This is a genomic window from Prosthecobacter sp. Pr1 (assembly GCF_057652315.1).
Genome location: NZ_JBYFBS010000024.1, coordinates 1 through 87,036, shown reverse-complemented (window position 1 = coordinate 87,036; position 87,036 = coordinate 1). Strand labels below are relative to the sequence as shown.

Annotated in this window: 67 protein-coding genes; 36 read left to right on the top strand and 31 right to left on the bottom strand. The window is 60.5% G+C overall.

Annotated features, from left to right (window positions below):
* Together AC24GY_RS26445 and AC24GY_RS26440 are read left to right on the top strand one after the other, a co-directional pair.
* Positions 1 to 233: hypothetical protein (locus AC24GY_RS26445; RefSeq protein WP_487689169.1), on the top strand; the 233-nt coding region annotated here is incomplete at its 5' end.
* Between the two features lie 126 nt (positions 234 to 359).
* Positions 360 to 701 (top strand): hypothetical protein, encoded by a 342-nt coding sequence (locus tag AC24GY_RS26440; protein WP_487689167.1) that lies wholly within the window; start codon positions 360 to 362, stop codon positions 699 to 701.
* Positions 702 to 1,156: 455 nt separating this feature from the next.
* Here the strand turns inward: AC24GY_RS26440 and proC are convergent, their stop codons facing one another.
* The gene (proC, locus tag AC24GY_RS26435) at positions 1,157 to 1,960 is read right to left on the bottom strand and encodes a pyrroline-5-carboxylate reductase (protein WP_487689165.1); all 804 of its coding nucleotides are present in this window, start codon (positions 1,958 to 1,960) and stop codon (positions 1,157 to 1,159) included.
* 100 nt (positions 1,961 to 2,060) lie between these two features.
* Between proC and AC24GY_RS26430 the strand changes: the two genes are divergently transcribed.
* Positions 2,061 to 3,416, top strand: coding sequence for a serine/threonine protein kinase (locus tag AC24GY_RS26430; RefSeq protein WP_487689163.1), 1,356 nt, complete (start codon positions 2,061 to 2,063; stop codon positions 3,414 to 3,416).
* Positions 3,417 to 3,497: 81 nt separating this feature from the next.
* Positions 3,498 to 6,485 carry a PSD1 and planctomycete cytochrome C domain-containing protein gene (locus tag AC24GY_RS26425; RefSeq protein ID WP_487689161.1) on the top strand — a complete coding sequence of 996 codons (2,988 nt, stop codon included), beginning with the start codon at positions 3,498 to 3,500 and terminating at the stop codon, positions 6,483 to 6,485.
* 4 nt (positions 6,486 to 6,489) lie between these two features.
* Here AC24GY_RS26425 and AC24GY_RS26420 read toward each other — a convergent pair whose 3' ends face one another.
* The 6 genes from AC24GY_RS26420 to AC24GY_RS26395 are packed head-to-tail and all read right to left on the bottom strand — an operon-like array spanning position 6,490 to position 14,868.
* Positions 6,490 to 7,995 (bottom strand): hypothetical protein, encoded by a 1,506-nt coding sequence (locus AC24GY_RS26420; RefSeq protein WP_487689159.1) that lies wholly within the window; start codon positions 7,993 to 7,995, stop codon positions 6,490 to 6,492.
* Positions 7,992 to 9,536, bottom strand: coding sequence for a hypothetical protein (locus AC24GY_RS26415; protein ID WP_487689157.1), 1,545 nt, complete (start codon positions 9,534 to 9,536; stop codon positions 7,992 to 7,994). The genes AC24GY_RS26420 and AC24GY_RS26415 overlap by 4 nt, the downstream gene beginning before the upstream one ends.
* A complete protein-coding gene (locus AC24GY_RS26410; protein ID WP_487689155.1) occupies positions 9,490 to 9,936 on the bottom strand; it encodes a hypothetical protein in 447 nt (148 codons plus the stop codon). Before AC24GY_RS26410 ends, AC24GY_RS26415 begins: the two co-directional genes overlap by 47 nt.
* On the bottom strand, positions 9,933 to 10,436 hold the full coding sequence (locus AC24GY_RS26405) for an RNA polymerase sigma factor (protein WP_487689154.1): 504 nt from the start codon (positions 10,434 to 10,436) through the stop codon (positions 9,933 to 9,935). The genes AC24GY_RS26410 and AC24GY_RS26405 overlap by 4 nt, the downstream gene beginning before the upstream one ends.
* Before the next feature lie 49 nt (positions 10,437 to 10,485).
* Positions 10,486 to 11,805 (bottom strand): DUF1552 domain-containing protein, encoded by a 1,320-nt coding sequence (locus tag AC24GY_RS26400; protein WP_397381053.1) that lies wholly within the window; start codon positions 11,803 to 11,805, stop codon positions 10,486 to 10,488.
* 18 nt (positions 11,806 to 11,823) lie between these two features.
* Complete coding sequence (locus tag AC24GY_RS26395) at positions 11,824 to 14,868, bottom strand: DUF1592 domain-containing protein (RefSeq protein ID WP_487689153.1); 3,045 nt, start codon at positions 14,866 to 14,868, stop codon at positions 11,824 to 11,826.
* Positions 14,869 to 14,994: 126 nt separating this feature from the next.
* Between AC24GY_RS26395 and AC24GY_RS26390 the strand changes: the two genes are divergently transcribed.
* The 4 genes from AC24GY_RS26390 to AC24GY_RS26375 all read left to right on the top strand — a co-directional run bounded on the left by AC24GY_RS26390 (position 14,995) and on the right by AC24GY_RS26375 (position 20,269).
* Positions 14,995 to 16,437 carry a DUF1501 domain-containing protein gene (locus AC24GY_RS26390; protein WP_422319600.1) on the top strand — a complete coding sequence of 481 codons (1,443 nt, stop codon included), beginning with the start codon at positions 14,995 to 14,997 and terminating at the stop codon, positions 16,435 to 16,437.
* A 66-nt stretch (positions 16,438 to 16,503) separates the two neighbouring features.
* Entirely contained in the window at positions 16,504 to 17,319 is an 816-nt protein-coding gene (locus AC24GY_RS26385; protein ID WP_487689152.1) for a MotA/TolQ/ExbB proton channel family protein, read from the top strand.
* 21 nt (positions 17,320 to 17,340) lie between these two features.
* The gene (locus tag AC24GY_RS26380) at positions 17,341 to 17,784 is read left to right on the top strand and encodes an ExbD/TolR family protein (RefSeq protein WP_422319596.1); all 444 of its coding nucleotides are present in this window, start codon (positions 17,341 to 17,343) and stop codon (positions 17,782 to 17,784) included.
* Between the two features lie 88 nt (positions 17,785 to 17,872).
* Positions 17,873 to 20,269: a tetratricopeptide repeat protein gene (locus AC24GY_RS26375; protein ID WP_487689150.1), complete on the top strand. Its 2,397-nt coding sequence runs from the start codon at positions 17,873 to 17,875 to the stop codon at positions 20,267 to 20,269.
* A gap of 37 nt (positions 20,270 to 20,306) precedes the next feature.
* Here the strand turns inward: AC24GY_RS26375 and rbp are convergent, their stop codons facing one another.
* Positions 20,307 to 20,633 (bottom strand): RNA-binding regulator, encoded by a 327-nt coding sequence (gene rbp / locus AC24GY_RS26370; RefSeq protein WP_487689148.1) that lies wholly within the window; start codon positions 20,631 to 20,633, stop codon positions 20,307 to 20,309.
* A 245-nt stretch (positions 20,634 to 20,878) separates the two neighbouring features.
* On the opposite strand from rbp, the gene AC24GY_RS26365 reads away from it, so the two are divergent.
* The 6 genes from AC24GY_RS26365 to AC24GY_RS26340 all read left to right on the top strand — a co-directional run bounded on the left by AC24GY_RS26365 (position 20,879) and on the right by AC24GY_RS26340 (position 29,786).
* Complete coding sequence (locus tag AC24GY_RS26365; RefSeq protein WP_487689146.1) at positions 20,879 to 21,241, top strand: hypothetical protein; 363 nt, start codon at positions 20,879 to 20,881, stop codon at positions 21,239 to 21,241.
* A gap of 113 nt (positions 21,242 to 21,354) precedes the next feature.
* Positions 21,355 to 22,131, top strand: a complete 777-nt coding sequence (locus tag AC24GY_RS26360; protein WP_487689144.1) for a helix-turn-helix domain-containing protein — start codon at positions 21,355 to 21,357, stop codon at positions 22,129 to 22,131.
* A 12-nt stretch (positions 22,132 to 22,143) separates the two neighbouring features.
* Complete coding sequence (locus AC24GY_RS26355) at positions 22,144 to 23,421, top strand: metal-dependent hydrolase family protein (RefSeq protein WP_487689142.1); 1,278 nt, start codon at positions 22,144 to 22,146, stop codon at positions 23,419 to 23,421.
* 22 nt (positions 23,422 to 23,443) lie between these two features.
* Positions 23,444 to 24,412, top strand: a complete 969-nt coding sequence (locus AC24GY_RS26350; protein ID WP_487689140.1) for a DUF6807 domain-containing protein — start codon at positions 23,444 to 23,446, stop codon at positions 24,410 to 24,412.
* An 11-nt stretch (positions 24,413 to 24,423) separates the two neighbouring features.
* On the top strand, positions 24,424 to 28,368 hold the full coding sequence (locus tag AC24GY_RS26345) for a LamG-like jellyroll fold domain-containing protein (protein ID WP_487689138.1): 3,945 nt from the start codon (positions 24,424 to 24,426) through the stop codon (positions 28,366 to 28,368).
* Between the two features lie 152 nt (positions 28,369 to 28,520).
* On the top strand, positions 28,521 to 29,786 hold the full coding sequence (locus AC24GY_RS26340; RefSeq protein WP_487689136.1) for an SGNH/GDSL hydrolase family protein: 1,266 nt from the start codon (positions 28,521 to 28,523) through the stop codon (positions 29,784 to 29,786).
* Between the two features lie 99 nt (positions 29,787 to 29,885).
* Here AC24GY_RS26340 and AC24GY_RS26335 read toward each other — a convergent pair whose 3' ends face one another.
* The 11 genes from AC24GY_RS26335 to AC24GY_RS26285 form a co-directional block, all read right to left on the bottom strand.
* A complete protein-coding gene (locus tag AC24GY_RS26335) occupies positions 29,886 to 30,743 on the bottom strand; it encodes a fumarylacetoacetate hydrolase family protein (protein ID WP_487689134.1) in 858 nt (285 codons plus the stop codon).
* A gap of 6 nt (positions 30,744 to 30,749) precedes the next feature.
* Entirely contained in the window at positions 30,750 to 31,556 is an 807-nt protein-coding gene (locus AC24GY_RS26330; RefSeq protein WP_422319576.1) for an SDR family NAD(P)-dependent oxidoreductase, read from the bottom strand.
* Between the two features lie 123 nt (positions 31,557 to 31,679).
* On the bottom strand, positions 31,680 to 32,450 hold the full coding sequence (locus AC24GY_RS26325; RefSeq protein ID WP_487689132.1) for a ThuA domain-containing protein: 771 nt from the start codon (positions 32,448 to 32,450) through the stop codon (positions 31,680 to 31,682).
* A 16-nt stretch (positions 32,451 to 32,466) separates the two neighbouring features.
* Positions 32,467 to 33,225, bottom strand: a complete 759-nt coding sequence (locus tag AC24GY_RS26320; protein WP_487689130.1) for a LamG domain-containing protein — start codon at positions 33,223 to 33,225, stop codon at positions 32,467 to 32,469.
* A gap of 9 nt (positions 33,226 to 33,234) precedes the next feature.
* Positions 33,235 to 34,725, bottom strand: coding sequence for a hypothetical protein (locus AC24GY_RS26315; protein WP_487689128.1), 1,491 nt, complete (start codon positions 34,723 to 34,725; stop codon positions 33,235 to 33,237).
* A 6-nt stretch (positions 34,726 to 34,731) separates the two neighbouring features.
* Entirely contained in the window at positions 34,732 to 35,487 is a 756-nt protein-coding gene (locus AC24GY_RS26310; RefSeq protein WP_487689126.1) for a ThuA domain-containing protein, read from the bottom strand.
* A gap of 8 nt (positions 35,488 to 35,495) precedes the next feature.
* Positions 35,496 to 36,905, bottom strand: coding sequence for a hypothetical protein (locus AC24GY_RS26305; protein ID WP_487689124.1), 1,410 nt, complete (start codon positions 36,903 to 36,905; stop codon positions 35,496 to 35,498).
* 28 nt (positions 36,906 to 36,933) lie between these two features.
* On the bottom strand, positions 36,934 to 38,166 hold the full coding sequence (locus tag AC24GY_RS26300) for an MFS transporter (RefSeq protein WP_487689122.1): 1,233 nt from the start codon (positions 38,164 to 38,166) through the stop codon (positions 36,934 to 36,936).
* Entirely contained in the window at positions 38,163 to 38,984 is an 822-nt protein-coding gene (locus tag AC24GY_RS26295) for an NAD(P)-dependent oxidoreductase (protein WP_487689120.1), read from the bottom strand. Before AC24GY_RS26295 ends, AC24GY_RS26300 begins: the two co-directional genes overlap by 4 nt.
* On the bottom strand, positions 38,981 to 39,304 hold the full coding sequence (locus AC24GY_RS26290) for a hypothetical protein (RefSeq protein WP_422319560.1): 324 nt from the start codon (positions 39,302 to 39,304) through the stop codon (positions 38,981 to 38,983). Before AC24GY_RS26290 ends, AC24GY_RS26295 begins: the two co-directional genes overlap by 4 nt.
* Positions 39,305 to 39,419: 115 nt before the next feature.
* Complete coding sequence (locus AC24GY_RS26285; RefSeq protein ID WP_487689118.1) at positions 39,420 to 40,763, bottom strand: Gfo/Idh/MocA family protein; 1,344 nt, start codon at positions 40,761 to 40,763, stop codon at positions 39,420 to 39,422.
* A gap of 146 nt (positions 40,764 to 40,909) precedes the next feature.
* Between AC24GY_RS26285 and AC24GY_RS26280 the strand changes: the two genes are divergently transcribed.
* Complete coding sequence (locus AC24GY_RS26280) at positions 40,910 to 41,359, top strand: CBS domain-containing protein (protein ID WP_487689116.1); 450 nt, start codon at positions 40,910 to 40,912, stop codon at positions 41,357 to 41,359.
* A 5-nt stretch (positions 41,360 to 41,364) separates the two neighbouring features.
* On the opposite strand, the gene AC24GY_RS26275 is transcribed toward AC24GY_RS26280, so the two are convergent.
* Both AC24GY_RS26275 and AC24GY_RS26270 read right to left on the bottom strand, forming a co-directional pair.
* Positions 41,365 to 42,579, bottom strand: coding sequence for a sialidase family protein (locus AC24GY_RS26275; protein WP_487689114.1), 1,215 nt, complete (start codon positions 42,577 to 42,579; stop codon positions 41,365 to 41,367).
* A 19-nt stretch (positions 42,580 to 42,598) separates the two neighbouring features.
* Positions 42,599 to 43,522 (bottom strand): ThuA domain-containing protein, encoded by a 924-nt coding sequence (locus AC24GY_RS26270; protein WP_487689112.1) that lies wholly within the window; start codon positions 43,520 to 43,522, stop codon positions 42,599 to 42,601.
* A gap of 131 nt (positions 43,523 to 43,653) precedes the next feature.
* Here AC24GY_RS26270 and AC24GY_RS26265 point away from each other — a divergent pair, with 131 nt between their 5' ends.
* Positions 43,654 to 44,673 carry a potassium channel family protein gene (locus AC24GY_RS26265; RefSeq protein ID WP_422319550.1) on the top strand — a complete coding sequence of 340 codons (1,020 nt, stop codon included), beginning with the start codon at positions 43,654 to 43,656 and terminating at the stop codon, positions 44,671 to 44,673.
* 54 nt (positions 44,674 to 44,727) lie between these two features.
* Positions 44,728 to 46,755: an FAD-dependent oxidoreductase gene (locus AC24GY_RS26260; protein WP_487689109.1), complete on the top strand. Its 2,028-nt coding sequence runs from the start codon at positions 44,728 to 44,730 to the stop codon at positions 46,753 to 46,755.
* Here AC24GY_RS26260 and AC24GY_RS26255 read toward each other — a convergent pair.
* Together AC24GY_RS26255 and AC24GY_RS26250 are read right to left on the bottom strand one after the other, a co-directional pair.
* On the bottom strand, positions 46,733 to 47,698 hold the full coding sequence (locus AC24GY_RS26255) for a YndJ family transporter (RefSeq protein ID WP_487689107.1): 966 nt from the start codon (positions 47,696 to 47,698) through the stop codon (positions 46,733 to 46,735). The genes AC24GY_RS26260 and AC24GY_RS26255 overlap by 23 nt on opposite strands.
* Positions 47,635 to 48,171 (bottom strand): DUF1990 domain-containing protein, encoded by a 537-nt coding sequence (locus tag AC24GY_RS26250; RefSeq protein WP_487689105.1) that lies wholly within the window; start codon positions 48,169 to 48,171, stop codon positions 47,635 to 47,637. Before AC24GY_RS26250 ends, AC24GY_RS26255 begins: the two co-directional genes overlap by 64 nt.
* Positions 48,172 to 48,302: 131 nt before the next feature.
* On the opposite strand from AC24GY_RS26250, the gene AC24GY_RS26245 reads away from it, so the two are divergent.
* The 5 genes from AC24GY_RS26245 to AC24GY_RS26225 are packed head-to-tail and all read left to right on the top strand — an operon-like array spanning position 48,303 to position 52,514.
* On the top strand, positions 48,303 to 48,965 hold the full coding sequence (locus tag AC24GY_RS26245; RefSeq protein ID WP_487689103.1) for an HAD family hydrolase: 663 nt from the start codon (positions 48,303 to 48,305) through the stop codon (positions 48,963 to 48,965).
* Positions 48,962 to 49,201: a hypothetical protein gene (locus AC24GY_RS26240; protein WP_487689101.1), complete on the top strand. Its 240-nt coding sequence runs from the start codon at positions 48,962 to 48,964 to the stop codon at positions 49,199 to 49,201. Before AC24GY_RS26245 ends, AC24GY_RS26240 begins: the two co-directional genes overlap by 4 nt.
* Before the next feature lie 54 nt (positions 49,202 to 49,255).
* Positions 49,256 to 50,656 carry a DUF2851 family protein gene (locus AC24GY_RS26235; RefSeq protein ID WP_487689099.1) on the top strand — a complete coding sequence of 467 codons (1,401 nt, stop codon included), beginning with the start codon at positions 49,256 to 49,258 and terminating at the stop codon, positions 50,654 to 50,656.
* A 23-nt stretch (positions 50,657 to 50,679) separates the two neighbouring features.
* On the top strand, positions 50,680 to 52,101 hold the full coding sequence (locus AC24GY_RS26230; protein WP_487689097.1) for a pectate lyase: 1,422 nt from the start codon (positions 50,680 to 50,682) through the stop codon (positions 52,099 to 52,101).
* A 32-nt stretch (positions 52,102 to 52,133) separates the two neighbouring features.
* Positions 52,134 to 52,514, top strand: coding sequence for a hypothetical protein (locus AC24GY_RS26225; protein WP_487689095.1), 381 nt, complete (start codon positions 52,134 to 52,136; stop codon positions 52,512 to 52,514).
* Between the two features lie 20 nt (positions 52,515 to 52,534).
* Here the strand turns inward: AC24GY_RS26225 and AC24GY_RS26220 are convergent, their stop codons facing one another.
* Positions 52,535 to 53,269 carry a CorA family divalent cation transporter gene (locus AC24GY_RS26220; protein ID WP_487689093.1) on the bottom strand — a complete coding sequence of 245 codons (735 nt, stop codon included), beginning with the start codon at positions 53,267 to 53,269 and terminating at the stop codon, positions 52,535 to 52,537.
* A 157-nt stretch (positions 53,270 to 53,426) separates the two neighbouring features.
* On the opposite strand from AC24GY_RS26220, the gene AC24GY_RS26215 reads away from it, so the two are divergent.
* The 3 genes from AC24GY_RS26215 to murC all read left to right on the top strand — a co-directional run bounded on the left by AC24GY_RS26215 (position 53,427) and on the right by murC (position 56,420).
* Positions 53,427 to 53,696 (top strand): ribbon-helix-helix domain-containing protein, encoded by a 270-nt coding sequence (locus tag AC24GY_RS26215; RefSeq protein ID WP_487689091.1) that lies wholly within the window; start codon positions 53,427 to 53,429, stop codon positions 53,694 to 53,696.
* Positions 53,686 to 54,000, top strand: a complete 315-nt coding sequence (locus AC24GY_RS26210; RefSeq protein WP_487689089.1) for a type II toxin-antitoxin system RelE/ParE family toxin — start codon at positions 53,686 to 53,688, stop codon at positions 53,998 to 54,000. The genes AC24GY_RS26215 and AC24GY_RS26210 overlap by 11 nt, the downstream gene beginning before the upstream one ends.
* 113 nt (positions 54,001 to 54,113) lie before the next feature.
* Positions 54,114 to 56,420, top strand: a complete 2,307-nt coding sequence (murC, locus tag AC24GY_RS26205; RefSeq protein WP_487689087.1) for a UDP-N-acetylmuramate--L-alanine ligase — start codon at positions 54,114 to 54,116, stop codon at positions 56,418 to 56,420.
* Between the two features lie 6 nt (positions 56,421 to 56,426).
* Here the strand turns inward: murC and AC24GY_RS26200 are convergent, their stop codons facing one another.
* Both AC24GY_RS26200 and AC24GY_RS26195 read right to left on the bottom strand, forming a co-directional pair.
* Positions 56,427 to 56,972 carry a hypothetical protein gene (locus AC24GY_RS26200; protein ID WP_487689085.1) on the bottom strand — a complete coding sequence of 182 codons (546 nt, stop codon included), beginning with the start codon at positions 56,970 to 56,972 and terminating at the stop codon, positions 56,427 to 56,429.
* 195 nt (positions 56,973 to 57,167) lie between these two features.
* Entirely contained in the window at positions 57,168 to 63,074 is a 5,907-nt protein-coding gene (locus tag AC24GY_RS26195) for a beta strand repeat-containing protein (RefSeq protein ID WP_487689083.1), read from the bottom strand.
* 300 nt (positions 63,075 to 63,374) lie between these two features.
* Here AC24GY_RS26195 and AC24GY_RS26190 point away from each other — a divergent pair, with 300 nt between their 5' ends.
* From AC24GY_RS26190 to AC24GY_RS26175, 4 genes are all read left to right on the top strand, one after another.
* Positions 63,375 to 65,291, top strand: coding sequence for an O-antigen ligase family protein (locus AC24GY_RS26190; protein ID WP_487689081.1), 1,917 nt, complete (start codon positions 63,375 to 63,377; stop codon positions 65,289 to 65,291).
* A gap of 46 nt (positions 65,292 to 65,337) precedes the next feature.
* Positions 65,338 to 65,934: a 3-isopropylmalate dehydratase small subunit gene (gene leuD, locus AC24GY_RS26185; RefSeq protein WP_422319520.1), complete on the top strand. Its 597-nt coding sequence runs from the start codon at positions 65,338 to 65,340 to the stop codon at positions 65,932 to 65,934.
* A 27-nt stretch (positions 65,935 to 65,961) separates the two neighbouring features.
* Complete coding sequence (locus AC24GY_RS26180) at positions 65,962 to 67,716, top strand: putative manganese-dependent inorganic diphosphatase (RefSeq protein ID WP_487689079.1); 1,755 nt, start codon at positions 65,962 to 65,964, stop codon at positions 67,714 to 67,716.
* A 253-nt stretch (positions 67,717 to 67,969) separates the two neighbouring features.
* A complete protein-coding gene (locus tag AC24GY_RS26175; protein ID WP_487689077.1) occupies positions 67,970 to 68,419 on the top strand; it encodes an endonuclease domain-containing protein in 450 nt (149 codons plus the stop codon).
* On the opposite strand, the gene AC24GY_RS26170 is transcribed toward AC24GY_RS26175, so the two are convergent.
* The 5 genes from AC24GY_RS26170 to AC24GY_RS26150 form a co-directional block, all read right to left on the bottom strand.
* Entirely contained in the window at positions 68,352 to 69,023 is a 672-nt protein-coding gene (locus tag AC24GY_RS26170; RefSeq protein ID WP_487689075.1) for an alpha/beta fold hydrolase, read from the bottom strand. The genes AC24GY_RS26175 and AC24GY_RS26170 overlap by 68 nt on opposite strands.
* Positions 69,024 to 69,155: 132 nt before the next feature.
* Positions 69,156 to 69,332, bottom strand: coding sequence for a type II toxin-antitoxin system RelE/ParE family toxin (locus AC24GY_RS26165; protein WP_487689073.1), 177 nt, complete (start codon positions 69,330 to 69,332; stop codon positions 69,156 to 69,158).
* Positions 69,329 to 69,547 carry an addiction module protein gene (locus tag AC24GY_RS26160; RefSeq protein WP_487689071.1) on the bottom strand — a complete coding sequence of 73 codons (219 nt, stop codon included), beginning with the start codon at positions 69,545 to 69,547 and terminating at the stop codon, positions 69,329 to 69,331. Before AC24GY_RS26160 ends, AC24GY_RS26165 begins: the two co-directional genes overlap by 4 nt.
* A 103-nt stretch (positions 69,548 to 69,650) precedes the next feature.
* On the bottom strand, positions 69,651 to 74,750 hold the full coding sequence (locus AC24GY_RS26155) for a DUF1549 domain-containing protein (RefSeq protein WP_487689069.1): 5,100 nt from the start codon (positions 74,748 to 74,750) through the stop codon (positions 69,651 to 69,653).
* Positions 74,751 to 74,872: 122 nt separating this feature from the next.
* On the bottom strand, positions 74,873 to 78,361 hold the full coding sequence (locus AC24GY_RS26150; protein ID WP_487689067.1) for a beta strand repeat-containing protein: 3,489 nt from the start codon (positions 78,359 to 78,361) through the stop codon (positions 74,873 to 74,875).
* Positions 78,362 to 78,562: 201 nt separating this feature from the next.
* Between AC24GY_RS26150 and AC24GY_RS26145 the strand changes: the two genes are divergently transcribed.
* The 7 genes from AC24GY_RS26145 to AC24GY_RS26115 form a co-directional block, all read left to right on the top strand.
* Entirely contained in the window at positions 78,563 to 80,041 is a 1,479-nt protein-coding gene (locus tag AC24GY_RS26145) for a Wadjet anti-phage system protein JetA family protein (RefSeq protein WP_487689065.1), read from the top strand.
* A 61-nt stretch (positions 80,042 to 80,102) separates the two neighbouring features.
* Entirely contained in the window at positions 80,103 to 80,372 is a 270-nt protein-coding gene (locus tag AC24GY_RS26140) for a hypothetical protein (protein ID WP_422319504.1), read from the top strand.
* On the top strand, positions 80,372 to 80,926 hold the full coding sequence (locus AC24GY_RS26135) for a hypothetical protein (protein WP_422319502.1): 555 nt from the start codon (positions 80,372 to 80,374) through the stop codon (positions 80,924 to 80,926). Before AC24GY_RS26140 ends, AC24GY_RS26135 begins: the two co-directional genes overlap by 1 nt.
* A 34-nt stretch (positions 80,927 to 80,960) precedes the next feature.
* Positions 80,961 to 81,614 (top strand): DUF4194 domain-containing protein, encoded by a 654-nt coding sequence (locus AC24GY_RS26130; RefSeq protein ID WP_487689063.1) that lies wholly within the window; start codon positions 80,961 to 80,963, stop codon positions 81,612 to 81,614.
* Positions 81,611 to 84,949, top strand: coding sequence for an SbcC/MukB-like Walker B domain-containing protein (locus tag AC24GY_RS26125; RefSeq protein WP_487689061.1), 3,339 nt, complete (start codon positions 81,611 to 81,613; stop codon positions 84,947 to 84,949). The genes AC24GY_RS26130 and AC24GY_RS26125 overlap by 4 nt, the downstream gene beginning before the upstream one ends.
* Positions 84,946 to 86,148 carry a Wadjet anti-phage system protein JetD domain-containing protein gene (locus tag AC24GY_RS26120; protein WP_487689059.1) on the top strand — a complete coding sequence of 401 codons (1,203 nt, stop codon included), beginning with the start codon at positions 84,946 to 84,948 and terminating at the stop codon, positions 86,146 to 86,148. The genes AC24GY_RS26125 and AC24GY_RS26120 overlap by 4 nt, the downstream gene beginning before the upstream one ends.
* Before the next feature lie 49 nt (positions 86,149 to 86,197).
* A partial coding sequence (locus AC24GY_RS26115; RefSeq protein ID WP_422319495.1) for an NYN domain-containing protein occupies positions 86,198 to 87,036 on the top strand: 839 nt, incomplete at its 3' end.

The window sequence follows — 87,036 nt, the reverse complement described above, 5'->3', positions numbered from 1 at the left end:
CCTCTGACAAGACCCTCAAACTCTGGGATGCCAGCACCGGCCAAAGTCTCTGGACCGGGCACCATCTTCCCGAGTATCAGTCCGCCGTCATTAGAGGAGACGGCACCCAGATTCTCCATGCCACGCCGGAGGCGTGGCGGTGGCTGGGGTGGGAGGAGAGGGATGCGAAGGGGCGGTTTATTCGGCGGCTGCCGGCGGAGGCGTTTGGGCCGATTCCGGGGATGGAGGATTGAGAGATGGCCTGTGCGTGTGGAACTGGTTTCCGGGCCGTGACCCTTGTTGCGGCGCCACAAGGCAACTTTTATTTCTGACCATTACGGTACTTGTGTGAGGCGTTTCTTTGGGCCACAGACTCGGCTATGTCTCTCCCGTTCTATCATTACCTGCATCTCATCGGCCTGATCCTTGTTTTCATTGGCTTTGGCGGTCTGTTCTCCAGCGAAGGCGCCAAGAAGGCCATGATGTGGCATGGCATCGGTCTGGTCATCAGCATTGTCTCCGGATTCGGCATGCTGGCAAAGCTGGGCATCATGGGCACGATGCCGGTGTGGGCCTGGATCAAGATCGGCCTGTGGCTGGTGCTGGGCTTCCTGCCGGTGCTGGCGAAGCGCCGTGTGATCGCCGCGCCGCTGGTGGTGCTGATCGCTGCTGTTACCGGAGCTGGTCTGGCTTATCTGGGGTATTTCAAGCCGGCGTTTTGATTTTAGCGCAGACGCCTGACTGGCTTGCCTGTTTGACTTCGTAGCTGCCTTGCGGCGGTCTTCGACATGTTACGCTCCGGTTTGACTAGCCTCGGCTCTCCTGTTGATCGGGCTAGGGCTTTGCCAGGACCTTGGGGTAGGGCGGAGGTTTGTGCCACCGCTACGCGGTTCCACGATATTTGGGAAACTTCGTTGATGCGGTTCCGTGGGTTGGCACCCACGGCTACCGTTGTGACAGCCCTACGGGCTTTCGGAGGGGATGATGCCTGCAGCGAAAAGTCTGCCGTCAATGCGTGAGCTTGGGGCCATTCAGCACGGGGGTTCAAACGCCGCCGAGCTTTGGGCTGATGCTTCCTGGCGGTGGATTTGAGGCTGAGCGGGGGCGAGGGAGCTTGCGGGGGCGCTGATCGACAGGCAGGAGTGCCTATCGTACTTCCCGGAGGCCTGATCTACGATCACGCACCCAGTGCTTTGCTTTTTTCGGTGGCGGCGCGGACGGCTTGGATCATGGCGTTGCGGAGACCGTGCTGCTCGAGTTTTTCGAGGCCGGCGATGGTGGTGCCGCCGGGGCTGGTGACTTCATCGCGCAGGGATGCGGGGTGTTTGCCGCTGGTGAGGACCATTTCTGCGGCACCGGCGACGGTTTGTGCCGCGAGACGTACGGCTGCGGCGCGTGGCAGGCCCATGAGCACGCCGCCGTCGGCGAGGGCTTCGATGACGGTGTAAACATAGGCGGGACCGCTGCCGGAGAGGCCGGTGACGGCATCGAGCAGTTTTTCGGCGACTTCATCGGCCGTGCCGACGGCTCCGAGAATCTTCTCCGCGAGGGCGGCGTCTTTGGCGGTGGCCTTGCTGCCGCGTGCGAATGCAGCGGCCCCTTTGCCGACGAGTGCGGGCGTATTGGGCATGCTGCGAATGACGCGCTGCTTGCCACCGAGCCAGGTTTCGAGATTGGCCAGCGAAACGCCGGCGGCGATGCTGAGGTAGAGGCGCGAGCCTTTGACCTGGGAGAGTGCCTCGCACAGGGACTTCATGTCTCCGGGTTTCACGGCGAGGATGATGACGTCTGAGGCTGCCGCAACTTCCGCCGGCGTGCCAGTGATGGTTTTGCAGGCGAGGCATTTGCGCAGGGAGTTCACGGCCTCGGGCATCACATCGCTGAGCGCCACGTTCAGACTGGTTTTGCCAAGCGCCTGCTCCACGCCGCGCAGGAGCGCGCCGCCCATTTTTCCACAGCCAATGAGTCCGAGTTTCATCATGGGGCGACTTTGGGGCAGATGTGGCGTCCTGCAAGTACGCCAATCTTGTCTTGCCTTTGGCCCCGTCTTTTTGACATGCTGGTAGAAATCGTCGCTAAAAATGTATCCCGACCACTTTCAGCCCGAAAAGATCATCGCCGCCGGGCCCTCTGCCAAAGTGTATCGTGGAGTGGAGACGCTGACGGGGCGGAAGGTGCTGATCAAGGTCCTGCTGCAGGACCATGAGACCGTGAATCCACTGGATCGGGAGCGCCTGCAACTGCTGGCTCCTTCGCTGATGCAGATGCGGCATCCGCAGATCGCGGGCCTGATCACGCTGCTGCCCACGGAGGAAGAGTTTGCCCTGGTGTCTGAATTCATGCCGGGGATGAACGGCCGGAACTTTGCCGCTGAGCGCAGGCCCTCGCCTGCGGATCTGCGCGCGCTGGCGGTGCAACTGATGCATGCGCTGCTGGTGGGCGAGCACCTGCGCCAGCCGCATGGCGACCCGAAGCCGAGCAATCTCATCATCGCCGATCATCCCGGTGGCGGCTTGTTTCTGCAGGTGCAGGACTGGGGCCTCACGCTGGCGCGGCAGACGCAACCGCCGGAGACGCTGTGGTTTCGCGCACCGGAGCTGCACGCGGGCGGCACGCCGACGACGCAGAGCGATCTCTTCACAGCGGCGGGAAGTTTGTTCTGCATGGCCACCAACACCGCACCGGCCCAAGGGACGACGGTGGAGGAGATCATGCGGGACTGGCAGGGCTTCAACGCCGGCCATGTGCTGAGCCACCTGCGGCCGGACCTGGACCTGCCACTGCGAGACTGGCTGGCGTGGCTGCTGAATCTGGCGCCGCAGCAGCGCCCGCAGTCGGTGGCTCAAGCGCTGGATGTGCTGATGCTGAGCATGCACACCGGCTTTGCCTATATGCCACAGCAGGCGCCTGTGATGGCACCGGGAGCCCAGACCACGCCGCTTGTGGCGGCCGTTCAACCTGGAATTCCTATGGCTGTTCTTTCTGTGGAGCCTGTGGATGATCAGGTGGTTGAGGCTGTGGCCGTTCATTTGGATGAGCCTGTGGCTGTTGCTTCCGTGGTGTCGACCCCGGCTGGTGCGCCGAAGCCGAGGCCCATCGCGCCCAAGTCCGTGCCCGCTGCGACTGCGGGCCCTGTCGCTGCGAAGTCCACTCCTGCGGCTGAGGCCCCTGCAGCAGCCCCTTTGAAAAAATCCTCCGGCAGTCGTGTCATGATGGCGGTGGTGCTGAACCTGGCGGCTCTCACCGTGATTGGGTTTTTTGTGTGGCCGTTCATCCAGAAATCCATCCCCAGCGGGGAGGTGTCCGCAGCCGTGAGCAGCGAGAAGACGCCCGCCATTGTCACACCTCTGGGCATGGCAGACAGCACGAAGGCCGACGTCACGACTGCCGCCCAAACAACGCCAGTGCCGGTGGTGACCGATGCCAAAGTCCGCTGAGCGGATGCTGAGGCTCCTGCCCGACAGCATTCTCCATGCGGCAGGCGGTGATTTCGCATGCAGGATGTGCGTACTCCTTTCGTGAAAAGCTCCCCTGCCCTTCTCCTGCTGCTCCTCACCGCACCTGCCTCTGCGGCGGTCGATTTCGTTCGGGACATCCAGCCCATCTTCAGCGAGCACTGCTATCAATGCCATGGCGGGCACAAGCAGGAGGCGGCCTTTCGGCTCGACAACAAACCGAGCGCGCTGAAGGGCGGTGATTTTGGCGTGGCCATTGTCCCCGGCAAAGCGGATGACAGCCGCCTGATGCACGCGGTGCTGGGCACGAACCCCAAAATGCGCATGCCGCGCAAGGGGAATCCGCTGAGCGTGGCGGAGATCGGCAAGCTCAAGGAGTGGATCGATGCCGGTGCCGTCTGGCCTGACAGCGCGAGCGTGAGCATCGAGCGGAAAACTGACCACTGGGCCTTCAAGCCGCCCGTGCGACCACCCGTGCCTGCGATGGCGAAGCATCCCATCGATGCCTTTATCCGCGAACGTCTGGCGAAAGAGGGGCTGCAGCCCTCGCCACCCGCAGCTCCTGAAACGCTGCTGCGCCGGATTCACCTGGATCTCACCGGCCTGCCGCCGACGCCGCAGGAAACCGCGGGCTTTGCCATCGCATACAAACAGGATCCCGCAGGAAGCATTCAACGGCTGACCTCCAACCTGCTCGCCAGCCAGCACTTCGGTGAGCGCTGGGCGCGGCACTGGCTGGATGCGGCGCATTACGCGGACAGCAATGGCTATGAAAAGGACCCGATGCGTTTCATCTGGTTTTACCGTGACTGGGTCATCAGCGCCTACAACCGTGACCTGCCGTATGATCAGTTCATCATCCAGCAGCTTGCCGGTGACGAACTGCCCCAGGCCACGCAGGATCAGATCGTGGCCACCGGATTCCTGCGCAACACGATGGTCAATGAGGAGGGTGGCGTGGATCCTGAGCAGTTCCGCATGGAGTCGATGTTTGACCGGATGGACACGATCGGCAAAAGCGTCCTCGGGCTCACCATCGGCTGCACGCAGTGCCACAACCACAAGTACGACCCCATCTCGCAGGAGGAGTATTACCGCATGTTTGCCTACCTCAACAATGACAACGAGCCCTGGCGCGTGGTGTACACCGCCAGTGAGCAAATGCAGCGCGCGCAGGTGCTCACGCGCACGGCGGAGCTGGAAGCCAAGCTGAAGCATGACCACTCTGACTGGCAGCAGCGGATGAAAGAATGGGTGGCTGCTGTAAAAGCCGCGCAGCCGCAATGGCACACGCTGGCTTTTGAGGATGATCCTTCAGGGGGAGAGAAGGCGCTGCGTCAGCCGGATGGGAGCATCCTCGCGCAAGGGTACGCGCCGACGAAGAGTGATGTGAAGTTTGCGGTGAAGGGATTTCATGATGCCAGCACTCCCGCTGCGCCACGAACCATCAGCGCCTTTCGACTGGAATTGATGAATGACCCCAACCTGCCCGCGTATGGCCCGGGTCGCTCGCAAAAGGGCACGGCGGCGCTCACGGAGTTCCAGGCCGAGATGAAGATCGACGGCAAGATGACGAAGCTGAAGTTTGTCAAAGCCACTGCGGACTATGGCGAACCGGAAAACACACCGCTGGCCCCCTTTGCCCGTGATCAGGATGTGAAGAAGGACAAGCGTGTCACGGGCCCCATCGCGTATGCGATTGATGGCAAAGCGGAGACTGCCTGGGGCATCAATGCAGGACCGGGACGACGCAATGTGCCGCGCAATGCGGTCTTCGTTTTGGAGAAGCCCGTGGAACTCAAACCTGACAGCGAACTGAGCGTGACGCTGAGCATGAAGCACGGCGGATGGAACAGCGACGACCTGCAAACGATGAACCTGGGGAGGTATCGCATCAGTGTGACTGATGCGCCGAATGCCGAGGCTGATCCGCTCTATGGAAAGAAGGCCGAGTTCAGCGCCTTCCGCACCATCGTGGCGGAATGGCAGCCGGTGAATGACGAAATTGAATCGCTGTGGAAGCAGCATCCTGAAGGCACCACCACCCTGACGCTGGACCCGCGCGCGGAACCGCGCATGACCTCGGTGCTCAAGCGCGGTGATTTCCTCAAGCCCGACAACCGCGTGACCGCCGGGGTTCCTGCGGTGCTGAATCCGCTGCCGAAGAATGCCGATGGCTCGCGCCTTACCTTTGCCAAATGGCTGGTGGACAAAAAATCGCCCACTGCCGCCCGTGCTTATGTGAATCGCGTGTGGCAGGCCTGCTTTGGCACCGGACTGGTGGAGACTGCCGAGGACTTCGGCACGCAGGGTTCGCCGCCCAGCCATCCCGCGCTGCTCGACTGGCTTGCGGTTGATTTCATGGAGCACGGCTGGAGCACGAAGCATCTGCTGCGCCTCATCACCAGCAGCGAGACTTATCAGCAGTCCAGCAAGGTGACGCCCCAGCTTTTGGAGCGTGACCCCTACAACCGCCTGCTGGCGCGTGGTCCGCGCTTCCGTGTGGAGGGTGAGGTCGTGCGTGACATCCAACTCGCGGCGAGCGGCCTGCTCAATCCTGCCATTGGTGGGCGGCCCGTGATGCCGCCTGCGCCGGCCTATCTGTTTGAAAAACCTGCCAGCTACGCGCCCTTCCCGTGGAAGGTGGATGAGGATGAGAACCAGTTCCGCCGCAGCGTCTATGTCTTCCGCCGCCGCAGCACGCCGTATCCGTTTTTAAGCACCTTTGACGTGCCCAATGGCGAGAGCTCCTGCATCCGCCGCTCCAAGAGCAACACCCCGCTGCAGGCGCTGATGACGCTCAATGAAACCATGAGCATGGCCGCCGCCAAAGCTCTGGGTGAACGCATGTGGCACGAAGGCGGCAGCGATGATGCCTCCCACATTGCCTACGGCTTCCAGCTCTGCACCGGCCGCGAACCGACGGCCAAAGAAACGGCTGTGCTGGTGGACATGCTCAAGCGCCACCAGCCGAAGCCTGGCGAGATCGATTCGCATACATTGATCGCGCGTGTGCTGCTCAATCTTGATGAGACGATCACGAAGGAGTGACGGTTCATAGCTCGCGCTTCATGCGCCACAGCCAGTCTTTGTCTTTGGCTCCGCCGTCGTCCTTCGCATCGGGTCCGGCGGACCAAAGCAGATAGCCGTTTGTTTCGAGGCGGTAGGCGAGCGACTGAGTGGGCCGAGCGGGATCGCTTACGGGGAAGAGTTTGAGGTCGTCTTTCACGGACTCGAGCGAGGGCGGGAAAACGCCGTGCTTCAGGCGATGCTTCTCCAAGGCAGAGGCAAGGATGAGGCAGCGGCGGTGGAAGAGTCTCTCGGCGGCGGCTTGCGTGATATCGCCGATTTGCGGAATGGCAATGGCTCCGAGGATGCGACGCGGATTGGGCCAGGAGTTTTCCGCTTTGCTCCGACGCTGCACGATTTCCGCTCTGGAACCTGACGTGAGCCAGGCTTCGTGGCCGGGTGGTCCAAGCTGATCGAGCATGCAATCGGCATAAAAGGCGACGTTCGCATCATGCCAGCCGATGGGGCCATTCATCATGACATAATAAAAGGCATCCTCTATCATTCGCTCGAAGAATGGCGTCTTTAAGGATCGGTTGGTTATGTCATGCAGCAAGTGGCGGTGCTTTCTCAAATACTCGAGCTGGAAAAACATGCCGAGGATCTCCTGGCCATGAGCGGATTGATACTGCTGCAAATCATCAAACTGGCCCAGTCGCACCTGCAGACGGCCCAGCGACTCTTCCGTCCAGGCGGGATGGTTCAATGCCTCGTGCAAAGCGTCAAACGTGATGCCATGGGCGGCCAGAGGAACGAGGCACCCGATCATACCACCGCGCGCCATTCCTTCGCTGATGCGCAGCATGATCAGCGCCGTGCTCACGGTCTTTGCCGCATCCCCGGCCAACGCCGCGCTACGCAGATGAAGACCAAGCTGGAGTTGGAAGTCGTTCAGTCCGAGGAAGTCGGGAAAGGATGCCTGCCAGGGATTGTCTCCGACGGCCTCCAAGGCTTCCCTCTGGCCCGGTTTGATGACTGAGAAAGGTTTGTTCAGGCCCAAAGCAAGCTTTGGCAGCAGGCCATTGCCATCTCCCAGTTCGCGGGCAAGGACCGTGGCGGGTGACTCAGGAACATTGATACCCCGGTTCTTGATCCAGGTGACCAGATCGAGCCTATCGCCTTCGCCATCCTTGGATTTGGCGATCTCCGGGCGGATGAAGTCCTTCGGCAGCAGTGCGTTTTGGGGAGGAACGTATCGCAGGTTCAGCGTGCCTGGCTTCTTCACACGCAGCCAGCTTTCGAGCACTGGATTGGCGAAGTAGTTCTCCTCGTCGGTCACCTTCGGCGGCATGAGGGCTGTCGGATCGCCCGTGCCCAGCCGCTCCACCATACGGCGATGAACCGCCGCAAGCTCTCGCGCGCTGCGCCAGTTTTCCCACTGCCAGAGAACGGTGATGAGAGAGATGAGGCAAACGAACGTCCAGCCCGTGCGGCGATTCCACACGAGGCGGGCCAGCCAGCGGGCAAAGCGGACAGTATACCAGGAGTTCATTGCTGTTCTGTATTGAGTTTTATCCGCCACAGCATGTCTTTGTCTTTTGCACCGCCGTCATCCTTTGCATCCGGTCCGGCGGACCAGAGCAGGTAGCCACCGGGTTCAAGACGATAGCCGGGCGTCTGTTTGGGTCTTGCAGGATCATTTATGGGGAAGGGTTTCAGGTCATCCAACACTGCATCAAGCGACAGAGGGAACGAGCCATGCTTCATGCGATGCTTTTCCAAGGCGCAGGCGATGATGAGGCAACGGCGGTGGAAGAGCACACGTGCAGCGGCATCAAAAAGATTGCCTATGTTCGGCAGCGTAAGCGCACCGATCTTTCGACGCATGTTCCAGCCGAGGTGGCGATATTCCTCATCGCGCCGTTTTTTGAGAACCTCGCCACGCGCTGTGCCGTCCATCCATGCGGTCTCACCCTTCGGCCCGAGCATGTCGAGATAGGTCTCCGCAAAGAAGGCGATGTTTGCGTCATGCCAGCCGCTGGGTCCGTAACGGTACGCCAGTCGAGTTGCACGAGTAGCCCATGAGTCATCTTCGTTTACAAGAAGGAGCTCTTTGCTGGCAGAGCCACCTTTGCGGCAGCTTTCGCGGATGTGAATGCCCGCGCCAAAGCCAGTGAGGATTTCCATGCTCATGCCGCGCTCCATGACATCAAGGTCGTTGATCTTGCCGAGCTGCAACTGCAGCATTCGCAAGCCTTCCTTGTTCCACGCCGGCTGGCTGAGCGCATCCTGAACCGCCTCAAAGGCGAGTCCGTGTGTGGCAACGCTGACCAGCGAACCGATAAGCCAGTGATGCGAAGTGGCGGCCTCTGGAATCAACCGCAGCAGAATGAGCGCGGTGCTGCGTGTCTTCTCCACATCGCCCGCTGCTGCTGCCACACGCAGGTGAAGCCCGAGATCACGCATCGTGTCATTCACATTGCCCATATTTGGCTGGATCGCTGCATAAGGATTGGCCCCGGCTGTGGCGTATTCTTCGCGTTGAGCTGGTTTCAACGCAGAGAACGGCCTTGAGAGGCCCGCAGCGAGCTGGGGCAGCAGACCATTGCCGTCACCGAGTTCGCGGTTCATGACGATGGCGGGCTTTTCTCCTTTCAAATCTTGGGCAGCGGCCCAAGCGCTGAAGTCGATGCGGGAAGTTTTGTCCGCGTCGTTTTCGATGATTTGCGGCTTCACAAAGCCAGGCGGCAAAAACACGTTTTTTGGAATGATGTAGCGAAGCTGCTTCCCATCCCGATGCAGCCACTGTTCGACGACGGGCAGCGCGAAGAGATTTTGCTCATCCGGCACACCGGGTGTCGCAAAAGCGATCCAGTCATCGGTACCGATGCGCTCAACCATTCGTTGATGGGCGGCCTTCAACTCAAGTGCGCTGCGCCTGTTCTCCCACTGGTAGTAGAGTGTGATCAACGAGATGAGGCATACGAGCGTCCAGCCCGTGCTGCGATTCCACACGAGCCGGGTCAGCCGCCGGGCGACGCGCACACTATAAAGGCGGGATGGGGCCTTGGTGCCGGGGGTGGAGGAGTTCATGGGCGAGCTGTTCGATTTGCTGGCGGTTGGCGAGAAGCTGCGCGGGCGTCATCGGCGGCAGTTTGGCGTAGCTGTTGAGGGTGGATTGCGGAATGGCCTCGGGCGTGGTGATGCGGAAGAAGAAGGCCAGCAGCCAACACGCGGCGAGTGGCAGGCGGAGGGGGCGAGGGATGGAGGAGAGCAGGCGGAGGAAGAACTTCGGCGTGGCAGTGTTTTGGAGTGTGCCGGGCCTTAAGCGTTTTTGAGCATTCTCTGGTTCGCGAAAAGCTCCAGAGGGCTGGAGCACTCCAGGACGCTGTCGCGAGACTTGGAGGGCTTCTTCCAAAACACGCTCAAGGAAGGCGGGCGGAGGATCGCGCCAGCGCTGGGCGCGGAGGGTGGATTCGATGTCTTGGTTCATACCAGGGTGTGTTTTTGGGCGCGCAGTTTTTCGAGGCCGTAGCGGTAGCGGCTGGCGATGGTTTGGGTGGGAAGGCCGAGGAGTTCGCCGATTTCGCGAAACCCCAGGTCCTCCCACACATGCAGGTGGATGACGCTGCGCTGTTCTTCGGGAAGAGCGGCGAGGGCAGCGGTGATTTGAGCGCGTGTTTCCTCCGCCTCGGCATCAGCGGCGGGCAGAAACCAGCCGGGTGATTCGTCTGCGAATCTCTCCAACGCATCTTCACGAGTGGAACGACGACGCAGGGTGTCGAGCGCGAGATTGCGCGTCAGTGTGAAGATGACGGCGCGCTCGGACTGCGCGGTGGTGATCACCGCAACATCCCGGGCGAGCTTGAGAAACAATTCCTGCACCACCTCCTGCGCCAGCGATTCATCCTTCGTCACCGACCAGGCAAACCGATACGCACTGCTGGCGTAGTCGGCATGGAGTCGGGTGAGGGTGGCTTCAGTGGGCGGCATCCGTGGTCAGTTTGGCAAACGACGCACGGATTGGGGGATTTTATTTAACTCAAATCGCCAAAGCGTTCTCTGCATCACCGAAATGGCCGACGTGGAGGCCCATGCGGTCCATGAGGGCGATGTGGAGGCGGCAGAGTTTGCGGTTCGGATCGGCGCTGTGATCGTGGAAGCGACCGCCCTGGATGGTGCCGCCACCGCCGCCGGCGAGGACGACGGGGAGCTGGCGGGAATCGTGGGCATTGCCATCAAAGAGGCTGCTGGTGAGCATGATCATGCTGTTTTCAAGCAGGGTGCGCTCGCCTTCGTTGGTGGCCTGCATTTTGCCGAGGAACTCGCCCCAGAGCTTCACCTGGTGCTGGTTCACGCGCTGGTACATGTCCAGGCGGTGCTCGTCATTGGCGTGATGTGAGAGCTCGTGAATGCCGCCGCTGATGCCTTCCAGGCTGGGGAAGCGCATGTTGGAAAGGTCGTTGTTCATCATGAAGGTGGCCACGCGGGTGCGGTCCATCTGGAAGGCGAGGAGCATGATGTCGAACATGAGGCGCAGATGATCTTCCGCGCTGGTGGGGATGCCGGCGCCGGGGCGCTGCATGGTGGGCACCTTCACGGTGGGCTGCCAGCCAGTGCCTTTGGTTTCGGCCTGGCTGATTTTTTCGGCCAACGCCACGCGCTGCTCGATCTCGCGCACGGAGGTGAGGTATTCGTCGAGCTTCTGCTTGTCGCGCTGGCTGAGCTTGGGCTTCAGCGCACCGGCGTCTTCGAGCACGAGGTCGAGGATGCTCTTGTCACGCTTGCGCTTGCTGCCGTCGTCAAAGAGCTGATCGAAAGCCTGCTGCGGGAAAATTTCCTTCGGCGCGGGTGTCGTGGGTGTGCTCCAGGAGATGTAGGCGGAGTAGATGGAGGTGAAGCCGGAATCCGTGCTGTAGCTGGGGCGCTCGGTGCCGAGCACGACGCTCGGCATGGGCGTGAACTTGCCCGTTTGTGCCGCGACAAGCTGATCCATCGTGGTGCCAACTTCGACGTCGGTGGTGGTCTTCTTTACCTTGAGACCGCAGAGCACGTTCATCTTTGGATAGTGGCCGCCTTCGCCTTCCACGGTGGTCGGATTCCACAGACCTTTGAAGACGCTGATGTGCTTCTTCAGCGGCTCCAGCGGCGAGAGCGACTTCATGAACTCCATGCCAGCAGGGCCCTGGGTGGCGCCCCAGTGGTGCGGATTGACACCGTTGCCGGTGAAGCACACGGCGAGACGGCGTGGTGCGGTGTTGTTTTTGACCGCTTCGGCTCCGAAGGAACTGATCGATTCAAACCACGGCAGCCCAAGGGCGACACCGGTGCCACGGAGAAATTTGCGACGGGAAAGGTTCATAGGGGTAAGGCGGTTTGTTTATTGATTGGCGGCCACGGCGGGTTCGCTGCGGCGGTTGAGGAACTGACGGCTGTTGACGACGTCGAGCACGGCGGCGGAGAACTTGCCGTTGTTCTGCTTGAGTGCGGCCTGCATCTGACGGAGCAGCGCTTTGTCGCTGGGCATCGTCTGACGGCCCAGAGCGTAGCCGAGGAGCTTGCGGCAGAACTGCGCGTTGAAATTGGTTTCGTTCTTTTTGAGGTAGTCACGCAGTCCGGCGAGGCCTTGGAATTTGGTGCCGTCTTTGAGCTCGCCGGTGTCGTCGATCTTGCCGCCGGTTTCATCAGCGACACGGAAGCGGCCGATGGGGTCGAAGCTTTCGAGGGCGAAGCCGAGGGGATCGATGCGCTCATGGCAGACGGCGCAGGCGGCATCGGTGCGATGAATCATGAGGGCTTCGCGCAAGGAGGCGGGCTTCACGGCGCTGTCCGGAAGCTTGGGAACATTCGGCGGTGGCGGTGGTGAACTGAAGCCGAGCACGACCTGATAGAGGTAGTCGCCGCGGACGACGGGGCTGGTGCGATTTGGGCGCGAGGTCTTGGTCAAAATGGCGCCCATGCCAAGCAGGCCGCCGCGATGCTGCTGCCCAACTTTGACTTCGCGGAACTCGCCGCCGATGACGCCGGGAACGCCGTAGAATTTGGCGAGGCGCTCGTTGAGGAAAGAGTAGTCGCCACCGATGATGTCTCCGACGCTGCGGTCATCACGCACCAAGTGAGCGAAGAACTCGATGGTCTCGCGCTGCATGTCGTTGCGGAGTTCGGTGGTGAACTCGGGATACTTTTTCTCATCGACGGTGCTCTTCTCATCGAAGCCGTTGAATTTCAGCCACTGCCCCGCGAATTCCTTGGCGAGGGCGGTCGCTTTCGGATCACGCAGCATTCGCTTTGTCTGTGCGGCGAGGACTTCAGGCTTCAGGAGGCTGGCGTCGTCCGCGGTCTTGCGCAGTTCCCAGTCGGGCTGAGAGGCCCAGAGGAAATAGCTGAGGCGGGAGGCGAGCTCATGGGCGTTCAGCTTCACGTCACCGGGAGCGGCGTTGGCTATGGGCAGCGTCTCGGCCTTGAAGAGGAAATAGGGGGAGACCAGCACGCGCACGACGACCTCGCGGGCTGCCGATTCACGGTCGAGCTCTTTCTTGCGGCCTTCAAAGTAGAGCGCGTCGAGCTTCTGGATTTCTTCGCTGGCAAGCGGACGGCGCCAGGCGCGACCGGCGAACTGGTGCAGATGTCCGAGCATGGCTCCATCATACTCTTTCTGCTGCTGCGGATTGAGATTTGGCTGGGCGGTGTAGCCAAAGTCCTTCTTCATGGCCGCGAGATAGTCGCGGTCCTTGGGGCCGAGAAGCTGCCCGAGCTGATCGTCGCTGAAGTAATAGACGGTGATGCCGGGCTTGCGGCGGTAGAGATTGCTGGCGACTTCTTCCAGACGGCGCTCGAACATGTCCGGGAAGGCTTGCTTCATCACTTGGAAATCACCCATGGTGCGGCGTGCGGCATCGGTCTGCGTTTTCCAGACGGTGAGAATGCCCGGCATGATCTTGGTGACATCCCGCGGCTTGTCCGCTGTGAGCGCCCACTGGATGGTGCCGTCATTAATGTCGGGATTTTCCAGATCCAGCCGGGCCTCGGCGTGGATCCAAGTGACGTTTTCCGGCAGCGGCAGATTGACCACAAGCGGTGCGGCGATGGCGAGAACCCCAGGCTCGATCTTGCGGCCCTGCGGATGTTTGCCGAAGGCGCTCTTCACGCGTTCGAGTTCGGCGATGCGCTGCTTCAGAGCCTCTGCATTGGCAGGAGGGGGAGTCGCGCCGAGGGCTTTGTTGTCTTCACCAAGCTGCTTGTTGAGCCAGTCCATGTAGATCAGGGGGCCCTTGGTGGTTTTCAGATCGAGCTTGGTGATGAGCGCGATGTCACCTTTGTTGCCGTCGCCGTCATCGCCAATGCAGAGGAAGGCCTGCTTTTTGCCTTTCACCTCAATGTTCATCTGGTAGGGACGGATGCCATCGGCGTCCTGCTGCTGGCGCTGCACGCCGCTGCCAGCCTTCTTCGGATTGTTCCAGGAGAGCAGCTGCGCCTGGATGGCCTTGGCACCGTCTGTCACCGCCTGCGGCACCTGGCCGGGCTTTGCGGCATCCGGGCCGGGCAATTCACGCCAGGCAACGCGGGTGAGATCAAGGAAGCGCGACTTCGGCTCGGTGGCGTTCACGAGATTGTTCCAGTTCTGCAGGAAGGGCAGCTTCAAGCCGGTCTCTTTGGCGAGCTGTTCGAGAGGTGTCTGGAAATGCTTGTGCTTCCAGCAGGCGACCATGTAGTCCGCCTCACGCATGTCCTCGCCGTCCTGGGGCAGATGAGGCGCCGACTTCTGCTGGTACCAGACGTATAGAGCCTGCTGCGCCTGGGCTTTGACCTGCTCAGGCCCGCGCAGGCCGATGCGCTGCGGATTGAAAACGATGCCTGTGCCCGGCATGATCGTGGCATGATCAGCCACCTTGCGGGCGGCTCCGAAGTATTTGTCCAGCGCTGCCGGGCTCATGAAGAGCACATCGCCGGTATTGCTGAAACCTTCGCCGCCACCGCCATCGGTTTGGAATTCCTTGGCGAAGCCGTAGTCGTGCCGGGTGAGGTCACGAATGGTGTAGTCGTACTCGGCGTTGGTGAGCCGGCGCATCGTCACAGGACCGGGATCGCCGGACTGCGCGGCGGCGAGGGCGTCGAGTTCGCCATTCACCCAGCCGAGGAGCGCCGTGTGCTCCTGATCGCTCATTTGATGCGCCTTGGGCGGCGGCATGTCGCCGTTCTCGATGGTGTCCTTGACCTTCAGCCACACTTCAAAATGCTTGGTCAGCTGCGGGTCCGCCGCGAACTGCTGCAAATCGACGTCGCCTTTGGTCTTTTTGGGGTTGTGGCACTCGTAGCATTTGGCCTTCAAAACGACCTCCGCGTCCTTCCAAGCGGGAGCAGCGGAAAGTGAGAACGAGCCGACGACAAAGGCGGCCAAAGAAAGATGGCGTGTATTCAGAGACATTGGGGGTACAAAAGATACGAACAAAAGACGGCATTTAATCAGCAGCTTCCGCTCCTTTTTTGCGCTTTCTTGTGCTAGGAATCATGCGAAAGCATCTGCTGGCTGAGACGTATCATTCATATCCCCATGAGTTCCTCCTTTTCACATCATGCCCCGAATCTGGAGCATGCGTTTTTGACGCGCCGCGAACTGCTGCAACGCGTGGGCATGGGCTTTGGCACGATGGCGGCCGGCTCCTTGTTCACTTCGCAGGCTTCCGCAGCCACGATGGACCCGATGGCGGTGAAACGGCCGCACTTTGAGCCGAAGGCCAAACGCGTGGTGCATTTCTTCATGAACGGCGGGCCGTCCCACGTGGACACCTTCGACCCCAAGCCGATGCTGGACAAGTACGATGGCAAGCCGCTGCCGAACGTGCTCAAAACCGAGCGCCCGACCGGGGCGGGTTTCAAATCCCCCTTCAAATTCACCAAACGTGGTGAGTGCGGGCTGGAGGTGAGCGAGGTCTTTGAAAAGACCGGTGCCTTTGCGGATGACATGTGCGTGATCCGCTCGATGCACGCCGACGTGCCGAACCATGAGCCCTCCCTTGGCCTGATGAACAGCGGCGAAGGCCGGCTGAACCGCCCGACGATGGGCTCCTGGGTGACCTACGGTCTGGGCAGTGAAAATCACAACCTGCCCGGCTACATCGCCATGTGCCCCGGCGGCATGCCAACGCGGCGCACGAAGAACTGGCAGTCGGCCTTCCTGCCCAGCGCCTATCAGGGGGCCTACATTAATACGGAGGACACCCGGGTGGAAAAGCTCGTGGAATTCATCAAGAACGGCTCGCTCGATTTGAAGCAACAGCGCCGCCAGCTGGACCTGCTGCAGGAGCTGAACCAGCGCAATCTGGTGCAGCAGGACCGCGACCAGCAGCTGGAAGCCCGGGTGCAGAGCTATGAACTGGCCTACCGCATGCAGATGGAGGCCACGGACGCCTTCGACATCATGAAGGAGCCGGAATCGATGCGGAAAATGTACGGCGACCACGCTTTTGGCCGCCAGTGCCTGATCGCCCGGCGTTTGCTGGAGCGCGGGGTGCGTTTCATCCAGCTCTGGACCGGAGCGGGCCAGCCGTGGGATAATCACGATGAAATCCTTGAGCACCGGAAGCTCGGTCAGCAGACAGACGGGGCGATTGCCGCGTTCATGAGCGATCTGAAGCAGCGCGGACTCTGGGATGACACCCTGATGATGTGGGGCGGCGAATTTGGCCGCACGCCGGCGGTGGAACTGCCGACGCCCGGTGCCAATGCTGGCAAGCAGCACGGCCGTGACCACAACCACTACGGATTCACCATGTGGCTGGCGGGCGGCGGGGTGCGCGGCGGCTACACACATGGCTCCACCGATGAATTTGGCTTCCAAGCGACCGAAAATCCGGTGCATGTGCATGACCTGCACGCCACGATTTTGAACATCCTGGGCTTCGATCACGAAAAGTTCACATACAAGTATGCCGGACTCGATTTCCGCCTCACGGGTGTGAACGAGTGCAAGGTGGTGCGGGAACTGCTGGCCTGACGGGACCGGGAAAGCCAGCCACCGGCCCCTTGCAAGGCTGGCGCACACGTTTACAGTCGCCGCCTCATGCATCGAAAAATCTTCTTCGCCCTGGCTGTGCTGGTGGCACTCGTCTTCACGATGACCCTCAAAGCCCAAGCCCAGCAGCCTGCGCCAGCCGCTGTTCCAGGAGCCGCCGTGGCCACGCATGCTCCCGCCGAAGACAATCCCTATGGGGACGTGCTGACCTTTCAGGGATTCGTCAAGCGCACCGGCGTCATGGCCTACCCGCTGATCATTCTGTCCATGATCGCCTTTTTCATGATCGTGCTGTTCGCCTTCACGGTGCGTCAAGGCACCGTGGTCAGCGATGCGTTTATGAATTCAGCGGACGCCCTGATCCGCAAGCAGGACTACCTGGGGCTGCTGGCGGTCTGCAACCGCCGCAACGAATGCATCGCCCGCATCACCTCAAAAACGCTGGACTTCGCCACGCGCAACCCGACGGCGAGCTTTGAAGAGGTCAAGGAAGTCACCGAGGCCGAGGGCAACCGCCAGTCCAGCCTGCTGCTGGCCCGCATCGCCTATCTGGGGGACGTCGGAGCCATCGCTCCCATGCTTGGTCTGCTCGGCACGACGCTGGGCATGATCACGACTTTCCATGAAATCTCCGGCAAAGGCGTCGGTGGTTCGAACCAGCTTGGCCTTGCCCAAGGGGTGTCCGAAGCGCTGCTCTGCACGGCCTCGGGCCTCGTCATCGGCATTCCATCCCTGATGTTCTACGCCATCTTCCGTGGCAAGGTGAACCGCCTGATCTCCGAAATGGAAGCTGCGACGACCCATCTGATGGCCCTGCTCGCGGTGCAGTACAAGCGTGCCGCACGCGCCGTGGCCGGTCAGTAAACAGGCAGATCACCACCCGCGATGAACTTCCGCAAACAGCATTCCATCGAACCCTCGCCCATGCAGCTCGCGCCGCTGGTGGACGTGCTGTTCCTGCTCGTCATTTTCTTTGCCGTGACCTTCCAGTATGCCAAGGAGGAGCAGGTCATGGACGTCAGCGTGCCTGCCGCCGACGAAGGCAAGGAGAAGGAGTCCCGCAATGTGGGCGAGATCATCATCAACATTAAAAAAGACGGCGAGATCCTCGTCAACGGCCAGAAGTTCAACACCGACGAGTTGCTGGTGAAACTGAAGAACATCGTCGCCCTCTACAAAGACCAGGCGGTGATCCTGCGGGGTGATGAAGGCACCCCCTACCAGAACGTGATCCGAGTGCTGGACACCTGCCAGAAGGCTGGCATCTGGAACATCGCCTTTGCCACGCGCAAACCTGAAGCCGACCAACCTGCTGCCACGCCCAAGTGAGATGACCGCCGCGAAGTTCCCAACCGCCTCGCGCAGTCATGCGCCCCGTTTCATTCCAGCGCTTTTCTGCCTGGTGGCGTTTTCGTCCATGGCCCAGCAGCCCGCCCCGCCGCGTGCCCTGCCGGTGGAAGATGATGTGCCGAAGGCCATTCCTGTGAGCCCGCCGAAGGCACAGCCCGTGCCGGATGCGCCGCCGAGGACCAAGGGGCCTGATGATGACATGTTCGACTTTGCCACGCTGGCCTATGACCGCCAGGAGTGGGGCATGGCCGCGCAGTCGTATGCGAAGTACCTGCAGCAGTACCCCAGCGGCAGGCAGGTGCCGGACGCGCTCTATCGCATTGGTGAGTGCTACATGAAGCAGAACCAGCTCAAGCAGGCCGCGGGCTATTACGAGGAAGTCGTAAACCGCTATCCGGACAGCGAGGGCGCCCCCTCCTGCGCCTATCGCCTCGGCGCGATGATGTTCAACGATTCCAAGTTTGCCGACTCGGCCAAGTTTTTCGGTTTTGCCGAGACCAAAACCAAGAGCGCCGCCGTCCGGCTGGCCGCCGCCTACAACAGAAGCCGCGCCTATGAAATGCTCGGGGACAAGGCCAAGCAGGCCGCCGCCTTGAGCAGTGTGATCGCGGTGAAAACGGAAAATCCTTACCGCGAAACTTCGCTGCTCACGCTCGGCAGCATCTATCTCGGTCAGGACAAAAAGGCCGAGGCACTGCCTATTTTTGACGAACTCGTCAAGACCAGCGCCGACCGTACCATCATCGCCGAGGCCAGCATCCGCGCGGCGGTGCTCTATGCCGAGCTGCAGAAGCCGGAGGAGTCCATCGCGATGTTTGAAAAGGCGCTGCGCATGCCGGAGACGACCGAGCAAAACCGGGCCATCTCCCTCGTGGGCATCATTCAGGCGCTGTTTGCCAAGGGCGATTACGACGGGGTGATCGACTACTACAACAAGAACTCCGAGATCCTGCCGCAGGGAGACTCACGTGCGAAGATGCTGCTGCTCGTCGGCCACGCCTACCGCATGCGGAAGAGCTACGCCCGCGCCGTCGAAGTTTACCTGCTCATCGAGCAGTACCATCCCGACACTGAGGAAGCCTTCAGTGCGGGATACTGGAAGCTGTACTGCTTCTACCTGCTGAATGACAAAGACCTGGGCGAGTTCGCCACCGCCTTCATCACACGTCAGGCACCGAAGCACCCGAATCATGAATACCTTTCGCTGGCACGCCTGATCCGCGCTGATTTTTACTTCAACAAAGGCAACTACCAGCAGGCGGCGCTGAGCTACAACGATGTCAGCATCGACAAACTGCCCGAAAAGCTGCGCCCGGGCACGCTCTTCAACATGGGCTGGGCTCAGGGCGAGGCCGGACGCCATCAGGAAGCCGTGGGCACCTTCACTCGTTTCATCAACGAAAATCCCGGGCACGAATTCCTTCCCAAGGCCTACGCTCGCCGTGGCCTCGCGAACCGTGATGCCCGCGATCTGCCGAAGGCCAAGGCAGACTTTGAATTCGTCACCAAAGAATTTCCCAAATCCGACGCCTGCGAACTTTCCTGGCTGCAGCTCGGCTTCATCGCGATGGAGCAGAAGGATCCGAAGGCCATGATCACCGCCTTTGAAACATTGCTGAAAAAATTCCCCACCACCACCGCCGCCGCACAGGCCTACTATGGCATCGGCCGGGGCAACTTTGACCAGAAGATCTACGACAAGGCCGTCCCTGCCCTGCGCCGCTCCATTGAACTCGACAGCAAGGGCTACCTCGAAAAGTCCAGCCAGCTGATCATCCTCTGCGACTACGCACGCCAGAACGCCGACAATCTGGCCAAGACCATCGACAGCTACCTGCAGTCCAAGCCCGAAGGACAGGTGCCCCCGAACATTTTGAAATGGCTCGGTCTCAAGCTCTACAGCAGCGACGATTTCAAACGCGCCGCCCGCTTCCTCGAACTTGCCGTCACGCCGCAGAACCCGGAAAACACCGAACCCGTCGTGTGGAACTACCTTGGCATGGCGCAGCTGAACAACCAGAAGTACGACGCCAGCATTCAAGCCACGGACAACTTCCTCAAATCCGAACCCGACAGCGCGACGCGCTCACGTGCGCTGCTGACCAAGGGCCGCGCCCAACTGGGCAAGGGCCTCTTTGAGGAAGCGGACAAGGTGGCCCAGGAAGCGCTTCAAGTCGTCAAAGATGGCAGGCTTCAGGCCGAACTCCTCATCCTCGAAGGCGACATCTACGCGGCACAGGGCGACAAGCTCGCTGCTGAAGGCCAGAAGGATGCCGCTGTGGGCAAGTGGAAGGACGGAGCCGCCAAGTATGCCGTCCCCAGCCAGTTTTTTGACGATCCGGATGTCACTCCCAGCGCGCTCTACAAAGCCGCCAAGGTGTTGGAGAAAGCCGGAGATTCGGCCAAAGCCAAGCAGATGCTGCAGCAGCTTCAGCAGCGTTATCCGAAGTATCAGCCGAAGTAAGCAACCGGGGAACTTGTGACGCGAGCGGTCTTGGTGATCACGACCGCTTGTTGCGATCCCAGCTTTCACCCTGACCGCGTTTACCGCCGTCTCCGCCGCCAAAGTTTCGCGGCGGGCGATCCTCCTTCGGCCGCGCCTCGATCACGCGCAGGGGGCGTCCACCGACATCCTTGCCATTCAGCGCATTGATCGCCGTGAGCGCTTCGGTTTCCACCGGCATCTCCACGAATCCAAAACCGCGTGAGCGGCCGGTCTCGCGATCTTTGACGAGACGGGCGCTGGAGACATTGCCGAAGGGGGCAAACTCGCTTTGCAGATCCTCATCCGTCAGGGTGTAGGGAAGATTGCTCACATAGAGGTTCATCGCATCAGGTATCGAAGACGAGCCATGGAGCACGTGTCAGAGAACAGGTCATGGCGTGAACCCGATTTTCCGTGTCTGCGTCCATCGAGGGACGCACACGATTGGGAAGGTACGCGCTGGGCGGAGGGGTGTCAAACCGTCCCTGCGCCGCCAAAACCGCCCCACGGTCCGGTGGGGAAAGTTTCAGTTGCGGAGAATCCATGAATTCGTATCCGAGTTCCACGTCCCATATCAACACGCGCACCATGAAATACATTCTCACCCTCGTCGCCTCTCTCAGCCTGCTGGCTGGCGTTTCCTCTGCCGCCGAACCGCTGAACACCGTTTGCCCCATTTCCGGCAAGCCTGCCAGCCCGGCCATCACCAGCACCTACACGAAGACCGTGGCCGTCTGCTGCAACCGCTGCAAAGCCCAGTTCACCGCTGCTCCCAAGGGCTACCTCAACAACATCCTCGCTGCCACCGCCGGCCAGTGCCCGCTGAGCAAAAAGAAATCCGATCCTTCCATCACCGTGACCTACACACGCCAGGTCGCTTTTGCGGATGCCGCCAGCAAGGCCGCCTTCGACGCAGCGCCTGACAAGCAAATCAAGGAAGTGCGCCAGTAACCGGGAGCTTTCATTTCACCCCACAAGCGGAGCTGCGGCATGCGGCTCCGCTTTTTTCATGCCTGTATGATTCAGCGTGTCTTCGAATGCCGTTCCCCTTAGTCTCCCAATCTGTGAAAGCCAAAGCTGCCGCCACATCTGCCATCGATGCATTACGCGATCTTTTCGACGTGCTGCCGGATGTGCAGGCATGGATCAAGGATGCGAAACGCCGCTATCTCTGGGTGAACCACACCTTCCTGCTGAATTATGGCATGCACCGTCTGGACGAGGTGCTCGGCAAAACGGATGATGATCTCTCTCCTGCGCACCTCGCGGCGCATTTCCGTGCAGGCGATGAAGCGGTGCTGGCCGGGCAGACGGTGCAGGGCCGCCTGGAACTCGTGGGCCGCTTTGATCACACCGCCTCCTGGTGTTTCACCACCAAACGTCCCGTGTGCAATGCGAGGGGCCGCATCGTCGGCACTGCTGGCATCACGCGCGCACTGGATGCCGCGCAGATTGATCAGCGCAGCGACATCCGCCTCGGCATCGTCATTGCGCTGATGACCCGCCGCCTCGGTGAATCTGTGACGAATGCTGACATGGCGCGCGCCGTTGGCATGTCGCCACGCGCCTTCGAGCGCAGCTTTGTGCGCGAGTATGGCCTGCCACCGCAGCAGTATCTGAAGCGCCTGCGCATCCAGACCGCCTGCCGCCTGCTCGTGGATACGCGCGAGTCCATTGCCGCTGTCAGCCTGCGCTGCGGCTTCGCGGATCAAAGCCACCTCACGCGCGAATTTCGCCGTGTCACAGGCCTCACGCCGGGTGCGTATCGCGACAAATACGCTGCCGCGAATATTCCACGCCCTGCCGTTTCTGTTCTATCCCGGCGCCGGACGAAGCGATAGCATCTCCGCACCATGAAGCTCCAACCAGGCACCACCATCGTCAAAAACGGCCAGCTCGTCGATGGCACGGGCAGACCAGCCGTTCCAAATGCCGCTGTCATCATCACTGGTGGAATGATCAGCTACGCGGGTCCTGCTGCGGATGCCCCACCGGCTCCGCCTGAGGCACGCGTCATTGATGCCGGTGGTGGCACGATCATGCCGGGGCTCATTGAGGCGCACATCCATCTGACCTATTTCAATGTGTCTGAGCTGCAGGATCTCGATATCAAGTTCCCTGTGGAATACGTCACGCTGCAGTCCGCCGTGAATGCCAAGACCGCGCTGGAATGCGGCTACACGGCCGCGCGCAGCGGCGGCTGCCTGCACAACATCGACGTATGGATGAACAAGGCCATCGAGGAGGACATGATCCCCGGCCCGCGCCTCAGCACCAGCGGCCGCGAAATCTGCGGGGCGGGCGGCTTGATGGACTGGAATCCTGACTACCGGCGCATCGGCATGGAGGGCATTGTCTTCATCGTGAACGGTCCCGAGCAGGCGCGCACCGCCGTGCGCAAACTCGTCAAAGATGGCATCGAGTGGGTGAAGACCTATCCCACGGGAGATGCAGCCTCTCCTGACATCAATGACCACCACACGCTGTGCATGACCTTTGAGGAAATGCATGCCGTCATGGCCACGGCGCACAACCACGGCCTCAAAGTCACCGGCCACTGCCGTGCCACCGAGGGCATCCGCAATGCGCTCAAGGCTGGATATGATGCCATCGAGCATGGGACCTTCATGGATGACGAATGCCTCGATCTCCTGCTCAAGCGCAACGTGCCGATGTGCCCCGGCCTCGGATTCGAGCTTTTCAGTGTGCAGCGTGGCAAGGAGTTCGGCCTGTCCCAGCGGGTACTCGACGGCCATCAGGAAACTCTCGAAGCCGGCGCTGAAAGCTGCCGCAAAGTACTCAAAGCCGGTGGGATCATGGGCCTCGGCGGCGACTACGGCTTTGCCTGGACGCCGCACGGCACCTACGCCCAGGAGCTGACTTTCTTTGTGAATTACGTCGGCTTCTCCCCGCTCGACACGATCAAGTGCGCTACGCTCGGCGGCGCGAAGATGATGGGGCGCGAGAAGGAGATCGGCACCCTCGAAGCAGGCAAGCTGGGCGATGTCCTCGTGGTGAAAGGCGACGTGCTCAAAGACATCTCCATTCTCGAAAACCGCGACAACCTCCTGGCCGTCATGCAGGGCGGCGTGGTGAAAGCTGGAACACTGGTAGAGCCTGCGAGTTTCTAATGCACCGTTTCGTTCCATCGTCATGAAGCCAACCCTTCTCCTCGCCGCCCTTCTGGCCACCCATTCTTTCTCCGCCGATATCCAGGTGGAAAAGCTCGGCTCCGTCCTGCACTTCAGCAGCGGTGGGAAGACGATCTGTGATTACCAAATGGAAGCAGGCGAGGTGCCTGAAGGCGTGTCTGCTGTTTTCAAACACGGCGCTCATCTTCATCCGGTCCATTCGCCGAGCGGCAAGCTCGTCACGGCCAATCATCCCGAGGATCACCGCTGGCATCGTGGGATCTGGATGGCGTGGACAAAGACGGAGTTCGGCGATTCACATCCCGATTTCTGGAACCAGGGCAAAGGCGACGGCAAAGACAATAGCGGCGACCAGATCCTTGCCGAGGTGCGCTTCGCCAACCTGGACAAGAGCTGGGGCGGGGCTGACGGCGGCGGCTTCATCAGCCAGCATTTGTTTCTAGATCACAGTCACGCGCCCGTTCAAAAGGTGCTCAATGAAACGTGGGAGGTGGCTGTTGCTCAAAAAGAACTCGATGGCACGCCCACCAACATCATTGATCTCACCAGCACGCAGACTTGCGCGGGCAACCAGCCGCTCAAGCTGCCGAAGTATCACTACGGCGGTCTTGGTGTGCGCGGCAACCTCGCCTGGAATCCGGTTGATGCCGTCACGATGCTCACCAGCGAAGGCCATGACCGACTCAAAGGCGACTCCACCAAGGGCAAGTGGGTTCACATTGGCGGGCAGGTCGATGGTGCACCGACTGGCATGGTGATCCTGATTCATCCCTCAAACTTCCGCTTCCCTCAGCCCCTGCGCCTGAATCCCAAAAACCCGCAGCTCTGTATCGCTCCATCGCAAGATGGCGACTGGTCCATCGAGCCCGGCAAACCCTACGTCTCCAAATACCGCATCCTCGTGTTCGACGGCGCTCCTGATGCCAAGTGGATCGAGGCCCAGTGGGCAACCTATTCCAACACCAAGTAACCTTCTCCCCCATGCTTTCCCGCTTACTAGCCTTCGTACTTTTTGCGTCCGCATTCGGTCAATCCCAGGCAGCCGACGGCCTCTTCGACAAATCCAACCTCGCCGCATGGTGCATCGTACCATTTGATGCGGGCAAGCGCGGCCCGGAAGAGCGCGCGGCCATGCTGGAAAAAATGGGCGTGAAGAAATTCGTCTATGACTACCGCAAGGAGCACATCCCGCAGTGGGACGACGAGCTGAACGCGCTCAAGAAACACCACATCGAGCTCATGGGCTGGTGGTTCCCGACCGTCTTCAATGATGAAGCAAAGCAGACGCTCGAACTCTTCAAACGCCATGGCGTGCATCCGCAGCTCTGGGTGAATGGCAACGGCGGCCCCATCCAGGTCAAGGACGAGGCGGATCAGCAGGCCCGTGTGACCAAAGAGGTCGAGCGCCTGCAGCCGATCTGCGAAGCCGCGGCACCGCTGGGCTGCCAAGTCACGCTTTACAACCACGGTGCCTGGTATGGTGAGCCGGAAAACGCTATCGCCATCGTGGAGGCTCTGAAAGCCAAAGGCATTAAGAACGTGGGCATCGTTTACAATCTGCATCATGGCCATGGTCATCTGGACCGCCTCGCCAAAGTGCTGCCACGCATGCTGCCGCATCTGCTGTGCTTCAACCTCAACGGCATGGACATCGATGGCGAAGCCAAGGGCCGCAAGATCCTCCCTCTCGGTGTGGGCACGGAAGATGTGAAGGTGCTGCGCATCGTGCGTGCGAGCGGTTACTCGGGCCCCATCGGCATTCTGAACCACACCAACGAAGACGCTGAAGGCCGCCTGCTCGACAACCTCGACGGCCTTGCCTGGCTCGTGCCTCAGCTCGATGACAACCCTCCCGGACCGAAGCCCATGTACCGCACCTGGAGCGACAAGCCTGCAGCCACCAGCTTCATCACCAAACCCGCCATGACCGGCGAGGGCGTGCCCTCTTTGAACAAGGAATTCGGCGAGGCGCTGAAGGGCAGCTACTTTGAGCAGGACAACGAGCTCTTCCGCGCGCTGCCGCTCACCATCGAGTGCCGCGCCATGCTGACTGGCAAAGATCACTACAACATCCTCATCGCCTCCGACGCCAAATCATCTGCCACGCATTGGGAGCTCTACACGCATGCGAAACGCGGCACGCTCGCGCTCTTCATGCCCGGCCGTGGTGGTGACTTCGACTCGCAGGTGAATGTCTGCGACGGCAAGTGGCATGACATCCTCGCCAGCATCGACGAAAAGAGTGTCGTGCTTTGGATTGATGGCAAACAGGTCTTTGAAAAGCCTGTGCAACCGATCAAGGGCACGCCCAAAGCAGGCGGCATTGCTTTCGGCAGCCTTGTGGATGGCAGCATCGGCTGTGACGGCCTCATTGACGATGTGCGCATCGCACGCGGCGTGATGAAACCGCGCAAGGGCACCGCTCCGCGTCTCCGCATGGACAACACGATCGGCATCTGGGACTTCGATCATCTCGACGCGCTCATGCCGCCCAAGGCTCCGCCACCCGCCGCCTTCAAGCCCGACCTCAAACCGCTGCATCCCGAGGACAACGTCCACTGGCAGGAATTCGTCAATCGCGAGCGTGTCTTCGACTTCTACGGCAAGCAGGCGCTGCAGTTCATGAAGCAGAAACCGCTGCCCGAACTGATCCCGCAGTTCCCCGGTCTCGATGGCGGCCAGCAGGGCCACTGGGGCAATCAGAACGATCAGGTGACCTGGAAGGATGGGCGCTTTGCGAACTCTGACCTCGGCAGCGTCTTTAGCTGTGTTTTCAAAGGCGGGGGGGCCACGATTCCGAAGGGAATTTGTGTAAGGTCAGGAAATAAATCAGCCTGTTTTGATCCTGAGCTTTGCGCTTTTGTCATCGGATGGCAGGATGGCTTCATTCGACTCAACGACAATCGCCACGGTTTTATGGGTGGCGGGCAACTGGTTGGCAAGGTGCTAGGCACCATTACCAAAGGTGATTTTTCTCAACGAGATTATCTTGGCTTTTATCGACATGGGAACGGAGTCCTATTCTCATACTCGCTCAAAGGTCGTCGCTATCTGTCCACGATGGATGCTGAGCATCAGGAACACGAAAAGCTTGCACATCTAACCAAAGGCGGCCCAGCCCAATGGCCGCAGTGGATCGAAACCCAAGGCAAGCTCGGCACCCAGCAGCCCTTCGCCACCGATACCATCGAACTGCCTTTCAAAAATCCCTACGGCACTCTGTTCTTCATCACGGCGCACGATTTCTTCAGCGACGGCAGCGCCGCCATCGCCACGATGACGGGCGAAGTCTGGCTGGTGAAAGGCATTGATGAGAAACTCGATAAGATTCGCTGGAAACGCTTCGCTACCGGGCTGAACCAGCCGCTGGGCATGAAAATTGTGAAGGACAAGCTCTACGTCCTTGGCCGTGATCAGATCACCTGCCTGCATGATCTGAATGGCGATGACGAGGCCGATTTCTACGAGTGCGTGACCAATGCCATGCAGACCTCCCCCGGCGGTCACGACTTCATCGTCGGACTCGAAACGGACAAGGAAGGCCGCTGGTATTTCGCTTCGGGAAATCAAGGTGTCTGCCGTATCACGGGCCGCGACAACCTCGAAGTCCTCGGCACCGGCTTCCGCAATCCGGATGGCCTCGGCATCTCGCCGGATGGCCGGTTCATCACCACCAGCGGGCAGGAGGGCGACTGGACACCCGCTTCATCCATCTTTCAGATTGAGCTGGACCACAATCTCGGTGCCCACTTCGGCGCGGGTGGTCCGAAAAACGGCCAGCCTCCGGAGCCGGTGCTGATGTACATGCCGCGCGGTGAAGACAACAGCGCGAGCAGCCAGGCCTTCATCACGAGCGAGAAATGGGCAGCTCTCAAAGGCGACGGCAATTTCGTCCACCTCTCCTCCGGCGGTGGCAGCGCGTGGCTCGTCATGCGGCAGAACGTCAAAGGCCGCTGGCAGGCCGCCTCCGTGAAGATCAGCGGTAACTTTGACTCCGGCCCGCAGTGCGCGCGCTTCAATCCGAACGACGGCCACCTCTATGTGAACGGCATGCAGGGCTGGGGCAGCTACACGCCCAAGGACGGCTGTTTCCAGCGTGTGCGCTTCACCGGTGGCGAGAAACCGGTGCCCATCGGTTTCGAAGCCCGCGACAATGGTGTGCTGCTCCGCTTCAACCAGCCCGTGAAGGATGCCGATGCCGCCACCTGCTTTGCGCAGTGCTGGAACTACCGCTATGGGCCGCAGTATGGCTCGCCCGAGTATTCTGTGAAGTATGCTGATACACCTGGCCATGATCCGCTGGAAGTGCGTAGCGTGCAGAAGCTGGACGGCGGTAAGACGCTCTTCCTCGAAATCTCGCAGATCGTCACCGCGAGCCAGATTCATCTCCATGTGAGCACTGGTCACGACCTCTTTCTCACCGCGCACGCTTTGGCCGAACCCTTCACCGAGTTCCCCGGCTATGCCAAGATCGCAAAGACCAATCACGCTGCTCAAATCGGCCTTGAAGCACCGAAGCCGGCCAAGGTCAATCCGTGGGCCAAAGGCGAAGGGGGCCGCGAAATCATCATCGAGGCCGCTCTGGGCCTGCAATACGTGCAGAAGCAGCTCACCGCGAAAGCCGGTGAAAAACTCACCATCGTTTTCAAGAACCCCGACGTGGTGCCGCACAACTGGATGCTCGCCAAACCCGGCACGCTGCAAAAGATCGGCAACCTCGCCAACCTCATGATCACCGATCCGCAGGGGCTGGCCAAACACTACGTGCCGGATTCCGACGACGTGCTCGCCTACACGGACATGACGAATCCGCAATCCAGCTTCACCATTCACATCACCGCCCCGAAAGAGAAAGGCGAGTACCCTTACCTCTGCACCTTCCCCGGCCACTGGATGGTGATGAATGGCGTGCTGAAGGTGGAGTGACCCCAGTACAAGCCTCCAGCTTAGCACGGAAGGCATGCATTCCACGTGGCTCACATTGGCATATTTTTTAATGAAGCTAGTTCATTGGACTCAAAGCCGATGAACTTCATTTAACAGTGAACTTTTTTGCCCTTTGCACGTCAGACAAGTAGATGCTGCGTTGTCTGTTCCTCTTCCTCCTCATGGGCCTCACGCTCAGGGCGGAGCAGTGTCTGGTCATCGGCGACAGCCTGACCAAGGAATACGAAGCCGAATTCCCCGCCCTCTTTCCCAACAACCCGGCTTCCTGGCAGGCACGGAACTGGATCGAGATTCTGCATCAGCACCGCACCGATTGGTTCGACACTGGCACTTGGAGCGCCTATTCTGACCCCCGCCTCACCGGTCACCGCTTCAACTGGGCTTTCCCGGGTGCCACAACCACCGACATCCGCGACCAGCTCAGCAGCATTTACAACTTCTGGTGGACGAACACGCTCAAAAGCCAGCTTCGCACCGACGTGCAACGCGTCGTCATCTTCGCCGGCGGCAATGATGCCGACAGCTACTACGCCGATCTCTACAACGGTGCGGTGGACGCCTCGGTCACCAACACCACCCTTGGCAATCTGCAATGGATCATCAACTACGTGCGCACGGTGAATGCCACGGTGCCCATCGTGCTGGTCAGCGTGCCCCATGTGGGCTGCACGCCGAAGATTCAACTGGGCTACCCCACCGATGCAGTGAAGACGGCCCGTGTCACTGCGGCGATGGATGCCTTGAATGCCAGCCTGGCTGCGTTTGCACAGTCGCAGGGCATCGGCTTCGTCCCCGGCGTGTATGACTTCACCAAGGCGCTCATCACCCAGCCCTTCCGCATCAAGGGCATCGAATTCTATCGCATGGCAGACGCTGATGCTCGCACTCGCTACACTTTCTCTGGAGACGGCTTCCACCCCAACACCTGCGCCCACACCAAGATCGCGCAGATGGTCGTCGACGCCTTCAACGCCAAGTATCCGTCCACCGCGATCACGCCGCTGACTGACGACTATATCATCTCCACCGTCCTCGGCCTTGATCCAAACATCCCCCTCACCGAGTGGCTCGCATCGCAAGGACAAAGCGGCAGCTTCACCGACGACTCAAATCACAACGGCATTCCCAACGGACTTGAGTTTGCACTGGAAGGCCTCACCGATGTCTCCAGCTTGCCCAGACCCGTAGTGCAGAATGGCGCGCTGACGATGACTTATCGACCGCGCGCCGTCTTCACGGAGTGGGGGACCATTCAGGCGCAGTCATCGGCCGATTTGCTCAACTGGAACGACATCGGAACGGCACAAACGACGACGAACCCAGACGGCACCATCACCGTCAGCGTGAATACGGTTGGAAAAGGTTTTGTGCGGCTGAAGGTCACGCCTGGAGGATAGGCCTCCGGCCTGTCAGCGGATCGAGGCGTCCCGCCTTCGATCTTCTGACATAGGCTGGAAGCCTCAAACCATCGTCAGGCAGGATGCCTGACCTCCGGCTCATGCAGCCGCGACTGCTGTCTGCCCCTGCACGCCGAGTCCTTCGACTCCGAGTTCGATGACATCGCCGGGCTTCATGAAGAGAGGCTCAGGCTTGAAGCCGAGGCCGACGCCGGGAGGCGTGCCGGTGGTGATGATGTCTCCGGGCAGCAGGCTCATGAACTGGCTGAGGTAGCGCACCAGCGTCTTCACGCCGAAGATCATCTGCGCGGTGCTGCTGTTCTGAATGGTCTTGCCGTTCAGCTTGAGCCAGAGCTTCAAATTCTGCGGGTCTGGAATCTCATCGCTGGTGGCGAGGAAAGGCCCGATAGGCGCGAAGGTGTCGCAGCTCTTGCCTTTGACCCACTGACCACCACGCTCCAGCTGCCATTCGCGCTCGCTGTAATCATTGTGCACGCAGTAGCCGGCCACGTGGCTCATGGCGTTTTCTTCGGAGACGTAGCTGGCCTTTTTGCCGATGACGAAGGCGAGCTCGACCTCCCAGTCAGTCTTCTTCGAATTGCGCGGAATAACCACATGGTCGTTCGGGCCGACAATGGCGCTGGTGGCTTTGAAAAACACGATGGGCTCCGCCGGAATCGGCATGCCGCTTTCCTTGGCGTGGTCGCTGTAGTTCAGACCGATGCAGATGATCTTGCTCGGACGTGCGATGCATGGACCCAGGCGGGTGTCAGCACTCACCGTCGGCGCAGTGGCCGCGTTGGCCTTGGCCCAGGCGGCGAGGCGTTCCAGCCCATCGCCCCCGAAGAATTTTTCATCGTAGTCGCTGCCAAAGGCGCTCGCATCAATGCGGCGGCCGTCTTCGAGTTGAAGGCCGGGTTTTTCTTCTCCTGGGTTGCCGAAGCGGATCAGTTTCATGGTGGTTTAGTTGGTGTGATCTTGTTGTTTGAGGGGGTCGCCTTCGTGATTCGTGTAGCGGCCGATGAGCGGATACTGCTCGAGTTCGGCCACGGTGCCGGTGACGGGGAAGCTTTCGCGACCGACCCAGTAAACGGCCGCCGCAGCGATGTCTTCCGGCATGAGCAGGCGGCCCATCGGCACGGCGTAGGCAGGCAGGCGGTCCGGCCAGCCTTCGCCGAGTCCGTCGCCAAGTTTCACCTGGTATTCGTTTTCCGTCAGCGTCCAGCCCACATTGAGCTGGTTCACGCGCACACGGTCCGTGCCAAGTGCGTCGGCCAGATTGCGCGTCATCGTCATCAGCGCGCCCTTGGACATCGAGTAAGCCAGCAGATTCGCCTGACCGCAGTGTGCGAGCACCGAGCCGATGTTCAGCACGACACCCCGGTTCTTTTTCAATTCAGGCAGCAAGGCACGGATCAGGAGCATCGGCGCACGCGCATTCACGGCTATGATGCGGTCAAACATGGCGGCATCCGTCTCAGCGATGCGTGCGCGATTGGTCAGAGCCGCGTTGTTCACCAGCGCATCCACCTTGCCGAAGGCGGCGATCGCGTCGGCAGCCAGCTTGGCCGGATACGCGGCATCCGCCAGGTCTCCCTGGCAGAAGGCTGCTTTGTCCTTGCCGAGTTCCTGGCACAAGGCCTCGCCACGTGCCGCGTCACGGCCGTGGAGGATGACTTTGGCGCCTTCGGCGACAAAGCGCCGCGCCATGAATTCGCCGATGCCGGTGGTGCTGCCGGTGATGAGGATGACCTGGTCTTGAAGTCGCATATTCGGGGTGGTTTTGGTGAACCGCTTTCTATGGCGAGCCATTGGCGATGCTCAAGGCTGCAACACGGCCAATTTAGGATTTGGCATCGGCCGGATGGAGCGCATGAACTGGAGAAAGATGCCTCACTTCTCCAATGCCCATGCGATGCCGTTGAGCAAAAAGCGCCGGAAGGCGGGCAGCTTGAAGTCATCCCAATGCCCCAGCGAGGTGTAAAAGATGCGGGACTTCTTTTCGCCGTAGGTATGAGTCCATGCGACGGGCTCCGTTGCGGTTCCTGCCAGCGTCCCCATCAAAAGCGACATGGTTCCGGCCTGCAGTGGTGTGTTTTTGTACAGACCGCCGTGTCCGACGAGTTCAGCCACGGTGACGCCACGCAGGATGGGATGCGCCTCCGCACCCGGCACGAGGGTGATGGTGGCGGCGTCTTTGCCATAGTGGCCGGTGTAGTTGCCTCCCAGCACCTGCGGGTCAAAGTCCTGCCAGATCGCCAGTCCCGCTTTGGGCTCGGGTTCCTTGGGACGCAGCGCAAAGCAATGGCTGGCCGTGCGGATTCCGACCAGGGGCTTGCCGGCGGCAAGATGGGCGCGCACGGTATTGATGACCTCCGTCGTCGGCGTGCGGCGCCGCACACTGATGAAGAGAAGATCCGCATCATGCATGGCCTCCACGAATCCCGGGAACTGATTTTTGTCCGTCGCGTCCGCCTGAATGATGGTGATGCGATAAGGCGCGGCCTTCAATTCTTTGGCCGCAAACTCCGGCAAGGTTTCCCAGGTGTGGTACTCATCCTCGCCTATCATGATGACGATGTGAGGTGGCTCCGCCGCTTGCAGCTGCCATGCGAAGACGACTGCAACGAAAAGCACTATGCGAAAAACGAAGGACCGGCTCATAGGATTGGAAGTCTGATCAGGGTTTCGATGCTGCTTGAAGCGTTGCTTTGGTCGCCGCCCAGTCCGCATTTGGCAGAGCTTCCCACACGCGCAGATGACGGAAGCTCGCCTCGGTGCCAGCTCCCAGCATGATGCTGTGCTTGGCCACGCTGATGAGCGTGTTGCTCAGGGTGGTGCTCTTCCCATCGAGTGTGCCCACGACCTCGTCGCCTTTGATCTCCAGCACCACCGTATGCCATTCGTTGAGTTTGACCGGAGTCAGGACGCGGCTCGTCGTCCCCTTCTCCCGCTGCTTGGTGGCGGGGTTGATGCGGTCGGCATCATACGGCGTTAAAAACAGGCCGCCCGGGCCGATGCTGAGCGCGATCACATAATCCTTCACATCCGTCGCCTTCACAAACAATGAGCGATACTTGCGTCCCTCATCAGGCACATCGTTCAGCCGCACTTCGCATTGGATGATGGCGTCGGTGAATTGAAAACCAAACGACGCCGTCGCGGGATGATTGGCGGCGGGACTTTCAATGCCGGTAAAGCAACCTTCGACCAGCTTCCACTGTCCGGACTTGCCACCCGCAGGCCCTGCATTGTAGCGCCAGCCGGCAAACCCGCTGGCAAAACCAATGGGCTTGCCCGTGACCGGCGCGAGCGGCGGCATGAAGTCTTCGCTGACCAGCAGTTTGCCACGCGTGGTCATCAGCGTTTTCGGCAGTTCATCAGCGGCCAGAGCGCCACAGGTCCAGGCGCAAAACAAAAGAGTAAGGGTGGCTTTCATGGGGGATGGTTATCGGCTGAGGTTGGTCAACACCTCCAGCGCCTTGGTCTCGAAGAGCTTCTGCCACTCAGGCGCGACCAATGTATCGCAGTCCTCCTGCGCGTAGCCAGGGTTGAGGCGCTGCTCCACGGTGGGGGTGTACCAGATGTAACCGTTGGTATAGCCGGAGACGTGGGCATTCGCATCCTTTGCGGCTTTCTTGATGTTCAGTCCCACCTGCACCGTGACCTCTCCTGGAAATGTCACCAGTTTGAAATCGCCCACACGCAGGCCGCAGACCTCGGCATCCAGCGTTTTTTCACCGGCCGCCTCGGTTTGTTTCAGATGCATTTTTAGCAGCGCCAGATTTGCATTCAGCCGGGTGAGCCGCTCCATGATTTCGATGTTGGCGAGGTAGTTTTCCACCAGCAGGCGATTGTCCGCATCGAGCTGTGAGATGGCCTTCCGATCAAGCGACTGATCGTGCAGATAACTCTGCGAGTAGTGCGATGGCGTGTCCGGCCAGAGCTTGTGCTGGAGCAGCAGCGGCAGGAAACTTTTGAAGTTGATGTTCGTGGACTTGAGCGTGGCGACGAGTTTCTTCTGCTCCGCCTCGATGTTGCTGATGCGTGCGGTGTAATCCGCCGCGCGTGGTACTGCGATGGTGGCATTGCTCACTTTGAGCACTCCATCGCCTCTCGTTTCGATCTTCCGTGCCGCAGCCAAAACGGTCGCACCAAGCATCGTGCCGAGCGGCTCCGCATCCGGAGTGCGCGTGACTTCTTTGTAGCGCACCGGATTGATGTCGCCACCGCAGCCCTGCACGAAGAAGGCCATCGCACCACCGCCAAGTGCCTCTTCAATGACCTTGGAAGCGAAGCCGGGATAATCGGCTGAGCAGCCCTTGCTCGGCGGATTCATGATGGGATGGCAGGCGAACTGGTAGAGCACGGCCAGGGGTGTGCCATCCATGCGATCCAGGCGCAGCAGGCCGACCTGCGGATCGATAGGGCCCACGCTGGCCACATCTTCATCTCGTGGCATCGAGTAAGCACGGCGCATGTCCACCGTGCTGCCATCCTTCATCTTGAGGCGGCGGTTTTCGCTGATGCGCGTCTCCGAACCCACGCCACTGCCCACCTTTACGGGAACGAGGTTTTGCATGGCCTCCTTCACCGCCTGAATAACGAGCGGCTCCAGATCGCCACGCACGATGCCGTGACAGTGGCTGGCATTGACCACGACATTTGCGGGCGGAATGCCCAGATCTTGCTGCAATCCCTTGCGCACGGTGGTCATGAAACCGTTGCCGACGCGCCCGATGCCGCCCACCGCCACGGCATCCAGCGTGATCACCACCGCGGTGGTGCCACCGCTTTTCAAAACTAGTGCCTTGGCAAAGCAAGGATCATTCACCAGCGGAACGGTGCGGTCGGTGATGTCGACTTTGGCAACACCAGCGAGCATTTCAGCCCGGGCAGCGGCCACGCAGACGAGCAGGAGAAGACAGATGAATTTCATGATTCGTTATTTCTGCAGAGTCCATGCCACGGCATTGAGCAACAGTCGCTGCACATCCGCACTGCGCATGTCTTCGGGCGCTCCGAGACTGGTGTAAAAGATACGGGCCTTGCCAGGTCCATACGTGCGCGTCCACGCGACCGGCTGAGGAGGGGTGGCGGCACCGGCCTGCGCGGTGCCGATGAGAATCGGCGTGGCATCTGCGGCCAGCGGCAGCACTTGGTACAGGGACTGATAACCACGGATATTCGCCACATTCACTCCTTCAAGAAGCGGCGTCTTGACTCCATCCGGCACGCTGACGCTGTAGGGCAGGCCCTTGATTTCATAGCCTGTGTTTTCTCCGCCAAGAACCTCGTGCGTGAACTCCGGCCAAGCAGCCAGACTGGGATCTACGACTTCCTTGGGCTTGGGAAGGAAAGCATGATTCGCCGTGCGAATGCCCAGGAGTGGTTTGCCAGCAGCGAGGTGTGCACGGATGGCGGCCATCTGCTCCTTCGGTGGAAAGCGGCGGCGGGAGAAAAGCACCAGCAGATCCGCGTCCTTCAGTGCTTCGACGAGTCCGGCAAAGTGATGCATCTGCGGCTTGTCACCATCAATGACCGTAGCGTGATGCCCCAGCGGCCGGAGTTCCTTCTCCGCAAACTCACGCATCGTCCTCGGCGCTTCATAGTTGTTGGGATCTTCCACCGTCATGATGACGATGTTCGCGGCAGACGCCGCGCAAGTGAGCAGTGCGAAGCAAAGCAGGATGGATTTCATGACAGGTTTCATTGAAGTGACGAAAACAGCTCTTCAAGCCCGGCGACGATCTTCGTCGAGGCATCGAATTCGAGGCAGGCTGACCTCGCACGCCAGGTTTCATAGCCGCCGAGCTTGTGCTGCTCAGGCGTGGGCAGGTAGCCGTGGTAGGCATTGGCCAGCGACACTGTGAAGGTCTGGGGATGACGCTTTTTCATTCCAAGACCGATCTCCACGAAGACTTCAGCGGGAATGGCCGAGACGCGCAGTTCGCCGATCTTGAGGACTTGCAACGGCGCGGAGACTTCCTTGGGGAAGTCCGCCAGCAGGACGGTTTCACGCGCATACACCTGCTCCATTGTCTCCATGCGCGGGAAGAGCTTCGACTGCTTCGTCAGCGCGCTTGCTTTTTCCACCTCCTCCTTGGTGGGAATGCGCAGGCCCAGAGTGACTTCCTTCTGCGCCACACCCAGCGGCACCCAGTCATGATACTTCAGCGTTTTGCAGGCCCCAGCCACTGCCTGAGCCACATCATTTCCGACGATCCTGATGCGACCATACGGCCCCTCTTTTGCCTGCCCCCCGCGGAAGTCGATGTTGTTGATGTCACCGCTGGCACCGTTCGACATGATGCCCACGAAGGGCGGATCCTGCCGGTCTGCATCAAGGAGCTCACCAACGCGGTTGGCAAACACACCATAGTAGTCAGCCGAGATATGGCCGGGGCCCACGCCGCCCACGTAGTGCAGCGAATAGTTCGCATAGAGTGCGATGGGGTTTCCCTCTGCTGACTGCACGCTGATAAAACACACCTGCGGATCCGTGGGACCTGCGGGTTCAAGCAAGTTGGGATTGTTGACACCGGGGTTCGTCTTCACCTGATCCGTCGTAACCCCGTGCGGCGTGGGGGGAATGCCGCCGGGCTTCATCTTCCAGCGGCGGTTGAACACATGCTGCGGCACATCCACACTGCCCCACGCGATTTTGGCAGGTGCCAGATTGTTCAGCGCACGCTGTACGCCATCGGCGATGCGCCTGGCAAGGAAGCGTTGATACATCGGGCTCGGCTCGCTCTGGCCCACCGCCTGCGCGGTGCCACAGGAGTGCGAGTGCGTGGCGGACATGAGCATGTTCTCCAGCGGCAGGCCTGTGGCCTCATGCACCATCTTCTTCGCTTCATCGAAAATCCCGCGCCCAATCACACAACTGTCCGCCACGACCATCACCAGCTTCGTTTTTCCATCATCCAGCGCGAGGCAGCGCGCGTTCAGTTCATCGTGGATGTACACCGCCTTGCCGTCCTGAAAGCCCCCGTTGATCGAACTGCCGAGCTCCGGCGTGATGTTGCTCGTGGCGGCTCCGGCTTTGAAAACAGGGGCGGGATCAGCCGCATACGCGGTCGAAATGAGAGTGCAGAGGGCGAAGAGAAGCGGTCGCATCCTCTCCATACGGTCGCCAAATGCGGACTCAATCGGCCAACTCTTGCGTCTGCGTATTCGGTGCCCACCAGATGACAAAAATGCCCAGTCCGTAGATCGACGCACAGATGGCGCCGACGCGTGCGTAGTCGCCGCCGAGCGCGGTGAAGAGGTATCCCGCAGCCAGCACCCCGACCGCGGTGCCAAAACGGCCGGAATTGTACGCCAGACCGCTGCCGGTGGCACGGACACGCGTGGGAAACAGCTCCGGCAGATAGAGGGCCAGCCAGCCAAAGAACAAGGTGGCGACAAAACCCTGGGCGCAGACGATCGGATGAAACGAAGCCTGCAGCGGCGCGGTCAGCTGGAACATCGCATAGGTGATGCTCACCGTGGCCAGGCTGATCAGGCAGTAGCTCAGGCGACGGCCGAGCCAGATCGCGCACTGCCCGCCCAACAGGCTGCCAAGCGTGGCCCCCAGCGCCCACCAGCCCTGCGTGGCCGCCTTGTAGTCCCCATGCGCAGCACCGGCGATCTTGTCAGACCATGGAATCATCCACTTGCTGGCGGACCACGCGCCGATCATGGGAATGGAGCTCAATAAAATGCCCACCAGCGTAAAGCGGATCAACGCGGGCTGAAACAATTCACGCAAGGGTGTCACGGGGCTCTTCGCCATGCCACGCGATGCGAGCCATTTGGGCGACTCCGGTAAAGCCACGAGCACAAACAAGCCCAGCAGCGCAGGCAGGCCGGCAAACTGAAACACCCAGCGCCAGGAATCCGGCGTGATGTGCCACTGCCGCGCCACCTGTGAGAGCGCCAGAACGCCGAAGTTCAATCCGGCCATCATCGCGCCAGAAACCAGCGGACGCGAAGCGCTGGACCAGCACTCCGAGACGAGCGCGATGCCATTCGGCCACAAGCCGCCGACTCCCAGCCCCACCAGAAAGCGCAGCACGAGCATCTGCTCCTGTGTCTGCGCATAGGCACCCATCGCGGCAAAGAGGGAATAGAACAGGATGCACACCCCCATGGCCCGTGTGCGCCCCACACGATCGCCAAAGCTTCCCAGCGCGATGCCACCGATGGCTGCGCCGAGCATCAGCGCCGCAGTGAAGCGTGCGAACCATTCGCCCCCGAGCTCCGCCGTAAAACCAGCCCCAAGCAGGCTTTTCGACACCGAGAGCGAGGCCACCGGCATCAGGCCGAGTTCCACTCCGTCAAAGACAAGAGCCAGAAAAACAGTGACGAGCACCAGATAGCGTTGGGCAGTATTCATGGCTTCAGAATGGCCTGTATTACTGCACTGTTGTCCGCCTCGCCATAGCCAAGCGCCTCCGCCTTTTCGAGCAATTGCCGATGCGTCTCGCTCAGCGGCAACGGCAGTTTGCTGGCAGCCAGCATGAGACGCACATCCTTCAGATGCTGCGAGAGTTTGGCCTGCGGCGTGAAATCCTGCGTGACCATCTTCTCTCCCTTCGTGTCCATGATGCGGGAGTAGGCCATGCTCCGGCGCATCACATCGAGCGTTTGAGTGAGGTCGAGATCCAGCTGCTGTGCAAAGGCAATGCCTTCTGCCAGCGCGGCGCGATTGAGGCCCAGCACGAGGTTCGTCACCAGCTTCATTTTGGCTCCGCTGCCACAGGGACCCACATGCACCACCTCGCGGGCAAAGCGATCAAGCCACTCACGACATTGTTCGAAAACAGCCACATCACCCCCGACCATGACCAGCACGTCGCGCTGCAGCAATTGCGTGCTGCTGCCGGAAACTGTCGCATCCAGATAACGCACGCCCTGCGCTTTGAGTTCAGCTCCTAGAGCGGCCATTTCACCCGGATCTCCGGTCGTGGTATCAATGAGTATCTGGCCGGGCTTCAAGGTGGCGGCACGGAGCACATCACGAACGATGTCAGAATTAGGCAGGCAGAGGAAAACAACATCGCAGTGAGCAAACACATCGTTGGCGGTCGGTGCATTGATGCAGCGGGTGACATCCACATCCCAGCCGCAACTGGCCCCGGTCATCTTCATCACAGCACTGCCCATCAGGCCCATGCCGATGATGCCAGGAGTGCTGTCATGCGCTTCGCTCATGAAAGGCCAAAGAGCTGACGTGCATTGCCCGAGAGGGCGCTAAGCATCGTGATCTCGATGCCGCTGGCCTCCATGCTTGCCAGCTTGGCATTCACATCGAGATAATGCGCTGGCACCTTGCGCAGCCAGTCGCCAATTTTGAGAAAGGCCATGCCTTTGTCGTCATACACCAGCGGCTCCACTTTGCGTTTCCGCATCATGTCCACCACCTCGGGAAAGAAGAGGTGGCTCTGGCAGTCGATGATGCCCGCAGGTGGCGCGGCAGCAGCAGCCACGGCGCTGCTCGCCACAGTGGCGGTGAGAAAGTGACGGCGTTTCATGGGGTCATCATTCAGATGGTTGCAGGCATCGTTTCACCAAAATCATCTGCCTCACCAATGTCAGTTCACCGCCCATCAGCTCCAGGCTGATGGGCGTGAACTGATTTATGTGGAACTATCCGTCGATGTTCCAGCCGTCGCGGTACTCCTTCTTCATGAAGGCGTTCGCTTCGGGTGTGTCCGGGCTGGTGCCGGTTTTACCGTCGTACTGGATTTTCTTGCCGGTGCGGTAGGCCACGAGGCCGAGCAGCATCATCTCGATCATGTTGGCGCTGTAGCCAAAGTTGCAGGCGGTGGGCTTGCTCGGATCGCGGCAGGCATCAAACCACTGCTTCTGGAAGTGGCCTAGATCAGGCAGCATGTCCTCCTTCTTGCGTGGCTTGTAGTAGCTCATGTCGGCATCGTTGCCGTAGGGCAGGATGAGACGTGAGTCGAAGTCCGCGATGAGGAAACCCTTCGTGCCTTTGAACATGGCACCATGGCCGATCTGCGTCAGATCGATGTGCTTCTTCGGCGAGCTTGGCATCGCGCCACCCTGATACCAGGCGACCGTGATGGGGCCGCGCCAGTCGTTTGCGGGCAGTTCAAAATGCGATTCACATTTCACCGGCGTCACGTCGGAGTTGTAAGCGTCGCCCTTGGCTTCAGCTGATGTCGGCAGGCCACCGTCCACGGCGTTCCAGAGCAGGTCCATCGTATGGCTGCCCATGTCGCCGATCTGTCCGGCGCCGAAGTCCCAGAACATGTTCCAGGAGAGGCAGTTCGCACCAGCTCCACCGGAGAAGTAGGCCGGATTGTAAGGATGGAACGGCGATGGGCCGAGCCACAGGTCATAGTGAAATCCTTTTGGCGGCTCGCCTTCTTCAGGGAAGTAGCCGGGTTTGGGGATCTGGCGATTGCCCCAGGCGTAAGCGGCTTTCAGTTCACCGATGGCACCGTCACGGATGAGTTCGCGCACGCGGTTGAAATTCGGGTTCGCATGCCGCTGCATGCCCACCTGCGTGGCCAGCTTGTCCTTCTTCGTCTCCCATGTCGCACGCACCGTGCGCGCTTCATTCACCGTGATGGCCAGCGGCTTCTCGCAGTAGCAGTGCAAATTGCGCTTCAATGCCCAGTTGGCGATGAACGCATGCGTGTGGTCCGGCGTGCAGACGACGACGGCATCGAGGCCCTTGTGATCAAGGCATTTGCGCCAGTCGATGTACGTGGTGGCATTGGGAAAACGCTTCAGCGCCTCTGGAAAGCGCGCCTCGTTGATGTCACACAATGCGACGACATTTTCTTCCGCGATGGAGTCGTAATGCGCGAGACCTCGACCCCAGACACCGATGAGGGCGACGTTGAGTTTGTTGCTGGGGGCGTTCTGTCCAAACAGCGGACGGGTGATCATGCTCCCGGCGACAAGACCGGCAGCACCGACAAAGCGGCGACGTGAGAGAGGCGTGGGTTGGGTGCTCATGGCACCGCATGAAACGACACACGGAGTCGTTCTCAAGCACCAAGGTTGGCTGATTCCCGCTTTTCCCCCGGCCAGACAGGGCGGGTAAAACGAAGCTTGCTTAGCAGACGCCCATTTCAGAAAATCAGTTAACAAATTTAAATGCCATGGAAATTCCTACCGCAGCCAAAACCCTGTTGGAGCACAAGGGCCGGGACATCTGGACCATCTCGCCAACGGCCACCGTCTATCAGGCCATTCAGATGATGTCTGAGAAAAACATCGGTGCGCTGCCAGTGGTGGAAGGCACCCGGCTGGTCGGCATCATTTCAGAACGCGACTACATGAGCAAAGTGGCGCTCCACGGCAAATCCTCCAAGGAAACGCCCGTCAGCGAAATCATGACGCGGGAACCGGTGACCGTGGGGCCTGAGCAAACCGTCTCCACCTGCATGGAGATCATCACGGAGCATCGCATCCGCCACCTGCCCGTGCTGGATGGCGAGGAACTGCTCGGCATTGTGTCCATTGGCGATCTGGTGAAGTGGATCATCGCCACCCAGCGCATGACGATCGAACAGCTGAACGCCTACATCTCCGGCGGCTACTCCGCCTGAGAGCATCACACCAGGGTGTTCGGCTGGCTCCAGCGGATCTTGCCCAGCAGCAGATCGCCTTTGAATCCATGCTTTGGCAGCATGCCGCCGTCAGTCACCCACGATTCATTCTGTGAGATGTTGGTGGTCTGGAAATTGCCCATCAGCGGCACTTCATCCGGTGCATTCACGCCATCGCCTTCCAGCGGCAGCACGATGCGCTCTGTGTCGCGGATGAGACGCAGCGTTTTCAGGTCCACCTGCGCCATGAAGAGCGGCGCGCGCCAGCGCATCACCTTCACATTGCTGGCGTCCTTGCGGGTGTAGACCAGATGCAGCGCCTCGCTGTGCGGCAGCCAGTGCTGCTGCGTTGTGCTCATTTCCAGCGGTGTGCCGTCGTCCCAGCACCAGGGCTGTTTTTCTTCGAAGTCGAGCCCGTCATCACTCGCGGCGACATACCCGCGATTGTCCTCCGCCCGCAAAGTCGCATAAAACTTCCCGCGATACCGCACGAGCGATGGCTCCAGCAGCCCGCGACCTGCCGCATGCTTGATCTCGCGGCCCACCTTTTGAATGGCCAGGGTCTCGCCATCAAACGAGCAGCGCACCCCGGCGGCGGAACGGCCGGTCTGCTGCGCGCCAAAAGACATCACGAACGCAATGCTGCCGTCTTCCAGCACCTCACGCTGGCCGCAGTTGTTCGTGAAGATATTGGTGCCGCGTGGATCATCCCAGATCAGCCGCTTGCGCTCCGACCAGCGGTCGTCCTTGTAAACCGCATACACCGGGCAGCGTGCCGGCTGGTTGCGGTCAAACTTCGGACCTTTGTAAAAGACGTTGTGACCGACCGCCAAAACGCTGCAGGTTTTCGCATGATACTGCGGCACCACATCGCACACGCCTTCCTCGCCGCGACCATCCGTCGTCGGCACACGGCCCAGCGGTGGCACCGGCTGCGGTTCCGACCACGTCTGGCCGAGGTCCCGCGATTCCATCCAGTGCACCGGCAGAAAGAAGTCCGAGCCGCGAATCTCCTGCATCGTCATAAACACGACCGGCCCGTCCTTCGACGGCACCAGGCAGGGCCGCGGATGAAACCACGATGGGCCGCTGCCATCGCGGCCACGTTTGAGCGTGATTTTATCCATCGCGGCAATCAGCGGAGGCGCTGACTGCCCGGAGGCCAGATTCACGGCCAGCATGCCCGCCGCGCTCTGTTGCAGGAATCGACGGCGGTTCATGAAAGTCGGAGAGGTGAGGTTACTTCGCCTTCGGCGCTGGCTTTGGCTTCTCGGGCAGGCCCTGACCAGGCTTGAGGTCGAGATTGGCCGTCATGTCCTCTTCCGTCACGGTCGAGGCCACGCCATCCGCAGGGATCTTCGCTTTCGCAGTCCACAGGATCGCGTTCAGCACCAGCTTGCGCTGGTCATTGTTCGCCCAGCCCTTGTGGTAATGACCGCCGGTGAAGCCAAAGCCACGACCACCGTCTGCGCGCTCGCAGGCCCAGGCGACATGCTGCTTGTCCTTGTTCTTCACCGACTCACGCACGGCCGGGTTGCCGCTGTGCGCGCCATCCGGGCGGCTCATCGTCGATTCAGGGGCCACATCGCTCAGGATCGGAGTCACGCCTTGCATGTTTGGGCGGAAGCGCATGAAGAAATACCATTCGTCATTAGTGCCAAAAGGCTTCACGCCGGAGCTGATCGGGTGCGCCGGCAGTTCCTTGAAATTGGCATCCCAGTGGGGGTTCACGCTCCAGTTGATCTCAAAGCAGCCGCCCATCCAGTCGATGAACTCTTTGCCGCCCTTTTCAATCGTCGGCTCCACCGCGTAATGCAGCGTCAGAAAGCCGCAGCCGCGCTTCATTTCTTTGTCGAGCTGGGCCAAATGGTCTCCCTGCAGGGCCGGATGTCCGCCACCGCCGTCCGAGTAAATGACGACCGTGTCCGCGACGGAAAGCTCCTCCTGGGAGGGCCACTCACCATTCAGGTGAAATTTGATGTCCACCTGATCCGCCGCGCCCTGCTCCAGGCACTTTTTCAGCAGCTGGATGCCCGCATTGTGCTCATGCTGCCCCGGACCATGGGAGGGCTTGCCCGCGATCATGACGATGGATTTTTTGTCCGCTGAAAATGCGGAGCCGAGGAGTGAAAAGGCCAGGAGGGCGGTGAGCAGATGCTTCATAGATTGGGGTTGGAACGTGGAATGCAAACGGCCCGAGCGCACGCGGCATTTCAACCGGCAGCGACGAACTTTGACGGCTACCCCGGGGTTCTGGCACGCCTTCCGCTACTCTTTCCCGTCCGCCCAACCGCATGCCCATCGCCAAGAGCCGCCCGCAGACCAATGTTTTCTATGCCTTTGCCTTCGTCGGCGTGGTCATGGCGGTCTTCACCGTGGGCTACCGGGTGGCGGGGTGGTCGTGGAGTGATGCGTTCTATATGGTCGTCATCACCGCCTTCAGCGTCGGCTACGGCGAAGTGGTGCCCATCACCGACCCCTGGCTGCGGGCGTGGACGGTCACCCTGATTCTCTTTGGCTGCACCGGCATCATTTTTGTCACCGGTACCTTGGTGCAGTGGCTGACGGAGGCGCAGATTCAACGAGCTTTGGGAGGCAAACGCATGGAAAATGAAATCGAAAAACTGAGCAACCACGCCATCATCTGTGGCTATGGCCGCATCGGCCGCATGATCGCCTCACAGCTGCAGGCAGGCGGCATACCCTTTGTCATTGTCGATCAGGCAACTGACCGCGTGGCGGAAGTGCGGGATGCGGGCTTCCTCACGCTTCAAGGCGAGGCCACCGACGAAGCCGTCCTAAAACACGCCGGCATCAGCCGTGCCCGCGTGCTGGCCACCGTGCTGCCCAATGACGCCGCGAATGTCTTCATCACCCTCAGCGCGCGCAACATGAACCCCGCGATCCAAATCATCGCGCGCGGCGAAGTCCCCTCCACCGAGCGCAAGCTGCTGCAGGCCGGGGCCAACCGCGTCGTGCTGCCCGCACACATCGGTGCCGACCGCATCGCCCACCTGATCCTGCACCCCAACACGCGCGACCTGATCGGCGGCAAGACAAAGGCCAGCATCGACTTTGACCACCACCTCACGGAACTCGGCCTCGACATGGAGGAGATCGAGATCCGTGCGGACTCGCCATGGGTTCACAAGCGCATCTCGGAAGTCGAAACCGGCACCGCCGGGCGCATGCTCCCGGTGGCGATCCTGCGCAAAGAGGGCGCCACGGATTTGAACCCCAGCCCCTCCGCGATGCTCATGCCCGGAGACGCACTGGTGGTGATGAAACGCGTGCTGCGGCGGTCGATGAGCTAGAAGACTGCATTTTCCAGTCAAGCTGGCTCGCTGCCTGCGTCTGCACTGCGGACCATGCCCAAGCAACCCGACCGCATTTTCAAAGTCGCCATCATCGGCGGAGGGTTTGCAGGAGTGTATTGCGCACGCGAACTGCTGCGGCTCACTGAAGATGTGGCGAACATGACCGTGGGCATCATTGCCAGCGAGAATCACATGGTCTTCCAGCCGATGCTGCCGGAAGTCGCGGGCGGGTCGCTCTCACCTCAGCATGTGGTCAATCCCATCCGCATGATCTGCCGTGGCGCGGAGGTGCTGAAAGGAGAGGTCACGCACATCGATCTGGAAAACCGCATCATCACCCTGAACGGTGGCATGTTTACCCCTCAGGTCACGGTGGGGTTTGAGCACATCATGCTGGCACCCGGCGCCGGAGTGGACCTCAGCCGCATTCCCGGCATGGGCGAGCACGCCTACCTCATGCGTACCGTCGGCGATGCGATGAAGCTGCGCGCCGCCATCATCAGTCGCCTGGAGGAGGCCAATCTCATCACCAACCCCAAGCTGCGCAAAGAACTGCTCTCCTTCGTCATCGTCGGCGGCGGTTACTCCGGGGTGGAAACCGCCGGGCAGATCCAGGATTTGATCCAAGGCGCACGCCGCTTCTACGAAAACATCGAGCCCGATGAACCCAGCGTCACGCTGATCCACAGCGGCGACCGCCTTCTGGGAATGCTGAGCGACAGCCTCGGCACCTACACTGGCAAATGCCTCACGGAGATGGGCGTGAAGATCATCTTCAAAAGCCGCGTGCGTGCAGTCACGGCACGCACCGTGCAGCTTGGCGATGGCGTCTCACTTTCTGCCACGCTCGTGGTCTGCACGGTGGGCAATGCGCCGCATCCACAAATCACGGCCCTCGGTGCCCATGGCGGGCTCCCCGTGGAGCGCGGCAAGGTCGTCGTCGAATCCAGCGGCCAGGTCAAAGGACTCACCAATGTGTGGTCGGCCGGTGATTGCGCCGTGTTCCCCAAAGCCGATGGCGGCAACTGCCCCGAGACCGCGCAGTTTGCCATGCGCCAGGGGGCGCTCGTGGCCAAAAACATCGCCGCCAGTTTAGCAGGGCGTCCCTTGAAACCGTTTCGTTTCACCGGCCTCGGTGAACTCGCCACCATCGGCCATCGCAAGGCGGTGGCGCAGGTCTTTGGCATGCGCTTCTCCGGCATCATCGCCTGGTTCATGTGGCGCAGCATCTACCTCATGAAGCTCCCCGGCTTTGACCGCAAGCTGCGTGTCATGGCGGAGTGGACCTTTGAACTGTTCTTCCCGCGCGACATCAACCTGCTCACTCCCAGTTTCTCCTCACCTCTCGGTGAGATGCACCTCGAACCTGGCGACTCCCTCTTCCATGCCGGCGAGCCTGCCCAGTCCTTGTACGCTGTCAAAAAAGGCAACGTCAACATCACCGATGCCCAGGGCCAGATTGTCAAAGCTGCTGGCCCGGGCGAGCACTTCGGCGAACGCGCTTTGTTGAGTGATGGCATCTGGCGTTTCGATGCCACCGCCACAGAATCCAGTGAACTCGTCGCCATTGATGGGCAGACCTTCAAGACCCTCGCCCAAAGCATCGGCTCACTGGACGCCCTCTTCCGCGGCACCGCACAGCAGTACCATCTGCCGGAGGAAATCCAGAACACGGTGGACATGATTCCCGAAGCCACCCGAAAAGCCTGCGCCGCAGATGTCATGACCCGCAACATCGCCTTCCTCGATGCCAGTGTGACCGTGCAAGATGCCGTGGCGGAGTTTCAAGCCCATCCGCACAGCACCTATCCCGTCACCGCAGACGGCTGTGTGATCGGCCTGCTGCGCCGCTCCGTCGCCTATGAATGGCTCAAGAATCACGGCCTCACCTGCGTGGACAAGCTGCAGGCCCTGCCCCTCACCAAACCCTTCTGCATCACCGCCGACACCCCCGTGCCCGTGCTCGTCGGCACCCTGATGCGCAGCGGCGTCAGCAAGGCCGTCGTCGTCGATGAGCAAAAACACCTCCTCGGGATGATCACGTTGTTTGATCTGCTCAAGGGTGCTCAGAACGTGTGACGACACCCCGCCACGCCAGGATGCCACACAGTCCGAAGCCAAACGCATTCAGCGTTCCGTGGATCATCCACATCTGCGGCATCGTCAGAGCGAAGTTCGGGATCACATAGCGCAGGCCAAATCCGAGAGCCAGAACCATCGCTGCGAACAGCGATGCGCCTGAAATGATAAATCCAAGGCGTGTCAAAATCGAGCGCTGCCGTTCCAGTCCCCGCCACACTTGTGAAACAGCGACACCCAGTGCGCCCAGCACCAAAATCGCCACGCCAAACGGCTCCACAAACTTCAACACGCCAAAATGCGTGCCGGTAATGCCCACGGCCACCAGCGGCACACCGAGCAAAATCGCCACACACGAAAACCGCGTCCAGCAGCTCGGATTCGCCTTGGCATTCAGTCCTGCCATCAGCGGCAGCGTAAATCCCGCGTGGTGGAAATGCGCCGCAGTGAGGAGCACGATCAAGGGATCAAAGCCCCACGGTGCCCAGTTGGCGCGATGAGCAACCAGCCATGCGGCGCCGATGGCAGGAAAGACTGCCGCCGCATGCACGCAAGCCGTGGCAGCCGAAGGCTGCCCCATCCTGCGGCACTCGATCGCCACATCTTTCACTACAAACAACCGTGCCACAAGCCAGGGCAAGGCTAACAGGGCCGCCTCAATGCCGGACACGAGTTGGAATGATCCGGCCATCGCAATTGCCGCCGCATATTCAAGTTTGTGCTGCCAATTCGACAAGCCAAACCACAAGGGCATCAGCATCAGCGGCGAAATGAGCAGCAATGCTTTCACAAAAATAGCATTGTCCAGCGGTAGCAAGCCCACCGCCACGAATAAGACAAGCGGTTTGATCCAAGATTGGAAGGCGTATGCATACCTGTTCATGCTGCCACCGCCTCCTTCATCCTCGCTTGCGAATCCCGCACAAACCGGCACTGCCACCACCGCGCCAGCGGAAAGCCAAGCCACGCCATCCAATGCCGCGGATGCGAAAACGCTCGAATCGCATACCACACGCTGCCATCAGCCCGATGCTCAATGATGAACTGTTCCTCGCCACACTCCGCATGCTCCGGCAGGGTGCCATAGACAAAGCCGTGTGTGTGCTTTGAATCGCAGCGCCGCAAAATCCGGCAGGGGTTCACCCACCACAGGCCGCAGATGCGCGTCACCATCGCCACGATCTGCCCGACCTCCTGGCCTTTGACTTCCAGTCGGCTGACCTCCGCCCACGCTGGAAACATGACCCAAGCATCCAAAGCTTCGCACGCCTTCCGATACACCTCCTCACCACTGCCCAGCCTCACCGCATGCTCGTCGGCGATGAATCCGTCCGCCAGTGGCGGCGTGTAGCTCAGAGGCTCATTCCTCCATGACTCCAGCAGTCCTCGCAATCGTTCGGGGGCGGGTGGTTTCAAGCCGAGCATCGTGGCAACACGCTGCCATGGCCTTGGGATCGAAAGAAACGAAAAAGCATAAAAAGTGGCCCGCCAGTTTTCACAGCTTTCGAATCTTTTGCATCTTTCCCTACTTTCGGCCATCCATCCGCATGCCCCCACCCATTCGCGCCGTGATCTTCGACTTCGACGGCCTCATCGTTGACACTGAAAGCACCGGTTACCACACCTGGAGAGAAATCTTCGACCAGCATGGCCATGAGCTGCCCGTAGAGCGCTATGCGCAGGCCGTCGGCACCGATTTCCTCACCGGCACCTACGATCCCAAGCGTGATCTCGAACAGCTCACCGGCCGAGACTTCGACTGGGCGGCCATTGAAATCGAACGCAAGACGCGCGAGAACGAACTGCGCAAGCATCTGCAACTGCTCCCCGGTGTGGCCGACCGCCTGCAGGAAGCTGCCTCCCTCGACCTGCGCATCGCCATCGCCAGCAGCAGCCCACGGGTATGGATCGATTCCTGGATGGACCAGCTCGGTCTGCACGCTCATTTTCACCACATCTCCACCGTTGATGACACCGGCAAGGTGAAGCCTGACCCGAGCCTCTTCCTGCATGCCGCCGAAAACCTCGGTGTTGCACCCGAGGAAGCCGTCATCTTCGAAGACTCCCTCAACGGCCTCCGCGCCGCGATGGCCGCCGGCATTCGCTGCATCGTGGCGCCCGGTCCCATGACACAGCACCTGGACTTCTCCGGCGCGTGGAAACGCGTCGAGTCCCTCGCCCACGTCTCCCTCAAGGAACTCATGGCATGAAGCTGCACGCTCTGCTCTCCCTGTGTTTCATCAGCACGCTTCACGCGGCTGATCCGGCCTGGTTGAGCACAGGCGAATTCCAGTGGCAGAACTCGTCTCCGCTCATCGGTTCCGAAGAAAACGCTGCCGAGCATCAGCCAGAAAGCCGCCACCAGCAGGCACAGGACCAGCGCCATGGAGGCTTGTTTCAGGAGGCGGTGGCATCACTCTCATCCGGCGAGATCGCGAAACCATAAATCCAGTGGCATTCCGCGCCAGCCCCTCCTTGGTGTCCCGCACGCCCAACCGCCATGACGCCGCTCCCGCTTGCCGACCGCTATGCACGTTTTCGCGACGCCGTCTTCTCCGGCGTAGCCGAGACGTTGCCCGGTTTTGCCGAGCCCATGACGGAGATGGAACTGCAAAGCCTGTGGTTCTCCGGTGCCTTTGGCAGTGAGTTCACCACCACGGATGGCAAGGCGGTGCGCATCGCTGATTTCGGCGTGTGGAATTCCGGGTCCGGGCCGGACTTCAACGGCTGTGCCATTGTGATCGATGGTCAGACCCTGCGCGGTGACATCGAGCTCGATCCCGATGCCCGCGACTGGGAACGGCATACGCATGGTTCCAACGAGAACTTCAACCGCGTCATCCTGCACCTTTTTCTACACGCGCCGGAAGAGCGTTTCTACACTCGCAACAGCGCCCACCACGCTGTGCCACAAGTGCTGCTGCAGGCCGGCATGCTGCCGGAAGGCATCAAGCCCAAGCGCAACCTCGCTCAAGCAAGACTGGGCCGCTGCGCCGTCCCCCTGCGGGGCATGGAGTCCTCACAGGTACAGTCTATCATCGAATCCGCCGCGCAGCACCGCCTTGAGCTCAAATCAAAACGCCTGCACCGCAGCGTGGCCGCTCAAGGGCGCGAGCAGGCGATCTATCAGGCGCTGGCGCAGACGCTGGGCTATCGTAAAAACCAGCAGCCCTTCGCCATCCTCTCCCAGCGGCTGCCGTTGAAGAAAATCACCCAGCTTGATGCCGCCAAGCGCGAGGCATGGCTCTTCGGCGTCTCCGGCTTCCTCGAAAGCGTCCGCAGTGACGACACCGAGCCCGCCACACGCACCTACCTGCGCGAGCTCTGGAGCGAATGGTGGAAGCTGCGCAGCGGTGTGGAGCGCTGGCTGGATGACCGCCAGCTGCTGCGCTGGAAGCTCAATGCCATCCGCCCCGGCAATCATCCGCAGCGCCGTCTCGGCGCGCTCGCCGCGCTGCTGCGTTCCTGGTCCTCCATCGTCACCCCTCTGGCCGATGCCACACGCTGGAGCCAGGCCGCATGGCGCGAGTCCCTGCTCGCTCTCTCCCATGATTTCTGGGCCACTCATTACACACTGCTCTCAGAAACGGCGGAGCGACCCGTCGCATTGATCGGCGAAACGCGCGTGCAAGAGATGTTCGCCAACGTCGCCTACCCGCTGCTCGTTCCAGAGCGCACACGCCTGTGGGCCGAGTATCTCGAACTCCCCGCCCTGCTGGACAATCAGAAGGTGCGCCGCGCCGTGCTGCGGCTGTTTGGTGAGGACCCGCGCAGCCGCGACTTCACCAAAAAGCTGCACCACCATCAAGGCCTGTTGCAGATCTATGAGGACTTCTGCCTTGAAGACGACTCCGCCTGCGCCGACTGCCCCTTTCCGGAAAGATTGAAGGAGTGGAGATGAAGCCGACGTTTTGGCGTCCAACCATGCGCTCGCTTCTCGCTCTCGCCCTTTCATCGTCGTTCGCTCTCGCTGCAGATCTGCCTGATCCCGCCGTCGTCACGGCGGCCATGAAGAAGGCCGTCACTTACGCTCACACGAATCTCGCTCGTGAGGGTGGCTATGCCTCCTCCTACGACAAAGAGGGCAAGATCGGCGAAGTCGAGCACGCCAAATCGCCCACCATCATCTCCATCCAGCCTCCGGGCACGACGACGATGGGCCTGGTGATGCTGCGAGCCTATCAGGCCACTGGCGACGACCTTTTCCTCACCGCGGCCAAAGATGCCGCCAAGGCATTGCTCAAGTGCCAGCTCGCCTCCGGTGGCTGGGACAGCGACTTCGATTTCGATCCTGAGAAGGCCAAAAAATACTACCTGCGCAGCGATCTCGACGCCGGAGACAAGGAGCCCGGCAAACGCCGCAACAGCACCACGCTCGACGACAACAAGACCGAGTCTGCACTGCTTTTCCTCCTCGAAATGGTACACGAGCCCGCCTGCAAAGACGATGCCGAATTGAAGCGCTGCACCAAGTTTGCCTTCGACGCCCTGTTGGCCGCGCAAGCCCCCATCGGTGCCTGGCCCCAGCAGTTCTCCGGCCCGGCGGACCCGACCGCTCCGGTGCTCAAAGCCAGCTACCCCGAGACCTGGAGCCGCACCTTCCCTGCCGTCAAATACACCGGCTTCTACACGCTGAACGACGACAACCTGCAGCAGATCGCCCGGGTGCTGTTCCGTGCCTACGATCTCGAAAAGGACGAGCTCTACCTCACCGCCCTGAAGAAGCTCGGTGAGTTCTTCCTGCTGGCCCAAATGCCCGAGCCGCAGCCCGTCTGGGCTCAGCAGTATGACCGCGACATGCATCCCGTCTGGGCGCGCAAGTTCGAGCCGCCATCCGTCACCGGCAACGAAAGCATCGGTGCCATGGAGGTGCTCCATCAGCTCTGGGTGCTCACGGGGGATGACAAATATCTCAAGCCCATCCAGCCCGCCCTCGCCTGGTTCGAACGCTCCAAGCTGCCTGACGGCACCCACGCCCGCTTCTACGAACTGCAGACCAACAAGCCTCTGTTCTTCGTCAAGGACACTTACGTCCTGACCTATGACGACAGCGACATGCCCACTCATTACTCCTTCAAGGTCAGCCAGCAGAGCAACCTCGACACCTTCAAGAAGCAGCTCGCCAAAGGCCGCGAAGAACTCCAGCAAAATCTCGCCGGCCCACAGACTCCCAAGGAATGGAAGAGCAGGGCCAAGGGGTTGATCGCCAAGGTTCAAAAAGCCGTCACCTCGCTCGACAGCGAAGGCCGTTGGATCAAAGACGACGCCATCGATTGCGCTGAATTCGTCAAACACATGAACGCCATGTCAAATTACGTGGAGGCACGTAAAAAGAGCGGAGAGTAGATCTTCGCCAAACCAGTGCTTATTAGAATTCTATGAAGCATCCTCTCGGATCAACCATGGAGTTCATGCCGGACAAAGAGCTGCGGCTTTTTATTCTCCACCACGTCATCACACCTTTTCTTGAGCAAAAGGAAATGGAAGGCATCCGCCTGTCGGCACGCATTGACTATAAGTCTGAAAACCAGATCCTTCATGGCCCATGCTTTGATCGAAAGGGTAAATCCACCGAGGCTCAGGTGACTGTGGTTTGCAGCCAGAACCCCTCATGGCTCACCCAGCGTTTGTTGTCAGTCCAGATTGTTCCGACAGACGATGAGTGTGCGGACATTGCATCCTATTCCATTCAAGGATTCATACGAAAAGATGATCGTGGCTACTATCTGACTGAGAGCCGGGTTCAAGCTTCAAAATGACAGCCCCCTAAGGCCTTCTTTCATCGCCTGGCCACCACAAACGCGCTCATCACCAGTCCGATGAGCACCCCCGCCGCAGCAATGAGCCAGAAGTTCGCCGGTGTATCGGCCACATCCGCCCGCACATACATGCTGAACAGACCCGTCAGCGCCGTGAGCGGCAGGAACAATGCAGCCATCACATTCAGGCGGTGCGAGGTGTTCGCCATGATCTGTGCGCTCTTCGCCTGCGCCTCGGCTTGCTTCGCCACGGTGAAGTTCAGGCCAAACTGCGCGTCCTGCAGCAGCAGTTCAGCAGTGCGCTCCACATTCGCAGCCTGATCTCGCAGGTTGATCACATCGCGGTCAGCTTTAATGAATTCACGCGCCTGCTGCAACGCACGATGCAAGCCGCGCGAGCTGCGCAGCACCGGGGCGATGGCTTCGAGCACCTTGTGGTACTCGGCAGCCGTTTGAGCCGCGTGCTCCTGCTTGTCCAGTTCATCCAGTCTGGCAGCATACGCCGTCAGGTGGTTTTGCAGCGCGAGACTGCCCCCGCTCTCCGGGCTGGATTTCCAAGCACCGTCCGGCTGCCGCCAAAACAATGCAGGCCTCCGATTTAGCTCATCAGGGCCGGGGATCTGGTGGAGAATAAGCAGCAGGTGCTCCTCCTCATAGATCGCACGCTGTGTCCCTGCTTCCCGGCCCACCCGGTTGCGAATGGCCTCCGGAATGGTGGCCCAAAGTTTCGGAATGATTTGAATGTCTGGTTTCATGATTGGGATTTTTTCAATCCCGCCGCCATGAGAGCAGAACCGCGCGATTCGGGCGATTGGAAAATGCAGGAGGATTTGTCAGTGACCGGGAGGTCTGGTTGGATTCTCTTCCGTCCCACAAATTTGACAATCTTGAGGACATCACGCATTGTTCAGCATGGCAGCAGGCGTCAATGTTCGATTCGCCGGGGAGCTTCAGGGCTTCATCCAGCAGCGTGTTCTCAAGTCAGGCCTCTATAGCTCGACCAGTGAGTACATCCGTGATCTCGTCCGTCGTGACTATGAGCTGGAGGAAAAGCGCAAATGGGCTTGGCTCAGAAATGAATTAAGTGCAGGTGTCGAAGCCGCCGAATCGGAGTTTGTGCCCTTGGACGCAGAAGATTTGATCGCCAAGGCAAAAAAACGCAAAAAGGCCAATGCCCGCTAAAATTTATCCTGCCGCTCAGGAGCGCATTCTGGAGATCTGGGATTACACAGAGCGGAAGTGGAACGAAAAGCAGGCCGATGCCTATGTGCGCGAACTCGTCGCAGAGATCGAGGCTGTCATGGTTCAAAGACACCGCTGGAGACCGGTATTGGATGAGTCCCTGAAAGGCGTTTATTTTTTCCGCCATCGCCATCACTACATTTTCTTCCGCGAACTCACCAAGAAGCGGGTCGGAGTCATCAGTGTGCTGCATGAGAAGATGGATATCCCGGCACGCCTGCGGGAAGATGCAGACCATGGGTGAGCAACTCACCTCATGGCGATCTGAGAGCGCTTTTCCTCAACCACGATGAGCTGGATTAACCACAAATCTTGCCCCCACGCGAATCACGGCCTAGCTTCTGCGCTCATCCCATCATGACCCACGCCGTCCTCAGCCTCCTCAAAGAAAGCCGTCACCCCATGCGCATCGACCTCATCGGGGTCGCAGGCTCAGGCATGAGCGGGCTCGCGCTGCTGCTGCTGGGCCTCGGTCACAAGGTCAGCGGTTCGGACAAGGCGACAACGGTGGAGACGGACCGCCTGCAAAAGCTCGGCCTGCAGTTCTTCCACGGCCACACGGAGAAAGAGGTCGAGGACTGCGACATGGTCATCTATTCCAGCGCCATCAAGCCCGGCAACGTGGCCTATGAGGCAGCCTACAAGCAGGGCATACCGCTCATCCGCCGCGCCGAGGCGCTGGCCGCCGTGATGGCAAACAAGAAAGGCGTCGTTGTCTGCGGCACCCATGGCAAGACCACCACCTCCGCCCTCACCGCCCACGTGCTGCGCCAGGGCGGCCTCAAGCCCAGCCACTACGTCGGCGCTGAGATCCCCATCCTCGGCTCCAACGCGCACTGGGACACCGAAGGCGAGCTCTTTGTGGCCGAAGGGGATGAAAGCGATGGCACGCTGGTGAACTTCCATCCGGAACACGCCATCGTGCTGAACATCGAACCCGAGCATCTCGATTTCTATGACGGCATCGAGGCCATCAAGACCGTGTTCCGCCAGGTCCTCAGCCAGACACGCACGCACTGGGTTTACTGCGCCGAAGATCCCGTGGCCAGCGAAGTCTGTGCCGGGCCCCAAGGCGTGAGCTACGGCTGGAGCCGCTCTCACGATTTCTCGGCCAACATCCTCTCGATGAAGCCGGATCATTCCGAGTTCGAAGTGTACCAAAAAGACCAACTGCTCGGCACGGCCACACTCGGCATTCCCGGCAAGCACAACGTCAGCAACGCGCTCGCGGCCATCGCCCTCGCCACCCGCTGCGGCGTCACGTTTGAGGCCATCCAGCACGCGCTGCGCACCTTCCGCGGCGCCAAGCGCCGCTTCGAAATCCGCCACAGCGGCGAGCGCTTCACCGTCGTGGACGACTACGGCCATCACCCCAGCGAGATCGCCGCCACGCTGGCCACCGCCAAAGGCTTGAATGCCAAGCGGATCGTCTGCTTGTTCCAGCCCCATCGCTACAGCCGTACGCAGCTCTTGAAAAAGGAGTTCGGCGCCAGCTTTGGCGACGTGGACGAGCTGTTCGTCACCGATGTCTATCCCGCCAGCGAAAAGCCCCTCCCCGGCGTCAGCGGTGAGACGATTCTCGAAGAGGTGCGGCTGCAAAACGATCACACCAAGACCGGCAGCACACCCACGATGCCCATCGCACGCGACAAGGTGGGCAACGCCCTGCGCCCCGGCGATCTGCTCATCACCCTGGGTGCTGGCAACGTCCACGAAGTCGGCCGCTGCATCGCACGCGACCTGCCCGTGCTCGAAAAACTCTGTGCCATCCTCGACGCCAACGGCGGCGGCGTGGCACGTCTGTACGAGCCCATGAACCGCCACACCACCTGGCTCATCGGCGGTCCCGCACAGTATTGGATCGAGCCGCGCAATGAGGCCTCCTTCGCCGAAGTCGTGCGCTACCTGCGCTCTGCTTCGATCCCAATCCGTGTGATCGGCCGCGGCTCCAATCTCCTTGTCAAAGACGGCGGCATCCGCGGCGCGGTGATTCACACCAAGGGCGATTTCGAAAACGTGACCGTGAATGGTGACCTGATCACCGCCGGAGCCGGAGCACGGCTCAAGAAAATCGCCAGTGCGGCCCGCAATGCCGGCATCGGCGGCTTTGAATGGATGGAAGGCATCCCCGGCAATCTCGGCGGTGCCATCCGCATGAACGCCGGCGCCATGGGCTCCGAAACCTTCGATCAAATCGTCAGCGTGCGCTTCATCGACACAGACGGCAGCATCAAGGAAAAGCCGCTGGCCGAGATCACGCACCACTACCGCAGCGTGCCGGAGTTTGAGGAGCGCTACGTCGTCTCCGCCGTGTTCAAAGGCACCCCTGCCCCGCAGACCGAGATCGACACCAAGCTCGCCGCCTCCCACCAAAAACGCCGCATCTCCCAGCCCGTCGGTGCCAGCGCTGGCTGCACTTTCAAAAACCCCGAGATCTGCGGTGCAGGCAAACTCATCGACGACCTCGCCCTCAAAGGCCGCAACGTCGGCAAAGCGATCGTCAGCGACGTCCACGCCAACTTCATCGTCAATCAAGGCGGCGCCACCGCCCGCGAAGTCCTCGACCTCGTGGCCCAGATCAAAGACACCGCCATGCACGAGCGCGGCGTGACTCTGGAGATGGAAGTGAAGGTCATCGGCGAAGACCAGCCGCTGCCGCTGTGATCCGGCTTAGCCTAGAATTTGACCGGAAATTTGATCCGTATAGACAAACTCCTGCACCTGCATTGCAGGGTCGCTAGCCACAAAGCATGCCGGGGCCATCATGGTCGAGTTGATGATACGAGACGCCTGAGGATCTGGCACCGGAATCAAAGCACCATGCAGCACACCATAGGTCATCCCATGCATTCCGGGGTCTGCAATGCTGTTGTTGATGAGGACAATGCGGGGGCAGTCCTCATGCCAGTTCGTGGTGTTGGAGACGTAGTCGCGCAGCAGTTCAGCGCCGGCGCTGAACATAGGATTGTGCTGGCTCATAAACTCCGCAGGAGACAGCCCCATGTCACATGCGCAGCGGCTGAAGTCAGCAATTTGAAACTCGCTGCGCACGTTCGTGGGCTCGTAGCCGAGCATGAGAAACGACCGCACTGGAGCACCGTCCAAATGCAGCTTGGTGCTGTTCTGCTGGTCGAAGCGACCCAGTGAAAGATATTCTAGGGCCTCGCCCCATCTCATAGTGTGAAGCTCGGAAAGTCGTTCTTTGAGAACAGTCATGGAATGGCGCAGTTCCTGGGAACTGAGATTCTGAGGCATCACCAAAACAGCAAAGCCGGGCTGATCAAGTCCGCTGCGGAACACGCGTTCAAAGACCGCCTCAGCGATTTGAAGAACGTCAGTGCATTCGATAAGATGATTCAATGCCGGTCCCATGAACGACGAGAGCCCCCTCACAGTCCATTCGCAAGATCTTTAAGCGACACTGACGCTCCGCTTTCTACGCAGTCCCAGCATCACCAACCCGACCATCAACAGAAGCATCCGGCCAGGTTCAGGAGCGATGGCTATGTAACCGGTCTGCCCAAGCTGAGAAGTGTCCCAAGTAAGACCTCCACTAAGGGTGGGCATGACGAAGGTATCAAAGACTACCGTCCGGTCGGAGAGCAGCACGGTGCCCCAGTCGATGAGCTTCCAGCTGTCGCCAACAGCCCAGGTGCTGATGCCAGTGCTTGTGACCTGCAAGGTGCCGCTCAGGGTCACAGCTCCCCCACCCACGATCAGGAGATCGGCATTGGTGCCGGGATTGACTCCGCCCGCGTTGCCCCAGAGATCGAACTGCAAGGTGCCCGCAGAGAAGAGACCGCCGTTCAGGGTCATCGTCTGCCCTGCGCTTCCATTGTAACCCACCGAAAGCGTGCCTCCGAAGTTAATGTTCGTGGCGCCTCCCACCAGACCCGTTCCTGAAAGTGTCGCCCCATTGGCAATGGTGACAGCACCCGTGCCCGTGGCTGAGCCGGAGCTGTTCATGATACGCAGTGTGCCCTGATCCACGATGGTGCCGCCGCTGTAGGTGTTGCTGTTCCCGGAGAGCACCACCGTGCCACTGCTGCCGAGAATCAAGGAGCCTGTTCCCGTCATCGCCTGCGCCAGGGTGGCCTCGCTCGTGCGATTGATGATCAGCGTGCCATTGTTCACCACCTGCCCGCTGCCAACGCCGCCTGTCACCAAAGTGCCTGCATTGATCGTGGTGCCTCCGCTATACGTGTTGTCGCCTGACATGACCTGGACACCCGTGCCGCTTTTCACCAACGCCAGCGAGCCGTCCGTACCGACGCCATCGCCATCACGCACGACACCGGTGAATGTCTGAGTGGTGCTGTTGGCCACGTTCACTGTCAGCGTGGCTGTTCCGGCCACACCAGACTCGTTTTCCACCACCCCGCCGCCCACCAGTGCATTGCTGCTGATTCCTGCCAGGGTTTCGCTGTTGCCAGCCAGCCTCAACACGCCCGCCGTCGCTCCTGTTCCCGCCAGCGTGGCAATCGTAGAGTCGGCAATCTGATTGGCTGCTGCCAGCAGCACCATGGAGGAAGCGGTGCCATCACCAATGCTCAGGCTGCCCGCAATGGCATTGACACCTGCCGTCTTGTTCAGCCTCAGCGTACCGCCCAGCACAGTGGTGACACCGGTGTAGGTGTTGGCCGCAGTGCCCGCCAGCGTCTGCTGTGCTGCCCCCACCTTGGTAAAGACCAGAACCGAAGAAGTGCCCGTTCCATTTTGCATCACTCCAGTGAAGCTTTGGTCCGTCGTGGTGTTCACGATCAGTTTTCCGGTCGTGCTGGCCAGCGCGTTTTCCACCACACCGTTTTGAGTGCCTCCGGCACTGGACAGACCGCCGATCGTTTCGGTGTTGCCATTGAGCCTGAAGGTTCCGGTTCCGGCGACAGTGCTGTTGCCTGTCAAAGTGACCACGGCGGTGTCCTGAATCTGCTCGCTTCCACCGAGCAGCAGGATGTCAGCCGTCGAACCACTCCCATCTCCGACAGTGATATTGCCAACGACAGCAATGGCACCGCCAGTCTTCGCCAGAGACAGAGTGCCAGCACTGATGGTGGTGGTTCCAGTGTAGGTGTTCGAAAGAGAACCGTCGAACGTGAGCACACCCGTTCCCGCCTTGGTGATGCCCAGCGTACCCGTGCTGCCGTCTTGGATCAGGCCACTGAAATTGCTGGTCTCATTGCCATTCCCAGCGGTGAGCACCGCATTGGTGCTGCCTCCATTGCGGAGCGTTCCAAGTCCGGAAAGACCTCCCAGCGTCTCATTGGCGCGTACCTCGAAAGTCCCCGCCACGGCCACATCAGTACTGTCCGCAATGGCCTGCGCCGCATTGGTGCTGTTCACCCGCAGCGTTGCTCCGGCACCCACCGTGATGTTTCCCGCACTGGATGACAGCGTGCCCGTCCCGCTGATTTCCAGCGTGCCGCCATTCACCGTGGTAGCCCCTGTGAAAAGGCTGGCTCCAGTGAGCACCAGCGTGCCATCTCCCGCCTTGGTCAAACTGCCAGCCGTGGCCGTGCTGCTGACCACCGGATTGGCAATGCTCAGCGTCCCCTGGCTGACCTGCACGATGAACTCATTGGCAGTGCCCGCGCCCACGACTCCGCTGCCAGTGATGCTGTAGGTGTCGCTCGATAAGGTGGGCGCATACAGCAGACCGCCGCTTGTGCCGGTGAAGGTGATGGCCCGCGTGTTTCCATCCAGCGTCACTCCCGTGCCAGTGATTTTGAGACTGTTGACGGTGAGCGCACCCGTCAAGGAAGTGCCGGAAGTGAGGAGATAATTGGTCGCCGTATCGCCCCCCGTGGTGGGCAGGGCAGTGTAGTTGGAAAACGCCACCAGATTGCCCGAGACATCACGTGTAGCCCAGTCCGCCCCGTTGAAGACCGCGTAGCATCCCAGGATGCCTGCCGAATTATTGAGTGCATTGGTGGCGGTAAACGAAGCCGTGCCGGAGGCCATCAGATTGAGCGTGCTCCCCGCAGTCCGGCTGATGCTGGCACCATTGAGCGTCACGACCAGACTGGTGGCTCCATTGGGTGGCAGAGAAAGAGTATTGGCTCCGGCCGTCAGCGCCAGGCTTGCCAGCCTCTGGGTGGGCGAACCGCTGCCACCACGGATGCTCAGCGTGCCACCGCCGAGAGAGATGGCGGAGGAACTGCTGAGTATATTGGAAGTCGGCGCGCCCGCCGCGCTAAAGTCCAGCATCAGCGTCCCCGCATTCACCGTCGTGGTACCAGCGTATGTGTTGGCCCCCGTTAGCACCCAGGTGCCTGTCCCTGTTTTAGTCACCGAGGTGAGTCCGCCATTGTCACCTATGACAGCCGCGATGCTGTTTTCCCCCGTGTTGGTGCCCGTCAGTGTCAATGTCCGCGTTCCCGACTGGCTGTTAAATCCCATGCTGCCCGTATTGGTGAATTTCACCGTGCCGCTGCCTGAAGCAGCGATCACGCTGCCCGTGGCTGTGCCCACACTAAAAAGACGATCCGTAGTGGTCGCAGCTCCCGTGTATTGCAGTGTGCCGCCATTGAGCACCAGATTGGCCGCCGCATTGCTGGAACTGCCCAGCGTGCTGGCCGCGCCTCCATTCGTGAGTGTGGCGACTTTCAAAGTGCCGGCGCTGATCACCGTCGCGCCGACATAGCCGTTGCTGCCTTGCAGCTCCAGGATGCCCGTTCCGGTCTTGATCAGTCCTCCCGTAGTTCCATTAATGGAGGCCACGTTTTTGAGAATACCTGACTGGGCAGTAAAGGTGATCGTGTTGGAAAGACTGCCTATCGCATTACCTCCCATGTCCAGCGTGGCACCGTTGAGTGTCACTGTGGCAGTGCTGGTACCCGCGCCCCCCGCACGCGTGATGGCACCATTGAGAGTGATGCTGCCGCCATTTAAGTTGAGAACCGCAGTGGCGGTTCCACCCGCAATGGTGGCAGACGCCATCGAAATGCTGCCGATCGTGGTCGTGTTGTTCCCGCTAAAGGTCAGAATCGCGGAGGCGGTGCCAGTGTTTGTGGTATTGCTGGCCAGATTGACAGTACCCAGAGTAATAGTTCCTCCAGCCAGGGTCATGGTACCAGCGATGGCACCAGAGGCCGTGTTGGCGCTGAGCTTTTGCGCGAGGTTGACCGTGGCGGCCTCCAGCGTGCCAGTGTCGAAGTCAAAAGTGACTGTCGTTATCCCGGTGCCTGCGCTGCGACCGGCAACATTGAGTGTGCTCAGTTTCAGGTCCGCATTGTGGCCGCGTGAGTCAAAGGTTGCCCCGAGCGATCCAGCGGTGGTCGGCACCACAGAGTTCCCCACATTCAATACGGCTGCCCCGACGCCATCCGCCGCACGAATCTTGAGCGTTCCGGAGCTGGTGGCAAAACTGAGCACGCCAATGGCCCGCGCTCCTCCCCCGATCGGACCAAGGTCCAGCGTGTTTGCGTTCAAGACCGTGGCCCCAACCCCGAAGGAGATTGTCTGAGTTCCGCTGCCTGATTCACCGCCGACAGAAATACGGTTCGCGGTGATGGTGCTGTTCACCGCCAGTTTCAGCACCGAGGCGGAAACATTCCCCGTCGTGTTGTTGTCTCCCACTCGAAAAACACCGCTGGCTGTCCCCATGTTTGCTGTGAATGAAGACATGCCGGTGAGATCCAGAATGGCCGTGTTGTAGCTGATGTTGCCCGTGGCCATCCCCAGCTGAAAGGTGCCGCCGGAGTCATTGATGACCAGCGATCCCCCACCGTTCATCGTGGTGTTGGTGACGCTTGCAGCCACGTTGCCGCCGATGCTCACGTCCCCATTGATGGTTAACGTCTCGCCAGCGGTCACGGTGATGGCATTCACAGCGGTGGTGTTTGCCAGCACCTGCAGTCCGCCGATGGCCTGGCTGGTGCCTGTGGTGTCCAGCGCGGCTGCCGTGCCGGAGCTGTCCCCCAAAATTAAGGCCGAGCTGGCGGAAAGACCACCGCTCACGCCCGTGCGCAGGCTGCCTGCATAAATGTAGGTGGCCCCCGTGTAGGTGTTGTCCTCCATGAACGTGAGTCCGCCCGTGCCTGCCTTCGTCACGCTGACCACTCCCGTACCATTGTTGGTGATGCGTGCGCCAAGAGTCAGCATGCCGCTGCTGTTTTGATGAATGATCAGATTCCCCGCCGCATTTGTGCCTTCGCCGGCGCTCAGCGTGCCATGCTGCACCATCGCCGTCTGACTGCCACTGAAGAGGATGCCCCCGCTTTCCACCCGCAGAGTGCGTCCGCCCAGATCCATTGTGAATGCACTCCCCGGGGCGAGGTTCAATGAGTTGATCTGCCGGCTGGCACTCAGCATCGAAGGACTCGCCGTCAGTTTGACATTGGACGTCGCTGTCCAGGTATCCTGGTCCGTTGTGATGTAATCACCTGCCTGCATGGCGCGCACCGAACCCACCGTGGCGTCATATTTCGCAAACTCATTCCCCACCGTGGCATAGCCGCCCATGATGCCATCGTTGTTCAGGGCTGAGGTGAAAACAATACGGTTGCGCGTGTCGTCACCCAGGCCCGTGCCGCTGAAGTTCACCACGCCATTGGTTCGCGACAGACTGCTGAAGGTGATCGCAGAAGTCTGGCCGCTGTCCGCCTGGCTGCTCGTCAGAGTGTTCACTCCTCCGGCAAGCGTCAGCACCCCGACGGTTTCACTGTAATTGGCGGCCCCGCCCGTGTTAAGGAATTGCATGTTGCCACCGTTCAATGAAACAGCCTGCGTGTCTGCGAGTCGGGCAGTGTTGTTGGCAGCAGCGGTGTTGGAGAGGCGGAAGGTCGCCCCATTGGTGACGGTGATGCCGGTGCCCAGCGCCATGCTGCCATTGGCACCACTGATTGTCAGCGTGCCATCCAGCACACTGGTGAGTCCACTGTAGGTGTTTGCTGCGGTGAACGTCAGGGCGCCCCGGCCCACCTTCACCAGATTGGCCGTGCCGGAAAGGTTGGCAATCCCCTGGCTGATTTCCAGCTCCCCCGCCGCGTTCACGATGTTGAAATTGCGGCTGGTCCCGCTGCCCAGCTGCAGCACCAGATTGATGGTCTCCTTGGTGGCCGAGCTGTTGGTGGCGTCGCCTCCCAGCACCACCGCATTGCCACTGACCACAAATGCACCGGCAGTGGAGGAAAAGTTGAAAGTAGCGTAGCTTGTACCCGCCGTAGTGTCGTTAAAAGGGGTCAGCCTTGTCGTGCCCGTGAAGTTGATGCTGGTGGCAGCGGGCGGTGAACCACTGCTCCAATTAGCGGCTGTGCTCCAGTTGTTGTCCGCTCCTCCCCCAGTCCAGTTTTGAGCTCGAACCAGGGAGGGGCATAGCAAGCTGCTAAGAAGCAGGAAAAAAGCACAGGTGCAGGCGTACCTCGCGGAGGCGCTCCGCAGGGCGTTGGGGTACTTTGGGGGCATTTTCGAAACAGGGGTTTGCCCTCAGGTTCCAAGCATAACACCGGCCATAAACAGTACTGAACCCATCAAATGTCCGCTTTGATCATAATAGTATCACAACGCGGCATCCTCTAATAACCGCCTCTCCATGAGCTTGAGTCAGAAAACTTTTCAGTGTCCAACATCGGAGAATCGGTGTTCAGTTTCCGCTTGTTCCGTCTCCGGGCGGCCTTTTGCATGCAGAAACTCGCTCTCATTCTCTTTCTCCTTGGCCTGTTCGTGACCGGATTGCTCGGCACGGAGACGCGTTTGTTGTTCTTCTGGCCCGGGTGTCTGCTGCTGGGTCTCGCGGGTTTGACCGCCGTCCTGCGCTGGAAATTGCGCGTGAGTTTTCAACCCAGTGACTGGTGTTTGCTCACTATGCTCCTGCTGGCAGGCTACGTGGGCTGGCGTGCCTGGGCTTCCCCCGTGGAGATCTATGCACGTGAGGACGCCGCCGTGCTGCTGGCAGGCTTCATTGCCTATTTGTTGACGGTGACCGCTGTCAGCGACTCGAAATGGCGGCTTGGCATCGTCTGTGTGCTGCTGGTGCTGGTGGCAGGGAATCTGACCGCCGGCTGGGTGCATTTCAAAGGCCGCTGGGATTTCCATCTGGTGCCGGGCTTCTCGCGTTCCTTCCAGCCCGGGCGCATCGGCGGCTTTTTCAACAATCCCAATCATCTCGCCGCGTTTCTGTCCTTCACGGCCTTCCTGTCGGCAGGCCTGATGCTGTTTGCGCGCATTCACATTGCCTCGCGGCTGCTGCTGGGTTTTGCCATTTTATCAATGCTCGCAGGAGTGGCCCTGACAGCCAGCCGGGCGGCGATGCTGGGTTTTGCCGTCGGTGGTGTGGTGTTTGTGCTGCTCACGCTGTGGATCGTATGGAGCACCAAGCGGTCGCTCTTCAAATGGCTGATCATCGCCCTGCTGCTGGTGGGGGGAGCCGCAGGCGGCGCGCTCTACAAGGTCAATGAAGAATCCATGCTCAGGCGGCAGCTGACCAGCCCGCTGGGCGAGGACCTGCGCGTGTACATCTGGCGCGCCGCATTGGCGCAGAATGCAGAGTCACCCTGGGTTGGCGTTGGATCACGCATGTTTTACGAAGGCAGCATCACGCATCGGGATCCGGAATCTTCGCCATACATGGGAGATGCCCTCTTCGCTCACAATGAGTACCTGCAGACGCTGGCGGATTACGGCTGGGCCGGGCTGGCGCTGGTGCTGCTGGTGCTGCTGGCACACCTGTTGAACGGCCTTCGCTTCTTGCGCTGGTTCACCTTGGAAAAATTCCCCGCCACCGGCATGCTCAGTAGCAATGCGCTGGCGCTCACGCTCGGCGGCATCGCCGCACTGCTGGCCACGCTGGTGCAGGCGGTGTTTGAATTTCAAGGACATATCCCGATCACCGCCCTGGTCGGCGCCATCCTCCTCGGCCTGCTCGCCAATCCCGGCATCGAGAGCGAAGTGTTTAAATCCCGGCGCATCTGGGGGCTGCGCTTCCTCATGAAAATCGCCATGCTCGCAGCCTCCACCACGCTGCTGGGTGCTGCGGCGATTTTCGGCACGGCGGATGGTTATGCCGCCTATGCCCGGCTCCAAATCAAGGATGGCGAAACAGGCAAAGCTCTGGGTCATTTCGCCCGCGCCACGCTCATGGACCCACGCAACGCCGTGCTGGCTTATCAGCACGGCGTGGCCTTGATGGACTCTATCCATTCCCACATGACCAAGGATGCCTACCTCCGCACCGTGGACGCCTCGCTGAAAGAACTCACCCGTGCGACGACGCTCAATCCCTACAATTACCTCTACCAACTCGCCTTGGCGGATGCCCTGGATGCCGCTGGCAAAAACGACGCCGCTTTTCAGGCCATCCAGCGGGCGCTGATCCTCGCCCCGCTCTACGAGGAGCCCCGCCTGGCCCTGGGCATGCACTATCACCGCATGAAGCACTATCAGGAGGCTGAATTTGCCTACCTCTGGGCCGGAAAAGCGAAGGCCCTGAACCCCGAAGGCACCACCAACTGGCTGGACAGCTACCGCGAACTCCTCCGCCAGACCGCCTTGGAGGCTGATCAGGCACGGACCGCCCTGATCCAGCAGCAAGGACGCTGAGATGTGCATTGCCCTCACGCCGAATTCCGTTACTGTCGCACCCCTCATGGCACTCGCAAAAATCACCCAAGTTACCGGCTGCGGCGTTTACGTTCCTGGCTCGGACATCGACACTGACCGCATCATCCCGGCACGCTTCATGAAATGCGTGACCTTTGACGGACTCGGTGAATTCGCCTTCTACGACGTGCGTTTCGACAAGGACGGCAAGCCCACCGGCCACCCCCTTGACGATCCTCGTTTCAAAGGCGCCAACATCCTGCTCTCCGGCACCAATTTCGGCTGCGGCAGCTCCCGTGAGCACGCCCCTCAGGCCCTCTATCGTTTCGGCATCCGTGCCGTGATTGCCGAGAGCTTCGCGGAAATCTTTTTCGGCAACTGCACCACACTCGGCATCCCCTGCGTGTGCGCGAGCGCTGCAGACATCCGCGTGCTGGCCAACGAGATCGAGCGCAACCCGAAGCTCGAAGTCACCATCGACGTCGCTGCTGGCAAGGTGTTTTTCGAAGACCAGGAATTCGCCATCACCCTGCCAGGGTCCGCGCTCGAAGCACTGACCACCGGCAAGTGGGACCCCATCGCCGAACTTCTTGAAAACAAGGACGCTGTGCATGCCCGCATCACGGCACTGGGTTTCGCCTGAGTTTGTCCCATCCTTACCGCCTGACGCATGGCCGCCACTGAAACAGCCGCGACGGATAATTCGTCGTTAATCGTCCGCATTTCGTCGGCCTTGCGTCCGTCCCCCTCTCCGGACACAATCCACGTCATCGGGCATCGCAATCCCGATACGGACGCCATCTGTTCCGCCATCGGCTATGCGGCCTTCTTGCGGGATGTGCGCGGGATGAAGGCCGAAGCCGCCTGCTGTGGCGAACTCAGTGTGCGCACCAACTGGGTGCTGCAAACCGCAGGCGTTCCCGGCCCCAAACTCCTGCTCGATGTCCGGCCCACCGCCGCCTCCATCTGCCGGCGCGATGTGTTCACCGCCAGCCCGCACCAGACCTTCCTCTCCGTGTATCGGATGATGATGGATCACAACTTCCGCAGCATCCCCATCGTCGATGACGAAGGCCGCCTGCTCGGTATGCCGGCCATTCAGGAGCTCGCGCAGCTCTTTCTGCCGGCGCAGACAAATGACAAAACGGACCAGGCCAATCGTGAAGTCCGCAGCAGCCTGCTGAACATTGTCAATGCTCTCGACGGCATCCTGGGTGGTGCCGCAGCCGATCTGGAAACAATTCAGGATTTCGTGCTCGTCGTCGCGGCATCCAGCTTGGAGACCACGCACAAACGCACCCGGCAGTTCCCGGCAAACCGCCTTGTGATGATCACGGGCGACCGCCCGGAGATTCACGAACTGGCGATCGAGATGAATGCGCGCTGCCTCATCATCACCGGCAAGTTCAAAGCCACCTCCAGCATTCTGACACGGGCCGCACAGCAGGGTGTCGCCATCATTTATTCACCCTACGACACCGCCAGCACCTCGCAGCTCCTGCGCTTTTCACGCCCCATCGGCGAGGCGCTTACACACGAATTCCTCTCCTTCGGTTCACGCACCCCGCTGCGCGAAATTGTGCCGGCAGCGCAGCATTCCGGCCAGCCGCTCTTTCCCGTGGTCGACGAAGAAACACAGAAACTCCTCGGCGTCTTCTCCAAGTCAGACCTCATTGACCTGCCACGCATGAAGCTCGTGCTGGTAGACCACAATGAATTTGCCCAGGCCGTGGCCGGAGCCGATGAGGCCGAAATCATCGAGGTGATCGATCACCATCGTCTCAGCGGCAATCTGCGCACCAAGGAGCCCATACGTTTCATCAACGAACCCGTGGGCAGCACCTCCACCATCGTGGGCATCATGTACCGCATGCGCGAAGCCGCACCGGACAAATCCACCGCCATCTGCCTCTGCGCCGGCATCATCTCCGACACGCTGCACCTCACCAGCCCCACCACGACGAGCACGGACAAGGAAATCCTCGAATGGCTCAGCAGTATCGGCGGCATCGACAGCGCCCAGTTCGTCAAAGACTTCTTCGCCGCCGGCTCCATGCTCCGCGAGAACACCCCTGACCGCGCCTTGGAAAGCGACCGCAAAGTGTTCGAGGAAAACGGCTGGCACATCAGCATTTCCCAGATCGAAGAACTCGGCCTCGACGAATTCTGGAAGCGCGAAGCCGATCTGCAGGGCGCCCTGCAATCCCTGCTCACCAAGCACAACCTCCACTTCGCCTGCCTCATGGTCACCGACATCACCCGCCACCACAGCGTGCTGTTGGTTGCCGGAGACCAGCGCGTCATCGATGCCATCGACTACCCGCAGGCCAAAGAACACGTCTACGACATGGCCGGCGTCGTCAGCCGCAAGAAACAGCTCTTCCCCTACATGAGCCACGTCGTCACCAAGCTGGCCGCGCCTTGAGACAAGACCGACGTGATCGGCATATCACCCCTCACCCCGCCTCTCCCCGAAGATTGTCATGGAGCATCGCAGCATGGGGCGGGGAGAGGGGAAGTGCGCTACCCCCATTCGAAAGTGAGTCGGAGCCAAAACGCATCCCCCTCTCCCCGCCGAAGGCATGCATCGCTCCATGTTCACCTTCGGGGAGAGGCTGGGTGAGGGGCGGCCCAAAGCATCCTTGACGCCCGCTTACACCTTATGATGTAGTTCCCCCATGCTCACGCGCTTGGAAGAAATTCGTTATGAAATCACCGGCGAACGTCTCACTCTCATTGAGTTCGCCCGCAAGCTCCGCCAAGACGCCACAGATCCCGAAGCTCTCCTGAGGGCTTGCCTGCGCGGCCGCCGCATGAACAAACGCAAGTTCCGCCGCCAGCATCCGGTGGCACCTTACGTCCTTGATTTCTACTGCGCGGATTTGAAGCTCGCAATCGAACTGGATGGCGGACAGCACAACACCACCGAAGGAAAGCAGCACGACACAGCAAGAGAGTCCTTCTTACGATCTCAAGGTATCGAGACACTACGATTCACGAATGACGAAATGATGCGGAATACCGACGGCGTGATGAACGTGATCTGGAATCGAACCACCTTCACTCCCCAAAACTCCCCGTCTTCAAAAACCGGTGCACCGCCCGGAAAACCGCAGGCTGCAGAATGATCGTGGCATGATTCGTCGGCAGCAGCGTGAAGTCCGCCTCGCCCTCCCCATGCGAACTGGCAATCGTGACGACCCCATCAGATTCCGCGCCCAGCAAACGCCGAAAAACCGGCAACGTGTCCTTGTTTCCCATGATGACACCCGTCTCAGGCGGCAGCGGCCCCAGCGTGTTCGGCGTGCTGGCGGCATCCGTGCCGAGCTCTGCTGACACCGGCCCCAGCAGCCAGCGCACCCAGCGCCACTGGCCCAGTTCATCAATGATCTGACTTCCCTGATTCGGCGGCGCGAGCAGCACCGCACGCCCCAGCGGAAACGCCGGATCACGCTGCGCCGCCCACGCCCGAAACACAATGCCCCCGAGCGAATGCGTCACAAAATGTACCCGCGAACCTTCGGCAATCTCCAGCCGTTCCAGCGCCGGGTTCAGATGCTTCCCCACCGCATCCGCAATCGAAACACGGTGCGACGGATAACCAATGCTCTTCACCCGATACCCACAAAACTTCAGCCACAGCCCCACCAGCCACATGCTGCGTCGCGAACGCCCCAGTCCGTGGATGAGGATAACTGTGGGGGTGGGAGGATTTGATGAGGTGTCGTTCATGGCATACGATTGAGCAGTTCATCCCACCATTTGTCTGGATCACGTCGAATGTCAGCAACGCCAATGATGACAATGCCACGCGATTCAGGAACGTAAAACAAGGCAAGCTTGCGACGCCTAATCATAAGGCGTCTAACTGGAAACCTCCAATTGCAAGCCATGCGGGGGGAATTGCGCCAGCAAGGCCGTGGCGGTTTCAACTTGGGTTAGCAACTCCACGCCCCGACCGTCCTGAATGTCTTCGGCCTCAGAATAGAAACGCTGCAAGTCGGCCTCAGCGGCCCACGTCCAGACGATTTCATGTTTCATGCACGAGAGGCAACAATACGAGCTTTGACCTCACTCCAAGAAGACACACGATCAGGGTGTTGCCGGTATTCCTGCCAACGCTGCTCCACGAATTCCGCCAGCGCAGGATTGTCATCGGGGGTATCATCCATGACATCTTTCCAAAGTTCTGCCATCAGAGTCATCTTGTCCTCGTCGGGCAGTTGCGCGAGACCTGGAAAACGTTCGACGTTCATGGTATGAAGTTATTGCACCAATGCCACCGAGTCAATGCTCGACGGTGAAAGGCAGGTAAGGCAGTCCAGTTGCGCCGCAACCGGGCTGCCTTAACAAAGCGCCTTAGTGATTAAACAAGAACGCAGGCGAGTTGATCAAGGCCCACGCCAGATCCTGCGCAGCCGTAAGCCGCTTATTACCAAGCTGTGTCTGACTCAGACCAGCATCACGACGGAGCTGGACCAGCTTGGGATCAATCTGAATCGGCTTCTGCGTATCGGTGTGTTTGGTTTCAAGTGCCACAAGCTGCTCATCAACCGGCAGCGGCCTGCGGGCATTGGCCAGCACCTTCTTCTGCGTCTGGTAGTCCTTGAACTGGTTGAGGAAGTGCTGGGTCAGCAGCGCATTCTGCTCAGGCGTGCGCTTGGCGGCCTTCAGCGCGGCGGCAACAGCGGCGGGTGTGCCAAAGCGAACGGTCGGGCTGGTGGTGACCCACAAGCGGAAACGACCCGGGTTGTATTTGCCGTTCTGGAAGTTGGAGGTCATCACGATGGTGAACTGCGAACCGCCGTCATTTGCCACAGGCTTGGCGAATTCAAAGGTGGCTTCATGGCGGAAACCACCCTGCGGGCTCACAGCCCAGCCGCGGTCACGATTGCCTTTCTTGAGGGCTTCGGTCACGACAAAGTTGGTCTGCTCAAAGTCGGCCTTCGGATTTTTCAGCAGCTGCTCTTCACCACCGCGCTTGCTGCGCTTGGCGTCCATGGGGTCCGTGCGGACGGTGAGTTCACCGAGCACAAAGTTGCCATCGGAGGCGAGGCCAGGACCGTTGCTGGGCAGGCGGTCATCAGGCAGCATCTCCAGCTTGATGGCCGTGATGTTGGTGAGTGTCGTTTTACCAATCAGCATGTAGTTGCCGGCGGTTTCGCGGCCTGCAGGCAGCGCGGTGGCAAAGAGGCTGCCATCCGGCTGTACTTCGAGTTTCTCCACGCCAGCGGCGCGCTGCACCTTGATGCTGTCAAACGGCTGCCATTCCGTGGTGAGATCGAGGTAATTTTCCCACGCAGGCTGATTCGCAGCGGCGGTGTCCTGCACCGTCTTCACCTTGGCTTCCGCAGCGGTGATGGCGGCTTTGCGCGCAGCTTCCTTTTTGGCGATCTCCGGAGCCATCTTGGCTTTGTAGGCTTCGAGTTCCTTCTTCGCGGCGTCGATGGCGGCCAGGCGCTCCTGCTCGGCCTTGGCAATGATCGGCTGCTGCTCCGCCTCCTTGGCTTGGAGCGCGGCGGCGAGCTGCTTGTTCTCAGGATCAAGCTCCTGCATGGAGGCCAGCGCGGCGTTGATCTCCTTCTCATTCGCATGGCTGTTGAGGATGCGCAGGAAGATCGCATCCACGAGCTGGCGATCGTCTTTGATCTCGTTGGTGAGCTTGGCAATGGCGTTGCCCGGATCACTGATGGCATCACCCACGGTCGGGCCGCTCATCAGCGCCATCACAGGGCCCAAGTTCACCTCGTTGCTGCGTTCGCACTCGCACACGGATTCGCGGGCAGGTTTGCCGAAGTTGGCCAGGAATCCGTCCTGCAGCTTGACCTGTCCATCCGCCAGAGCGGCGGCGCGGGTGCCTTTGGGCATGCCAGGGATGTTCGGCATGCTGCCGGTCACGGCAAAGACGGAGTCAAACAGCACCTCAGCAGGCAGGCGGCGCGCCTTGGCGTGGCTGTAGTTGGTCTTGTCGTCCTCGTTCCACTTGTTGGTGGCCAGGCTCAGATTGTAGGTGCGGCTGTTGGCGATGATCTTCATCAGATGGCGCACGTTGAAGCCGCTCTGCACAAATTCGTTCGTCAGGTACTGGAGCAACTCAGGATTGCTCGGCGGATTGCCGGCTCGGATGTCATCCAGCGGTTCGATGACGCCAGTGCCGGTGAGGTAGCCCCAGATGCGGTTCGCATAGCTCATGGCGAAGTAATCGTTCTGCGGGCTGGTCATCCATGTGGCAAACTGCTCACGCCGGGTGCTCGCCGTTTTGCTGACGAGTTCCGTTTCAAACGGCACCTGAGGCGCGACGGGCTTGTTGGTGCGCAGATGCAGCACGTCACCGTCTTTCTTGTCAGCCACGATTTCAAACAACGGCTTCGCGCCTTCGACAGCACTGCCGCCGATGGTCTGGCCTTTGGCGGCAGGATCACCCTTGAGGTCAATCTGCGCGAAGTAGGACGCGGTTTCATAGTACTGGTCCATCGTCCAGCGCTCAAAGGGATGGTCGTGGCACTTGTTGCAGTTGAAGCGGGTCGCAAGGAAGAGGTGCGTGGTGTTTTCGCTGATCTCTTCAGCCGTGCGCACCGTCTTGAAGTAAGCCGCAGGCGGGTTGTCCTTGTTCGAGCCTGTGGCGGTGATGATGCGATACGCAAAGCGGTCGTACGGCGTGTTGTCCGCGACCTGCTGCTTGATCCAGGTGCGCAGACCGCCGGCACCTTCGGCACCGAGGAACTTCGCGTTCACCTGCAGCATGTCGGCCCACTTGTTGGCCCAATGCTCGACGAAATCAGGGTTACCGATGAGCTTGTCCACCACCTCGCTACGCTTGGTGCGCGTGTCACGCTTGTCAGCCAGGAAGGCATTGACCTCTTCGGGCTTCGGCGGCAGGCCGGTGAGATCGAGATGGATGCGGCGGAAAAAGTCCTCGTCATTGCACAGGCCGCTCGGCTCGATCTTCATGCGCTGCCATTTCTGCGCCACGAGTTCGTCGATCTTGTTCCACTTCTCCGGCTCCTTCCAGGCAAAGCCCGTGCGGTCGCCCATCACCGTGATGGTGGTGGCGGCATAGGCTCCTTCAAAGCGCGCAAGGATCGGCGCCTCACCACGGCGCAGACTCGTCATGAGCCCCTTCTTGTCGGCCTCGATCACATCGCCATTGCCGCTGTCCAGGAAGGCCTCGGCGGTGACGTCTTTGACATAGCCATCTGCATAACGCGCGATAACACGCAGCTGTTGGCGACCGCCAACACGCTCAATGACCGGATTCTTCGGCGACAGTTCGATGCTGGTCACGCGCGGCGTCTTCAGGTCCAGCTTGGCCCCTTGGCCGATCCAGGCTTTAAGCGACTCATAGTAAAGCTCTCCCGGAACGGTGAGCTGGCCCCCTTCATGCGGCACGCTGCCGCTGGCCTTCAAAAGCATCAGCGAATGCTCCGGCGAGGCGACGTTCGCACGGCGGCTGGAGAGATCATCCGCAAAGGCGAGCACATCGTAAACGGGATCATAACCACGCAGCGAGAGCTTGAAGCCCGCCTTGCCTTCCTTCGCGCCGTGGCAGGTGCCTTGATTGCAGCCCAGCTTCGACATGATGGGCATCACATCGCGCACGTAGTCCGGATGGAGCGCCACGTTCATGCCGCTCACATTCACCGGGATGTTCGCCGTCTTGCCCTGGAAGGAGATCTTCACATTGGTCGCTCCATCCTTGTCCGGACGCACCATGCCGCGTGTGTTCACATCCACGACTTCGGCATTTTCAGAAGTGATCTTGGCCATCCGCGTCACATCCGCACGTGTGCCGTCGCTCATGCGGGCGGTGACCAGCAGCTGCGCATATTCCGTCGGCTTGCCGATCTTGATCGTGGTCGGCTCGACATCGATGGAGGCAACCGTCGGCCCAGCGTGCAGGGTTTCGATTTTGTGGTCCTTCTCGACCACCACACGCACGCTGTCGTCCACGATCACGTCCGAGGCAGCGAGGATTTTTTCCTTCACCAGCGGCACGGAGACAAACTCCTTGGCGATGGCTCCTGTGGCCGCGTCAATGAGACGAATCTGTCCATCCTGACCTGCCACGGCGACCGATTTGCCATCCGGGCTGAAGGTGACGCTGAAGATGCCGCAGGGAATCGCGGTGCTGCTGAGCTGCTTCACACCTTTGACCACCCAATCATCCAGTGCCGGGCCCTTGCCGCTTACCGTTTCGACGATCTTCTTCACCGCCTCAGGCATCGTGCTGTCGTAATCGCTGGCGTAGATGTTCACCGTTCCCGTTCCCTCATACGAGGTGCCCGCAGCGATGCGCTTGCCATCCGGCGCAAAATCGACGCCAAAGATGCGGCCCTGCATCGCGGGGAATTTGCGGATAAGGTTGGCGTTGTCGCCAATGACGCGCTTCGTAATGCGCTCCATCCGGTAGATCGCGGGCACACCATCCGTGCCGCCAATGAGCACTTCATTGCGCAGCGGATGCCGCGCCAGCACCTGCACCCCACCTTTCAGCGCGCCAGGAGTGATGGAAGTCACGTTATCAACAAAACGCTGCGTCGCCACTTCGGTGAGCTTCACACTCATGTCACGACCGCAGGAAACGACATGCTTGCCATCCACGCCCCACACGGTGTCCAGCACCCAGTCGCTGTGCCCGCCCATGAAGAGCGTTTCTTTGCCTGTAGCCACCTCGATGGCACGCACCGCATTGTCTCCACAGCCAAATGCCAAAAATTTGCCATCCGGCGACCAGCTCGCGCCATACAGGGTGTCAAAGGTCAGCGACTTGGAGAGCTCCAGCTTCTTCGCCGCCACGTCCCAGATCTGGATTTCACCCATGCGCGCCGGGCTGCCGCCAGTGAGCGCGATCTTCTTCCCATCCGGAGACCAGGCCAGCTTCTGAATGCGCTCCGCCAGACCGACGAGACGTGAAACAATGCCGCTGCCGTCCGCCTTGTGGATCAAAACTTCATGGTAGCCCGCCACCGCGATCATGCTGCCATCCGGCGAATAATCGATGGAGGTGATGGCCGGTGCCTTCACGTACACCGGCGGGTGCGCCATGTCATATTGCGCCTTGGCAGACGCCGGCGTGTCATCCTTCGCACCTTCCGCGATCCAGCGTTCGATCAGGGCGATCTGCGTTTCATGCAGCGGCTCCGCCTTCTGCGGCATCTCTACCTTGCCCTTTTCGTCCGGTTTAATCAGCTTCAGCAAATTGGACTCCGCCGGTTTGCCCGCCACCACCGCATGGCCTTCCTCACCCCCTTTGAGCAGCGCCACGAACTCCGTCATGATGTAGTCGCCCTTCTTTTTCGCCGGCTGATGGCAGCCATTGCACTGCGCCTGAAAGATCGGGCGGATGTGCTTGTAAAAGGAGACCGGCTTGTTCGGGTCGATGCCCTCGTCCTTCTTCGGCGGTGCGGCATGCACAACGGCGGCGAGGAAGAGTACAGGAATGAGGAGACGTGTCTTCATGGGTTGGCGGGCGTTTTTGACAAAATCAGGGCAGCCCAGCACAACGCCGGTCCAATGGGCCGTCTTGCGCACCGCCCTCCTCAGGGCGGAATCGTCCATGCCCCAGAGTAGCCGATCACATGTCACCTCCAGCGGCGGTTCCGCCTGAGGGCGAAAAGGACCAGAGAAAACATCAGGCAGGCGGCACGACCGGGCTCAGGCACCACAACGAGCGTCCCGTGGCTCAGGAAGAGACTGGTGTCCCAGACGTACCCCGCGCCGAGCGAGGGCAGGATGAGATCCCCTCCTGTGGCAGAGGCATTGAAACCGTTGTTGATGAGGCTGCCCCAGTCGAACAGGTTGAAAACGTCTCCGAAAACAGGGGTGTAGCCCGCATTGGTGACGCTGATGGTGCCGCCAGCGTTGAGGGTGAGCACACCGGTGATCTCCACGTGGTCGTGGTTCCCTGGGCTGCCAGTCAGCAGGCTGGCATTCGTGGTGGGCAGAGCCGCCAGCCAGGTGGTCAAGTTTCCACTGTAGCTGCTGGCCGCGTTTCCAGTGCTGCCCGTGATGGTGAAATCCAGGCGTGTGGCACCCGTGGCAAGCGTGAGATTGTTGGCAAAAGTAAGCGTGCCATTCTGGTCCCCAGCCGTGGCAATGCTGGCAGCATTGCTGCTGCCTCCAGCGCGGATGATACCGCTGCCGCTGACTGCCCCGATGCCGTCGGTGGCGGTGAAGTTCCCGCTCACCGTGCCGCTGCCGGAGACGGTCCCATCATACGAGTAGGTGCTGCCCGTGTTGTTGTTGAAGGTGGCACCGCTGGCGACATCCAGCCACACCGAGTCATTGATGGCCCCGGTGATGGTGGTGGCCGTGGGTGTGGTGGCAATGCTGGTGCTGCCGAGTCGAAGAATGCCGGCCTGCACGGTGGTTTTCCCGGTGTAGGTGTTGTTTTCGTTCAGGATGAGGATCCCCGCGCCAGTCTTGTTGATGCTTCCTGCGGTGGCGGTCGCCGTGGTGGTGGCGATGGTGTCTTCGAGATTGTTGCTCACGATGTTCAGGTTCACCGTGGTCGTGCCTCCGGTGATGGCAAAGGTGCGTTCGGCACCGTTGAGATTGAGATTGGTGACGCCGATGGTGGAGGTGTCGCGCGTGATGAGGCTTGTGCCGGAGGAAGTGAGCGTGCCTTGGAGAACGAATTCACTGCCTTGATTGCCGGTCGCCGAAGCACGATTAAAGGTAAGCGTGTTACCCAGCAGGGTGATGCCACCGCTGCCGACCACAAAGCGGGTGATGCGGGTGGCACCGTTCCCGCCCACCAGCAGAGCGCTGGTGCCTGCCCCTGCAAAGGTCACGGTATTGGCGGTGGTCACGCCGTTGGAATTGATGGTGTAGCGGTTTCCTGTCTCTAAGAGAGTCGTAAAATTGCTGCCGCCACCGGTGACATTCATGATGCCGTTGATGGTGATGAAGCCAGCGGTGCTCGTTACGGTGCCGCCGCTTTTGGTGAAGTTGTTGAAGGTTTCGGACTTGCCGTTGAAATCCACAAATCCGCCGGTGGAAATGATCACGTCAGAATTGGCGTCATTGAGCTGGTTGTTCTGCGTCCACTGCACATAGCCGCCGTTGTTGATGTAAAGGTCGCCAGCCAGGGCATCGCTGCCAGCCGTCTTGCTGAGGTAAAGCCGGCCCGCGTTGACGTTCGTGTCGCCGGTGTAGGTGTTGGAATTGACACCGGTAAAGATCAGATTACCCGCTCCCGCCTTGGTGATGCCACCGCTCCCGCTGATGACGAGGTTGATGGTCGTTGCATCGCTGGCATCCGCGGTCGTGGGCGGGGTGGTCGGTGTGGGGTCGTTGAGAGTGAAGGTGCGGGTGGAAGCGCCCAGATTCAGCGTGCCGACAGAACCCGCCACGAGTGTGCCATCCGAGGTCTGATAGCTGATGGAATTGATGCCGCTGGCCGTGAAGTCACCACCAAGATTGATGCTGGCACCAAACTGACCCGCAGCCGCACGGCTCATGTTGATGGTCTGTCCGTTCATGGTCAGCCCGCCGGAGCCGATGTTAAGCTGGCTGACGCTCACCGTGCCGACACCGCCAATGAGAACGGCCACACCAGTCGCGCCCGTGAGATCCACCGACGCAGCGCTGAGACTGGAACTGGAGCTGATCGTGATCGCGGAAGTGGTGTATCCATTGCCTGAGACCTTGAGGGCGCCGGTAAAAGTGACGTTGCCCCCAATGCCGGTGAGCAGGCCCGTCGTAAGGCTGCTCGGATTGGCGGTGGTCGTCGTCTGCGTGTAGGACGCCAGGGTTTCCGCCTTGGAATTGAAATTCATCTGCCCACCACTGTTGGTCATGTTCAGGGTGTCCTGAAACTGCTCGTTGTTGTTCAGGCTCACGGTGCCTCCGGTGATGCTGAGGGTCGCAAGCTTGATGGCATTGGTGCCGGCGGTGACACCGAAGTTCAGGGTGCCGACGCCGCTTTTCACCGTGGTGCCAGTACCGAGCACCGTGAGGGAGTTGCTGATGGTCAGGCTGCCACCACTGATGTCGAGAATTCGGTCTGCTCCAAGATCCACCTGCGCCACGCTGCCTGAAAGCGGAGTGGTGGCGGCGTCCGCCTGAATGATGCTGGTGCCACCCGTATTGCTCAAAGTACCTTGCAGGTTGAGGCTGTTCCCCACTCTTCCCGCAACACTGGCCAGATTGAGCTGGATGGTGCGGCCATTGAGCGTCAGCCCGCCGCTGCCCACGGTCACTGTGGTAAGCGTGCTGCCATTGCCGCCCACCAGCAGCCCGTTGCCGCCCGTCAGACTCATGCTGCCCACGCTGAGCTGACCGCCGCTGTTGACGACATACTGGTTGCCGCCGGTGACGCTGAAAGCTCCGCTCACGGAGATGCTGCCCGCGTTGCTCCCACTGGAGAGCCAGCCACCGGAACTCTGCGTGTAGCTGGCAAACGTCTCGCTGGCATTGTTAAAGTTCAGCTGCCCGCCTGAGACGAGGATATCCGCAGCATTGGCGATCTGGTTGCTCGCATTCCAGACCACGGTACCGCCCGCTATCGTCAAGTCGTCGGCGATGGCATCAATCCCTGCGGTCTTGTTCAGAGTCAGCGTCCCGGCATTGACCACAGTGGTTCCCGTCAGGGTGTTCGCACTGCCACCACCCAGAGTGAGCGTCCCCGCTCCCGCCTTCGTCACGCCCACGGTTCCTGCAAGTGCGCTGTTGATGACTGCCGTGGCGCTGTTCACGGTCAGTGTGGGCGTGGTGCCGTCCAGCGTGATGGTGCCGCCGCTGAGCGTGTAGCTGCCGGCATTGGGTGTGTTAAACGTGATGCCATTGGCCAGCACGGAGCCCACCGTCACAGTGCCCGCCGTGCCAGCTCCCGCCCCGGCTGTGCCGCCGCCAAAGATCGCGATGTCCGTGTTTTGCCCCGGCCATGCGATCAAACTCCCGCCGTTGTTCCACACGGCGTTGGTGCCGTTCCAGCCCAGCGTTCCTTCGGTGATCACCCCGCTGGCAGTGCCATCCGTGTCATAGGTGTAGGATGTGGCCATCAGTTCCCCCACGCTGCTAGCAAGCAGTGACAACAGCAGCATCTGCCGCATACGTGTGGTAAGCAAGGTCGGGATCATCATCAAAATAGAGGGGGAGCAGGAAGGAGAGCGGCTTAGACGCTCAGGGGGCGGTTATGTTGAAACCGCCCAACGCTCACGCAATGCTTGTTCTCCATTTTTTCGCATACGAATTTCCTTTATTCCGGGGATCGCAGCTCATCGAAAAAGTTGCCCCTGCATGGTGCCTCCCCATGATGCGCAGACTGAATGCTCCCCGAATCCCTCAGCACCCGACTCAGCCGCAGCGTGTCGGCGGATTTCTTCCGCCCCCTCGCACGGCCCTCTGCGCCGGTTTATGTGGATTGCGCGGACCGCTTGGTCGAGGAAGCCGGTGAGGCCGGACGCCTCTCCCAGCGCGAAACCAACGAGATCATCCGCGAAGTCATCGCCCGCCATCCCCTGTCCTTGCTGTCAGAAGATGAGGGCGCTGCCCTTCGCGATGCCCGGCAGCGTGCCGGCCAGTTTTTCAATCGCCTCATCGCCGCAGGCTGGCTGGAAGATCAGACCCTCGGCCTGCATGAGCGCTGGGCCGTCATCACCCCCGGCCTGCGCCCCCTCCTGCGCATGCTGCGCGACCTCGCCGAGGACCGCGTGGCCGAGCTGAAAACCTTCGCTGACACGCTGCGCGGCCTCTGCCAGACCCTGGAGGAGCGCGGCGTGCTCGATCCCGTGCTCAAGCAGCCCGATCAGCTCCGCTCCACCGTCACCGATCTCTCCCAGCGCCTCGAACGCGCCATCGAGCAGCTCCACGCCGTGGAAAAAATCGTCACCAGCTTCGAGCAGCGCCAGCGCCAGAGCGCCACCGCCGCCGACACGCTGAGCCTCCTCTACGAGGAGTTCGGCCAGGGCCAGCACATGGTCTGCTACGATGCCCTGCGTCGCGGCGGCTTGCTCATGCGCATCGAACAGGCCCGCAGCATCATTGCAGAGCGCCATGACGATCCGCTCATGCGCGAACGCCTCTCCGAAGGCCTGCGCGAGCACTACGGCTACGACTCCACCGAGTCCTACGACCTCGCCATCTCCCTCCTCACCCGCCTTGATCGCGATCTCGGAGGCCTGAAACGCCGTGCCGAGGCCATCGACCTGCGCATGGCCGCCTTCAACCGCCTCAGCCAGCAGCGCTACCGCTACCAGACCGAGCTTCGCGGCCGCCGTCCGGAGATCATCAAAGCCTACTGCGACTCCATCAACACCGCCCACGCCGGCGGTCGCTTCTCCGAACTCGGCGCCAAGCCCGCCGACTTCGCCCCGCGCTGTGTCGAGACCCGCTTCTTCTTCGGCACCGAATCCCTCTACAAGCCCCGCCGCACCAAAGCCCCCGTCGATCTCACCTTCGGCCAAAGCGGCGCCGTCAAACAAAGCGAAGACGACGTCCTCGCCGCCTGGAAGGAGCGCCAGCGCCTCGCCCTCACACCCCAGCGCGCCGCACGCCTCGTCGCCAAGCTCATCCCCAATAAAAAAGGCACCACCAGCACCGAAGACATCCACCTCGAAACCACCGACGACCTCCTCGACCTCCTCGCCGTCGTGGCCTACGAACACGCCCCCGCCCTCGCCGGCAAACGCGTCCGCTGGAGCGTGGACGGCCTCCGCCGCCGCAACGGCCTGGAACCCCACATCATTGAGCACGACACCCACGCCGGGCATCGTATTGAGCGGTTTTCAGTGAAGCGGGAGAGTTGAGCTGGCTGATCAATTCCGGGCTTGGCAGCCAATGGTGACGGACTATTTTAATGCGACCCTCATGACTACCCTGCCGACATCCACCTTAGATCTCCAGCGGTCCATCCGCAGAGAGAAGGTGATGCGCGCGCGTTCCATGAGCGAGGAGGAGCGTCTGGTGGCCACTCTGGATCAGATCGACCTCGCGTTTGAGTGGATGCGGGAAGGAATACGGCAGGAATCGCCGGGCATCACGGATGAACAGGTTTGCCAGATTCTCACGGAAAGGCTGGACCGCCAGCGCCGACGAGAAGATCGCGGGCTGTATGTTCTGGCCACAACCAGCGCCTGATGGAACAGCATTTTGTCATTGCAGTCATCGAGGCACTGGAAGCCGAGCATGTGTCTTACATGCTGGCAGGCTCATTTGCCTCCATGGTTTATGGCATCCCGCGCTCCACCAAGGATGTGGATTTTGTCGTGGAGCTGGAAGAGCCCGCTTTCAGCCGCTTGATCAAAAGGCTGGAGCCAGGATTCGATCTTGATCCCCAGCAGTATCTGGAAACGTCCACCTGGACACGCCGCTACATTCTCAAAGCAAAACGCTCGGCCTTTAAGGTCGAGTTCTTTTTGCGGAACGATGATCCACACCATCTTAGTCAGTGGTCCAGAAGGCGTACCGTATACAATTCCATTCTCCAGCATCACGTCACCATGCCCACGGCAGAAGACGTGATCGTGCAAAAGCTGCGCTGGGGCAGGCCTCAGGACCGGATAGATGCTGAAAATGTGATGGATGTGCAGTTCCCACAGTTGGACTGGTCCTACATCGAACATTGGTGCGGACAGCATGATCGCCTCGGATTGCTGCAAGAGATTCGCTCAGGTCTTGAACCATTGCCTTGAGCAGTCCTGCAATCGTTGCATCCTCTCCTCCCCCATGTCCGCCTCCACCTCCGATCCCCTCTGGCCGCGCTCCTTTTGGAGTGATGTGCCGGATGCTGACCGCGCCGCGCTGCGCGAGGTGCTGGCGGAGTTGCTCGGCCGCGGCGTGCTGCTGGGCGATGAAGGCAGCGGACGCGAACTCTACATGCTGGCTCGCGATCACTACCGCACCCATGTGGAGGATTACCTCGCGCCCCTCGCGCTGGAACTGATCGTGGATGACGAAAACTCGCTGTTGCAGGCCAGGCCGCGCACCGAGTCCTGCCTCCTCCTCGGTCGTTTCGACAAGGACGAGACCCTGGTGCTCCTCGCGCTGTGGCGCCTCTACGATGATGAAATCAGCACCGGCAGCCAGGAGGCCGTCATCGTCACCGTGGATCAGCTCTGGGCTGCGCTGAAAGTTTACTTCGACAAGGTCGCCACGCCGGAAAAATCCCAGATCGAATCCTGCCTCGTTCGCCTGCGTCGGCATCGCCTCGTGCGCACGCTCAAGCCCGAAGGCATGACGCAGGCCGGGGAGATGCAGATCGAAATCCTGCCCAGCCTCTCCCGCGTGATCCCGTTTGATGACATCGCCGCATGGCAGGCGCGCGCGGAGACCTTTCAGCCGCCCAAAGACGGCAGCGCCGCTGAGGAGGTGCCCGCATGAGCCAGTCACGCATCACCTTGAGCCGCATCCTCGCGGTCAACTGGTACGGCTACCGTCAGATCATCGACGTCTCCGGCCTCTCACTGATTACCGGCGCCAACGGCAGCGGCAAAAGCGCCCTGCTGGACCTCATTCAGTTCGTCATGCTGGGCGAACAGCAGAGCAAATTCAACAAAGCCGCTGCCGGTGCGGGCAGCGGACGCAGCCTGCGTGGCTACTGCCTCTGCGACACCAACACCACCGGGCGCGACGGCCACGAGCGCTACCTGCGTCCCAGCAGCGTCACTCTCGCCGCACTCGAGTTCACCTGGCCTGCACAACAGGGTGAAGAAGAGCCACGCCGCGAAACCTGGGGTGCGCGCATCGAATACGAAAGCCCCACGGCCAAGCCATCAACGATCTGGTTCTGCGCCGGCCGCCGCCTCGCCTGGCAGGACTTCCTCAACAGCGAAGCCGGACCTCAGGCCATGCAATTCCTGCAGGAGGACGAGTTCCGCACCCGCGTGAAACGCGAGCTCGATGGTGACGTCTGGGACCGTCAGAAAGCCTACCTCGATGAGATGGCCATGCGCAGCCACCTCGGCTTCGACCCCGAGCAGATGGGCAAGACGCTCCCACGCGCGATGGCCTTTGAGCCGGAGAGCAACTTCGAGAAATTCGTACGCGAGTTCCTCCTCGAACCCGGCATGCCCGATGTGAAGGCCGTGAAAGCCAGCGTCGATGCCCACCGCCGCGCGCAGGAGCGGCTGGAGAAAATGCACGATCAGCTCGAACGCCTGAAACGCATCTCCGCGCATCATCAGGACTGGATCAACTCCAAGCGCGAGTCCGCCCTCTACACCCACCTCAGCGATGCTTTGAAGCACGAGGAAGCACTGGAAAATCTCCAGCGCAGCCGCGCCGAACTGGACGAAAAACAGGCCGATTACGAAGACAATCGCAAAACGCACGAGCAGACCCTCGAAGAGCGTGACCGCCTGCGCCGCTCGGTGGAGGCAGCCCGTGCTGCCCTCGGCGACAAAGCCGTGCGCATGGAGGAAAACGACCGCCGCCGCCGCGAGGTCTCCAAGGAGATCACGCGCCTCGAAGCCGCTGCAACCAGCCTGCACGAGCAAATCCGCTCCCATCTGCGCCACTGGCAGGACTGGACGCTGCACGCCGCTCGTCTCGGCCTGCAAGACACCACCGATGCCTCCGCCGCCATCTCCGGCATGCAGAGCAAAGACGAATGCAAAGCCCTCGCTGCCGCACGCGACTCCTCCCACGCCTTCATCAAGCTTCGCGACGAAGCCATGGAGCAGCTCCGTCCCGTCGAGGCTCGTCTGGCCGAACACGAAATGCGCAAGTCCGCGTTGCACAAAGACCTCACGCAACTCCGCGAAGGCCAGGCTTCGCCCTCCCCTCTGCTCAACGCCTTGCTGTCTCGCGGCCAGAAAGCCGTCGCGCTGGGCCGCGTCGTGGAAGTAAAACCCACGGCCGAAAAATGGTGGCCGCTACTTGAGACCGTGCTCGGCATGAACCGCCGCGCCGTCATTCCCGAAGACTTCCGCGCCGCCTGGGATCAGGCCCAGCAGACACCCAGCCCCAACGAACTGCTCATTCATCCCGAGGAAGCCGCCAAGACCACCACCAAGGTCGAGAAAGGCTCCCTGCGCGAGTTGCTTGAGACCCAGCATCCCGTGGCGGGCAAAGTGCTCGATCACCTCCTCGGCGGCATCGTCGCTGTGAACAAAGCCTCGCAACTCGACAAACACGAACGCGCCCTGTCACTCGACGGCTGGCTCAAAGACCCACCGCGCCGCCTGCGCCTCACACCCGAAAAAGAAATCACCCTCGGCGAAGAAGGCCTGCGCCGTCTCCGTGACGTGCGTGAGAACGAACTCCGTGAAACCGACGCCGTCATTGAAGAAGTGCGCCAGGATCGCGATGATCTCCGCGCCTTTGTGAATCGCGGCATGGAGTGGCGTCTCGACCGCTTCAACGTTCCAGACGGTGCGGACGAAGTACCGCTCCTCCCCAAATTTCGCAAAGAACTCGGCGAACTCCAGGCCACCTGGGATCTGCTGGCCACGCCGGACAACGTGAAGGCCATGGAAAACCTTCGCGTGGAAAACGCCTCGCTGGAAGGCATCCACGAACGCATCGGCAGCCTCAAATCCGCCATCACCGCCTTCGAACTCGCCAAGGCCCGTCTCGAAGAATCCATCAGCGAAGACATCTTCCAGGAAGAGCAGACCCGCATCGCCCGCCAGGCCTCGCGCACCCTCGTGCGTGGCTCATCCGACGATGAGATCAACACGCGCATCAATGCTGAACGCCAGAAATCCACCTCCTGGCGCAAATCCATCGAGATGGCCGCCGCACTGGCCATCCAGCTCGAAACGCATGCGCAGGAGGCCCGCCGCCTGCGCGATGTGCAGCGCCAGGAACTCGTCGCCGCCCACGCCGATCTCAGCGATGCCCTCGACGCTGACGCCGAAGACAACGAAGCCTACGACAAGCGCCGCGAAGATCTCGAAACCCACGAACTTGAGCGCTACAAGACCGCCGCTCTCGAAGCCAAGCGCGAGTGGGAAGACCGCCTGCAGCACCAAGTTCTCGACGTGCTCCGCGAAAAACTCAGCGAAGCCGACCGCACCAAGCGCGAGCTCAACCGCGCCATGGATCACGAGATCGGCGGCTGGCGCTACCAGCTCACCAGCCGCGCCGACAAGGCACACACCGCCATCTGGACCCTCGTGGAAAAAGGCCTTCCCAGCGGTTCCGAGATGGAGCTCTTCAACGCCGCCGGCCGTGAGGACATCGAGCGTGCCAAGAACGAACTCATGGCCGCCATCGACGCCGCCGACAATCCCGAAGACAAACGCCACCAGCGCGCCCTGGATTACCGCTACTACCATCACTGGGACATCGAAGCCAAGCCTGCCGGTCGTGGCGATGCCGCCGCCATCAGCTTGAACAAGAGCGCCAAGAAACAAAGCGGTGGCGAAAACCAGGCACCCTTCTTCGTCGCCACCCTCGCCGCCTTCCGTCGTGTGTACGATCTCGGCCGCCGCGACGATCCGCAGAACCTCGGCCTCGTTGTCATGGATGAAGCCTTCAGCAAGCTCAGCGGCGACCGCATTGACGACTGCCTCGCCATGGCCCGAAACTTCGGCCTGCAGCTCATCATGGCCTTCCCCGAGGACCGCCTGCCCACCATGTTTCAGCACGCCGACACCGTCGTGCAATGCCGCGTCGAACGCACCTACGACCCGGATACCGAGCAAATCCAAAACATCGAAAACTGGGTCGTTCGCGTCGAAGGTTCACGTCTCGCAGAACTGATGGAATGAAATGGCTCGCCCAGTTGCACCAAGACTGGATGGCCGCCCGGAAGCGGCGCGTGACAGCATCGGTGCAGCCATTCCGTCGCGACTGGGAACAGCTGCTTGAAGATGCCGGCATCCGTTCAGCGGAAGATCAGCAAGCCGCTCTGCGTGAAGCCCAGCAGCTTGCCAAATTTCAACTGGTCCCCCGCAAACGAAACCCACGGTTCATCGACAAGATCGTCTTGCCATTGGAGTCAGAAGCTTGGCTGCACGAGCAGTTCGGCACCCAGCCCGGCGCGGCATCTCAGCAGCAGGCGCTCAGTGTGGTGCATGCTTGGTCAGCGAAAACACACCCTCTCATGCCAGAAGCATGGAGTGAACTATGCCAACGGTTGGAAGCCGCCTTCAACATCCCACGAGTTCTCGAACCCTTTCGCTGGCTGGAGCCAGTGCGTGTGAATGAACTGCTGGCCCTGCTCTTCCAAATCACCAGCCGCGAATGGCCCACCGGCACGCTGATTCGCGATGCGAGCACGCATCTCGGTTACGACTCCAAACACCTCGAATCCCAGCAAAGCTTCCTCGAACGCGCCTTGGAAACACTCTTCGGACGCGAGACACCACTGGAAGCTGTCGGCATTCAAACGACCAACAGCACCCTGCACTACTGCGGCCCGTTGGTCCTGCATTTCGCCGACCACACAAAACCTCTCGACCTCCGCTACGAATCCACGCTGTCCGTCGCAGAACTCGAGCAAACCACGCACGTCACCACCACCGCCCAGCGTCTCCTCACCGTCGAAAACCGCAAAACCACATTCCTCCAGCTCGCACATGCAGATGCGCAGCGCAGCACCTTGATCGTCGCCACCTCCTTCCCCACGCAGGCGGTGAAACTCCTCATGCAAAAACTGCCGCCCGCTCTGCCTCACTACCATTTCGGCGACACCGACCCCAGCGGCTGGGACATCCTGCGCAAACTGCGTGAGCTCGCTCCTCATCCCGTGCTACCCATTCACATGTCATGGCGGCCTTCCACCCAGGCAAAGCCATTGACCCAGCGCGAACGACAGATCATCGACCGCCTGCTCGCTGATCCACGCATAGCCGACTGCCACGCTTCTTTGCAAGCCATGCGAAACTCCGGCACGAAAGGCGACTTCGAGCAGGAATCCCTCGGGCGCCCCTCCTTGCCGGAGTGGCCATTTTATGAGAACACGTGACTGGAACGCCAGTTGACCCGGAGCCTGCGCGGGCGGACGATCTCGCACCATGGCAACCCCCTCCACCGACCGCGCTCAAACGACCGACCGCACGCACACCATCGCCGTTTTCTGCGACTTTGAAAACCTGGCTATCGGCGTGAAGGACGCCCAGTATGACAAGTTCGACATGAACAAGGTGCTCGACCGCCTGCTGCTGAAAGGCAGCATCGTCGTGAAAAAAGCCTACTGCGACTGGGACCACTACAAAAGTTTCAAGGCCGGCATCCATCAGGCCTCGTTTGAACTCATCGAAATTCCCCACGTGCGCCAGTCAGGCAAAAACTCCGCAGACATCCGCATGGTCGTGGACGCCCTCGATCTCTGCTACACCAAGCCCCATGTGGACACCTTCGCCATCGTCAGCGGCGACTCCGATTTCTCACCTCTCGTGAGCAAGCTGCGCGAGAACAACAAGACCGTCATCGGTGTCGGTGTGAAACAGTCCACCAGCGGACTCTTCATCGACAACTGCGACGAATTCATCTTCTATGACGATCTCGTGCGCGAAGAAGAAAAGACCAAAAAGCGCATCGCGCGCGCCAAGCCCGCCCCCTCCACAGCCAAACCATCCGCCACTCAGGAACGCAAACCCGGCGGCGATCCCGAAAAAGCGATCCAGCTTGTCGTGGAAACCGTCGAAGCCATGCTCGGCCGCAGCGGCAGCGACACCGTCTGGGCCGGCCCCGTCAAACAGGCCATCCGTCGCCGTCAGCCACAGTTCGACGAACGCTTCTACGGCTTCAGCACCTTCAGCGCCCTTTTGGAGGCAGCCGCAGATCGCGGCCTGATGAAGCTCGAGAAAAACGAAAACGGTTACCGCATCAAAGTCTCAGCCTCCGAAGAATA

Bases quoted from the DNA above. Each gene is read 5' to 3' on its own strand.
- AC24GY_RS26440 (WP_487689167.1), top strand. From the start codon at position 360: ATGTCTCTCCCGTTCTATCATTACCTGCATCTCATCGGCCTGATCCTT.
- AC24GY_RS26330 (WP_422319576.1), bottom strand. From the start codon at position 31,556: ATGCGACTTCAAGACCAGGTCATCCTCATCACCGGCAGCACCACCGGC.
- AC24GY_RS26140 (WP_422319504.1), top strand. From the start codon at position 80,103: ATGACTACCCTGCCGACATCCACCTTAGATCTCCAGCGGTCCATCCGC.
- AC24GY_RS26350 (WP_487689140.1), top strand. From the start codon at position 23,444: ATGAAGCCAACCCTTCTCCTCGCCGCCCTTCTGGCCACCCATTCTTTC.
- proC (WP_487689165.1), bottom strand. From the start codon at position 1,960: ATGATGAAACTCGGACTCATTGGCTGTGGAAAAATGGGCGGCGCGCTC.
- AC24GY_RS26245 (WP_487689103.1), top strand. From the start codon at position 48,303: ATGCCCCCACCCATTCGCGCCGTGATCTTCGACTTCGACGGCCTCATC.
- AC24GY_RS26145 (WP_487689065.1), top strand. From the start codon at position 78,563: ATGCTCCCCGAATCCCTCAGCACCCGACTCAGCCGCAGCGTGTCGGCG.
- AC24GY_RS26340 (WP_487689136.1), top strand. From the start codon at position 28,521: ATGCTGCGTTGTCTGTTCCTCTTCCTCCTCATGGGCCTCACGCTCAGG.
- AC24GY_RS26135 (WP_422319502.1), top strand. From the start codon at position 80,372: ATGGAACAGCATTTTGTCATTGCAGTCATCGAGGCACTGGAAGCCGAG.
- AC24GY_RS26165 (WP_487689073.1), bottom strand. From the start codon at position 69,332: ATGAAACATGAAATCGTCTGGACGTGGGCCGCTGAGGCCGACTTGCAG.
- AC24GY_RS26400 (WP_397381053.1), bottom strand. From the start codon at position 11,805: ATGAACCTTTCCCGTCGCAAATTTCTCCGTGGCACCGGTGTCGCCCTT.
- AC24GY_RS26220 (WP_487689093.1), bottom strand. From the start codon at position 53,269: ATGAAACCAGACATTCAAATCATTCCGAAACTTTGGGCCACCATTCCG.
- AC24GY_RS26355 (WP_487689142.1), top strand. From the start codon at position 22,144: ATGAAGCTCCAACCAGGCACCACCATCGTCAAAAACGGCCAGCTCGTC.
- AC24GY_RS26390 (WP_422319600.1), top strand. From the start codon at position 14,995: ATGAGTTCCTCCTTTTCACATCATGCCCCGAATCTGGAGCATGCGTTT.
- AC24GY_RS26175 (WP_487689077.1), top strand. From the start codon at position 67,970: ATGCTCACGCGCTTGGAAGAAATTCGTTATGAAATCACCGGCGAACGT.
- AC24GY_RS26325 (WP_487689132.1), bottom strand. From the start codon at position 32,450: ATGAGCCGGTCCTTCGTTTTTCGCATAGTGCTTTTCGTTGCAGTCGTC.
- murC (WP_487689087.1), top strand. From the start codon at position 54,114: ATGACCCACGCCGTCCTCAGCCTCCTCAAAGAAAGCCGTCACCCCATG.
- AC24GY_RS26300 (WP_487689122.1), bottom strand. From the start codon at position 38,166: ATGAATACTGCCCAACGCTATCTGGTGCTCGTCACTGTTTTTCTGGCT.
- AC24GY_RS26415 (WP_487689157.1), bottom strand. From the start codon at position 9,536: ATGAACTCCTCCACCCCCGGCACCAAGGCCCCATCCCGCCTTTATAGT.
- AC24GY_RS26335 (WP_487689134.1), bottom strand. From the start codon at position 30,743: ATGAAACTGATCCGCTTCGGCAACCCAGGAGAAGAAAAACCCGGCCTT.
- AC24GY_RS26190 (WP_487689081.1), top strand. From the start codon at position 63,375: ATGCAGAAACTCGCTCTCATTCTCTTTCTCCTTGGCCTGTTCGTGACC.
- AC24GY_RS26125 (WP_487689061.1), top strand. From the start codon at position 81,611: ATGAGCCAGTCACGCATCACCTTGAGCCGCATCCTCGCGGTCAACTGG.
- AC24GY_RS26305 (WP_487689124.1), bottom strand. From the start codon at position 36,905: ATGCGACCGCTTCTCTTCGCCCTCTGCACTCTCATTTCGACCGCGTAT.
- AC24GY_RS26210 (WP_487689089.1), top strand. From the start codon at position 53,686: ATGCCCGCTAAAATTTATCCTGCCGCTCAGGAGCGCATTCTGGAGATC.
- AC24GY_RS26230 (WP_487689097.1), top strand. From the start codon at position 50,680: ATGCGCTCGCTTCTCGCTCTCGCCCTTTCATCGTCGTTCGCTCTCGCT.
- AC24GY_RS26380 (WP_422319596.1), top strand. From the start codon at position 17,341: ATGAACTTCCGCAAACAGCATTCCATCGAACCCTCGCCCATGCAGCTC.
- AC24GY_RS26295 (WP_487689120.1), bottom strand. From the start codon at position 38,984: ATGAGCGAAGCGCATGACAGCACTCCTGGCATCATCGGCATGGGCCTG.
- AC24GY_RS26280 (WP_487689116.1), top strand. From the start codon at position 40,910: ATGGAAATTCCTACCGCAGCCAAAACCCTGTTGGAGCACAAGGGCCGG.
- AC24GY_RS26225 (WP_487689095.1), top strand. From the start codon at position 52,134: ATGAAGCATCCTCTCGGATCAACCATGGAGTTCATGCCGGACAAAGAG.
- AC24GY_RS26375 (WP_487689150.1), top strand. From the start codon at position 17,873: ATGGCCCAGCAGCCCGCCCCGCCGCGTGCCCTGCCGGTGGAAGATGAT.
- AC24GY_RS26260 (WP_487689109.1), top strand. From the start codon at position 44,728: ATGCCCAAGCAACCCGACCGCATTTTCAAAGTCGCCATCATCGGCGGA.
- AC24GY_RS26290 (WP_422319560.1), bottom strand. From the start codon at position 39,304: ATGAAACGCCGTCACTTTCTCACCGCCACTGTGGCGAGCAGCGCCGTG.
- AC24GY_RS26215 (WP_487689091.1), top strand. From the start codon at position 53,427: ATGGCAGCAGGCGTCAATGTTCGATTCGCCGGGGAGCTTCAGGGCTTC.
- AC24GY_RS26385 (WP_487689152.1), top strand. From the start codon at position 16,504: ATGCATCGAAAAATCTTCTTCGCCCTGGCTGTGCTGGTGGCACTCGTC.
- AC24GY_RS26410 (WP_487689155.1), bottom strand. From the start codon at position 9,936: ATGAACCAAGACATCGAATCCACCCTCCGCGCCCAGCGCTGGCGCGAT.
- AC24GY_RS26315 (WP_487689128.1), bottom strand. From the start codon at position 34,725: ATGAAATTCATCTGTCTTCTCCTGCTCGTCTGCGTGGCCGCTGCCCGG.
- AC24GY_RS26130 (WP_487689063.1), top strand. From the start codon at position 80,961: ATGTCCGCCTCCACCTCCGATCCCCTCTGGCCGCGCTCCTTTTGGAGT.
- leuD (WP_422319520.1), top strand. From the start codon at position 65,338: ATGGCACTCGCAAAAATCACCCAAGTTACCGGCTGCGGCGTTTACGTT.
- AC24GY_RS26320 (WP_487689130.1), bottom strand. From the start codon at position 33,225: ATGAAAGCCACCCTTACTCTTTTGTTTTGCGCCTGGACCTGTGGCGCT.
- AC24GY_RS26285 (WP_487689118.1), bottom strand. From the start codon at position 40,763: ATGAGCACCCAACCCACGCCTCTCTCACGTCGCCGCTTTGTCGGTGCT.
- AC24GY_RS26265 (WP_422319550.1), top strand. From the start codon at position 43,654: ATGCCCATCGCCAAGAGCCGCCCGCAGACCAATGTTTTCTATGCCTTT.
- AC24GY_RS26180 (WP_487689079.1), top strand. From the start codon at position 65,962: ATGGCCGCCACTGAAACAGCCGCGACGGATAATTCGTCGTTAATCGTC.
- AC24GY_RS26160 (WP_487689071.1), bottom strand. From the start codon at position 69,547: ATGAACGTCGAACGTTTTCCAGGTCTCGCGCAACTGCCCGACGAGGAC.
- AC24GY_RS26420 (WP_487689159.1), bottom strand. From the start codon at position 7,995: ATGAACTCCTGGTATACTGTCCGCTTTGCCCGCTGGCTGGCCCGCCTC.
- AC24GY_RS26365 (WP_487689146.1), top strand. From the start codon at position 20,879: ATGAAATACATTCTCACCCTCGTCGCCTCTCTCAGCCTGCTGGCTGGC.
- AC24GY_RS26155 (WP_487689069.1), bottom strand. From the start codon at position 74,750: ATGAAGACACGTCTCCTCATTCCTGTACTCTTCCTCGCCGCCGTTGTG.
- AC24GY_RS26235 (WP_487689099.1), top strand. From the start codon at position 49,256: ATGACGCCGCTCCCGCTTGCCGACCGCTATGCACGTTTTCGCGACGCC.
- AC24GY_RS26120 (WP_487689059.1), top strand. From the start codon at position 84,946: ATGAAATGGCTCGCCCAGTTGCACCAAGACTGGATGGCCGCCCGGAAG.
- AC24GY_RS26405 (WP_487689154.1), bottom strand. From the start codon at position 10,436: ATGCCGCCCACTGAAGCCACCCTCACCCGACTCCATGCCGACTACGCC.
- AC24GY_RS26430 (WP_487689163.1), top strand. From the start codon at position 2,061: ATGTATCCCGACCACTTTCAGCCCGAAAAGATCATCGCCGCCGGGCCC.
- AC24GY_RS26345 (WP_487689138.1), top strand. From the start codon at position 24,424: ATGCTTTCCCGCTTACTAGCCTTCGTACTTTTTGCGTCCGCATTCGGT.
- rbp (WP_487689148.1), bottom strand. From the start codon at position 20,633: ATGAACCTCTATGTGAGCAATCTTCCCTACACCCTGACGGATGAGGAT.
- AC24GY_RS26270 (WP_487689112.1), bottom strand. From the start codon at position 43,522: ATGAAGCATCTGCTCACCGCCCTCCTGGCCTTTTCACTCCTCGGCTCC.
- AC24GY_RS26240 (WP_487689101.1), top strand. From the start codon at position 48,962: ATGAAGCTGCACGCTCTGCTCTCCCTGTGTTTCATCAGCACGCTTCAC.
- AC24GY_RS26275 (WP_487689114.1), bottom strand. From the start codon at position 42,579: ATGAACCGCCGTCGATTCCTGCAACAGAGCGCGGCGGGCATGCTGGCC.
- AC24GY_RS26170 (WP_487689075.1), bottom strand. From the start codon at position 69,023: ATGAACGACACCTCATCAAATCCTCCCACCCCCACAGTTATCCTCATC.
- AC24GY_RS26200 (WP_487689085.1), bottom strand. From the start codon at position 56,972: ATGACTGTTCTCAAAGAACGACTTTCCGAGCTTCACACTATGAGATGG.
- AC24GY_RS26395 (WP_487689153.1), bottom strand. From the start codon at position 14,868: ATGTCTCTGAATACACGCCATCTTTCTTTGGCCGCCTTTGTCGTCGGC.
- AC24GY_RS26310 (WP_487689126.1), bottom strand. From the start codon at position 35,487: ATGAAATCCATCCTGCTTTGCTTCGCACTGCTCACTTGCGCGGCGTCT.